We start from the raw sequence: 115,343 nt of genomic DNA on the forward strand, positions 1-115,343 counted from the left end.
TGGACTATGTGAGCGCAGGCGCGCAGAACAAGGCCTTTCTGGCCAGCGAGACCGAGAACGGCGAGACCACCTGGTCGCATGGCAGCGCCGTCTCGGCCACCACGCTGGCAACGGCCTTCGGCCTCAAGCAGCTGCGGGACCGCTCGCAGGTCGGCGTGATGTCGGGCAGCCGCTTCGGCCTGTGGACCATCGTCATCGGCGTGGTCATCCTGTGGCTGGTGTTCGTCATGCTGCGCGGCTGCATGTCGCGCCCGAACTGCAACCCGAACACCGATCCCAACTGCAACAGCTACACCCGCAGCAGCGGCGGCTCCTGGGGTGGCTACACCTCGGGCGGCAGCCACAAGTAAACAACGGAGAAACTGATCATGAACTTCGACTGGTTCAACCCCGCCGCCTTCTTCGGCTCGATCCTCTATGCGCTGGTGGGCGTGGTGGTGTTCTGGCTGTGCTTCATCATCATCGACAAGATCACGCCCGTGGACATGTGGGCCGAGATCGTCGAGAAGCACAACAAGGCGCTGGCCATGGTGGTGGCCGCCATGTGCCTGGGCATCAGCATCATCGTCGCTGCCGCCATCCACTGAACGGGGCCGCCTGGCCCCCCGCACTCCCCATCTCCCGCCGACACGCAGCCCGCCTGAAAAGGTGCGGCTGCGCTGCGCATGGCGGCGTTGCTGCGTGGCAACAAATTCCTTGTTGATAGTGAGTTTGCAAATGATATTCGTTTGCATTCTAAATAGAATCGCCCCCTTCATTCGAAGAGAGGGTTTCCATGACAGACCATCAAGCTGTCCGCAGGGCAAGGCTTTCAGCGGGTGTGACCGCTGGCATCATCACCACCGCGCTGGCGGGCGCGGTCCATGCCCAGGAGGCCGCTCCAGCCGTTCCAGCCGATCCGGCCCAGGCACAGGCACAGACGCAGACGCAGCCTCAACAGGCCCACACCCTGCCCACGCTGCAGGTCAACGCCTCCCAGTACGACCCTGACGACGTGCGCCCCGAAGGCGTGACCACGGCGACCAAGACCTACCTGGCGCCCAAGGACATCCCGCAGACCATCGATACGCTGGAGGTCAACAAGTACAAGAGCTACGGCATCAACGACCTGGCCACCATGCTGGACGGCGTGCCGGGCGTGAACACCACCTACGACATGCGTGGCGAGGGCGTGTACATCCGCGGCTTCAAGGCCGACGAGAGCGACATCTACCGCGACGGCGTGCGCGAAAGCGGCCAGGTGCGCCGCAGCACGGCCAATGTGGAGCGCATCGAGATCCTCAAGGGACCGGCCTCGGTGCTCTACGGCCGCAGCGCGGGCGGCGGCGTGGTCAACATGGTGAGCAAGCAGGCGCGCTTCGACGCCAAGAGCAGCATCACGCTGCGCGGCGGCTCCTGGGACAACGTGGGCGGCACCATCGACATCAACCGCGTGCTCAACGAGAACGTGGCCGTGCGCCTGACGGCCGACCGCGAGCAGGCCCACAGCTTCCGCGAAGGCATACGCAACCGCAACGAGATGGTCTCGCCCAGCATCCTGGTGGACACCCGCACGGGGTGGCGCTGGACCGGCCAGTACACCTACGACAACGTCTGGCGTGTGCCCGATCGCGGCCCGGTCTATGACCAGTTGCCAGCCGGCGTTTCCATCCGCAAGGGCTTCGCGGCACCGGGCGACTACGTGGAAGATCGCCTGCGCGTGCTGCGCTCCGACCTGTCCTATGACTTCAACAACCGCTGGAACCTGCGCTGGGTGGCCAGCAAGCGCGAGGCCAGCCAGGACTTCGACCACTATTTCGCCGGTACCTACCGCGCCGCGACCGGCAAGATCACGCCCAACTACGCTTGGCAGCAGACCCGCAACACCACGCTGTCCAACACGCTGGACCTGACGGGCAAGTTCAGCACGGGCAGCATCAAGCACGACCTGCTGGTGGGCCTGGAGGCCAGCGGGGAAGAGCGCGCGCCGCGCGTCGGCCAGCCCGGCAGCACCTTCTCCTACGATCCGTTCCAGCCCATCGTCTGGCCCAGCCGTCCGGTGCAGGGCAATCCGACCCAGGACAACTATCACAAGGGCAAGGGCCAGGCGCTGTACATGCAGGACCTGGTCAGCCTGACCGAGCAGTGGAAGCTGCTGCTGGGCCTGCGCTACGACAGCTACGACTTCCAGAGCACCAACAGGATCGCCAATCTCACGCGCAAGACCGACGGCAACGGCTTCAGCCCGCGCGTGGGCGTGGTGTGGCAGCCGGTGCGTGAGCACAGCTTCTATGCGTCCTGGAACAAGAGCTACTCGCCCTATGGCGGTCGCGGCATCCTGACCGTGGAAACCGCCGTGGGCGCGGTGCCGGACGACGAGCCCCAGTACTCGCGCCAGTCCGAGGTCGGCGTCAAGAGCGACTGGCTGGGCGGCGCGCTGTCCACCCAGGTCTCCGTCTACCAGCTGGAGAAGTACAACATCCGCTACCGCCCCGATCCCGAGAACGATCCCTACACCTGGGCCATCCGGGGCAAGGACCGTTCGCGCGGCATCGAGTTCAGCGCGGCGGGCCGCGTGGCCAATTCCTGGTATGTGCGCGGCGGCGTGGCCTTCATGGAGGCCAAGGTGGCTGAAGACGCGCAAAACCCCGCCAACGTGGGCCTGTACCTGCGTGACACGGCCAAGCGCAACGGCAACCTGTTCCTGCGCTATGCGCCCAAGGGCCCCTGGTATGGCGAAGTCGGCGTGACCTACACGGGCAGCCGCTTCACCAACGCCGCCAACACGGCCCTCCTGCCCGGCTACACGCGCTGGGATGCGCTGGTGGGCTGGCGCCAGGACGCCTGGACGGTGACCGTGGCGCTGTCCAACCTGTTCGACAAGCAGTACTGGCGCTCCAGCTCCATGCCAGGCGCACCGCGCAGCGTTCTGGTCAGCGCCAACTACCAGTTCTGACGGCGGCGCCCGAGGCGTTGCGCTCCTTCCCGCTTTGCACGGTGTCCGTTGCACGCGGGAAGGGGCGCATCGCGCACAATACCGGCCGTGCAAACCTCAGCCCCTCTTGCCGGCGCGCAGCCGGCGCGTCCCATCGACATCGCCCTGCTGGTCAGCGTCTTCGTGATCGCGGCCTGCGGCCTGCTTTACGAACTGGCTGCGGGTGCGCTGGCTTCCTATCTGCTGGGCGATTCGGTCCTGCAGTTCTCCACCATCATCGGCAGCTACCTGTTCGCCATGGGCATCGGCTCATGGCTTTCGCGCTATTTCGAGGACCATCTGCCCGCGCACTTTCTGCGCATCGAGCTGATGGTGGCCCTGGTCGGCGGCGCGCTGCCGGCCACGCTGTTCATTGCCAACGCCTACGCGCCCGGCGCGTTCCGGTTCCTGCTGTACGGCATGGTGCTGGTGGTGGGCACGCTGGTGGGGCTGGAGATTCCGCTGGTGATGCGCATCCTCAAGCGCAATGTGACGCTCAAGGACCTGGTGTCCCAGGTGCTGACCTTCGACTACCTGGGCGCGCTGGCCGTGTCGCTGGCATTTCCGCTGCTGCTGGTGCCCAAGCTGGGCCTGGTGCGCACGGGGCTGCTGTTCGGCTTCATGAATGCGGCGGTGGCGGTCTGGGCACTGCTGCTGTTTCGCCATGAGCTGCGGCGACCGCGCGCCCATGCCCTGGCCTGCGCGGCCGTGCTGGCCCTGCTGGGCACGGGCATCTGGGGCGCCGACCATCTGACGCGCCTGGCCGACGACCATTTCTACCAGGACCGCATCGTGCTCTCCAGCAGCTCGCCCTACCAGCGCATCGTGGTGACGCAGGGGCGCCAGGGCGCGCGGCTGTACCTCAACGGCAACCTGCAGTTCGCGCAAAGCGACGAGTACCGCTACCACGAGGCCCTGGTCCACCCCGTGATGGCCGCGCATGGCGCGCCCAAGCGCGTGGCCGTGCTGGGCGGCGGCGACGGCATGGCCGTGCGCGAGGTGCTCAAGTACCCCTCGGTGGAGTCGGTCACCCTGGTGGAGCTGGACCCGGCCATGACCGACCTGTTCAAGGACAACGCCATGCTGCGCCGGCTCAACGGCGAAGCGCTCAGCGATGCGCGCGTGCACATCCTCAATACCGATGCCTTCCACTGGCTGCAGCAGGGCGGCGATACCTTCGACGTGGTCATCGTCGATTTCCCTGACCCGACCAATTTCGCCATCGGCAAGCTGTTCACCAACAGCTTCTATGCCTTGCTGGACAAGCGCCTGGCGGCCAGCGGCTACGCCGTGGTGCAGACCACCTCGCCCCTGATCGCACGCAAGAGCTACTGGACCGTGGTGCAGACTATCGAATCCATCGGCCTGCAGGCCACGCCCTACCACGCGCATGTGCCCAGTTTTGGCGAATGGGGCTTCGTCATCGCCAGCCACCGGCCTTGGCGCGAGCCCGATGCCCTGCCTGCGGGCCTGCGCTTTCTGAGCGCGCAGACCATGGCGCTGATGTTCGACTTCCCGCTGGACATGGCGCGTGTGCCGGCCGAAGTCAACCGCCTGTCCAACCAGGTGCTGGTCAACACCTACGAGCGCGAATGGGGCAGGGTGGAGCGTTGAGCACCGGCCTCTTGCCCCTGTGGAGCCGGCGCCAATGGCTGCAGGGCCTGGCCGGCGGCGCGGCCCTGGGACTGGGCCTGTCCGGCTGTACGCCAACGCCACCGCGGCTTGAAGACCTGCCCGGCGGATTCAGCGGCGTGGCGCTGGAGCGCGGCCATGCCTTGCGCGCGTTCTGGCAGCGCCTGGCCCAGGGCCTGGCGCTGCCGCCGCCGGCCGTGGTGCACCGTGCCAAGGTGGTGATTGCCGGCGGCGGCATGGCAGGACTGGCCGCCGCGCGCGCACTGGAGCTGGCGGGAGTGCAGGGCGTGGCCCTGCTGGACACGCAGCAGGCCATGGGCGGCAACAGCCAGGGCGGCAGCATTGCGGGCCTGCCCTGTCCGCTGGGTGCCCACTATCTGCCCCTGCCCGGCGACGATGCGGCCGAGGTGCAGGACTGGCTGGAGGCCCTGGGCCTGCGCCAGCGCCGCGCAGGCCGCTGGCAGTACGACGAGCGCCATCTGTGCCACAGCCCGCAGGAGCGCCTGTTCTGGCAGGGCGCCTGGCATGAGGGCCTGCTGCCTGTCGATGGCGTGGCGTCGCGCACGCTGGAGCAGTACGAACTCTTTGCGCGCAGCGTGGCCCAGGAGATGGAGAGGGCGGCCTTTGCCATGCCGTCCATCCGTGTCTGGCAGCGCGAGGGCCGTCTGCCCGCCGCCCATGCCGCGCTGGACGGCCAGACCATGCAGGCCTGGCTGACCAGCCAGGGCATCGATGATGCGCAGCTGATCTGGTATCTAGAGTACTGCTGCCGCGACGACTTTGGCGCGGGCCTGGCGCGCGTATCGGCCTGGGCAGGCATTCACTATTTCGCCAGCCGCCATGGCTTCTCGGCCCCGCGCCGCCAGGACGAGCGCACGGCAGAAGAGGCCGGCGACGCCGTGCTGACCTGGCCACAGGGCAATGGCTGGCTGTCGCAGCAATTGGTGGCAGGGCTGGGCTCCACCGACCTGCAGACGGATTGCAGCGTGCTATCCATCGCCGAAGGTGCCGACGGTGTGGAGATCGACGTCTACCACCATGGCCGCCAGCAGCACGAGCGCTGGCTGGCCGCGCGCTGCGTCGTGGCCCTGCCCAGCTTCATCGCGGCACGCGTGGTGCGCGATGCGCCGGATTTCCTGCGCGCGGTGGCGGGCCGGCTGGACTGGGCGCCCTGGCTGGTGGCCAACATCCATCTGCAGCGGCCGCTGGCCGACCGGCCCGGCGCCGATCCTGCCTGGGACAACGTGCTCTTTGCCGATCCGAATGCGGGCGGTCTGGGCTACGTGGACGCGGGCCACCAGGGCCTGGACCGGCTCACGCCCCGGCCCACGGTGCTCAGTTACTACCAGGCGCTGGGCGACTGGCCTGACGGGCGCGCGCAACTGCTGGGCCAGCCCTTCGGCTTCTGGCGGGACCGCATCGTCGGCAGCCTGCTCGTCCCCCATCCCGACCTGCTGCACAAGGCCACGCGCATGGAGATCACGCGCTACGGCCACGCCATGGCCATTCCCCGGCCTGGCGACCAGCAACTGCTCAGCCAGGTGGCGCTGCAGTCGCACCACCGGGGCCGCAGCGCGCAGTGCGCCGGCGAGCGCGTGGCCCTGCTGCCCACGCCGGGCACGAGACGCCTGTGGTTCGCGCATTCCGACTGGGCCGGCTACTCGGTGCTGGAAGAGGCCTTCACGCGCGGCCACCATGCAGGCCTGTGGGCTGGCGCCTGATCTCCATACCGACCTCTTTCGTGGATTCCTGATCGCCGGGCAAGCTGCTGCCGGTTCGTCGCTGGCCGCGTCCGCCAGCGGGTTTGCCCTTGTCCGTGTGCCGTAGATGCCTGGCTATAGTTCTATTTGATAGATCTTGATTCTGTAAGATAGAACTTTGAAAAAGGCTACGAAACGCACATGGGCAACTATCTACCGGTGAGGCCGGATTGGCTGGGCCTGCACGAGGAGGAGATCCTTGAGCCATCGCTGGCCATCGTCGATGCCCACCACCATTTCTACGATCGACCGGGCTGGCGCTACCTGGCGGACGAGTACCTGGCCGACGCGGGCTCGGGCCACAGGGTCCGTGCCTCGGTCTACATGCAGGCACTGACGCGCTACCGCACTGCCGGCCCGCAGGCGATGCAGCCGGTGGGCGAGACCGAATTCGTGGTGCAGGCGGCGCAGGACGTGCAGGAGCACAGGCAAGGCCATGCGGCCTGTGCCCTGGCGCAGGGCATCGTCGGATATGCGGACCTGCGCGCCGGTGCGGCGGTGCGCGAGGTGCTGCTGGCCCATCTGGAGGCCGGCAAGGGGCGCTTTCGCGGCATCCGGCACCTGGCGACCTGGGACGCGGACAGTTCCCTGGTCAATCCCCTGACCGCCGCGCCGCAGGGCCTGCTGCTGGACCAGGCCTACCGGCAGGGCGTGGCGCAGTTGGCGCCGCTGGGGCTTTCCTTCGATGCCTGGCTGCTTTTTCCGCAGCTGCCGGAGCTGCTGGACCTGGCACTGGCCTTTCCGCAGACGGCCGTGATCATCAACCACTGCGGGGGCGTGGCGCGCATCGGCGCCTATGAAGGCCGGCATGCCGAGGTGTTCGAGCGCTGGAAGGCCTCCATGCAGGCCCTGGCCCGGCTGCCCAATGTGTACGTGAAGCTCGGCGGGCTGGGCATGCGCATCAACGGATTCGGCTTCGAGAAAGCGGACAGGCCTGCGGCCTCGGAGCAACTGGCTGCGGCCTGGAGACCGTGGATGGAGACCTGCATCGAGGCATTCGGCGCCGACCGCTGCATGTTCGAGAGCAATTTCCCGGTGGACAAGGGCTCCTTCAGCTACGCCACCTGCTGGAACGCCTTCAAGCGGCTGGCGGCGGGCGCAAGTGCCGCCGAGCGCCAGGCCCTTTTCGAAGGAACGGCAAGCCGCGTGTACCGGCTGGGCCAGGCGCAGCCCGAATGACGCTGCATCACCGGAGCCATCTGCCTCGCCTGCCCCATCGATCCCATCTCACCCGACTCACCCGATTCACCCGACTTATTCGTCCAAGCCATCATTCCAAGGAGACCGCCATGCCATCCCTCATCTCTCGTCGCGCCATGCTGGCGCTGGCCGGCACAGCCTGCCTCGGCCCCACCTGGGCGGCGGCCCAGGGCAAGCCCGTGACCATCATCGTGCCGTATGCGCCGGGCGGCAGCGCCGATCTGGTGACGCGCGTGATCGCGCAGTTCGCCGCGCCGGGACTGGGCTCTGCCTTGGTGGTGGACAACCGCACCGGCGGTGGCGGCGTGGTGGGCTGGAGCGCGGCCGCACGTGCCGCGCCCGACGGCCAGACGCTGCTGACCGTGGAGCTGTCCTATGCCATTGCAGCCGGCCTGATGCCGAACCTGCCCTTCGATCCGCGCAAGGCGTTCACCCAGGTCACCACGGCGGTGAAGGTGCCCCATGTGCTGGTGGTCAACCCCCAGGTGCAGGCGCGCAGCGTGGGCGAGTTCATTGCGCTGGCCAGGGCGCAGCCCGGCAAGCTCAACTACGGCTCTGGCGGCAACGGCACCAACACCCACCTGGCCGGCGAGCTGTTCAAAAGCGCAACGGGCGCCGACCTGGTCCATGTGCCGTACAAGGGCGCGGGCGCCGTGCTGGCCGACCTGATGGGCAACCAGGTGCAGGCCCTCATCACTTCGGTCCCCACGGCGCTGCCCTACATCCGAAGCGGCAAGCTCAGGGCACAGATGGTGACGGGCTCGGAGCGCAATGCAACGCTGCCTGATGTGCCTTGTGCCAAAGAGGCCGGCATCCCCGCCATGGACATCGACTACTGGATTGGCATAGGCGCCCCGGCCGGCACGCCTGCGGCCGCCGTCGCCCGGTTGAACAAGGAATTCAACGCGGCACTGGCCCAGCCGCAGGCCAGCCGGAAGATGGCGGAGATGGGGCTGTCCGTGGTGGCGAACACGCCCGAGCAGGCCACGCAATGGGTGCAGAACGAGATACAGCGCTGGAGCGCCGTGATCCGGCAGGCGGGCATCAAGGCCGATTGATGGCCGATGGACGGCAGATGGTCGACCGACTGACGGCCGGCAGTGCGCTACAGCGGACCCGGCACCTGCACCATGCGGTACAGCGACTGGCTGCCGCGTGCGGCCAGCACGCCCAGCTGCGCCAGCGTGCGCGGGTCCAGTTCCAGCGTGATGGCGGCGCGTGCCAGTGCCGAGCGGATGCGGGGGCCGTCCTCGCCTTCATGGATGACGGGCGGGTAGAGGCTGGCGCCGTCGGCGCCGATCACGCTGGCCACCAGCGGCGGCTGCGGCGGCTCGCCACGGCGCAGCACCACGGCGATGTCGCCGTTGTCCAGCCGCACGTAGGTGCCGGGCGGGCACAGGCCCACGGCGCGCACCAGCGCGAAGCCCACCTCGTCGGAGTAGCGCTGCTGCTGGGTGAGCGCGCGCAGCGACTCGGCGGCGCTGCGGCCTTCGCGTGACTTGCGCGGGCTGATCAGGGCCGCGTAGCGGTCCACCGTGCCCAGGATGCGCACCAGGCGCTGCACCGGGGGAAGTGTGGCCAAGGGCTGCTGGGGTACGGCTTCATGGTGGCGGGCCACCAGTTCCAGCCACAGCGCGTCGTTGACGAACAGACGCGCCAGCAGGGCCTGGCTTTGCAGCGGATGGCGCTGCACGGCCTGCTGCTGGGCGGGGGTCAGCGGCTCGCGCTGCAGCGCCAGTTCGTCCTGCAGCGCGTTCATGCCGATGTTCATGGTCAGCGCGCCGCGTACCAGGGTGCGGTGCTCGGTCTCGTTCAGGCGCAGCTCGCGCGCCAGCACATGGCACAGGCAGGCGCAGACCAGGGCATGGGAGGCGCTGTAGCCCACGGTGGAGGAGCAGGCGCGCTGGAACATCAGGTACAGCGCGGCATCGCTGTCGTGGGCGATCAACTCCTGCAGCCACAGGTCGATCTGCTGCAGCTTGACCAGGAAGCCCTGCACCTGCAGCGGCGCGGACAGCAGCACGGACAGCGCGGCCTCCAGGTCGGACCACAGGCCCAGCAGGTCTTCGTAGGAATCGTCGGGGCGTCGGCTCATCGGTGGCGGGGTGCGGAAAGCGGGGCGAGTGCAGGCCGCATCAGCGCCGCTCCAGCACCATCTCGCTGCCCTGGCGGGTCATCTGGACGTGGGCCAGAAAGCTGTTTCCCAGCAGCACATAGGGCATGGCAAGAGGGGCGACCACGGCGTCCACGCCAAAGACCTCGACATCGCCCACGCGCACCGAGTCCAGCCGCAGGCTCCAGCCCTGGGCGTCGCCGTTGGCGGTGCGCATCATCACGGGCTGGCCCTTGAGAAAGGGCAGGCCCATGCGTTCGGCGTCGGACCGGCCGATGGCGACCGAGCTGGCGCCCGTGTCCACCATGTAGACCATGGTCTTGCCATTGATCTGGCCGCGTTCGATGAAATGGCCCCGGTTGTCGGCCTTGAGCACCACGCGCCGGCCAAGCGCGGGATCGCCCGCTGCCGCGCCCCGGCCGCCCAGGCTGATGGGCGCTTCGCCCAGGCGCAATGTCTGGCGGCGGCCCTTGATTTCCACCTCGGCCGTGTCGCCCGATACCTGCAGCACGCGCACGTCCTGCAGGCTGTCGCCGGCCGCCAGAGCGCGTGGCGTGCCGCCGTCGATGACCAGCAGGGCCTTGCTGCCCAGCACGCCGCGGAGTGCCACGGACTGCGCTGTCGCCGGTGGCGGAGCCAGCACGGCCACGCCGGCCAGGCTCAGAAGTACGGCACGCAGGTGGCGCATGGGGCTTGTGATGGAGGGGCGGATGCCGGGCGATCAGTCGCGGAAGTTGTTGAAGGACAGGGGATGGTCAGCCAGGTCCTTGCGGATCAGGGCCATGGCCGCCTGCAGGTCGTCGCGCTTGGCACCGGTGACGCGCACGGCGTCGCCCTGGATGGCGGCCTGCACCTTGAGCTTGCTGTCCTTGATCAGCTTTTGCAGCTTCTTGCCCAGCTCGGCCTCGATGCCGTTCTTGACCTTGATGGTCTGCTTGAGCTTGTCGCCGCCGATCTTCTGGGCCTTCTGGATGTCCAGGAAGCGCACGTCCACGCTGCGCTTGGTCAGCTTGTTGCGCAGGATGTCCTCGACCTGCTGCAGCTGGAAGTCGGCATCGCCGAACAGCGTGATTTCCTTGTCCTTGAGTTCGATGGCGGCCGAGGTGCCCTTGAAGTCGAAGCGCGTGCCGATTTCCTTGGCGGTGTTCTCCACGGCGTTCTTCACTTCGACGAAGTCGGCTTCGCACACGGTGTCAAAAGAAGGCATGGCAAATATTTCCTGTAAATGTTCTGAAAAAGTATCGCAGCGCGGGACCGGGCGATGCGGGCACGGTGCCGAAGGCGTGGGGACGCGGTGCGACAATCCGGCTGATGTTAGTCGAGAAAAATGTTCCGCTGCAGCATTGCAACAGCTTCGGCATCGCTGCCCGTGCCCACACCCTGGTGCGTGTGCGCAGCGATGAGGATGTTCGCCATTTCCTGGCCGATCCGCTGTGGGGCCGCCAGCCCGTGTTCGTGCTGGGCGGCGGCAGCAACGTGGTGATCACGGGCGATGTCGATCCCGTGGTCCTCAAGATGGAGATAGCGGGCATGCGCCTGCTGCGCGAGACCGATCGCCACTGGATCGTCGAGGCCGGTGCCGGCGAGCGCTGGCACGACCTGGTGGCCTGGACCCTGTCGCAGGGCTATGGGGGACTGGAGAACATGGCGCTGATTCCCGGCACCGTGGGCGCATCGCCGGTGCAGAACATCGGCGCCTACGGGCTGGAGCTGCAGGACCGGTTCGAGTCGCTGGATGCCATCGACCTGGCCACGGGCGAGTCCTTCACGCTGGATGCCGCGCAATGCGCCTTCGGCTACCGCGACTCGGTGTTCAAGCACGCCCCGGCCGAACCCACGCCCGTGGCGCGGGCGCGCATGAGCGGCGTGCCGCCGCGCGGCATGGGCCTCAAGGGCCGCGCCGTGATCACGCGCGTGCGCCTGGCCCTGCCCAAGGACTGGAAGCCCGGCCTGGGCTACCTGGACCTGCAGCGCCGCCAGGCCGAGGCCGGCGTGGCCGAGCCCACGGCCCGCCAGATCTTCGACTGGGTCTGCGAGATCCGCCGCGCCAAGCTGCCCGATCCGGATCAGATCGGCAACGCCGGCAGCTTCTTCAAGAACCCGACGGTGACGCCCGAGCAGTGCGCCGACATCATTGCGCGCGAGCCCAAGATCGTGCACTACCCCATGGACGACGGCTCCATCAAGCTGGCCGCCGGCTGGCTGATCGATGCCTGCGGCTGGAAGGGCAAATCCATGGGCCGCGCCGGGGTGTATGACAAGCAGGCCCTGGTGCTGGTCAACCGGGGCGACCGGCACAGCGTGGACCGCAGCGTCACCGGCGGCGAGGTCATGACGCTGGCCGGCGCGATACAGACCAGCGTCTACGAGCGATTCGGCATCCGCCTGGAGCCCGAGCCCGTCGTGGTCTGATCGATCGACGGCTTCAAGAAAACAGCGGCCCGCAGGCCATGAAGGCCTGCGGGCCGCTTTGCTTGCTTTGTATCAGCGCTTCAGCGCTTCAGTGCTTCAGTGCTTCAGTGCTTCAGTGGGCGGAGTGGCTGCTGCGCCAGCCCATGTAGTCCTTGTCGGTCATCAGCACCCACAGCGCCAGCACCATGACCACCACGCCGGACACCACGGCATTGCGCATGGCGTCCATCTGGCCCGCATAGCCCAGCACCCAGGGCGAGATCACCATCCACAGCCCCAGCAGGCCTTCGGTCCATTCCTCCCACGCGCGGGGCATGAAGATGGCCCCCAGCGCAGCGGCAATCAGCGCCAGGCCGATGACCACGCCATTGGCCGTGGGCGCCATCTGGTCCTGGAACCCGAGCACCCAGGGCGAGACCGCCAACCAGGCTCCCAGCAGGACATTGATCGGGTCCTGCCAATGCTTCATGTATTTCATGGCTGCACCTCCTGCCGCCACGACGAATGAGGGCGGCAATTCGTTGGATCAAGGCCGCAGCATGCAGGTTCCATGAGGATTTTTGTGAAAGTGCCTGCTTACCAGGGCATCTCGCCCTTGTTCACCTTGGCGCCAATGTCCAGCGACAGCGCCATGCCGGCCTGCGGGTAGGCCTGCTTCATGGCGCCGATCAGCTCGGCACTGTTTGCGGCCTTGGCGGCGGCGGCCTCGAAACGCTGGAGATAGTCGCGTGTATAGGCGATGGCGCTGGCGTCCATGGCGGTGCCGGCCTGCATGTGGCCGGGCACGACGACGGCGGGCTTGAGGGCCTGCATCTCGTCCAGCTGCGCCAGCCAGGCCTTGCGCTCGGCGCTCTTTTGCGTGTCCGCCGTCCAGACATGCAGGTTGCCGAACACGCCCACGTTGCCGACGATGGCCTGCAGCGCAGGCACCCAGACATAGGGGCGGTGGGCCAGCGGGCCGGTGGTGCCGCGCAGCTCCAGCGTCTGGCCGTCCACGGTCACCGTATTGCCCTGCAGGGCTTCGGGCAGGACCGGCTTACCGGGTGCGTTGGCGCCCATCTTGGGGCCCCAGAAGGCCAGCTTGCCCTGCAGCTTGGACTCGATCTTCTCGCGCACGGCGGGCGTGGCCACGACCTTGGCCTGCGGGAACAGGTTCTTCAGCACCTCGGCGCCGAAGTAGTAGTCGGGATCGGCATTGCTGATGAGGATGGTGGTCAGCTGCTTGCCGCTGTCCAGCACATTGGCGGCAATGCGCAGGCCGTCGGCGCGGGTGAAGCCGCTGTCCACGACCACGGCCTCCTTGGCGCCGGTGATCAGGGTGGAGGTCACGGCAAAGCTGTGTTCGTCGGCCTGGTAGACCTTCATCTGCAGCGGGGCGGGCGCCTGGGCATGGGACAGGCCGGCCGACAGGGCCAGGGTGAGCGAAAGCACGGTGGTGCGAAGCATGTCGATTTCCTTTGAAAAAAAGCACAAGACAGAAAACGGGTGGCAGCGCCGTGCTGCCATGGGTGGTACTTTAGTTTTTGAAATCGAGCAGATAAACCGCAGAATATGCGCTTGTTTGTTGCAGAAATCGAGCAGATCCATGGACCGATTGCTGGCGATGCAGGTGTTTGCCACGGTGGCCGAATGCGGCAGCTTCACGGCGGCGGCCGAGCGGCTGGACCTGTCGCGTGCCATGGCCACGCGGCATGTGGAGTCGCTGGAGCAGTGGCTGGGCGCGCGCCTGCTGCACCGCACCACGCGCCGCGTCTCGCTCACCGATGCCGGTGCGCAGTGCCTGCGCTACAGCCAGCAGATGCTCGCCCTGGCCGATGAGGTGCAAGGCGAGATGCGCGCCGGCGACAGCCAGTTGCGCGGCCTGCTGCGCGTGACCTGCAGCATGTCCTTCGGCCATGCGCAGATGGCGCCGGCCATTGCGCAGTTCATGCGGCTGCACCCGCACCTCAAGATCGACCTGCTGGTGGACGACGGCGCGCTGGACCTGGTGCAGCAGCGCATCGACCTGGCCATACGCATCAGCGCCGACCCGGGCGCCGCACTCATCGGCCGGCCGCTGGCCGTGTGCGAATCGGTGCTGGTGGCCTCGCCCGCCTACCTGGACGCGGCAGGGCGGCCGCAGACACCGGCCCAGTTGCAGGCCCACCGCTGCCTGGGCCATATGCGCGTGGGCCGCAATGTCTGGCAATTGGCGCGGCGTGACGATGAAAGCGATGAGCAGCAGATCGCCGTCACCACCTGGTTCAACGCCAACGAAGCCACCGTGCTGGCCGCCGCTGCCGTCGAGGGTGCGGGCATCGCCTTCCAGCCCACCTACCTGGTCCAGCCCATGCTGCAGGCCGGCCAGCTGGAGCTGGTGCTGCCGGACTGGCGCCCGCAGCCGCTGACCGTGCATGCGCTGTACAGCTCCCGCCGCCACCTGCCGGTGGCCGTGCGCGCGCTGCTGGATTTTCTCGTGCAGCGCTTCGAGGGCGCGCGCTGGTAGCAGGGGCGTAAAAAAAGCCGCCTTGCGGCGGCTCTTGGCAATCTGCGGCAGGGCGCCGCAGAGTGGCTTATTCCTTGCCGCCCAATTGGGGCAGGGCGGTGCTGGTGCCCAGCGACAGCAGGCCGGCCTTGGCGTAGATGGCCAGCTTGTCGCGCGTGTCCATCAGGTCCAGGTTGCGCATGGTCAGCTGGCCAATGCGGTCGGCGGGACTGAAGGGCGCGTCCTCGACCTTTTCCATCGACAGGCGCTCGGGAGCGTAGGTCAGGTTGGGCGATTCGGTGTTCAGGATGGAGTAGTCGTTGCCGCGGCGCAGTTCCAGCGTCACGGTGCCGGTCACGGCGCGGGCCACCCAGCGCTGGGCGGTTTCGCGCAGCATGATGGCCTGCGGGTCGAACCAGCGGCCCTGGTACAGCAGGCGGCCCAGGCGCAGGCCGTTGATGCGGTACTGCTCGATGGTGTCCTCGTTGTGGATGCCGGTCACCAGGCGCTCGTAGGCGATGTGCAGCAGGGCCATGCCGGGGGCTTCGTAGATGCCGCGGCTCTTGGCTTCGATGATGCGGTTCTCGATCTGGTCGCTCATGCCCAGGCCGTGGCGGCCACCGATGCGGTTGGCTTCCAGGAACAGCTCCACGGGGTCGGCGATTTCCTTGCCGTTGATGGCCACGGGGCGGCCTTCGTCAAAGGTCACCGACACTTCCTCGGCCTTGACCTCGACTTCGGGCTTCCAGAACGCCACGCCCATGATGGGGTTGACGATGCGGATGCCGCTGTTCAGGAACTCCAGGTCCTTGGCCTCGTGCGTGGCGCCCAGCATGTTGCTGTCGGTCGAGTAGGCCTTCTCGGCGCTCATCTTGTAGCCGAAGCCTTCCTTGGTCATGAAGGCCGACATCTCGGCGCGACCGCCCAGCTCGTCGATGAAGGTCTGGTCCAGCCAGGGCTTGTAGATCTTCAGCGCGGGATTGGTCAGCAGGCCGTAGCGGTAGAAGCGCTCGATGTCGTTGCCCTTGAAGGTCGAGCCGTCACCCCAGATGTTGACGTCGTCTTCCTTCATGGCGGCCACCAGCATGGTGCCGGTCACGGCACGGCCCAGGGGCGTGGTGTTGAAGTAGGTGATGCCGCCCGTGGAGATGTGGAAGGCGCCGGCCTGGATGGCGGCAATGCCTTCGCCAGCCAGCTGCGAGCGGCAGTCGATCAGGCGGGCCTGCTCGGCGCCGTACTCCATGGCCTTGCGGGGGATTTCGTCGTAGTCGGCCTCGTCGGGCTGGCCCAGGTTGGCCGTGTAGGCGTAGGGCAGGGCGCCCTTGTTCTTCATCCAGCGCAGGGCAGCGCTGGTGTCCAGGCCGCCCGAGAAGGCGATGCCGACCTTCTGGCCGACGGGAACGTTTTGCAGGATGGTTTCCATACGATGCTTCTCTCAATAACGATGGCGGCTGGCGTGCGGGACGCGGCTGCCGGAAAACACGGAAGGCGCCTGGGCGCCGTCAGGTCGAATGCGTCGGTCTGCTCAGGCGCTCAGGCGCTTAGGCGTAGTGGCAGATGTAGTGGTAGGCCTCGGTCACGCGGATGTCGAACTTGGAGTTCGCAGGCACCTGGAAGGACTCGCCGGCCTTGGAGGTCAGCCACTGGTCCGAGCCGTCGAGCTTGTACTCGCAGGAGCCGGCCACGCATTCCATGATCTCGGCAGCGGCCGTGCCGAAAGTCAGCTGGCTGGGCAGCACCACGCCGGCAGACTTCTTCGTGCCATCGGCCAGCGTGAAGCCGTGGCTGATGCATTTGCCGTCGAAATAGACATTGGCCTTGGTGGTCAGGGTGATGCCAGAGATGGTTTCGGTGGTCATGGAAGCTGGGCAGAGGGTGGACTAAACCGCCCATTTTAGGCCAGCACCCGGCCGCTGCCCGTACGTGCTGGCCGCCGCCATGCAAAAAGCCCCTTGTCGGGGCTTGCGGGGCGAGCGCATGGCGGCCTCAGCGGCGCCAGCCATGGCGGTAGCCGCCGCGCCAGCCGTGATAGCTGGGGCGCGAGGCGTAGTACACGCCGGCAGCAAGGGCTGCACCAATCACCACGGGCGCCACATAGTCACCGGCCGAATACACCGGTTGCACCGGCTGGGCCGGGTAGTAACCACCGTCGTAGTAATTGTTTTCATAGACCACGGGCGGCGGCACGGGCGTGGTGGAGTACGCGGCCTGGGGCGGCTGGTTGGTGCTGTAGTAACCATTGCTGCCGTAGGCGCCGCTGTTGGCTGCGGGCTGCACGCTCAGTGCGATCCAGTCGCCAGGCGGCGTGGCGGTTCGCGTCGTGTAGTTGCGGCCCGCGTACTCATAGACCACGTCGTAGGCCACGGCGCGGTTCTGGTAGTAGGTCTGGGTGGTGCAGTTGCGCACCGTCTGGTATTGGGGCTGCTGTCCCGAGGCTTCAGCCTGGTTGCCCAGCATGGCGCCGCCAATCACGCCGGCTGCCGTGGCCGCAGCGCGTCCGCCGCCGTGGCCAATGGCGTTGCCCACCACGCCGCCCGCCAGCGCACCCAGCACGGCGCCCGCGCCCGAAGTGCTGCGCTGGCCCGAGTAGACGTTCTCATCGCGGCAGACCTGCTGGGGCACGGCCACCTGTTGCGTCACCGGGGTCACGGAAAGCACCCGGCCTTGCTCCTGGGCCAGGGCTACGGTGGCGGTCGTGGCCGCCAGCGTCAAAAGAACCAGGGATTTCATGATTGCACTCCTGTTGCGCTGGCGGTACTTCCTGCCAGGCTCCATGCAAGTGTATTCCTCGGGCCCGAAAAGCAGTTTGCGGCCGCGTAAATCCACGTAATAAGCTGTTCCAGGCTTGACGGCAGTGTTAGCGCTTGCCCTCGTGGGCCAGCTCTGCCCAGGCGTCGGGCGCAAAACCCACGGTGATGCGTCCCTGCGGCCATTGGACGACCGGGCGCTTGATGATGCTGGGCTGCTGCTGCATGAGGGCTGCGGCCCCGGCCGCATCCTGGGCGCCGGCCTGGGTGTCGGCGTCGAGCTTGCGCCAGGTCGTGCCCTGGCGGTTGAGCAGCTTTTCCCAGCCCACGGCCTGCATCCAGGCAGGCAGTTGCGCGGCAGGGACGCCCTGTTTCTTGAAGTCGTGGAATTCGTAGGCGATGCCCTGGTCGGCAAGCCAGGCGCGGGCCTTCTTGACGGTGTCGCAGTTGGGAATGCCGTAGAGCGTCACAGTGTTTGAGGTGGTCATGATTGGTTGCAGTTGCCGCAGTCCGCGGATGGCGAGGACCCCATAAGGACACTGTCCCTGGGTAACAATAGCGCGCAGTATGCACACCTCATTTCCCACATTGGATGCATGGCTCGCATATTGCGAGCGCCTGCACCCCAAGAATATCGCGCTGGGCCTGGATCGCGTGCGCGAAGTCGCCCAGCGCCTGGACCTGCGTTTCGACTGCCCCGTGATCACGGTGGCGGGCACCAATGGCAAGGGCTCGACCTGCGCCATGCTGGAGGCCGTGGCGCTGCAGTCGGGCTTTCGTCCCGGCGTCTACACATCGCCGCATCTGGTGCATTTCGAGGAGCGCTGCCGCGTGGGCGGCGAGATCGTGAAGGCCGCCGAGCTGCTGCCGCAGTTCGAGGCCGTGGAGCAGGCGCGCGTGCAGGGCACGGAAGTGGCGCTCACCTATTTCGAATTCACCACGCTGGCCATCCTGCGGCTGATGAGCCAGTCCAGGCTGGATGTGGCGATTCTCGAGGTGGGCCTGGGCGGGAGGCTGGATGCCACGAACGTGATCGACGCCGATTGCGCCGTCATCACCAGCATCGACATCGACCATGTGGAATTCCTGGGCCCGGACCGCGAGAGCATCGGCCGCGAGAAGGCCGGCATCATGCGCGCCGGCCGGCCGGTGGTGGTCAGCGATCCCATGCCGCCGCAAAGCGTGCTGGACCATGCACAGGCCATTGGCGCCGATCTCTGGCGCCTGGGCCAGGACTTCAACTTCTCGGGCGACAAGCAGCAGTGGGGCTGGGCAGGACGCGGGCGGCGCTATGCGGGCCTGGCCTATCCGGCGCTGCGCGGCGCCAACCAGCTGGTCAATGCATCGGGTGCGCTGGCCGCGCTCGAAGCCATCCGCAGCCGCCTTCCGGTCACGGCCCAGGCCGTGCGCACGGGGCTGGCCATGGTCGAGCTGCCGGGGCGTTTCCAGATCATTCCGGGCCAGCCCACGCTGGTTCTGGACGTAGCGCACAACCCGCATTCGGTGGCGGCGCTGACGGCCAACCTCGACGCCATGGGTTACTTCCCCTGCACGCATGCGGTGTTCGGCGCCATGCACGACAAGGACCTGGCGCCCATGCTGGGCAGGATCGCACCGCTGATCGACCGCTGGTACCTGACCGACCTGCCCACGCCGCGTGCCGAAAGCGCCGAAGTGCTGCGCCAGAAGATCGAAGCCCTGCCGCCCGCACCCGGCGTGCCCCGCGAGCTGTCGGTGGCCACCTTCGCAAACCCGCAGCTGGCGCTGGATGCAGCGGTTCTGGCCGCAGGTCCCACTGATAGAATCGTGGTCTTTGGCTCGTTCTTCACGGTGGGCGGCGTGCTGCAGGACGGCCCGCCCCGGCTGAACGCCAAGCATCTGGGCACCTGAATCCAGTGATCCGCACCGCAGGCGGCCATCGTGGCCGCTGTGGTGGCCGATATGAACGAGTCCGCACTCCATGGCATTTTTCAATTTTCGTTGGCCCGGCAAAAAAGACGACGGTGATTCGTCGTCCGCATCGAGGCGGCCCACACGGCTGGGACAGGCGGAAAGCGTCGATGTCATGCGCCGCCGGGCGCGCCACCGCCTCATCGGCGCTGCCGTGCTGGTCCTGGCGGGCGTGGTGGGTTTCCCCCTGCTGTTCGACACCCAGCCGCGTCCGATTCCCGTAGACATCCCCATCGAGATTCCTGACCGCGACAAGGTTGCGCCCCTGGTCGTGCCCGGCGCCAATGCCGTGGACGCCCATTCGCATGGCGCGGCTGCGCCGACGGGCCGCGTGTCGGCCCAGGCCTCGCTGGGTGCCGATGAGGAAGAGGTTCCCATGGGCAGGCCTTCGGCGCCGTCCATGCCGTCCGTGCCAGTGGCCCCTCCCGTTTCCCAGGTGGCTCCGGTCAAGCCTGAAGCGAAGCCCGAGGCAAAGCCGGAGCCCAAGCCCGCCGCCAAGCCTGAGACCAAACCCGAGCCCAAGCCGGAACCCAAGCCCAAGCCTGAGCCGGCCAAACCCGAGCACAAGCCGGAGCCCAAGCCCGAGCCGAAACCCGAGCCCAAGCCAAAGCCCGAACCCAAGCCCGAGCCGTCCAGGAGCGACGATGCCGCGCGTGCCCGTGCCCTGCTGGAAGGACGCAGCGCGCCCGCCGCTTCAACGGCGGCCGCGGCGACGGACGAACGCTTCATCGTGCAGGTCGGTGCCTTCTCCGACGCCGGCAAGGCCCAGGAAATCCGCGCCAAGCTGGAGCTGGCGGGCCTGAAGACATTCACGCAGGTGGTGGACACCAAGGACGGCAAGCGCACGCGGGTGCGTGTGGGCCCGTTCAACGGCCGTGCTGAAGCAGACAAGGCGGCGGCGCGCGTCAAGGGCCAGGGCCTGCCGGCGTCGGTGATCAAGCTCTGACGCGGTGACGTACATCTTGCAAAGCAGCACGGACGCACAGAAATAGCGTATGTCCACGGTGGACTGGGTTTTGCTGGCCTGCGTGCTGGCCTCGATGCTGCTTGGCGCCTGGCGCGGGCTGGTGTACGAGGTGCTGTCTCTGCTGGGCTGGCTGGTGGCCTTTGTCGTGGCCCGCATCTGGGCGGCCGACGTGGCGCTGTGGCTGCCCATGCAGGACTGGGACATGCAGCTGCGCTACGCCGCAGGCTTTGTGCTTTTGTTCGTGCTGGCGCTGTTCGGCTGGGGCCTGGTGTCCTGGCTGTCGCGCCGGCTGATCGAGGCGGTGGGCCTGAGGCCCGTGGACCGCACCCTGGGCGCGCTGTTCGGCGTGCTGCGCGGGGCGCTGCTGGCCCTGGTGGCAACGATGGTGATCAGCTACACGCCGCTGCACCAGGGGCAGTGGTGGCAGGATTCAGCCCTGGCGCCATGGCTGATGCAGGCGCTGGCTGTGGTTTTGCCACAGCTGCCGCAGGAATGGGGACGCTATCTGCCGGCTGCATGACAAGGCGCTGCAGCGCAGGAGTCGGCTGGCAGAAACAGTTTGGATAGAGAAATCGGGCGCAGGCGTGGCCAATGGGTGGCTGCTACGGCCCAGACAGCGAAGGGCGACCTTCGCAAACGGATGGAACGCAACTATGTGTGGAATCGTTGGTGTAGTCAGCACCGCGCCCGTGAATCAACTGATCTATGACGCCCTGCTGCTGCTGCAGCACCGTGGCCAGGATGCCGCAGGCATCGTGACCCAGCAGGAGCGCAAGTTCTTCATGCACAAGGCCAAGGGCATGGTGCGCGACGTGTTCCGCACCCGCAACATGCGTGCCCTGCCGGGCACGGTGGGCCTGGGTCAGGTGCGCTACCCGACGGCCGGCAACGCGACCAGCGAGGAAGAGGCCCAGCCCTTCTACGTGAACGCGCCCTTCGGCATCGTCATGGTGCACAACGGCAACCTCACCAATGCCAAGCAGCTGCGCGAGGAGCTGTCCGACACCGACCACCGCCACACCAACACCGAGAGCGACTCCGAAGTCCTGCTCAACGTGCTGGCCCACGAGCTGGCCCGCGCCAGCAGTGGCGCGCCGCTCAAGAGCGAAGACGTGTTCCAGGCCGTCAGCGCCGTGCACAAGCGCATCAAGGGCTCGTATGCGGTGATCGCGCTGATCGCCGGCTACGGCCTGCTGGCCTTCCGCGACCCGTTCGGCATCCGCCCCCTGTGCATGGGCCGCGGTGCCGACGGCTCGGTGATGCTGGCCAGCGAGTCCGTGGCCCTGGAAGGCACGCTGCACCAGCTCGAGCGCGATGTCGCCCCGGGCGAGGCGGTGTTCGTGCACAGCGACGGCCAGGTCGAAACCCGCCAGTGCTCTGAAAAGAGCGAGCTGCACCCCTGCGTGTTCGAGTACGTGTACCTGGCCCGCCCGGACTCCGTGCTGGATGGCATCTCCGTCTACCAGGCCCGCCTGAACATGGGCGAGACGCTGGCCAAGCGCGTGGTCTCCACCGTGCCGCCCAACGAGATCGACGCCATCATCCCGATTCCCGAATCCAGCCGCCCCAGCGCCATGCAGCTGGCCCAGCTGCTGGGCATTCCATACCGCGAAGGCTTCGTCAAGAACCGCTACGTGGGCCGGACCTTCATCATGCCGGGCCAGTCCTCGCGCAAGAAATCGGTGCGCCAGAAGCTCAACGCCATCGGCAGCGAGTTCAAGGGCCGCAAGGTGCTGCTGGTGGATGACTCCATCGTGCGCGGCACCACCTCCAAGGAAATCGTGCAGATGGCGCGTGATGCCGGTGCCGTCAAGGTCTACCTGGCCTCGGCAGCGCCTCCGGTGCGCCATCCCAACGTCTACGGCATCGACATGCCCACGCGCGCCGAACTGGTGGCGCATGGCCGCACGGTCGAGGAAATCCGCCAGGTCATCGGTGCCGACGCGCTGATCTACCAGGACGTGGCCGCCATGAAGCAGACCGTGGGCAAGATCAACCCGCAGGTGCAGGGCTTCGAGGCCTCGTGCTTCGACGGCGTCTACATCACGGGCGACATCTCCGAGGACGAAGTCACGGCACTCAATGAAGGCCGCAACCGCGGCGGCGAGGAAGAGTCCAGCGACGCCTCGCGCCTGTCCCTGCCCAACGCCCAGGAAGCCTGAGCCCGAGCCCGAGCCCGAGCCTGAGTCAGAGCGATCGGGCTTCAGTGACAATACGGGGGCGGGCCTGAGGCCCGCCCTTTTTTGACAAATGAGCTAAAAGCGCTGGTGCTGGAGGACTGCAGGCTGCAACGCCCAGCAAGTCCCCAGGTGACAAGTGTTTCTAGCTCCTTTTTTCCGGGCACCGCCGCCATCGGCGGGCCGCGCCCGACCCCAAGGACCATCAACGTGACGAACAAGACACTTCCCGAAGGCCTGCATCCCGATACGCTGGCCCTGCGCGTGGCCGTGGAACGAAGCCAGTGGGGCGAGCACAGCGAAGCCCTGTACATGACCAGCAGCTTCGTGCAGCCCGACTGCGCAACGGCAGCGCGCCGCTTCGCCAACGAAGAGCCCGGCTACACCTACAGCCGCACCTCCAACCCCACGGTGACCAGCTTCGAGCAGCGCCTGGCCGCCATGGAAGGCACGGAATGCGCCGTGGCCACGTCCACCGGCATGTCGGCCATCTTGCTGGTGGCGCTGACCACGCTCAAGGCGGGCGACCATGTGATCTGCTCGCAGTCCATGTTCGGCTCCACCATCAAGCTGCTGGGCGGCGAGATGGCGCGCTTCGGCATCGAGACCAGCTTTGTCTCGCAGACCGATGTGCAGGCCTGGAAGGCCGCCATCCGTCCCAATACGCGATTGCTGTTCGCCGAGACGCCGACCAACCCGCTGACCGACCTGTGCGACATCGCCGCGCTGGCCGAACTGGCGCACGCCCATGGCGCGCTGCTGGCGGTGGACAACAGCTTTGCCTCGCCCGCGCTGCAGCGGCCCGCCCAGTTCGGTGCCGACCTGGTCGTGCACTCCGGCACCAAGCTGCTGGACGGCCAGGGCCGCGTCATGTCGGGCGCGGTCTGTGGCACGACGGCGCTGGTGGACAAGGTCATGGGCACCTTCCTGCGCAGCGGCGGCCTGAACCTGGCGCCGTTCAACGCCTGGGTGGTGCTCAAGGGTCTGGAGACGCTGTCCCTGCGCGTCAAGGCGCAAAGCGCCGCCGCACTGGAGCTGGCCACCTGGCTGGAGGCCCATCCCAAGGTCGCCCGTGTCTACTACCCGGGCCTGGCCAGCCACCCGCAGCACGAGCTGGCCATGCGCCAGCAAAACGGCATGGGCGGCGGCGTGCTGTCCTTCGACGTGGTGGGCGAGGGCGCCGAGCAACTGCGCGCCAATGCCTTCCATGTGGCCGACAGCACCCTGGTGTGCTCGATCACGGCCAACCTGGGCGACGTCAAGACCACCATCACCCACCCGGCCAGCACCTCGCATGGCCGCCTGAGCGAAGAGCAGCGCCGCGTCGCCGGCATCGGCCAGGGCCTGCTGCGCATCTCCGTCGGACTGGAATACCTGGGCGACATCAAGAACGATCTGTCCCGCGGACTGGATACCCTGCAATGACACAAAAAGTACGAACCCGTTTTGCCCCGTCTCCCACGGGCTTCATCCACCTGGGCAACATCCGCTCGGCCCTGTATCCCTGGGCCTTCGCGCGCGCCACGGGTGGTGATTTCATCCTGCGCATCGAGGACACCGACGTGGAGCGTTCCACCCAGGCCTCGGTGGACGTGATCATCGAAGGCATGGCCTGGCTGCAGCTGGACCATGACGAAGGTCCGTTCTATCAAATGCAGCGCATGGACCGCTACAAGGAGGTACTGGCCGGCCTGCAGGCCTCGGGCCATGTCTACCCCTGCTACATGAGCGTGGAAGAACTCGACGCCCTGCGCGAGCGCCAGATGGCCAACAAGGAAAAGCCGCGCTATGACGGCACGTGGCGCCCTGAAGAAGGCAAGGTGCTGCCGCCCGTGCCCGAAGGCGTGCGCCCCGTGCTGCGCTTCAAGACGCCTCAGGGCGGCGTCGTGGCCTGGGAAGACAAGTGCAAGGGCCGCATCGAGTTCCAGAACAGCGAGCTGGACGACCTGGTGATCGCGCGCCCCGATGGCACGCCTACCTACAACTTCTGCGTCTGCGTGGACGATATGGACATGGCCATCACCCATGTCATCCGTGGCGACGACCACGTCAACAACACGCCGCGGCAGATCCACATCTTCGAGGCGCTGGGCGCCAGCGTGCCTGTGTTCGCCCACCTGCCCACCGTGCTCAACGAGCAGGGCGAGAAGATGAGCAAGCGCAACGGTGCCAAGGCCGTCACCCAGTACCGCGACGAAGGCTACCTGCCCGACGCCATGGTCAACTACCTGGCCCGCCTGGGCTGGAGCCATGGCGACGACGAAATCTTCAGCCGCGCCCAGTTCCTGGAGTGGTTCAACCTCGACCACCTGGGCCGCAGCGCTGGCCAGTTCGACGAGGCCAAGCTGCGCTGGGTCAATGCCCAGCACCTGAAGGCGCTGGACGATGCGGCCCTGGCAGAGCTGGTGCGCCCCTTCGTGCTCAAGACGGGTCTGGACCAGGCCCTGCTCGATGCCGACGACCGCCTGCCGCGCATCTGCGCCCTGTTCAAGGACCGCTGCGAAACCCTGGTCGATCTGGCCGGCTGGGTGCGTCTGTTCTATGTGGACGCCTTCGACCGCAACGCCGAAGACCTGGCCAAGCATGTGACCGACGCTGTGGCGCCCGCCCTGGACGCCTTCGCCGAAGGCATCGCCTCGGTGGAGTGGAGCAAGGAAGCCATTGCCGCCCTGATCAAGGAAGTGCTCAAGGCCCAGGGCCTGAAGATGCCGCAACTGGCCATGCCGGTGCGCGTGCTGACGCTGGGCACGGCGCACACGCCTTCGGTGGACGCGGTGCTGGAGCTGCTGGGTCGTGAAAAAATTCTGGCCCGTTTGAAAAACCGCTAAAAACCTGTCTATAATTCGAGTCTCTGATGCAAACGCAGCAACTAACAAGAAGCAGCGATTGCAGAATGAAGGGGGTATAGCTCAGCTGGGAGAGCGCTTGCATGGCATGCAAGAGGTCATCGGTTCGATCCCGTTTACCTCCACCAAAATTGAGACTTGGGTTTTTACGCAAGTTCTAGGATTGACCCTATCGTCTAGAGGCCTAGGACATCACCCTTTCACGGTGAGTACCGGGGTTCGAATCCCCGTAGGGTCGCCAAGTTTGCAGCACTTGGCTCGAAAGAGCGCAAAAGCTGTCTGCCAGGAGTGGTAGTTCAGTTGGTTAGAATACCGGCCTGTCACGCCGGGGGTCGCGGGTTCGAGTCCCGTCCACTCCGCCAAAATTTGCCGCTTGGTATGTAAGCGCCTTTGAAAAACGAAGGCGCTTTTTTATCGGCGGATCATAGGCTGTGACCCTATCGTCTAGAGGCCTAGGACATCACCCTTTCACGGTGAGTACCGGGGTTCGAATCCCCGTAGGGTCGCCAAGTTTGCAGCACTTGGCTCGCAAGAGCACAAAAGCAGCCTGCCAGGAGTGGTAGTTCAGTTGGTTAGAATACCGGCCTGTCACGCCGGGGGTCGCGGGTTCGAGTCCCGTCCACTCCGCCAGTATCGGATTTTTGGGGGTATAGCTCAGCTGGGAGAGCGCTTGCATGGCATGCAAGAGGTCATCGGTTCGATCCCGTTTACCTCCACCAAAATTGAGACTTGAGTATTTACGCAAGTTCTAGGATTGACCCTATCGTCTAGAGGCCTAGGACATCACCCTTTCACGGTGAGTACCGGGGTTCGAATCCCCGTAGGGTCGCCAAGTTTGCAGCACTTGGCTCGAAAGAGCGCAAAAGCTGTCTGCCAGGAGTGGTAGTTCAGTTGGTTAGAATACCGGCCTGTCACGCCGGGGGTCGCGGGTTCGAGTCCCGTCCACTCCGCCAGATTCCTTGTGCAAACCCAGCGTCTGCACAGACAAGAAGCCACCGCAAGGTGGCTTTTTTGTTTCTGCCGCGCGCAGCTCGCCTGCATGGCTGCCTCGCTTGGCGGCAGGCGAGCATGTGCGAAAAGCGGGCTTTGCCACAGATTTTTTAAGGGCAAACCCGGAACTTTGCCTCAACATTCGTAACAATAGATGGTGTCCCGATCACGGGGCATTCACTTTCACTGCTCCCGCCTTCGTCTCGCCCCATGCGCCTTGCGCCATCGTTCCTGTTTTCCTTGCTGATGCTGTTGTCCATCTTCTGTGGACAGGTGGCGGCGTCGGCATCGTCCGATGGACTGGAAAGCGATGGCTTGCTGGCGCACCACCCCATCGTGACCATCGATGAGGAATTCCTCGAAGAACTCGCGGAAGTCGAGGAAGACGACGAGACGGAGTTTGCCGAGCTGACGGCACATGGCGGCAATACCCGCCAGCTGCTGGCCCTGCTGGCCTGTGGCGAGGACCGCTCCGCCGAGATGTACTGGCCGCCCGAGCCCATCGCCGTGCAGGTGGTGTCGCTGTGGGCCCCGCCTTCGACCTATTCCCAGGCGCACCTGTCGCCCGCTCCGGGCCAGCTGCTGCGCCCTCCAAGACCTTCCCTGCTCGGCTGACCGCATATTGCGGCGCAGGCATGCCCTGCGCCCCTTGTCGGCTGACGCATCCCACTGCCTGATCACTGCTCGTGCGCGCCTTGCTGGCGTGCATGCCATGCCGTCGTCCGCGCGCTGACTGCGCACGGCCCGGCCATGCCCGTTCCCGCGTTGTCCGCAGGGGAGGGCCCATCTCTTACTCAACCCCTCGACTGTCGTTTCGCGGCAGATGCATGCCATGGTGAATCCAACGGTATTGGCGGGAATGGCCCCCGCTCGTTTTCCATCCTTTTCGCGCAAGGCCTTGCAAGGCGCGATCTGCAGTCTGCTGGTGGGCTGGAGTGCCGGTGCCTCGGCACAGGCATCCCAGCCTCCCATGACCCAGGCGGCACCCGCCGCGGCTGCAGCCGCCGAGGCCGCAGCGGCCCGCGTCCCGGTCACGCCTAAGGCCGCATCGACAGCTTCTGCGGCTTCCGCGGCTTCGGCCGCCGCACAGCGCCTGCCCCAGCTGAGCCTGAACGAGGTCGTTCGCGCCGTGCTGGACCACAACCCCGATCTGCGCGCCGTCGAGCAGTCGCGGACCACGGCGCGCGCAGGCGTGGTCAGCGCCTCGGCGCTGCCCAATCCCAAGCTTGAATGGAACCAGGGCCGCAACAGCGCCCGCGTGCCCGGCGCGGCGGCCGGCACGGTGCAGGGCTGGGCCGTGGCGTTGCCCATCGAGAACCCCGCCGTGCGCGGTGCGCGCGTGGAGGCCGCCAGGGCAGGCGAGCAGGGGTCGGTGCACTTCGTGGCGACCACGCGCAATGCGCTGGTGGCCCAGGTGCGGCTGCGCGCCTACGAAATGGTGCTGCGCGAGGCGGAGGTCGAGGCCGCCAAGGAGGCGGTGCGCCTTCTGGAGCAGGCCCATGAGCGTGTCCGCGTCCGCGTGGACAGCGGCGAGGCGGCCCGCTACGAAATCATCAAGGCCGATGCCGAAATCATCCAGGCGCGCCAGCAGGAGCAGACCGCAAGGCTGCGCGCCGAGCAGGCGCAGCTGTCGCTGGGCCGCCTGGCCGCAGGCCAGCTGCCCGTGCGCTTCCGCCTGGATGTGTCGCTGGAGGACCCGCTGCGCATCGAGGACATGGGCGAGATCGATCCCATGGAGCATCCCGAGCTGCGCCAGCTCAAGGCGGAGGTCGAGCGTGCCCAGGCGCGGCTTGACGGTGCCAAGGCCTCGCGCTGGCCGGGTGTGGAGCTGCGCTACGGCCAGACGCGCGAGCCCGACGTGCGCCTGAACACGGTGGGCGTGAGCATCCAGATCCCCTTGCTCGACCAGCACCGCGGCCCCATCGACGAGGCGGCCTCCGAGCTGGAGCGCGCGCGTCTGCAGCTGGAAGGCCGGCAGATCGAGCTGCGCCAGCAGACGCTGCAGGCCTGGAAGGAGCTGGAGATGGCACGACTGCGCACCCAGGCACTGAGCCAGGGTTCGGTGCGCGAGGCCGAGTCGGCCCTGCGCGTGGCCGAGGCCGCCTACCGCTTCGGCGAGCGCGGCATTCTCGATGTGCTCGATGCGCAGCGCGTGCTGCGCTCCATCCGTGCAGACCTGCTCGATGCGCGCTACCAGCTGCAGGCAGCGCGCATACAGCTCGAATACCTCGCGGGCCGCTACGACGATCCGTCCGCGCTGTGAAGCGCGCCGTCCCTGCCTCACACCCGAAATCAGAAACGAACATGTCCTTGAATATGCATCCGAAACCCATCGCCGCCCGCGCAGGCAGCAGCACCTTGGTGAATTCCCTGGCCCTGGCCGGCCTGCTGGCCGCAACGCTGGCGCTGAGCGCCTGCGGCAAGAACGAAGAGGCCGAAGCCAAGGCGGCGCCCGCGGCGGCCGCTGCCCAGGAGCAGGACCCGATGGAGGTCCGTGTGACCGCCGAGATGGCTCCCAACTTCGCCGTCAAGCCCGTGGCGCAGGCGCAGATCGCGCTGCTGCAGGAGGTGTCCGGCCGCATCGAGGCCAATGAGCGCCAGGTCACCCGCATTGGCGCGGCCGCCACGGGGCGCGTGACCGAGGTGCTGGTCGAAGTGGGCGACCGCGTGCGCGCGGGACAGGTGCTGGCCCGCGTGGCCAGCCCCGAGCTGACCACCGCCCAGCTGGCCTATCTGCGTGCACACTCCGCCGCCACGCTGGCCGAGCGCGGCGTGGAGCGCGCGCGCCAGCTGATCGCCGCCGACGTCATCGGCTCGGCCGAGCTGCAGCGCCGCGAGTCCGAGCTGTCGATTGCCCGCGCCGAGCAGCGCGCTGCCAGCGACCAGTTGCGCCTGATCGGCATTCCCGACAGCGCCATCGCCCAGCTGCGCGACAAGGGCACGCTGCAGTCGCATGCGGCCGTGCTGTCCACAGGGGCCGGCGTGGTGATCGAGCGCAAGGTCAGCTCCGGCCAGGTGACCCAGCCCGGTGATCCGCTGTTCACCGTGGCCGACCTGAGCAGCGTCTGGGTGGTGGGCGCGATTCCCGAGCAGATGGCCAGCGGCGTGCGTGCCGGCCAGGCCGTGGAGATCGCCGTGCCCGCCCTGGGCGAGCGCGTGCTGTCCGGCCAGATCGTGCATGTGGGCGACACCGTGACGCCCGAGACCCGCACCGTCACCATCCGCACCCAGGTGGACAACACCGAGCGCGACCTCAAGCCCCAGATGCTGGCCACCATGCGCATCCAGGGCGAGGTGCGCCAGCTGCTGGCCGTGCCGGCCGAGGCCGTGGTGCGCGAGAACGACCGCGACCATGTCTTCGTCAAGAAGGGCGAGAACCACTACCGCCTCACGCCCGTCGAGCTGGGCACCGCCAGCGGCGGCATGCGTCCCGTGAACAAGGGCGTGGCCGATGGCACGGTCATCGTCACCACGGGCGCCTTCCACCTGAACAACGAGCGCAAGCGCGCAGAGCTGGAGTAAGCCCATGATCGCTTCCATGATCCGGGCCGCACTGAGCCAGCGACTCATCGTGATCGTGCTCTCGCTGGTGCTGTGCGGCTTTGGCCTGCGCGCCGCCATGAATCTGTCGGTGGATGCCTTTCCTGACGTGACCAACGTCCAGGTCCAGGTCGCTACCGAGGCGCCAGGCCGCTCGCCCGAGGAAATCGAGCGCTTCGTGACCGTGCCGCTGGAAATCGCCATGACCGGCATGCCGGGCCTGGTGGAGATGCGCTCGCTCAACAAGAGCGGCCTGTCCATCATCACCCTGGTCTTCACCGATACCACCGACGTGTACTTTGCGCGCCAGCTCGTCACCGAGCGGCTGATGGAGGTCACGCCGCGCATGCCCGAAGGCATCATCCCCGTGCTGGGGCCGGTGTCCACGGGTCTGGGCGAGGTCTACCAGTACACGCTGGACCATCCCGACGACGGCAAGCGGGCCCTCACGCCCGAGGAGCTGACCGAGCGCCGCACCATCCAGGACTGGGTGGCGCGCCCGCTGCTGCGCTCCATTCCCGGCGTGGCCGAAATCAACTCGCAGGGCGGCTACGTCAAGCAGTACCAGGTGGAGGTCGACCCCGGCCGGCTGCGCCACTACGGCCTGTCCGTGCGCCATGTGGTCCAGGCCATCGCCGACAACAACGCCAACGCCAGCGGCGGCATCCTGCCCCAGGTGACCGAGCAGTACCTGATCCGCGCCGTGGGCCTGATCCAGTCGCTGGAGGACATCGGCAACATCGTCCTCAAGCAGGATGGCGGCGTGCCGGTCTTCGTGCGCGATGTGGCCGAGGTCCAGCTGGGCCAGGAAGTGCGCCAGGGCGCCATCATCAAGGGCGGCTATACCGAAGGCGTCTCCGGCATCGTGCTGATGATGCGCGGCGGCAATGCCAAGGAAGTGGTCACCCGCGTGAAGGAGCGCGTGCAGGAGATCAACTCCAAGGGCATGCTGCCCGGCGGCCTGCAGATCGTTCCCTACTACGACCGTACCGACCTGGTCGACTCGGCGCTGTGGACCGTGGGCAAGGTGCTGATCGAGGGCATCCTGCTCGTGGTCGTGGTGCTCTTCGTCTTCCTGGGTGACGTGCGCTCCAGCCTGATCGTGGTGGCCACGCTGATCATCACGCCGCTGACCACCTTCATCATGATGAACCGCTGGGGCATCTCGGCCAACCTCATGTCGCTGGGAGGGCTGGCGATCGCCATCGGCCTCATGGTCGATGCCACCGTGGTGGTGGTGGAGAACGTGTTCCACAAGCTCGGACAGGCCGGCGACAGCATGGGCGCACGCGTGCGCACCGTGCTCTCGGCCACCACCGAGGTGGCCACGCCCACCATCTTCGGCATCGCCATCATCATCCTGGTGTTCCTGCCGCTGATGACGCTGCAGGGCATCGAAGGCAAGATGTTCGGACCGCTGGCGCTGACCATCGCGATCTCGCTGGCGGTCTCGCTGGCCGTGTCGCTGTTCCTGTCGCCCGTGCTGTGCTCGTACTTCCTCAAGGGCGGCGCGGACCATGACACGCGCCTGATCGCCTTCCTCAAGCGCCACTACCTGCGCCTGCTGGACCTGGCCACCGCGCGCAACCGCGCCACGCTGGCCGTGGCCGTGGCGCTGCTGCTGGGCTCGCTGGGACTGTTCCCGCTGCTGGGCAAGTCCTTCATGCCCACCATGAAGGAGGGCGCGCTGACGCCGCAGATCAACCGCGTGCCCAGCATCTCGCTGGACGAGTCCATCCGCATGGAAATGGCGGCAATGAAGGCCGTGGCCGAGGTGCCCGGCGTGCTCAGCGTGGTCTCCAAGCTCGGACGCGGTGAATCGCCGGCCGATCCCGCAGGCCCCAACGAGTCCGACCCCATCGTGCTGCTGGACCCCGAGTCCGACCGCACCCAGGACGAGATCGACGAAGACATCCGCCAGCGCCTGTCCTCGATCCCGGGCGTGCAGATCGTGCTGTCCCAGCCGATCTCCGAGCGCGTGGATGAAATGGTCACGGGCGTGCGCTCGCAACTGGCCATCAAGGTCTTCGGCGACGAGCTGGACGATCTGCGCGATGTCTCCGAACAGGTGGCCCGTATCCTCAAGAGCGTGCCTGGCAGCACGGACATCCGCGTCGAGCGGCTGTCGGGCCAGCAGGCGCTCACGGTGGATATCGACCGCAAGGCCATTGCCCGCCACGGCCTGAACGTCACCGACGTGCAGGGCGTGATCGAGTCGGCCATCGGCGGCAAGGACGTGACCACGGTCTACGAGGGCGAGCGCCGCTACAACGTGGTCGTGCGCTTCCCCGAGCCCTTCCGTGGCTCGCCCCAGGCTGTCGGCGCCACCTTGCTGACCACCAGCACCGGCGCGCAGGTTCCGCTCAACAGCGTGGCCCGCATCGAACTGGTGGACGGACCCGCGCAGATCAGCCGCGAAGGCGGCAAGCGGCGCGTGGTCGTGGGCGCCAACGTGGAGGGGCGCGACCTGGGCGGCTTCGTGACCGAAGTGCAGCAGCGCATCGACAAGGAAGTGCAGTTGCCCGACGGCTACTACTTCAAGTACGGCGGTCAGTTCGAGAACATGGAGCGCGCCATGGGCACGCTGCAGGTGATCGTGCCGCTGACCATCGTGGCCATCTTCTTCCTGCTGTTCGTTCTGTTCAATTCGGTCAAGCTGGCCGGGCTGATCATCCTGGTGCTGCCTTTCGCCTCCATCGGGGGACTGATAGGCCTGTTCGTCACGGGCGAATACGTGAGCGTGCCGGCATCGGTGGGCTTCATTGCGCTGTGGGGCATTGCGGTGCTCAACGGCGTGGTGTTGGTCAGTTGCATCCGCAAGCTGCGCGAGGATGGAATGGACGTGGCCGAGGCCGTGCGCGAAGGCTGCGTGCAGCGCTTCCGCCCCGTGATGATGACGGCCACCGTCGCGCTGCTGGGCCTGGTGCCCTTCCTGTTCGCCACCGGCCCCGGCTCGGAGGTGCAACGCCCGCTGGCCATCGTCGTGATCGGTGGCCTGATCTCGTCCACCCTGCTCACGCTGGTGGTGTTGCCGACCCTGTACCGCTGGTTTGACGAAAAACCGCTGGAAGCCTGATGAAGGAGACACTGCAATGACCATGAAGGAAATCCGGGCCATCGTGCGCCCCAGCCGCCTGGAGCGCCTGCGCGACGCGCTGCGCGCCATTCCCAACTTCCCCGGCGTGACGCTGTTCCGTGCCGAGGGCTTCACGGCCCCGGCCGCCATCGACAAGCGCAGCGTGAAGGAGGAGTTGACCGACTTCTCCGACAAGATCATGGTCTGCGTGCTGGCCGAGGCCTCCATGGTCGAGCCCATCCGTGCGGCCATCACCACGGCCTGCCATTCGGGCCAGGTCGGCGACGGCCTGGTCTGGGTGGTGGACATCGCCGAGATCCACCGCATACGCGATGGGCAAAGCCTGGCCTGACCCGGGCTTGAGCAGGGCGCCGGAATGCAGGGCGACATAAAAAAGTCATGCATTCCGGAATTGCCCCAAAAACGCTGTGCTACAATTTTTGAATCGCAGCAACGAAGCAGTGCAACGTTGCAGCAAGGGGGTATAGCTCAGCTGGGAGAGCGCTTGCATGGCATGCAAGAGGTCATCGGTTCGATCCCGTTTACCTCCACCAAAAATTGAGACTTGAGTATTTACGCAAGTTCTAGGATTGACCCTATCGTCTAGAGGCCTAGGACATCACCCTTTCACGGTGAGTACCGGGGTTCGAATCCCCGTAGGGTCGCCAAGTTTGCAGCACTTGGCTCGAAAGAGCGCAAAAGCTGTCTGCCAGGAGTGGTAGTTCAGTTGGTTAGAATACCGGCCTGTCACGCCGGGGGTCGCGGGTTCGAGTCCCGTCCACTCCGCCAGATTCCTTGTGCAAACCCAGCGTTTGCACAGGCAAAAAGCCACCGCAAGGTGGCTTTTTTTCGTCTGCAGGTTGCAGCAGCAGGCTGCGCTCCGTTCGCTTTTCCTGCCTGCGCACCCAGCCCTTCGGTGCCCCCGCGCTGCACTTGGGGCATCACCAGTCCGTCATGATCCAGGCCCATCATCCATGGCGAGGGAAAGCCATGGGGACGGGAATCCATAGGCATCGGCTGCCGATTTTCCAGTGCCGATAGCCGTGTCTTCGTTTGCCTTGGCGGGACGTCTTCCAGACAGGTACGAGATGCCGATCCAGACCCGGTTTTGTCGCCGGAGCTGTTAATGCTTCTCATTTCATGTTCTGGAAAACGTTAAAGGAGCACCACTGCATGCCTTGGTCCCGGTTCAAGTTTCAGCACGTCTGCAAGGCCGCACAGCCCTTGCCGATCCTGTTCCAGGACGCATGGGCCCGGCGAGGTCGGCCGCCGCCATGAAGCCGGTATGAGGCCGATCTAAGGCCCGTCTCCCCAAGTCACGCCGATGCGCATCGGCGTGCACTGATGCCCTGCGGTCAGCGGTCGTGCCGCCGCTTTCCGCCTGTGCCGAGTCCCGTTCCCGTCTTTTTGCACGGGCGGCGCGCCGGCAGTCCATCGACCTGCGGTCGACATTTCCCCTTGACGTTCTTGCCTAGCTTGCGAGAGGAACTGCATCGTGTCCTTGAATCACACACATTCTTCGCTGGAAGAGGTTTTCATTGCTTCGCGTGGACAGTTGGTGAGGGTCGCGCGAAGAATTCTCAGGAATCCTGAACTGGCCGACGACGCCGTGCAGGACACCTATCTGCGCGTTGCCGAGATGCGCAGCGATGCCGAGATCGCCAAGCCCGCCGCCTACTGGACGCGAGCCGTCTGCAACATGGCGCTGGACTACCTGCGCCGCCAGGAGCGCGAGAACAGCTACCGCACCCACGGCGTGGATGTGGAGACGCTGGAGATACCGGACAGCCGCTCGCCCGAGCGCCTTTTGTTCGAGTCCCAGGCCATACGCCTGATCGACCAGGCCCTGGACGAGGTGCCGCCCAAGACCCGCGAGACCTTCGAGCTGTACCGCATCAAGGGCCTCACCCAGCGCCAGATCGCCGAGCACATGGAGTGTGCGCTGGGCCTGGTGAACGCCAGGATTGCCGATGCCTGCAAGGCCATCCATGTCCACCGCTCGCTGCTGGACCACCATTGAACGGTGCAGCCCCGCGCATGACCCGGAACCGGCGCGCACGCGGCGTGAACAGTTTCGGATTCGGAACGTCATGTTCAACAGAGGCGCAGTACCGGATCGCCGCGATCCGGTACTGGCCTCACCGATGTTCAACCGCATAAAGGACGCCTGCATGTCTACAAGCTGCTTCGACCGCGAAGACGAAACCTTCATCGTTCTGGTCAACCACGAGGAACAGTATTCCATCTGGCCGCACTGGAAGGCCGTGCCCGGCGGCTGGACTGCCGTCGAGGGCGTGAAGGGCGACAAGAAAACCGTGCTCGACTACGTGGACGCCACCTGGACCGACATGCGGCCCAAGTCGCTGCGCGTGTGGATGCAGCAGCAGGAGCAGGCGGGTGCCGGCGCCGCGCTGCAAAGCGATACCGATACCGTGATCGAAACCGCAGCGGGCTGACGCGCATGCACGCGCCGCTGACCCTGCTGTGCCTGCCATGCGCAGGCGCCAGCGCCACCATGTACCTGCGCTGGCGCAGGCTGCTGCCCCACTGGATCCGCATTGCGCCGGTGGAGCTGCCGGGGCGGGGCAGCCGGCTGGGCGAGCCTGCGGTCGAGGACTTCGGGCAGCTGGTATCGCTGCTGTGCGCCGAGCAGCGCCAGGCCATGCGCGGCCGCTTTGCGCTGCTGGGCCACAGCATGGGCGCGCTGCTGGCCTTCGGCATGGTGCGGCAATTGCGCGAGGAGGGCAGGGAGCTGCCGCTGGCCCTGGTTGCCTCGGGCAGCCCGGCACCGGCCTGCCGCGATCCCGAGCGCTTTGCGGGCAAGGGTGACGATGCGGCGCTGATTGCCGATCTGCGCAGGCAGGGCGGCACGCCCGAAGAGGTGTTTGGCAGCCCCGAGCTCATGCGCATCACGCTGGATGTGCTGGGGTCCGACTACCGCGTCTGCGAGAGCTTCGGCCATGTGCCCGCTGCGGGCCTGCCGCTGCCCGTGCACGTCTTTGCGGGGCGGCAGGACGACATCGAGGCGCCCCGCGTCCAGGCCTGGTCGCAGGAGGCCGCCGGGGCCTTCACGCTGGACTGGTTCGAGGGCGGGCATTTCTTCATCAAGCAGCGCGAAGGCGATGTGCTGGCCGTGCTGGCGCAGCGCCTGGCCGGGGCCCAGTCACTCCAGGGGGAAATCCATGCAGCTCGTGTCCGTGCGTGAGGCCATGAGCCAGGGCATCGAGGTCTTCAGGCTGGACCTGGACCTGAGGGCCGAACTGAGCGACAGCCTGCCGCACCTGACCCCCGAGGAGCGCGGTCGCGCCGCGCGCTTCGTGCGGGCCGCCGACCGGCTGCGCTTCGCACAGACGCGCGCTGCCACGCGGCGGCTGCTGGGGCGCAGGCTGGGCTGCTGCCCGGCCGATGTGCCGCTGGCGGTCGGCGTCCACGGCAAGCCCTTTGTCGACGAGGACCCGCTGCGGGCACCGCTCTTCAATGTCTCGCATTCGGGCGGCCATGCGCTGATCGCGCTGGCCGATCCCGGTGGCGTGCTGCACCTGGGCGTGGACATCGAGCAGCACAAGCCCGACCTCGATGCCGAGGTCATGCTCGACGCCGTCTGCACCGACCAGGAACGCGCCAGCGTGCGCCGTGCGCCTGATCGGCTGGCGGCCTTCTACCAGCGCTGGGTGGGCAAGGAAGCCGTGCTCAAGGCCATCGGCATCGGCGTGGCCGACCACCTGCGCTCCATAGGCATCAGCCCGGGAGGGGACGGACGGCTGGCCATCGCCTGCGCGGTCCCCGACTGGAATGGTTTTCAAGCGATGGCGCTGCCAGCGCCGCCGGGCTACGCGGCAGCTCTTGCGTGGCGCACCAAGGAATCGACATGAACGAAACCCTCCAGCGCTTCGAGCGCAAGGCCCCCGCGGGCTCGCTGCTTCCCCAGCTCATCACGCCCGCCCAGCCGGGCCAGGACCTGCTGGCCGCGCTGCCGCCGCTGCGCCGCGACATCGACGAGGCGCTGCTGACCACGGGCGGCGTGCTGCTGCGCGGCTTTGGCGTGCCCGATGTGGAGACTTTCCAGCGCTTCGCCTCGGCCTTCGGCCACCCGCTGCTCAAGTACGAGTTCGCCTCCACGCCGCGCAGCGCGGTCGAGGCCTCCAGCGGCGCGGGCGTTTACACCTCCACCGAATACCCGGCCCACCAGAGCATTCCGCTGCACAACGAGCAGGCCTACACGCGCGAATGGCCCATGAAGATCTGGTTCCACTGCGTCACCGCCTCGCCCGAGGGCGGCGAGACGCCGATTGCCGACAGCCGTGCGGTATACCGCCGCATTCCGGCGCGCATCCGCGAGCTGTTCGAGCCCGGCATCCTCTACGTGCGCAACTTCGGCGAAATGGACGTGCCCTGGCAGAAGGTCTTCAACACCGAAAGCCGCGCCGAGGTCGAGGCCTTCTGCCGCCATGCGCGCATGGACTGGGAGTGGAAGGAGGACGACGGCCTGCGCACACGCCAGCTCTGCCAGGCCATGGAAAGCCACCCCGTCACGGGCGAGATGGTCTGGTTCAACCAGGCCCACCTGTTCCACATCTCGGCGCGCGAGCCCGAGGAGCGCGAGGTGCTGGAGGAGGTCTACGGCATCGAGAACCTGCCGCGCAACACCTTCTTCGCCGACGGCTCCACCATCGGCGACGACATCTTTGCCGAGGTGCGCGCCGCGCTGGATGCCGAGACCGTCAGCTTCCCCTGGGAGCAGGGCGACGTGCTGATGCTGGACAACATGCTCGTGGCCCATGCCCGCTCGCCCTTCAAGGGGCCGCGCAAGGTCATCGTCGCCATGGCCGAGCCGCGCAGCAATCTGGACCGTTTCTGAGAACCCGGGAGGCAGCTGACATGCTGAGTGGACAAAGTGCAATCGCGGCAGCAGGCCAGGCGCCGGCCAGCCTGGTCGAGCATCTGAGGGGCCTGGCGCAGCAGCGGCCCGACGACATCTGGCTCACCGTGGCCGCCGTGCAGGACGGCCGCGTGGTCGAGCGCAGCCACAGCTACGGCGAGTTCGACCGCCGCGTGCGCGCGCTGGCCGCCCGGCTGCAGCAGCTGTGCCCCGTGGGCGCGCGCGCCCTGGTGATGATGGACAACGACGAGCACTACGCCGCCAGCATGCTGGCCTGCTTCTACGCGGGCGTGATCGCCGTGCCGGTGCCGCCGCTGGAATCGCTGCGCGTGCAGCATCTGGAGCGGCTGCTGGGCATCGTGGGCGACGCGGACGCGGCCTGCGTGATCAGCACGGCCGAAGTGATGCAGGCCCTGCCCGGCGCCGATGTGCGCTTTGCCAGCATTGCCGCCGTGGCCGCCGACCAGGTGGACCTGGCCGATGCCGACGCCTGGCGGCCCCATGCGCCGGCTGCCGACGACATCGCCTTCCTGCAATACACCTCAGGCTCCACCTCGGCGCCCAAGGGCGTGATGGTCAGCCACGGCAACCTCATCGCCAACGAGGCCGCCATCCAGCAGCGCATGGACATCGGCGCGGGCGACCGCTTCATGTCCTGGGCACCGCTGTACCACGACATGGGCCTGATCGGCGGACTGCTGCAGCCGCTGTACAGCGGCCTGCCGCTGGTGCTGACCTCGCCGCGCCTCTTTCTGGAAAGCCCCGTGCGCTGGCTGGAGCTGATCTCGCGCCACCGCGCCACCATCAGCGGCGGCCCCGACTTCGCCTACCGCATGTGCCTGGAGCGCATCAAGCCGTCGCAGCTGGCGCAGCTGGACCTGTCGAGCTGGCGGCTGGCCTACACGGGCGCCGAACCCGTGCGTGCCGACACCGTCACGGCCTTCGCGCAGCGCTTTGTCGCCTGCGGCCTGCGGCCCGACGCGGCCTATGCCTGCTACGGCCTGGCCGAAGCCACCCTGTTCATCACCGGCGGCAGTTGCGGCGCGGGCGCCACGATCACGTCCTTCGATACCGAGGCCCTGGCGCAGGGCCGGGCAGAGGAAAGCTCCTGCGCCTCGCAGACCACCCCGCTCGTGGGCTGCGGCCCTGCCGTTCCCGGCCATGCGGTGAACATCGTCGATCCGCACAGCCTGCAGGTGCTGGAGCCCGGCCGCGTGGGTGAGATCTGGGCGCACGGCCCCAGCATCAGCCAGGGCTACTGGGGCAAGCCGCAGCAAACGCAGCAGGCCTTTGTCGAGCATGCAGGCCGGCGCTGGCTGCGCACGGGCGACCTGGGTTTCGTGCACGGCGGGCAGGTCCATGTGGCGGGCCGCATCAAGGACCTGATCATCGTGCGCGGGCACAACCTCTACCCGCAGGACATCGAGCGCGTGGTCGAGGCCGAAGTCGAAGCCGTGCGCAAGGGACGCGTGGCCGCGTTTGCGGTGGAAGGGCCGTCGGGCGAGGGCATAGGCGTGGCCGCCGAGATTTCGCGCGGTTTGCAAAAGCTGGTGCGGAGGGAGACGCTGGTCGACGCACTGGCTGCCGCCGTGGCCACGGCCTTTGGCGAGGCGCCTGCCGTCGTGGTCCTGCTGGAGCCCGGCGCGCTGCCGCGCACATCGAGCGGCAAGCTCCAGCGCCAGGCCTGCAAGAAGGGCTGGGCGCAGCGCAGCCTGGATGCCTATGCGGTTTGGGAGCATGGTACCTTCGTGGACGCAACGGAATCTGCAGCGAATGACGGTGCAGATCAGTCCGCCCCCCCGCCGCTCGATGCCACCGAGACTGCGCTGGCCATGCTCTGGTGCGAAGTGCTGCGCCGTGCCGAGCTGCCTGCGGGCGATCCGCAGTTCTTCCTGCTGGGCGGCAACTCCCTCTCGGCCGTGCAACTGGCTGCACGCGTGTCGCAGCAGTGGGGCGTGGACTTTGCGCCAGGCCTGCTCTTTGACCGGCCCCGGCTTTCGGCGTGCGCGGCTGCATTGCGCGAACTGCAGGCGGCAGGACCCGGAACTGGCATCCCTCGTCCTGGCCCTGTGGCGCGCGGCCCCGGTGCAAGCCAGCCCCTGTCCCACGCCCAGCAGCGGCAGTGGTTTCTCTGGCACCTGGATCCTGCGGGCACGGCCTACCACGTGGCGGTGGAGCTGCAGCTGGGCGGCACGCTGGATGCGCAACGGCTGCACACGGCCCTGGAGCGCCTGGTGGCACGCCACGATGCGCTGCGCACCGTGTTTCTGCCTGCCGCCGACGGGTCGGCCCGGCAGCATGTGCTGGATAGCGGCGGCCTGGAGTTCCAATGGCTGGACCTGGACCACGAGCCGCAGCGTGCCCCTGAAGAGGCACGCCGCCTGCACGCCAGGCCCTTCGACCTGGGCAAGGGCCCGCTGCTGCGTGCGCTGCTGATGCGGCTTGGGCCGGATGACCACCGTCTGGTGCTGGTCATGCACCACATCGTGTGCGACGGCGTATCCCTGCAGAACCTGCTGGACGAGCTTGCGCAGCAATACCTCCATCTGGGTGATGCGGCTGCGGCCACCGAGCCCGCTGCCCCCGCATTGCAATACGCCGACTACGCAGCCTGGCATGCGGCCTGGCTGGATGGCGGCGTGCGCGAGCGGCAACTGGCCTACTGGCGCGGGCAACTGGGCAGCGAGCATCCCGTGCTGGCCTTGCCCAGCGACCGGCCGCGCGCAGCCGTGGCCCGCTACTCGGCTGCCCGGCATGGCTTCGCGCTGCCTGCGCCGCTGGTGGACGCGTTGCGCGCGCGTGCCGCCGAAGCCGGCGCCAGTCTGTTCATGGTGCTGCTGGCAGGCTGGCAGGCCGTGCTGCACCGCCATACGGGCCAGCAGGTGCTGCGCCTGGGCGTGCCCGTGGCGGGCCGCCAGCATGCGGGCACGCAGGGCCTGATCGGGTTCTTCGTCAACACCCTGGTGCTGCAGGCCGAGGTCGATGGCCGAACCCCGCTGGCCCAGGTGCTCAATGCGGCCAGGCGCGCCACGCTGCAGGCCCAGGAGCACCAGGACCTGCCTTTCGAGCAACTGGTGGAAGACCTGCAGCCCCAGCGCAGCCTGGCGCATCCACCGCTGTTCCAGCTGATGTTCAACCATGTGCATGAGGACTTGCGCGGCTTCGAGCGCATGACGGGCTGCATGGCCGAAGCGGCTTCCGTGCCCGGAGGCACGGCGCAGTTCGAGCTGTCCCTGGAAGTGCGTGAACGCGCAGGCGGCGCCGTGCGCGTGGGCATGGACTATGCGGCCGAGCTTTTCCTGCCCGCCACCATGGAGCGCCTGGGCCAGCACTATCTGCGCATGCTCGAGGCCCTGGCCCATCACCCCGAGGCCACCGTGGGCGAGGTGGATCTGCTGTCCGATGAAGAGCGCGCACAGCTGGCGCCCTGGCAGACCGGCCAGGGCGGGCAGGGCGGCTATGCCGTGCCCGAGCTGGTCCATGCCGCCTTCGAGCAGCAGGCGCGTCGCAACCCGCAGGCCACGGCCCTGGTCTTCGGGGAAGGCGCCTGGAGCTATGGGGAACTCAATGCGCGTGCCAACCGCCTGGCCCACCATCTGATCGCGCACGGTGTGCGCCCCGAGGTCCAGGTCGGCATTGCCATGGAGCGTTCGCTGGAAATGGTGGTCGGCCTGCTGGCCATCCTGAAGGCCGGCGGCGCCTATGTGCCCATGGACCCCGAGCACCCGGCCGAGCGCCTGCGCTACATGGCCGACGACAGCGGCATCGGCGTGCTGCTGACGCAGTCGGGCCTGGTCGCACGGCTGCCGCCCGCGCTGCAGCCGCTGTGCCTGGCGGTGGACGCCATCGATCTGTCCTCCCGTCCGGCCCATGACCCGGGCGTCGCGCTGCACGGCGAGAACCTGGTCTACGTCATCTACACCTCGGGCTCCACCGGCCGGCCCAAGGGCGCGGGCAATCGCCACCGCGCGCTGTGCAACCGCCTGGCCTGGGGCCAGCAGCACCAGCCGCTGGCCGCGCAGGACACCGTGCTGCAGAAGACGCCGTTCAGCTTCGACATCTCGTTCTGGGAGTTTTTCTGGCCGCTGTCCACTGGCGCCCGGCTGGCGCTGGCAGGACCCGGGGAGCACCGCGATCCTGCGCGTATCGCGGCCCTGGTCGAACGCCATGCCGTCAGCTGCATCCACTTCGTTCCGTCCATGCTGCAGGCCTTTCTGTCCAGCGGCCATGCCCCGTCCTGCACAGGACTGAAGCACATCGTCTGCAGCGGCGAGGCCCTGCCGGCCGAGCTGCGCGACCGCGCACTGGCCCTGTTGCCGGGCGCGCGCCTGCTCAACCTCTACGGGCCGACCGAAGCCGCCATCGAGGTCACCTACCACGACTGCCGCGAGCCTGGCCCGCAGGCCGTGCCCATCGGGCGGCCGCTGGGCAACGTGCAGGTGCATATCGTCGACGCCGGCCTGCAGCCCGTGCCGCGCGGCGTGGCCGGCGAGCTGCTGCTGGGCGGCCTGGCGCTGGCGCGCGGCTACTGGGGCCGGCCCGCGCTCACGGCCGAGCGCTTTGTGGCCAGCCCTTCGGCGCTGGCCGGCGAGCGTGCCTACCGCACGGGCGACCTGGTGCGCTGGAACGAGCACGGCGAGATCGAGTACCTGGGCCGGCTGGACCACCAGGTCAAGATCCGTGGCTTCCGCGTGGAACTGGGCGAGATCGAAGCCGCCCTGCTGGCCGTGCCAGGCCTGCGCGAGGCGGTGGTGGTCGCAGACTCTGCCGAAGGCGGCAGCCGGCTGGTGGCCTACCTGGCCGGTGAAGGTGCCGCGCTGCAGGACCTGGCTGCACTCAAGGCGCAGCTGGGCCGCAGCCTGCCCGACTACATGGTGCCCTCCCTCTTTGTGCGTCTGGACGCGCTGCCGCTCAACAGCAACGGCAAGGTGGATCGCAAGGCGCTGCCGGCGCCCGCGCCCCTGCCTGCATCGGGCGATGGTGCGCAGCCGTTCGAGGCGCCCGAAGGCGGTGTGGCCGAGACCATTGCCACCATCTGGCGCGAGCTGCTGCAGCTCGAACGCATAGGCGCCAACGAAAGCTTCTTCGACCTGGGCGGGCATTCGCTGCTGCTGATACGCGCGCACCGGTTGATCGAGGATGCGCTGGGCAGCGGGCTTTCGGTGATCGACATGTTCCAGCACCCGACCGTGGCCACGCTGGCCCGCCGCATCGAGGCGCAGCGCGGCGCGGGGGCGGCCCAGGAAGGACTGCAGGACCAGCAGGCCGACGCACGCGCCCAGCGCCGCCGCGCCGCGCTGCTGGGCCGCCGTGGTCTGACCGAGGAGGTGAACTGATGCGTGCTCAGGATGCAGGCTACAGCGGCGTGGAGATCGCCATCATCGGCATGGGCGGGCGCTTTCCGGGCGCGGACAGCGTGGACGCGCTGTGGCGCAACATCCGCGAAGGCCGCGAATCCGTGACCGCCTTCAGCGACGAGGCCCTGCGCCACCAGGGCACGGAACAGGCCCTGCTGGACGATGCCGCCTGCGTGAAGTCCGGCGTGATGCTGGAAGGCCTGGACTGGTTCGATGCCGGCTTTTTCGGCTACACGCCGCGCGAGGCCGGCCAGATCGATCCCCAGCAGCGCGTCTTCCTCGAATGCGCCTGGCAGGCGCTGGAGCATGCGGGCTATGACGCCGAGCGGCTGGACGCGGCGGCCGGCGTGTTCGCGGGTGCGGGCGCCAATCTCTACCTCATGCGCCATCTGCTGGGACGGGCCCAGTGGAGCGGCGGCATCGCCGAGCTGATCGCCCTGCTCAACGGCAACGCGGCCGACGCCCTGTGCACGCGCGTGGCCTACAAGCTCAACCTGCGCGGCCCGGCCGTGACCGTGCAGACGGCCTGCTCCACCTCGCTGGTGGCCGTGCACATGGCCTGCCAGTCCTTGCTGGGCATGGAGTGCGACATGGCCCTGGCCGGCGGGGTGTGGCTCAACCTGCTGCAGGGCGCGGGCTATCTGCACCAGCCGGGCGCCATTCTGTCCTCGGACGGCCATTGCCGCGCCTTCGATGCGCGCGCCGACGGCACCATGCTGGGCAGCGGCGCGGGCGTGGTCGTGCTCAAGCGCCTGGACGAGGCGCTGCGCGATGGCGACACCGTCCATGCCGTGATCCGGGGCAGCGCCGTGAACAACGATGGCGCGCGCAAGATCGGCTACAACGCGCCCAGCGTGGACGGCCAGGCCGAGGCCATACGCGCCGCCCAGGCCATGGCCGGCGTCGATCCCGCCTCAGTGGGGTATGTCGAGGCCCATGGCACGGGCACCACGCTGGGCGATCCCATCGAGATCGCGGCGCTGACCCAGGCCTTTGGCGGGGCTGGGGGACTGACGGGGCGTGCGCCCGGCCACTGCGCACTGGGATCGGTCAAGACCAATGTGGGCCACCTGGACGCCGCTGCCGGAGTGACCGGCCTGATCAAGGCCGTGATGGCGCTGCGCCACCGCACCCTGCCGCCCAGCCTGAACTTCTCCACGCCCAACCCGCGCGTGGACTTCGCTGGCAGCCCCTTCCGCGTCCAGACCACGGCGCAGGACTGGCCTGCCGGCCCGCTGCCCCGGCGTGCCGGCGTGAGTTCCTTCGGCATGGGCGGCACCAATGCGCACATGGTGCTGGAGGAGGCTCCGGCCTCGTTGCCGGCCGATGTATCGGAAAAGTCAGGGCAGGCCCCCCAATTGCTGCTGCTGTCGGCGCGCACGCCGCAGGCGCTGCAGGCCTCGGCCAGCCAGCTGGCCAGACATCTGGAGCAGCACCCGGACCTGGCCCTGGCCGATGTGGCCCACACCCTGCGTGTGGGCCGCAAGCGCCATGCGCACCGGCTGGCCGTGCTGGCCCATGGAGTGACCCAGGCCATCGAGGCGCTGGACCATCCGGCGCCCCTGGTGCATTTCACGGGCAGCGTGCTCTCGCCCCAGCCCGGCCTGGCCTTTCTGTTCCCCGGCCAGGGCGCCCAGCACGCAGGCATGGCGCGCAGCCTGCATGCGCAGGAGCCGGTGTTCCGCGACATCGTGGACCGCTGCTGCGAGAGGGTGAGGACGCAGACCGGCATGGACCTGCGGCCCTGGCTGCTGGCGCAGGCCGACGATGCCCGGGCCGCGCAGGCGCTGGCGCGCACCGAGGCCACGCAGCCTGCGCTGTTCATCGTCGAGTACGCCATGGCGCGGCTGTGGATGTCCTGGGGCCTGCAGCCCGAGGCCATGCTGGGCCACAGCATCGGCGAGTATGTGGCGGCCTGCATCGCCGGGGTCTTCTCGCTCGACGATGCGCTGGACCTGGTGGTCGCGCGCGGCCGCATCATGCAGGCCACCGAGCCCGGCGCCATGCTGGCCGTGGGCCTGCCTGAGGCCGCGCTGCAGGACTGGCTGTGCCGGGGCTGCGATCTGGCCGCCGTCAATGCGGCCGATCTGTGCGTGCTCTCGGGCCGGCCCGACGCCATTGCGGCCGCCGAGCAGGCCCTGGCCGGCACGGGCGTGCTGCTGCGCAGATTGCAGGTGTCGCACGCCTTTCATTCCGCGCTGCTCGATCCCGTGCTCGACGCCTTTGCGCACCAGCTGGCCAGCGTGCGGTTCAACCGGCCTGCCATGGCCTTCATCTCCAACCTCAGCGGCCGCTGGATCCGCGACGAAGAGGCCCAGGACCCCCGCTACTGGCTGCAGCATCTGCGCGGCACGGTGCGCTTTGCGCAGGGCCTGGACACGCTGCTGGACCAAAGCGACCGCATCCTGCTGGAAGTGGGCCCGGGCCAAGGCCTCAGCGGCCTTGCCCGGCGCCATCCCAAGGCTGGCGCACGCACCGTGCTGGCATCGCAGGCAGCCGCCAACCGCGAAGAACTTCAGGCCGACCAGCCCGCGCGCTGCCTGGCCCAGCTTTGGGCGGCGGGCGTTGGCGCGGCCAACGCACCGCTGCTGAACAGCGCACAGGGCGCGCGCCGCGTGCCCTTGCCCGGCTATCCGTTCGAGCGCGAATCGCACTGGGTTGCCGCCACGGTGCCGGCCTCTGAGGCCGCTCCTGCTGCTCCCGGTGGTCTGCACGGCACCGATCCCCGGGGTTGGCTGTATGCCCCTGTCTGGCAACGCTCAGCGCCCGTTGTACGGGCCGCCGCGGTACCCGCCGGCGGCTGCATGCTGCTGCTGGCCGAGGCCGGATCGACACTGGCCGAATCCCTGGCGCAGGCCTGGTCCGACACCCAGCCCGCGCCCGTGGTCCGCATCGAACCCGGTCCGCTCCATGAACGCCTGGGGCCTGCCCGCCATGCGCTGCGCATGACCGAGCGCAGCGACTGGACGCGCGCCCTGGGGCAGATAGCGGCCGAGATCGGCCCGGTGGCCTGCATCTGCGATCTGTGGAGCCTGGGCACGCTGGATGACGCACAGGCGGCTGAGCGCTGCCTGCTCGGCCCGCTGGCCCTGGCCCAGGCGCTGGAGGCCGTGTCTGCCGCATCCGCTGTGGGCGCTGCTGGCCGGCAGCAGATGCTGCTGGTCACGGATGGGCTGGAGGACGTGACAGGGACCGAATCCCTGCAGCCCGCCAAGGCCATGCTCCATGGCCCCTGCCTCGTGATTCCCCAGGAGCTGCCGGGCATGGCCTGCGGCATCGTCGATGTGCTGCCTGTGCAGAGCGGGCATGCCGAAGGGATGGCAGCGCTGGCGCAGCGCATCCTGGCCGAGTTCAGCGAGCCCGCACCGGCCTGCGTGGCCCTGCGCGGCCCGCACCGCTGGACCCGGCGCTACGAGCGCATTGCGGGGCAGACGGCACCCGCCGTCACGCCAGCTGCGCCAGCCACCGCGCCGCGCCTGCGCCGTGGCGGCTGCTATCTGATCACGGGCGGCCTGGGCGGCATGGGGCTGGCGCTGGCCCGGCACCTGGCCGAGCACTGGCAGGCCCGGCTGGTGCTGCTGGGCCGCTCGGCGCTGCCTGAACGGGGTCAGTGGCAGGCACTGGCGCAGGATGCGCAGACGGAACCTGCGCTGCGTGCCCGGCTGCAGCAGTTGCTGGAGCTGGAACGGCTGGGCGCCCAGCTGTGCCTGGTGCAGGCCGATGTGGGCAGCGAAGCCCAGCTGCGCACCGCGTTGGAACAGGCGCAGCGCGCGTTCGGCGGAATGCATGGCGGCATCCACGGCGTCATCCACGCCGCCGGCCTGGCCGGCGACGGCTTGCTCGCGGACAAGCGGGCACACGAGGTGATGCAGGTGCTCGCGCCCAAGCTCCAGGGCACGCGGGCCTTGCTGGCCGCACTGGCCGGGCAGCCGCTGGACTTCATGCTGCTGTGCTCTTCCCTGGCCGCCGTGGCGGGCGGCCTGGGCCGCATCGACTATGCGGCCGCCAATGCCTGCCTGGATGCGCTGGCCGTGGCCCATGGCCGCACGGCCGGCTGGCCGCTGATTTCCGTGGGCTGGGACGGGTGGCGCGGCGTGGGCATGGCGGCAGGCACGTCCATGCCCGAAGGTGTGGGCATCGCACCGGAGCAGGGCGTGCATCTGTTCGAGCGCATTCTGGCCGGCCCTTTGCAGCCCCTTGTCTGCGTGTCCACCACCGATCTGGAAACGCGTCGCCATGCGGACCTCGCCGAGTTGCTGGACCAGGCCCTGCCTGCAGCAGCGACAACGGCAGCGACGGCCGGGCCTGCGCCCACCCAGGTGCGGCCCGGTGGCATGGCCGGCTTCGTGGCGCCCGAGGGCGACCTGGAGACCGGTCTGGCCGCGCTCTGGAGCGGCTTCCTGGGCGTGGCTCCCGTGGGCGCCGAGGACAACCTTTTCGAACTCGGCGGCGACTCGCTCATGGCCATACAGCTGCTGGCGCGCGTGCGCCAGGCCTATGGCGTCGAAATCCATCCTGCGGCCTTGCTGCGCACGCCCACGGTGCGGCGCCTGGCCGAACTCGTTGAAACCCGGTTGATCGAGGAAATCCAGGCGCTGGACGCCGAAGCCGAGCCCGCCCCGACCACCGCATCGCCGATTTATTCGTGAAGATCGCCATGACAGCACCGCAAGATATTCAGTCCCTGCGCGCCCGGCTCAGCCCCGAGCAGCGTGCCCAGCTCGATGCCCGCCTGCGCGGCGGCGGCAGCCCGGCCGTGCGCGCTGGCCAGGACATTCCACGCCGCGATCCGGCCAGCCCGGCCCTGCTGTCCCATGCCCAGCGCAGCCTCTGGCTGACCTGGCAGCTGGCGCCCGACAGCCCGGCCTACAACCTGGCCGGCAGCCTGGACATGGAAGGCCCGCTGGACGCGGGGGAGATGGCTGCGGCGCTGGACGATCTGGTGGCGCGGCACGACATCCTGCGCACGCGGATCACGGCCGGCGACGATGGCCAGGCGCTGCAGGCGGTGCAGCCGATGCAACCGGACGGGGCCACGTCGCTGCAAATGCCTGTGGTCGATATGCCAACGCAGGCTGCGCTGGAAGACGCATTGGCCGGCTTCGCGCAGACGCCTTTCGCCCTTGACCGCCAGGCGCCGCTGCGCGCCTGCCTGTACCGCCTGGACGCGCAGCGCCATGTGCTGGCGCTGTCGCTGCACCATATCGCGGCGGACGGCTGGTCGCTGCGCATCCTGGTCGACGAGCTGCTGCACTGCTACGAGGCCCGCTTGCGCGCGCAGCCCCCCGCACTGGCACCCATGCCCATCCAGTTCGCCGACTACGCGGCCTGGGAACGCCAGCGCCTGGACGGTGGCGAGCGCGAACGCCAGCTGCGCTACTGGCGCGATCGCCTGGGCCATGAACACGCGCCGCTGGAGCTGCCTCTGAGCCATGCGCGTGGCGCCGTGCAAGGCGCGGCCGAGGGCCGGCACCGTTTTGTCTGGCCCGCCGGGCTGTCCGACGCGGTGCGCGCGCTGGCGCGGGCGCGCGGCGCATCGCTGTTCATGGCCATGACGGCCTTGCTGGACCTGTTGCTGTACCGCCTGAGCGGCCAGTGCCGCATCCGCGTGGGCACGCCCATTGCCAATCGGGGCAAGGCCGAGACGCATGGGCTGATCGGCTATCTGCTCAACCTGCAGGTGCTGCAGGTCGATGCCGCGCCGCAGATGGGCTTTGGCGAACTGCTCGAACAGGTGCGCCAGGCCGTGCTGGATGCGCAGCAGCATGCGGACCTGCCATTCGACATGCTGGTCGAGGCGCTGGCGCCCGAACGCCTGCCGGGCGTGCATCCGCTGTTACAGGTCAAGTGCACGCAGCAGGACGCCATGGAGCGCGAGCGCAGCGCTGCCGGCCTGCGCGTGCGCATGCAGACACTGACGGCAGGCCAGGCGCATTTCGACCTGAGCCTAGACTTCACCGACCGGGCCGAGGGCATCGAATGCGTGTTCATCCACGACACGGGCCTGTTCGATGCGCAGCGCATCGCCGTCTTCGCGGACAGCCTGACCCGCTGCGCCCGGCAGGTGGTGGCCGCGCCCGATGCCCCGCTGGCGGCCATTGCGCTGGCCGACCCGGTTGACGTGGCTGACGGCGGCGAGGCTCCCCAGGCCGCAACCGTGCTTGCGCTGTGGAATGCCGCTGTTGAACGCCAGGGCCTGGGCATGGCGCTGCGCGCCGAAGCGCGCACCGCATCCTTCGTGCAGCTGGACCGCGCGGCCAACCGCCTGGCCGCGCAGCTGCGCGCGCAGGGCCTGGGACAGGAAACCCGCATCGGCGTGCTTGCGCCGCGTTCGCCCGAGCTGGTGCTGGGCATGCTGGCCGTGCTCAAGGCCGGCTGCGTCCATGTGCCGCTGGACCCCGAGCTGCCGGCCGATCGTCTGGCCTACCAGCTGCACGACTGCGGTGCACGCCTGCTGCTGGCGGCGCAGCCCGTGGCGTGGCAGCCGGCGATTCCTGTCTGGCCGCTGGCACTTTCCGACGACATGGAGCCTGAAGCCACCACGCAGGAGCCCGTCACGCTCCACCGCGATCAGGCCGCCTACCTTATCTACACCTCGGGCTCCACGGGCCAGCCCAAGGGCGTGGTGATCAGCCACGGCGCGCTGGCCAACTATGTGCAGGGCGTGCTGGCCCGGCTGGACCTGCCGGCCGGCGCCTCCAGCATGGCCATGGTGTCCACCGTGGCCGCCGACCTGGGGCATACGGTGCTGTTCGGCGCGCTGTGCTCTGGGCGCCTGCTGCACCTGATGGCCCCTGAGCGCGCCTTCGATCCCGATGCCTTTGCGGACTACATGCACACGCACCAGGTCGATGTGCTCAAGATCGTGCCCAGCCATCTGCAGGCCCTGCTGAACGCTGCCCGGCCCGCGCAGGTTCTGCCACGCCATTGCCTGGTGCTGGGGGGCGAGGCGACGGGCTGGGCGCTGCTGGAGCGCATCACCGCGCTGCAGCCCGCTTGCCGCGTGCTCAACCACTACGGCCCCACCGAGACCACGGTGGGCACGCTGACCCAGTCCGCAGACCAGGCCGACCGTGCAGCCGCCAGCCTGCCGATGGGCGTGCCGCTGGGCGGCACCGTGGCCCATGTGCTGGATGCGGCGCTGCAGGCCGTGCCTGCGGGCCTGCCGGGCGAGTTGTTCATTGGCGGAGCGGGTCTGGCGCGCGGCTACCAGGGCCGGCCTGCGCTCAGCGCGGAACGCTTTGTGGCCAGCCCCTTCGAGCCCGGCCTGCGCCTGTACCGCACGGGCGACCAGGTGCGTCAGCGTGCCGACGGCAGCCTCGAATTCCTGGGCCGTCTCGACGGCCAGGTCAAGATCCGTGGCTTCCGTGTGGAGCCCGGCGAAGTTGCCCAGGCGCTGCGCGAGCAGCCTTCCGTGCGCGAGGCCGAGGTGCTGGCTCTGGCCAGCGAAGACGGCCAGCTGCGGCTGTGCGCCTATCTGGTGCGCGAACCGGACCAGCCGGGCGACCATGACGGCCTGCGTGCAGCGCTGGGCGCCCGGCTGGCCGACTACATGCTGCCAGCGCACTTTGTCGATCTGCCTGCCATGCCGTTGACGGCCAACGGCAAGCTTGACCGCCGCGCGCTGCCAGCTCCTGTGCCGCAGGCGGCAACGGCTGCCACCGACGGGGGCCAGGCGCCCCAGGGAGCCACCGAGCAGCTGCTGGCCGAGATCTGGGCGCAGGTGCTGCGCACCGAGGCGCCCGGACGCCATGACAACTTCTTCAGCCTGGGCGGCGACTCCATCCTGGCGCTGCAGATCGTGGCGCGCGCACGCAAGCGTGGCCTCAAGCTCACGCCCAGGCAGCTCATGGAGCAGCAGACCATTGCCGCGCTGGCCGCAGCCACGGGCGGTGCCGTGGCGGCCGCACCAGCTGCGCCCACCGCCCCGGCAGCCCCGGCCGCTGAAGCCGGTGCAGCATTTGGCCTGACGCCTGTGCAGCACTGGTTCTTCGAACAGGCCTTTGCGCAGCCCCACCACTGGAACCAGTCTGTGCTGCTGACTTTGGGCGAGGTGCCGGACCTGGCGCGCCTGCGCACGGCGGTCAATGCCGTGGTCACCCAGCATGAGGCGCTGCGCCTGCGCTTCGCCTGCAAGAACGGGCGCTGGACGCAGTGCGTGGGCGCCGCCCCCGCGCAGGCGCCGTTCGAAACCCAGGACCTGTCGGCCGAGCGTGACGCGGGTGCGGCCATTGCGCGCACCGCCGCAGCGCTGCAGACGACGCTGAGCCTGGAGCGGCCATTCAAGGCCGTGTGGCTGGATCTGGGCGGCACGCGCTCGGGCCGGCTGCTGCTGATCGCCCACCATCTGGTGGTGGATGCCGTCTCCTGGCGCATCCTGGTCGAGGACCTGCAGACCGCCTATGCGCAGCTGGGCAAGGCCCAGGCTGTCGATCTCGGCCCGCGCACCAGCGCCTTGCGGGAATGGGCGCAAGCGCTGCAGTCGCGCGCCGCACAGTCCGCAATGCAGGCCGAACTCGCCCATTGGACCGAGACGCTGGCGCAGGCCGGCGCGCCGCTGCCCGGCCACGCCGCAGGCAGCAACACCGTCGCGGACACGGTCACGGTGGAGTGCAGGCTGGGCGAGGACCTGACCGAACAATTGCTCAGCGAAGTGCCGCCGGCCTACCGCACCCAGATCAACGACGTGCTGCTGACGGCTCTGGCACGCACGCTGTGCGCCTGGGACGGGCGCGACAGCGTGCTGGTCGAACTCGAAGGCCATGGGCGCGAGCCCTGGAGCGAGGACATGGACCTGGCCCGCAGCGTGGGCTGGTTCACCACGCTGTACCCGGTCTGCCTGCGACCGGGTGCCGACGCCGAGCCGGGCGCGAGCCTCAAGGCCATCAAGGAGCAGCTGCGCGCCGTTCCCGGCAAGGGCCTGGGCTACGGGCTGCTGCGCCATCTGGCCCCCCAAGGAACGCAGCTGCCGAAGCTGCAGCCGCAGCTCACCTTCAACTACCTGGGCCAGCTGGACCAGGCGCTGGACGGTGGCCTGGGCTGGCGGCTGGCGCGTGAGCCGGTGACCGGCCAGCGCGCACCGCAATCGTCGCGGCGCGCCTGGCTGGAAGTGGTGGCCTGCATACAGCGCGGCGAGCTGGTGCTGCAGTGGCACTACAGCGCAGCCGTGCACGATGGGGCGACGGTGCAGGGTCTGGCCGATAGCTTCCTGGGCGAGCTGCAGGCGCTGATCGCGCACTGCGTGGACGGCGGGCGCGGCGTGACGCCCAGCGATTTCCCGCTGGCCGGGGTCTCGCAGCAGCGGCTGGACAGTCTGCCTTTGCCTGCTGCGCAACTTGCCGATCTGTATCCGATGGCGCCGCTGCAGGCGGGCATCTTCTTCCACAGCGTCACGCAGGAGCAGGGATCGGCCTATGTCAACCAGTTGAGGCTGGACATGCGCGGCCTTGATGCGCAGCGGTTCCGGGCAGCATGGGAGGGCGCCTGTGACAGGCACGATGTGCTGCGCACCGGATTCTTCCAGGACACGCAAGGCCTGCTGCAGTGGGTGGCGCGCAAGGCGCAACTGCCCCTGGTGCAGCTGGACTGGCGCGAAGGTCCCGGGGGCGCTGCCACGGATCTCGATGATCTGGCCAGGCAGGAGCGCGAACGCGGCTTCGACTTTGCCGCACCGCCTCTGATGCGGCTGTGCCTGGTGCAACTGGGGCCGGACAGCTTTCATTTCATCTGGACCCGCCACCACCTGCTGCTCGATGGCTGGAGCACGGCCCGCCTGCTGAGTGAAGTCATGGGCCACTATGGCGGCGCCGCCGTGCCTGCACCGGCGGCGCAGTACGGCAGCTATATCCGCTGGCTGGGCCGCAGGGACTGTACCGCCGCGCGAAGCTATTGGCAGCAGCGAATGGCCGCGATTGCCGTTCCGACACGACTGTCCGATGCGCTGGCAGGTGATGCCGTTTCCGGCTATGGCGAACGGACGACGTTGCTGGATGCCGCAGCGACGGCTAGGCTGGCCGCCTTTGCGCGCGCCGAGCGCGTGACCCTGAACACCCTGGTTCAGGCAGCCTGGGGCCTGACCCTGGCGCATTGCCTGAGGCAGACGACCGTAGTGTTCGGCGTGACGGTGTCGGGCCGGCCTGCGGATCTGGCCGGCGCCGAGGAAATCCTGGGACTGTTCATCAACACTCTGCCCATCGTCCTGGAGGTGAACGAGAGCTGCTGCATCGGCGATTGGCTGCGCGCCGTGCAGTCGTGCAATGTGCAGGCGCGGGAACACGAGGCCATTCCCCTGCACGAAATACAGCAACTGGCCGCCTGTCCGGGACAGGACCTGTTCGACAGCATCGTGGTGTTCGAGAACTATCCCGTGGATGAGGCCTTGAGGCAGAAGGGGCAGGACGGCCTGGTCCTGGGCGATCTGTCGAGCCGGGACGAGACGCACTATCCGCTGACCCTGGTTGTGAACCAGGGGAGTCGGCTGTCCATCGGCTACGGCTATGCGAAAGACAGGATTGGCGATGCTGCGGTGGCCCAGATCGCAGCCCGCCTCGAACAGATTCTGCATGCCCTCACGTCGCCGGGTGCCGAAAGCCTGGGAGCGCTGGATCCCGTGCCGCAGGAGCAGCTGCGTGCACTGAGGGATTTGGGTGCGCCGGGGCAGGCCCCGCCGGGGTCCGGAGACATCTGCCGGCTGCTGGACGAGCAGGCACGAAGGCAGCCGGATGCCGAGGCCCTGGTATTCGGAGACCTCCGCCTCAGCTATGCGCAGTTGCACCAGCGCGCCAACCGCTTGGCGCATGGCCTGATCGGGCTGGGCGTGGGGCCAGATACAAGAGTCGGCGTGGCCACGGAGCGGTCGGCCGACACGGTCATCGGCATGTTGGCCGTGCTCAAGGCCGGCGGCGTCTATGTGCCGCTGGACCCGGACTATCCCCAGGAGCGCCTGGCCTACATGATCGAAGACAGCGGCATTGCGCTGCTGCTCACCCAGAGTGCGCTGCAAGACCGCATCCCTGCCGCGCCATCGCTGCGCCGCCTGTCCATCGATGTCCTGGCGTTCAGCTCCGAGCCCGATCAAGCGCCGCAGCGGACCATCCATGGGGACAGCCTGGCGTATCTGATCTATACCTCTGGCTCCACGGGCCGCCCAAAGGGCACGGCCGTGCCGCACAGGGTAGTTTCGCAACTGGCGGCCTGGCAGATGCAGCGCCTGCCGGGCGCATTTCGCACCCTGCTGTTCGCGTCGCCATGCTTCGATGTGAGCGTGCAGGAAATCATCTGCGGCCTGAGTTCGGGCGCTACCCTGGTCCAGACCTGCGGTGACGACCGCCATGACTTCTCGCTGCTGCTTGATCTCGTGGCGCGCCAGGCGGTCGAGAGGCTCTATTTGCCGTTCGCCGTTCTGCAACTGTTTGCCGAAGCCGCGCTGGCGCGCGGCGAGTCCCTGGGCCATATCCAGGAAATCATCACGGCCGGCGAACAGCTCAAGCTCACGCGGCCCTTGCTCGACTGGTTGGACAGGCATCCGCAATGCCGCCTGGTCAATCACTACGGCCCCACGGAATCCCATGTGGTGAGCGATTTCATCGTCGATCCCTGCAACGCCGCGGAGCTTCCGCCGATTGGCCGCGCGGCTTCCCAGGCCCAGCTGTATGTGCTGGACGGCCAGCTGCGTCCGGTACCCAAGGGCATGCCTGGAGAGCTGCACATCGCGTCCACCGTTCTTGCACGGGGCTACTTCCGCAGGCCCGCCATGACGGCCGACAAATTTGTGGCCGACCCCTTCGACGGTGCAGGCGGTCGCCTGTATCGCACTGGTGACCTGGTGCGATGGAATGCCGCAGGCCAGCTCGAATATCTGGGGCGCCTCGACCATCAGGTGAAGATCCGCGGCCACCGCGTGGAACTGGGGGAGGTGGAGGCCAGGCTCTCTGCCTGTGTCGATGTCAGGGAGGCGGTGGTTGTGGCGCGGCGGGCCGGGGCGGCCGTGCAGCTTGTGGCCTATGTCTCGCTGTCTGAAGACGCAGGGTGCGGCGTGGACGCGCTGAGGCAGAAGCTGGCGCAGTCATTGCCCGACTACATGGTGCCGGGCCGCATCGTGGTGCTCGATGCCCTGCCGCTGAATGCGAATGGAAAGGTCGACAGACACCGGCTGCCCGAGCCTGCAGACCTGCCGAGGGAGGGCTATGAGCCGCCCCAGGGGGCTCTCGAAAGCGCCATCGCACGCATCTGGGAGGACATTCTGGGTGTGGAGCGGGTGGGGCGCAGCGACAACTTCTTCGAGCTGGGAGGACATTCGCTGTTGGCGCTGCGCTTGTTGGAAAACCTGCGAGCGCAGGGCATGGACGCGCAGGCGCGCATGCTGTTCCAGAACCCTGTGCTGGCCGGCTTTGCCCATGCCGTGCAGCAGCAGGGGGCGAGGCGCCGGTTCGTCATTCCCGAGAACCTGATTCCACAGGACTGCAGCGCGCTGCAGCCCGACATGCTCGGCCTGGTGGCGCTAAACGCGCAGGAGATCCGCACCATCGAATCCCAGGTCCCCGGGGGCGCGCCCAACATCCAGGACATTTACCCGCTGGCCCCGCTGCAGGAAGGCATCTTCTTTCACCATTTGCTGCAGCCGCGCGGCGATGTCTACATCGTTTCGCATGCGCTGGGCTTTCGCAGCCGGGAACTTCTCGAGGGATTCATCCACGATCTGGACCAGGTCATCGCCCGCCATGACGTGCTGAGAACGGCCATTGTGTGGGAGGGCTTGAGGGAGCCGGTCCAGCTCGTTTGCAGGCGGGCGCAACTGAAGCTGCACTGGATGCAGGACGATGAGTGCGCGCAGCTGGCTGAACCGTCCGGCGACCTGCTGCAAGGCCTGAAGAACCATATCCATGGCGGTGACTTCCGCATCGATGTGAGGCAGGCGCCCTTGATCGAGGCATTCGCGGCCCATGACGTGCCTGCCGGACGATGGCTGCTGGTCTTCGCCAGCCACCACATCGTGCTCGACCATGCGACGCTGGATCTGGCGATGGACGAGATCGCGCTGATCCAGCAGGGCCGCCATGGCGAATTGCCTGAGCCGGTGCCTTTCAGGAACTTTGTCGCCCATGCACGGCATGGCATCGCCGAGTCCGAGCATGAAGCCTTCTTCAGCGACATGCTGGGCGACGTTGACGAGCCGACCACGCTGTTGGGCATGTCCGATGTCCTGGGCGACGGCCGCGATGTCGAGGAAGTGCGCGCTTCGCTGGAGGACGGGCTCGCTGCGGCCGTGCGCCTGCAGTCGCAGCGGCACGGCGTGAGTTCGGCCACGCTGTTCCACTTGGCCTGGGCCCAGACGCTTGCGCAGTTGACGGGCAAGGACGACGTGGTCTTCGGAACCGTGCTGTTTGGCCGCATGGACAGCGGGCAGGGCGCGCACCGCTCCCTGGGCCTGTTCATCAATACCTTGCCCATGCGCGTGCGCCTGGGGTCGCGCAGCCTGCGATGCTGCCTGATGGATACCCACGGTACGCTGGCTTCCCTGCTGCACCATGAACATGCCAGCCTTGCCCTGGCCCAGCGCTGCAGCAGCCTGCCTGGCGACGTGGCCCTGTTCTCCTCGCTGCTGAACTACCGCTACAGCCGCACCGAGGGCGTGCGTGCCGAGCACCATTGGGAGGGCATGGAGTCGCTGGGGTCCAGGGACCGCACCAACTACCCGGCCACGGTAGGCGTCGACGATCTCGGCCAAGGCTTCTCCCTGGCCGTGCAGGTCATCAAGGCGATAGGCGCAGCGCGCGTGCATGCCGTGCTGCTCCAGGTCCTGCATGAAATCACCTCGGCGCTGGCCGAGCGTCCCGATATGGCCGCCTGCGAAATCAAGACCATGCCGGCCGACGAATGGGCCGGGCTGCTCGATGCCGGCTCCAACACCGAGCGCCATGCGCATCCGCTGCCCGTGCACGAACTCATGGAGCGCCAGGCCCGGCTGCGTCCCCGTGCCCCGGCCTTGGTCTGCGGTGATGTACGCCTTGACTACGGCACGCTCAACGCCCGCGCCAACCGCTTGGCCCGCCATCTGGTGCGGCAGGGTCTGCGGCCGGGTGTCCGGGTCGGCCTGTGCGTGGAGCGCAACGCCGACATGGTCCTGGGCGTGCTGGCCGTGCTCAAGGCGGGCGCCGCCTATGTGCCGATGGACCCCGAGCATCCCGCGCAACGTCTGCTGGCCATGGCGCAGGACAGCGGTCTGGGCCTGCTGCTGGTGCACGGGCATCTGCGGCCGCATTTTGCGGGGCTGGGTCCCGATGTTGCCGTGATGGCGCTCGACGGCCTGGATCTGAACACCGAATCCGATGCCGATCTCGGTCTGGCCCTGCATGCCGAACAACTGGCCTATGTGATCTACACCTCGGGATCAACAGGCAAGCCCAAGGGCGTGATGGTGCGGCACGCGGCACTGTCCCAGTTCATCCTGAGCATGCAGTCCCGCCCTGGCATGCAGGCCGACGATGTGCTTTTGGCCGTGACCTCGCTGTCCTTCGATATCGCAGCGCTCGAACTCTATCTGCCCCTGTCCTGCGGCGCACAGATAGTGCTGGCTCCACGTTCGGCGGTGCGCGACGGCCAGGCCCTGGCACGGCTTGTGGAGGCCAGCAGCACCACGGTGCTGCAGTCGACGCCGGCCGGCTGGCGCTTGCTGCTTGCGGCGGGCTGGCCTGCCAGACCTCCAATGCGCCTCAAAGGCCTGTGTGGCGGCGAAGCGCTGCATGAGGACCTGGCGCAGGAACTGCAGACGCTTGGTGTGGAGCTGTGGAACATGTATGGGCCCACGGAAACCACCATCTGGTCCAGCGCCCAGCCTGTCGTGCAACAGGCCGTCCCCGAGGTGGGCCATGCCATCGCCGACACGCGTCTGCTGGTGCTGGATGCAGGCTTGCGTCCTGTGCCAGAAGGCGTGACCGGCGAACTCTACATCGGGGGCGCCGGCCTGGCGCGCGGCTATTCCGACCGTCCGGGTCTGAGTGCGGAGCGCTTTGTTGCGGACCCATTCAGAGATGCCGGCGAGCGGCTGTACCGCACCGGGGATCTGGTGCGCTGGACGGCTCCGGGCAGGCTGCAGTATCTGAGCCGCATGGACCATCAGGTCAAGGTGCGGGGCTTTCGCATCGAACTCGGCGAGATCGAGGCCCAACTGCTGGCCCAGCCCGAAGTGCGCGAGGCCGTCGTCGTGGCCCGGCCAGACCCTGAGGGGGCAAGACTGCTTGCCTATGTGGTGGCCGCTGCGGACACGTGCATCGACGCGGCGCAGCTGCGCCAGAGGCTGGGCGAGCTGCTGCCCGACTACATGCTGCCTTCGGGCATAGGCGTGCTAGAGGCCTTGCCTCTGAACGTGAATGGAAAGGTGGACCGCCGCCGGCTGCCCGCCGTGGAGTTCGAGGCGCAGCAGGTCTACGAGGCGCCGAGCACGGAGGCCGAGCAGATGCTGGCCGGCATCTGGACCCAGCTGCTGGGCGTCGAGAAGGTGGGCCGCAACGACAGCTTCTTTGCCATGGGCGGTCATTCGTTGCTGGCCGTGCAGCTGGTGGCCCGCGTCCAGGGCGCCATGCAAGGCGACATGGAGATACGCGACGTTTTCCAGAACCCGGTGCTCAGCGACATGGCCGCATGTCTGCGGCCTGTTGCTGCAGCCACGGATGCCAAGCAGGCCTTGGCAGACATTGATTCCTTTATAGACAGTATCGAGGGGAGCCTTTGATGAACGAAATCTCGACACGCCGCATTGCCGAGCGTTTCGCCCAATTGCCGCCAGAGCAGCGCCGCATGGTCTATCAGAAGATCAGTGCCGAAGGCATGCGGATTGGGCAGTTCCCCATTCTGGCGTGCGAGGCTGCGGTCCAGGAATGCAGTGCCCTGTCCTACGCGCAGCGCCGGCAGTGGTTTCTGTGGCAGCTCGATGCCACGAGTTCGGCCTATCACATCGCGCAGGCCACGCGGCTGCTGGGTGAGCTGGATCTGCAGACGTTGCGCGCATGCTTTCAGCTGCTGGTGGATCGCCATGCCGCGCTGCGCACCGTCTTCACCGCCGGCGGTCCGGCAGGCGTGGAGCAGCGGGTTGCGCCCGGCCTGGCCCTGGACATTCCGCTGATCGATCTGAGCGGATGTGATGACGACCGGCGCGATGCCTTGGTGGACGAGGCGGTGGCCGCAGTCAACCGGCAGCCGTTCGACCTGGCCCGGCAACCGCTGTTGCGAGCTGCCGTGGTGCGCCGGCATGCGCGCGAGCATGTGCTGGTGGTGGTGATGCACCACATCGTGTCTGACGGCTGGTCCATGCGGGTGCTGCTCAAGGAGTTCCTGCAGGCCTATGGCGCGATGTCGCGCGGCGAAGCGCCTGTGCTGGAGGCGGCTCCCATCACCTATGTCGACTACGCCAACTGGCAGCGGCAGTGGCTGGAGGCCGGGGAGAACGAGCGCCAGCTGGCCTATTGGCGGGGCCAGCTCGGCGACACGCATCCGGTGCTGCAACTGCAGACCGACCATGCGCGGCGCGCCGATGGCCGCTACACCGCAGCACGTTGCACGGTGCTTGCCGACGAGCCACTGACCCGGCGCCTGCAGGCGGCTGCGCAGTCCCGTGGCGCATCGCTGTTCATGGCCTTGCTGGCAGGCTTCCAGGCGCTGCTGCATCGCCATACCGGCGAGTCCGACATTCGTGTCGGTGTGCCCAATGCCAACCGCAACCGCGTGGAGACCGAGCAGGTGGTCGGCTACTTCGCGAACACCCAGGTCTTGCGCGGCCGCCTCGACGGCCGCACCACTCTGGGCGAATTGCTGGACCAGGCAGTGCGCACCACGCTGCAGGCCCAGGACCATCAGGACCTGCCGTTCGATGTGCTCGTGGAGTCTCTACAGCCGGAGCGCGGCAGCGGACACAGCCCGCTGTTCCAGGTGATGCTGAACTTCCAGCAGGCGCAGGCGGCCTCTCTTGCAAACCTGCCGGGGCTTGGGCTTGAGGCCTGCGAGATCGGCGACCAGGCTGCGCAGTTCGAACTGACGTTGGACATCGGGCTGGACGGCTCCGGGCAGATGCGGCTGACCCTGATCTATGCACGAGAGCTGTTCGAGCCAGAAACCATGCGCAGAATGGCCGGCCACTATGTGGCGCTGCTCGAAGCCCTGTCCGGCGATTTGGCCCTGGCCCTTGGCGAGGTCCCGCTGCTGGACCCTGCCGAGCGGCAATTGCTGCAGGCCCGGGGCATGGGACACGACCTGGACCGTGCGCCGGCTGCCGGCGGGCAGTCGCTGATTCACCATCTGATAGAGGACCAGGCGCGGCGGCACGGCGCGGCCGTTGCCGTGACCTGCGAAGGGCAGGCGTTGAGCTACGCCGAACTCAATGCGCGCGCCAACCGCCTGGCACACCACCTCATTGCGTGTGGCCTGGTGGTTGAGGCCAAGGTCGGATTGATGGTCGAGCGTTCGCTCGACATGGTGGTTGGCCTGCTGGCCATCCTCAAGGCCGGCGGTGCCTATGTTCCGCTGGATCCCCGGTATCCGGCCGACCGGCTGGCCCATATGTTGCAGGACAGCGATATCTCGCTGCTGCTGACACAGCAGGCGCTGGCCCCGGCTTGCCCGCAGCGCAGCGGCATGGTGATGCTGGCCATCGATGGGCTGGATCTGGAGGGGGAGTCCGATCTCGATCCGGCCCTAGCCCTGCATGCAGACGGCCTGGCCTATGTGATCTACACCTCCGGCTCCACGGGCCGCCCCAAGGGCGCGCAGCTGAGCCACCGCAACGTGGCGCGGCTGCTGGACGCCACCGAGGCCTGGTTCGGCTTCGGGCCTGACGATGTCTGGACGCTGTTCCACTCCTACGCCTTCGACTTCTCGGTCTGGGAGATCTTTGGCGCGCTGTGCACGGGCGGGCGCCTGGTGGTGGTGCCGTACTGGGTCAGCCGCTCGCCCCAGGAATTCCTGGCTTTGCTGCGTGCGGAGAACGTAACGGTTCTCAATCAAACACCTTCGGCCTTCGGGCAAATCATGCACAGCCCGGCGCTGCATCGTGGCGAAGGCCTGTCGCTGCGCTGTGTGATTTTTGGCGGCGAGGCGCTGGAGCCGGCAACGCTGAAGCCCTGGTTCGACCTTTTCGGCGACCAGAGCCCCAGGCTGATCAACATGTACGGCATCACCGAGACCACGGTGCATGTGACCTACCGGCCGATCACGCGGGCGGACCTGGACCGTGGGCGCAGCGCCGTGGGCCTGCCCATTCCCGATCTCGGCCTGCGCGTGCTCGATGCCGACCTGAATCCGGCGCCCATGGGCGTGGCCGGCGAACTCTACGTGGCCGGTGCGGGCCTGGCCCGGGGCTATGGCGGCCGTGCGGACCTGACGGCGCAGCGCTTCATCGCCGATCCGTTCGGTGCGCAGGGCCGTCGTCTTTACCGGACCGGCGATCTGGTGCGCTGGAGCGCCGAAGGAGAACTGGAATATCTGGGCCGCATGGACCAGCAGGTGAAGATCCGCGGATTCCGCATCGAGCTGGGCGAGATCGAAGGCCAGTTGCTCGCGCAGCCCGAGGTGAACGAAGCCGTGGTTCTGGTTCGGCCATCACCTGCGGGTGAGCGGTTGGTCGCCTACGTGTCCGCAGCCCGGGACTGCGAACCCGATCCGGCTGCGCTGCGTGCGAGGCTGGAGGCGGGCTTGCCCGACTACATGGTTCCTTCCGCCATCATCGTCATGCCCGAGGGCCTGCCCCTGAATGCGAACGGCAAGATCGACCGCAAGGCCCTGCCTGAGCCCGATGCCCCCCAGGACCTTGGATACCAGGCGCCTGCGGAGGGCGCCGAGGCCGCCATCGCAAAGATATGGGCCGAGGTGCTGGGCGTGGAGCGCGTCGGGCGGCACAGCAGCTTTTTCGAACTGGGCGGGCACTCGCTGCTGGCGATACAGCTGCTGGAACAGGTCCGCAACCAAGGTTGGGCCGTGGAAGTGCGCACGCTGTTCCACAAGCCCCGGCTGGCCGATTTCGTCCAGGCCCTGCAGCCAGTGGCCGAGGCAGCGGTCTGCGCCGTGCGGGAGGATGCCGGCGGCATGGGCATTCCTGCAGGCTGCCAGCGAATCGAACCCGACATGCTTGCCCTGGTCCGGACAACGCCCTCACAATTGCGCGCCATCGAGGCCGCCGTACCCGGCGGGGCGGCCAACATCCAGGACATCTACCCGCTGACGCCCTTGCAGCAGGGCATTCTGTTCCACCACCTGCTGCAGTCTCAGGGTGACACCTACATCACCTCCCACACCCTGGCCTTCGACAGCCGCCAGCGCCTGGAGCGCTTCGTCGAGAGTTTCGACACCGTGGTTGCGCGCCACGACATCCTGCGCACGGCAGTCTTCTGGGAAGGCCTGGAGACCCCGGTGCAGGTCGTTTGCCGCGAGGCCAGGCTGCAGATCTCCTGGCTCGCGGAGCCAGCCAGCGGCGCGCCCGCGCAGGATCCGGAAGCGAGGCTGGAAGATGCCGCCGAGGGATACCGCATCGATTTGCGCCAGGCGCCCCTGATCCACCTGGTGGCGGCTCATGATGCCGCCCGGCAGCGCTGGCTGCTGCAGATCCTCGCGCACCACATGGTGGACGACAACACCACGCTCAAGCTGGTTGTGGGCGAAATCGCCCTGATCCAGCAGGGGAGGGTGCAGGAACTGCCTGCGCCGCTGCCGTTTAGGCGCTTTGTCGCCCATGCGCAAGCCGGCGTCGGCACGGCTGAACACGAGGCCTTCTTCCGCGCCATGCTGGGCGATGTGCAGGAGCCGACGGCACCTTTCAACCTGCTTGATATCCAGGGCGACGGCTCCCTCGTGGACGAGGCCCGGCAAACGCTGGATGCGGAACTGGCAGTGCGGCTGCGCCGTCTGGCGCAGCGGCATGGCGTGAGTGCGGCCGCCGTGTTCCACCTCGCCTGGGCCCTGGTCGTTGCCAGGACAAGCGCTCGTGACGATGTCGTGTTCGGCACCGTGCTGTTTGGCCGCATGCAGGCAGGGCAGGGCGTTGCGCGTGCGCTGGGCATGTTCATCAATACCTTGCCATTGCGTGTGCGCCTGGGCCGGCGCAGCGTGGCTGAATGCCTGCGCGACACACAGGACGCACTGACCGGCCTGTTGCACCACGAACATGCCAGTCTGCCGCTGGCCCAGGGCTGCAGCGGGCTGCGCGGCGGCGCGCCGCTGTTCACGGCCTTGCTGAACTACCGGCATGCGCAGGCCCATGACGAAGCGGCTGCGCAGACCTGGAACGGCATGGAGATACTGCACAGCCGGGAGCGTACGAACTTCCCCGTGGGCCTTTCGGTGAACGATACGGGTGACGACTTCACCCTGATCGCCCATGTGCTGCGCTCGGTGGGCGCCCAGCGAATTTGCGGCTACATGCACCAGGCCCTTGCCGGCCTGGCGCAGGCGCTTGCCGAGCATCCTGCCCAGCCGATCGCGCAGATACCGCTGCTGCCGCCTGGCGAGACGCAGCAGTTGCTGCAATGGAGCATCAACGGGCAGCGCCATGCCCAGGCCTTGCCCGTGCACCGCGAGTTCGAGCGGCGCGTCAGCGAGCAGCCGCAAGCCGTGGCCCTGGTCCATGACGGAGAAGTGCTCAGCCGCGCCGAGCTGGACCGGCGCGCCAATCGCCTGGCACACCGGCTGATCGGTCTGGGCGTCGGTCCCGAGGTGCGCGTGGGCATTGCCGTGGAGCGCTGCATCGACATGGTGGTGGGCATACTGGCCATCCTCAAGGCCGGCGGCGCCTATGTGCCGCTGGATACCGAGTACCCGCCCGAACGCCTGGCCTACATGGCGCAGGACAGCGGCATAGCGCTTGTGCTGACACAGAGCCATACACGAGGGACCTTGCCGTTTGCGGAGGCATTGCGTGTAGTCGAACTCGACGGCCTGGACCTCTCGGCCGAATCGGCACAGGCGCCGGACGTGAAGTTGCATGGGCACAACCTGGCCTATGTGATCTACACCTCGGGCTCCACGGGAAGACCCAAGGGCGCAGCCAACCGGCATGCGGCCCTGGCCAACTGCATGGCATGGATGCAGGACCACTACGGCCTGGGGCCGGACGACGCGGTACTGCACAAGGCGGCTTTTGGCTTCGACGTTTCCGCTTGGGAAATCTTCTGGCCACTGACAGCCGGCGTGCGCCTGGTCCTGGCAAGGCCCGGCGACCACCGCGATCCCGAGCGCATCGTCGACCTGATACGCAAGCACCAGATCACCACGCTCAATTTCGTGCCCCCCATGCTGCAGGCCTTTCTGGCCCACGAAGGCATTGAGGAGGAAACCCGGCTGCGCTACGTGATCTGTGGCGGCGAGGCCATGCCGGCGGAGACACAGCGCGAGGCCTTGACCCGCTTGCGCGGCGTCAGCCTGCAAAACCTCTACGGTCCCACCGAGGCGGCCATCCACGTGACGCATTGGACCTGCCGCGACGATGGCCGCAGCCAGGTTCCCATAGGCCATCCCATCAGCGATACCCGGGCCCTGGTGCTGACCCAGGACCTTGCGCTGGCGCCGACGGGCGTGGCCGGCGAGCTGTATCTGGGCGGAGAGGCGCTGGCGGCCGGCTATCTGGACCGGCCAGGACTGAGCTCGGAGCGCTTTGTGGCCGATCCTTTCGACGGCGCGGGAGGCCGCCTGTACCGCACTGGTGATCTGGTGCGCTGGAACGATGAGGGGCAGCTCGAATATCTGGGCCGCATCGACCATCAGGTCAAGATCCGGGGCTTTCGCATCGAACTGGGCGAGATCGAGGCGCAGTTGCTGGCCCAGCCCGAAGTCAGGGAGTCGGTGGTGGTGGCACGGCGCGGGCCCGCCGGCATGCAACTGGCCGGCTATGTCTCCCTGCACGATGCAGTGGCCTGCAATGCGGCAGAACTGCGCATGCGCCTGGGCCGAATCCTGCCCGACTACATGGTGCCCGGCACTCTCACGGTGCTCGAAAGCCTGCCCTTGACGGCCAACGGTAAGGTGGACCGCAAGGCCTTGCCCGAGTCCGAACTGACCGGTGCGCAGGTCTACGAAGCGCCGCAAGGTGAGGTGGAGCAGATGCTGGCACGCATCTGGGCCGAGGTGCTGGGCGTGGAGCGCGTGGGCCGGCAAGATCATTTCTTTGAGCTGGGCGGGCACTCCTTGCTGGCGCTGAAACTGCTGGAGCGGCTGCGCGCCCAGGGCTGGGCGACACAGGTGCGCACGTTGTTCCAGCACCCAGGGCTTCCGGATCTTGCGCAGGCACTGCGCGAGGACCAGGAACAGCCGGAACCGGCGCTGAACATCCCACCCAACGGCATTCCCGAAGACTGCACGGCAATCACCCCCGCCATGCTGACCCTGGTGGCGCTGGACGCGCAGGAGATTGCACGGATCGTCGCAGCCGTGCCCGGTGGTGCAGCCAACATCCAGGATATCTACCCGCTGGCACCGCTGCAGGAAGGCATTCTTTTCCACCACATGCTGCACCAGCAGGGCGATGCCTATGCCACGCCCAACCTGCTGAGCTTCGATACGCACGAGCGGCTGCAAGGCTTTGTGGACAGCCTCAACCAGGTGATCGCAAGGCACGACATCCTGCGCACGGCCGTGCTGTGGGAGGGATTGGCCGAGCCCGTGCAGGTGGTCTGGCGCAAGGCGCAGGTGGTTGCTGAATGGGTGGAGGTGCAGGCTGGCGCCGATGCGGCGGCGCAGTTGCACGAGCGGCTGGACCCGCGCGTGCAGCGCATCGAAGTGCGCAAGGCACCGATGATCCGCGCCGTGGCGGCGCAGGATGCGCCGCAGGGCCGCTGGCTGCTGCAGCTGCTGACCCACCATCTGGTGCTGGACCACACGACGCTGGAGCGCATCGTCGAGGAGATTGGTCTGATCCGCCAGGGGCGCGCGCACGCGCTGCCCCGGCCGCTGCCGTTCAGGCGCTTCGTGGCCCAGGCACGGCTGGGGGTGAGCGCCAGGGAGCACGAAGAGTTCTTTCGCGCCATGCTGGGCGATGTGGATGAGCCCACGGCGCCGTTCGGCCTGTTGGACGTGCAGGGTGACGGCAGCGGGGTGCAGGAGGCGCGCCATGTGCTGGATGCGGGGCTGGCACGCGCCGTGCGCCTTGCAGCGCAGCGCCAGGGCGTGAGCGCGGCCAGCCTGTTCCATCTGGCCTGGTCGCTGGTGCTGGGCCGGACCACGGGCAGGGACGACGTGGTGTTCGGCACGGTGCTGTTCGGGCGCATGCAGGGTGGCGAGGGGGTGGAGCGTGCGCTGGGCATGTTCATCAACACCTTGCCGCTGCGCATACGGCTGGGAGAGCGCAGTGTGCAGGAGTGCCTGCGCCAGACACATGAGGGTTTGTCGGGGCTCATGCACCATGAGCACGCGACGCTGTCGCTGGCGCAGCGCTGCAGTGCGCTGGAGGGTGGTACGCCGCTGTTCTCCACCCTGCTCAACTATCGCTACAGCGCGGCGCAGGACGTGGACACTGCCGCCAGAACCTGGGAAGGCCTCACGGTCCTGGGTGGCGAGGAACGCACCAACTACCCGGCAACGGTATCGATCGATGATCTGGGCGAGGGCTTCGGCATCGTGATGCAGGCCAGCGAGTCCATTGGTGCCCAGCGGCTGTGCGGCTATATGGACGCGGCCATCGAAAGCATCGTTGGGGCGCTGGAGCAGAATGCGCAGGCCGTTCTGGGCCGGCTGGACGTACTGGGCGTCGCGCAAACGCAGCAGTTGCTGGGCAGCGGCCAGGCATCAGGGCATTTCCCCGCCAGCCATCCCCTGCACTGCCGCATCGAGCAGCATGCCCGCCGGCAGGCCCATGCGCCCGCTCTGGGTTGCGGAGCACAAAGCCTCAGCTATGGCGAACTCAACGCCCAGGCCAACCGCCTGGCCCATCGCCTGATCGCCCTGGGCGTACGGCCCGAGTCGCGCGTGGGCATCGCCATGCAGCGCTCGGCGGAGATGGTCGTGGGCCTGCTGGCCATCCTCAAGGCCGGTGGCGCCTATGTGCCGCTGGATCCGGACTATCCGGCCGACCGGCTGGCGCACATGGTGGAGGACAGCGGCATTGCCCTGGTGCTGACGCAGGCTGCAGTGCGTACGCGCATTCCGGGTGCAGACCGCTTGCAGATTCTGGAGGTCGATACGCTGGACCTGTCGGCCGAATCGGATGCCGATCCGCAGGTGCAGGTCTCGGCCGACAGCCTGGCCTATGTGATCTACACCTCGGGCTCCACGGGCCGCCCCAAGGGCGCGCAGCTGAGCCACCGCAACGTGGCGCGGCTGCTGGAGGCCACCGAGGCCTGGTTCAGCTTCGGCCCGGACGATGTCTGGACGCTGTTCCATTCCTACGCCTTCGACTTCTCGGTCTGGGAGATCTTTGGTGCGCTGTGCACGGGTGGCCGGCTCGTGGTGGTGCCGTACTGGGTCAGCCGCTCGCCCCAGGACTTCCTGGCCTTGCTGCGTGCGGAGCGCGTAACGGTTCTCAATCAAACGCCTTCGGCCTTTGGGCAGTTGGTGCATGCCGTGAAGCAGGATGAGGAGGGCGGCTCCGGCCTGTCGCTGCGCCATGTGGTCTTTGGCGGCGAGGCGCTGGAGCCCGAAAGCCTGAGGCCGTGGTTCGATCGCTTCGGGGACGAAAGCCCCCGACTCATCAACATGTACGGCATCACCGAGACCACGGTGCATGTGACGTACCGGGAGATCACCAAGACTGACCTTCAAGGAGGACGCAGCCCCGTCGGAGTGGCGATTCCCGACCTGGGCCTGTATGTGCTCGATGGCAGTCTGAACCTGCTGCCGCAAGGCGTGGCGGGCGAGCTGTTCGTTGCGGGCGCGGGCCTGGCGCGTGGCTACCTGAATCGGCAAGGCCTGAGCGCGGAGCGCTTCATCGCCAACCCCTTCACGGACGATGGCAGCAGGCTGTACCGCACGGGCGACCTGGTGCGCTGGAACGCGCAGGGCGAGCTCGAATACCTGGGCCGGGTCGATCAGCAGGTCAAGATCCGGGGCTTCCGCATCGAGCTGGGCGAAGTGCAGGCCCAGCTGCTGGCGCAGCCGGAGGTGCGTGAGGCCGTCGTGCTGGCCAGCCAGGGGCCGGGCGGGGCGCGGCTGGTGGCCTATGTCTCGCTGAACGAGGAAGTCGAAGACGGGCTGCTCAAGGAGCGCCTGGGCCAGGCACTGCCCGACTACATGGTGCCTTCGGCCATCGTGGTACTCGATGCCCTGCCGCTGACGGCCAATGGCAAGGTGGACCGCAAGGCGCTGCCTGAACCGGAAATGGCAAGTACCCAGCAATACGAGGCGCCGCAGGGCGAACTGGAAGAGGCGCTGGCGCGCATCTGGGCCGAGGTGCTGGGCGTGGAGCGCGTGGGACGCCATGACAGCTTCTTCGAGCTGGGTGGTCATTCGTTGCTGGCCCTGAAGCTGCTCGAACGCATGCGCGCCAGGGGGCTGGCGGCCCAGGTGCGCAGCCTGTTCCTTCAGCCCAGGCTGACCGACTTTGCGCAGGCCCTCGGTGGCGAACAGGCCGATGCTCGACCCGAGGTGCAGGTGCCGCCCAACGGCATTCCCGAAGACTGCACGGCCATCACCCCGGCCATGCTGACCCTGGTGGCGCTGGACGCGCAGGAGATTGCACGGATCGTCGCAGCCGTGCCCGGTGGTGCAGCCAACATCCAGGACATCTACCCGCTGGCACCGCTGCAGGAAGGCATTCTTTTCCACCACATGCTGCACCAGCAAGGCGATGCCTATGCCACGCCCAACCTGCTGAGCTTCGATACGCGCGAGCGGCTGGAAGGCTTCGTGGACAGCCTCAACCAGGTGATCGCAAGGCACGACATCCTGCGCACGGCCGTGCTCTGGGAGGGATTGGCCGAGCCCGTGCAGGTGGTCTGGCGCAAGGCGCAGGTCCAGGCCGAGTGGCTGGAGGTGCAGGCTGGCGCCGATGCGGCGGCGCAAGTGTACGAGCGGCTGGATCCGCGCGTGCAGCGCATCGAAGTGCGCAAGGCACCGATGATCCGCGCCGTGGCGGCGCAGGATGCGCCCCAGGGCCGCTGGCTGCTGCAGCTGCTGACTCACCATCTGGTGCTGGACCACACGACGCTGGAGCGCATCGTCGAGGAGATTGGTCTGATCCGCCAGGGGCGCGAGCATGCGCTGCCCCAGCCGCTGCCGTTCAGGCGCTTCGTGGCGCAGGCACGGCTGGGGGTGAGCGCCAGGGAGCACGAAGAGTTCTTTCGCGCCATGCTGGGCGATGTGGATGAGCCCACGGCGCCTTTCGGCCTGCTGGACGTGCAGGGTGACGGCAGCGGGGTGCAGGAGGCGCGCCATGTGCTGGATGCGGGGCTGGCACGCGCCGTGCGCCTTGCAGCGCAGCGCCAGGGCGTGAGCGCGGCCAGCCTGTTCCATCTGGCCTGGTCGCTGGTGCTGGGCCGGACCACGGGCAGGGACGACGTGGTGTTCGGCACGGTGCTGTTCGGGCGCATGCAGGGTGGCGAGGGGGTGGAGCGTGCGCTGGGCATGTTCATCAACACCTTGCCGCTACGCATACGGCTGGGAGAGCGCAGCGTGCAGGAGTGCCTGCGCCAGACGCATGAGGGGTTGTCGGGGCTGATGCACCATGAGCACGCGACGCTGTCGCTGGCGCAGCGCTGCAGTGCGCTGGAGGGAGGCACGCCGCTGTTCTCCACTCTGCTCAACTACCGTTATCTGGTTCAGGATGACGGGACTTCCAGCGCATGGGAAGGCCTCACGGCACTGGGTGGACAGGAGCGCACCAACTACCCGGTAACGGTATCGATCGATGATCTGGGCGAGGGCTTCGGCATCGTGATGCAGGCCAGCGAGTCCATTGGTGCCCAGCGGCTGTGCAGCTACATGGGGGCCGCCATCCAGGCGGTCGTCGGGGCGCTGGAGCGGGCTCCACACAGCAATGCGGGGGCGCTGCAGATTCTGGGTGAGACGGAGCGGACGGCGCTTGAGCGCTGCGGCAGCAGGCAGCCATGCCTTGCGCATGCCGTGCCGCTGCAGCACGCGATCGAAGAACAGGCGCGTGTGCGGCCCGGGGCGAAGGCCCTGGTATTCGAAGCACAAAGCCTCAGCTACGGCGAACTCAACGCCCAGGCCAACCGCCTGGCCCACCGCCTGATCGCCCTGGGCGTGCGCCCCGAGTCGCGCGTGGGCATTGCCATGTCGCGCTCGGTGGATATGGTGGTCGGCCTGCTGGCCATCCTCAAGGCCGGTGGCGCCTATGTGCCGCTGGACCCGGACTACCCGGCCGACCGTCTGGCGCACATGGTGGAGGACAGCGGCATTGCCCTGGTGCTGACGCAGGCTGCTGTGCGTACGCGCATTCCGAGCGCAGACCGCTTGCAGATTCTGGAGGTCGACACGCTGGACCTGTCGGCCGAATCGGATGCCGATCCGCAGGTGCAGGTGTCGGTCGACAGCCTGGCCTACGTGATCTACACCTCGGGCTCCACGGGCCGCCCCAAGGGCGCGCAGCTGAGCCACCGCAACGTGGCGCGGCTGCTCGATGCCACCGATGCCTGGTTCGGCTTCGGCCCGGACGATGTCTGGACGCTGTTCCACTCCTACGCCTTCGACTTCTCGGTCTGGGAGATCTTTGGTGCGCTGTGCACGGGTGGGCGCCTGGTGGTGGTGCCGTACTGGGTCAGCCGCTCGCCCCAGGACTTCCTGGCGCTGTTGCGTGCCGAGCGCGTCACGGTGCTCAACCAGACGCCTTCGGCGTTTGGCCAACTGGTCCATGCGGTGGAGCAGGATGAGGAGGGTGGAGCAGGCCTGTCGCTGCGCCATGTGGTCTTCGGCGGCGAAGCGCTGGAGCCCGAGAGCCTGAGGCCGTGGTTCGATCGCTTCGGTGACGAAAGCCCCCGACTCATCAACATGTACGGAATCACCGAGACCACGGTGCATGTGACGTACCGGGAGATCACCAGGGCTGACCTTCAAGGCGGACGCAGCCCCGTGGGAGTGGCCATTCCCGACCTGGGCCTGTATGTGCTCGATGGCGGCCTGGACCTGCTGCCGCAGGGCGTGGCCGGAGAGTTGTTCGTGGCGGGCGAAGGGCTGGCACGCGGCTACCTGAACCGTGCCGGGCTGAGCGCAGAGCGCTTCATTGCCAACCCGTTCAGCGAGGCAGGCGAGCGTCTGTACCGCACAGGCGACCTGGTGCGCTGGAACGCGCAGGGCGAGCTGGAATACCTGGGCCGGGTCGATCAGCAGGTCAAGATCCGGGGCTTCCGCATCGAGCTGGGCGAAGTGCAGGCCCAGCTGCTGGCCCAGCCGGAGGTGCGTGAGGCCGTCGTGCTGGCCAGCCAGGGGCCGGGCGGGGCGCGGCTGGTGGCCTGTGTCTCGCTGAACGAGGAAGTCGAAGACGGGCTGCTCAAGGAGCGCCTGGGCCAGGCACTGCCCGACTACATGGTGCCTTCGGCCATCGTGGTACTCGATGCCCTGCCGCTGACGGCCAATGGCAAGGTGGACCGCAAGGCCTTGCCCGAGCCCGAGCTGGCGGGTGCGCAGGTCTACGAAGCGCCGCAGGGCGAGGTGGAGCAGATGCTGGCAGGCATCTGGGAAGAGGTGCTGGAGCTGGATCGTGTGGGGCGCAGCGACAACTTCTTCATGCTGGGCGGCGATTCCATCCTGAGCCTGCAGATCGTGAGCCGGACGTACCGTGCCGGCTGGCGCATCACGCCCCGGCAATTGTTCGAGCGGCAGACGGTGGCCGAACTCGCGGCCGTGGCAGAACCTGCGGACCAGCGCGCGGCGGTGGCGGGGACCCCGTCGGACGGGCAGCGTGGCCGCCTGGTGGACTTTTTCGATGCCCAGGCCCTGGCGGGCCTGCCGTTTGCCCAGGAAGACGTGGAGGATGTGTATCCGCTCACCCCGACGCAGGAAGGCATGTTCTTCCATGCCATGGAGGCGCCGGGAACCGGGCTGTATGTCAACCAGCTCGGGGTGGACCTGTCCGGGGTCGATGCCGAGCGCCTGGCCCGCGCCTGGTCGGCCATGGTGCAGCGCCACGCCATGCTGCGCACGGCCTTTGTCTGGCAGGCTGGCATGCAGCGACCGCTGCAGGTGGTGCTGCGCCAGGCAACGGCAAAGTTCGTGCAGCATGACTGGCGTGGGCTTGATGATGCGGTCGAGCGCGCGGACCGCCTGGGCAGGGAGGAGTTGCGCAGGGAGACCGACTGGCTGGCTCCGCCGCTGGTCCGCATCCACCTGATCCGCATCTCGGACACGGGTTACCGGCTGCTGTGGACCCAGCACCACATCCTCTCGGACGGCTGGAGCGATTCGCGGCTCTGGGGTGAATGGCTGCAGAGCTATGCGGGCGAGCAACTGCCCGCACAGCCTCCCGCCTACGGGGACTTCCTGCGCTGGCTGCAGCGGCAGGATGCCGAGGCTGCCAAGGCCTTCTGGCAAGGGGAACTGGCCGGGCTCGAGGGGCCGGTTCTGCTGGCCGACCCCCAGCAGCGCACCGGCACCGACGGCTATGCCAAGCTTTTCACGCGCCTGGATGCGCAGCGGACAGCCGCCCTCGTGGGCCTGGCCCAGCGCGAGCGCGTGACCATGAACACCCTGGTGCAGGCCGTCTGGTCGCTGGTGTTGCAGCGGCAGGCCGGCAGCCGGCAGGTCGTCTTCGGCGCCACAGTGGCCGGCAGGCCTGCAAGCCTGGAGGGCGCCGAGCAGATGCTGGGCCTGTTCATCAACACCATTCCGATCGCCGTATCGGTGCGCGCTGGGCTGTCCATCGGCGAATACCTGCGCGCGGTTCAGTCCGGCAATTTGCGAGCCCGGGAGTTCGAGCATTCGGCACTGGCCGACATACAGCGCTGGGCAGGATCCGCAGGTCGGCCCTTGTTCGACAGCATCATCGTTTTCGAGAACCATCCGATGGACCAGACCATGAAGCGCCTGGATCAGTTCGGTTTGGAATTCGGTGCCGTGGCCGGCAGCGGCCTGACCGGGTACGCCATGGATTTGCAGGTCACCGTGGGTGAGGTGCTGGAAATCGAGTACTGCTATGCGCGCCAGTCCTTCGACGAAGCCCGTGTGGCGGACATGCGGCAGCTGGTCGAGCATTTGCTGCACCAACTGCTGGCTCTGGATGTGGACCAGCCCCTGGGGCAGATGGGGTGGCTGGGCGCTTCGCAGCAGGCCGGCATGCTGGCACTGGGCCGCTCCGAACCGCTGGCTCCCCAGGGACCGCGCAGCACGGTGCATGCGCTGATCGCGCAGCAGGCGAGCGCGCGGCCCGAGGCCATCGCCTTGCGGATGGGCGATGCGCACATGAGCTATGCACAGCTCGACGCCCAGGCCAATCGCCTGGCACGCCATCTGGTGGAGCTGGGGGTGGGGCCCGACAAGGTGGTCGGGGTGGCGCTGGAGCGCTCCATGGACATGGTGGTTGCCTTGCTGGCCGTGCTCAAGGCGGGTGGTGCCTATGTGCCGCTCGATATCGCCTATCCCTCCGACCGGCTGGCCTTCATGCTCCAGGACAGTGAGGCCATGCTTCTGATCAGCCAGAGCAGCGTGCTGCCCCGGCTGGCCGCGCTACAAGTTCCGACGCTGCGCATGGAAGACGTGCCCTACGGCCGGCTGGAGGCGGGCGGCCTCGCGCCGCGCTGTGGCGCCGACCATCTTGCCTACGTGATCTATACGTCAGGCTCCACCGGGCTTCCCAAGGGCGTGGCAGTGTCCCACGGCCCGTTGGCCATGCACTGCCTGGCCACGGCGCAAATCTATGGGATGACGCCCGCATCCTGCGAGCTGCACTTCATGTCCTTCTCGTTCGACGGTGCCCATGAGCGCTGGCTGACGCCCCTGTGCGTGGGAGCCAGCCTGGTGCTGAGGGACGGCGAACTCTGGACGGCCGAGCAGTCCTATCAGGCGCTGCAACGCCATGGCGTGACCACGGCGGCCTTCCCGCCTGCCTACCTTGTCGAGATCGCCGATTGGGCCGCGCCGCGCGACGATGTTCCCGAGGTAGAACTCTATGTCTTTGGCGGAGAGGCCATGCCCAAGGCAGCCTACGACAAGGTGTCCACCCATCTGCGGCCGCGCTGGCTGATCAACGGCTATGGACCCACGGAAACGGTGGTGACGCCGTTGATCTGGCGCACTGGCGGCGATCAACGCTTCGAGTGCGCCTATGCACCCATAGGCAGGCCCGTGGGCGAACGTTCCGTCTACGTGCTGGACGAGGACATGCAGTTGTTGCCGGCCGGCAGGGTGGGCGAGCTGTATATCGGAGGCTACGGTCTGGCGCGCGGCTATCTCGGGCGCAGTGCACTGACCGCCGAGCGGTTCATCGCCAATCCGTTCGATGCGCAGGGCGGGCGCCTGTACCGGACCGGCGACCTGGTGCGCTGGATGGATGACGGCAATATCGAGTACATAGGCCGTGCCGACCATCAGGTCAAGATCCGGGGCTTCCGCATCGAACTCGGCGAGGTGGAGAAGGCCGTGCGCGCGCTGGCCGGCGTTGCCGATGCCGCCGTGGTTGTGCAGGAGGCTGCCTCGGGCCGTCAACTGGTGGCCTATCTGGTGCTGGACGGCCTGGCAGCGGACAACCGTGCAGGTCAGCGCATGCGCCAGCAGCTTTCCGAGCGCCTGCCGGACTACATGGTGCCGGCGCATTGCGTGCCGCTGCCCGCCCTGCCTCGTCTTGTCAGCGGCAAGCTGGACCGCCATGCACTGCCCCTGCCCGAAGCCGACGGTGCGAGAGCTTTCGTGCCGCCCTCGACGGACGAGGCCCGTGCGCTGGCCAAGGTATGGCAGGAGGTGCTGGGCGTGGACCGGGTGGGCGAGACCGACAACTTCTTCGAACTGGGCGGAGATTCGCTGCTCAGCCTGAAGATGCACGCCAAGGTGCGCAAGCTCGGCAACCGGCGGCTGGATTTCAAGCTGCGCGATCTGTTGCAACGGCCCACGATCGCCGGCCTGCTGGGTCTGGGCGCCGAACAGGAGACACGCGCTGCAGGCCTGATCGCTCTCAATGCCGTATGCGAGGGGGTGCCACCGCTTTTCTGCATCCATGCGGGCTTTGGAACCATCTTCGACTACCAGCCGCTGGCCAGGGCGCTCAACGGCGTGCGGACCGTGTATGCGATCGCCTGCCGCAGTCTGTCTGCGCCAGACCACCTGGACCATTCGCTGGAACAGATGGCCGATGACTACTGCCGCATGGTCCGCGCCGTTCAGCCCAGCGGGCCCTACCACCTGCTGGGATGGTCATTGGGCGGCAGCCTTGTGGCCTTGATGGCATCCCGGCTGGAGGCCCAGGGCCAGACGCTGGGACTGCTGGGACTGGTCGATCCCTTCATTCCCGAGGCCGGGCAGACCTTGTCCGATGACTGGTGGCCGGATTTCCTGGCCTTTGTGAGCCACCTGCTTCCCCACGCAGATATCGATGATGTGGCCGAGGTCCGCACCGTCCCCCAGCCCAGCGCCGACCTTCTGGCGGGTCCTCTGGGACGCGCTGCGGCCCGAGCAGGCGCACAGCTGGCCGAAGGCAGCGTACCCATGGAGGGGGCTGATCTGGCCCAGACCTTCATGACGGCGCTTCATCTGAAGCGCCTGTCATTGCAGACCGAGAGGCTCAGGCCGGTGGCTGGCGCGGCGCAGCTGTGGTGGAGCGAGGGCCGCAATGCCAGCGACCGCACCAGGTTGCAGCAGCAACTGCGGCAGGACGATGTCCCGGGCTCGGAGATCGAGGCAGACCATTTCTCCATGCTGCGGGATGCCGGCCTGCTTGCGCAGTTGTTCGAGCTGCTGGCCTGCGAGTTCGAGCCAGGATGATCCGCGCCGCCCCTTGGCCTTGCTGTTGCCGCGCCAAGGGGGCTGCGGGGCCGCAGTGCCTGCTTGATCCGGTCGTTGCCCCGTTACAGATTGTCTCCGTTTTTGGCGCGCGTACGTCTTATAGGCCAGGATGTGTTGGTTCAGGCACCAGGCTGAATGCGCATCTGGTTGGTAATCAATCTTGTTCAATGAATCTGAAGCCCGTCAATCATGTGTCCTATGCCTCGTCAACATCTGCTGAGCATTGCTCTGGCCGCCGCCTTCGGCTCGGCCTCGCTTTGGTCTCCTCTTGCTGCTGCCCAATCGCCCGGGCAGAGTGCTGCCCAGGTCTTTGAAATCAACATCCCGGCGCAGTCGCTCGCCTCCGCGCTCAATGAGCTGTCGCGTCAGACCGGAGCCCAGATGTTCGCTGCCGGCGATCTCGTGGCAGGGGTCCAGTCGCGGGCGGTGTCCGGCAAACTGAGTTCGGAGCAGGCCTTGCGTGAGATGCTTGCAGGGACTTCGCTGGAGGCCACGAAGACCGCAAACGGCGGTTTTGCGGTGCGTCGTTCCGCGGGCACGCCAAGTTCTGCATTCACCTTGCCCACGGTGACGGTCACGGACAGCGAAGCCGTAAGCGGCCCGCTCAAGGGCTATGCCGCCAAGCGCAGTGCAACCGGTACCAAGACCGATACGCCGACTCTGGAAACGCCGCAATCCATCACCATCATCGGCGCCTCGGAAATAGAAACACTCAAATACCAGAGCCTGCAGGATGCGCTGGGATATGCCGCAGGCGTCAACCGTGCCGAGGGTCTGGACAGAACCACGGACAGCCTGTTTCTTCGAGGATTCCGCACGGACGGAATTTATCGGGATGGCACGCTGTACACGGTAAATATCTATAACGGAAGACAGGAGCCGTACGGACTGGAGCGCATTGAACTGCTCAAGGGCGCGTCCTCGGTACTTTATGGATCGGTCGCTCCTGGCGGGGTGATCAATACGGTCAGCAAGCGGCCCACGGCTGAAACTATTCGTGAACTGAATGTGGAAATTGGCAGTTTCAACCACAAACAGGTTTCAGGTGACTTTTCAGGATCGCTGGACAAGACTGGAGAGCTGACCTATAGAATAACGGCCCTGCAGCGTGATAGCAATACGTTCATAGACCATACCCCGGATGATAGAACGTACATTGCCCCCTCCCTGAAGTGGCAGCCCAATGCGGCAACCTCGCTGACCTTGCTCATGGAGTATCAGAAAGACCGCACTGCCTACGTCAACGGCCTGCCGGGACCGGGAACGGTGCTGCCCAATCCCAATGGCAGGATTCCTCCGGAAAGATTCACGGGCGAGCCAGGCTTCGACAAGTACGGGCTGGAGCGATACTCCATTGGCTACCTGCTGGAGCATGCATTCTCGGAACGCCTGAAACTCAGGAGCAGCATGCGTTACTTCGATGCGAATGTGACCTACCGGAGTGCAGCGGGATGGGGACTGAGCAGCGACCAGAGATCGCTTGTGGGACGCGCAGCACAGACGCGCTGGGACAGGTCTTCTGCCTTCGTGATGGACAACTCCCTGGAGTACAAGTTGGACCAGGGCAACGTCCGGCACACGATATTGGCTGGCTTCGACTACACGTTGCCAAAGCATGAGTCTGAGCGCTACAGGCAGTCATTGCCGAATCTCGATGTTTTCAATCCGATATATGGAGGGCCTTTCGGGCCCATCAGCCGGGTTGATGGCTCATGGAAATCGGATATGAAACGTCTGGGTGTTTATGCTCAGGATCAGATAAAGATATCCAATAAATGGGTGTTTCTGGTCGGCGGGCGATATGACTCCGTTCGCTACAACGAAAGCAGTTTCTTCACGGGTGAGTCCATTGCAGACAATGAGAAAACCACAGCATTTACCGGGCGCCTTGGCCTGGTTTATCTGGCAGAAAACAATGTCGCTCCCTTTGTGAGCTTCAGCCAATCGTTCGAGCCCACAGCGGGTCGGGACCGCCTTGGCAGCCGCTACAAGCCCACCAAGGGCGAGCAGGTTGAAGCGGGTGTCAGATACCAGCCTCGTGAAATGAATGCCACGTTCTCTGCCGCGGTATATCAACTGACCAGAAACAATTTGCTGGTAGCCGATCCCCAGGATCCCACCGGAAGTTTCGGCATCCAGGCCGGAGAAGTTCGCTCGCGCGGCTTTGAGCTGGAGGCGCGGGGATCTGTGGGACGCAATGCCAACATCATTGCCGCCTATGCCTATACGGATGCGCGCACGACTGAGGCCAGCCCGCTGCAGCCAGGCGAGGTCGGCAAGAGGCTGGTCAATGTGCCCTACAACCAGTTGTCGCTTTGGGGTGACTACAGCTTTGGTGACTTCGGCCTGCCGCAGCTCAAGGTCGGACTTGGTGCACGCTACATAGGCCGCACCCGTGGCATGGCGCACAGCGTTCCCGTGTCGGTTCCCGCGTTCACCGTCTTTGATGCCATGGTCAGCTACACCACAGGCCCGTGGCGCCTGGCCTTGAATCTGACCAACTTGACGGACAAGACCTATGTCTCCGGTTGCACCTACGGCTGCTTCTACGGCGAGCCGCGCAAGGTGATCGGCACGGCCACCTATCGCTGGTAAGCGGGCATGGGCCATGGGCCACGGCTGGAGCGATCCGGCCGTGGCCTTTTCTTTGTCGGGGAACCGAAGGCGCCGTTCAGAGCGCCTGCAACTGCACGCCGCCACCGGCCTGCGGGCGCACCCTCAGCGGCAGGATGGACGGCAGCACGGCCAGCAGGCCGGCCGAGTCATTGGCGCGAAAGCGCCCGGTCAGGCGCAGCGCGGCCACGCGCGCATCGGCGGCTTCGATGGGCTGGGTGCGGTAGGCGTTGACCGTGGCCAGGGCCTCGGCCAGCGGGGTGTTCTCGAAGACCAGCCAGCCCTCGCGCCAGGCGGACAGCGTGGCAGCATCGGCCTGGCGCACGGCCTCGGCCTGGCCGTTGCGGATGTCCACGATCTGGCCGGGCAGCAGGTCCAGCGTTGCCGCCGCCGGGCCCGTCGCATCCTGCGCATCCCTGCCCAGCACGCGGACCCTGACATGGCCATGCTCCACGCCTACGGTGACGGGGCCGCCGCGGTCGCGCACGGTGAAGACCGTGCCCACGACCTCGATGCGCGCCTCGCGCGTGATGACCTCGAAGGGCCGGTCGGGATCGGGGGCCACGTCGAATCGCACTTCGCCCCGGGCCATGGACACGCTGCGGCGCTGGCGGTAGAGCGTCACGGCAATGGCGCTCTGGGGCGCCAGTTCCACCAGGCTGGCCTGCAGCGGCAGCTTGCCGTCGGCCAGAGTGATCTTGAGGATCTGCGAGTTGCGCGTGGCGTAGGCCGAGGTGTGTATGGGCTGCTGCCAGTACCAGTAGGCGCCCCGGCCCGCCAGCGCGCCTGTGCCCAGCAGCCCGGCGAAGGACAGCAGCAGCTTGCGGCGCCGGACGGTCTGGGTGGAGCGCGAGGCCCTGTCGGCCAGCAGGGCGGTTTCCTGGAACTGCTCGCGCAGGCCGCCGGACATGCCGCCCAGCAGGTTCCAGCGCAGGTGCGCCTCGCGCGCGGCGGCATCGTGCCGGGCTGATTTCCCGCGCCATTCGCCCAGGGTCAGGCGGGCCTGGTCGGCCACCGGGTCGGGAGCGATTTCGCTTTGAACGATCAGCGTCAGCGCATGCTCGACCATGCGCTCGCTAGGTGCACTTGCCATGGAAAGGGGGAGTCAGGATGCGTCGTCGGTCAGTGTACTGTTGTCGAAATCCATGGCGCTGCCCAGCGCATGGTCCTCGATCAGTTCGGAGCGCAGCTGGGCCAGCACGCGCGAGCAGTCCAGCGTGGCGCGCACCATGTGCTTGGCGACGGCCATTTCGGTGATGTTGAGCTGATCGGCGATTTCCGCGCGCGTGTAGCCATGGGCGCGAAAGAGGATGAAGACTTCGCGCCGGCGCGGCGGCAGGCTTTCCAGCGCCTGGACGACGCGGTTCAGGATCTGGCGCTGGGCGGCCAGGGTTTCGCTGGAGGGCGCACTGTGCTGCACCACCATTTGCTGGCGCGTCCATTCCTGGGCGGTCTTGCGCTTGCGCGCATCGTCGATGCACAGATTGCGTGCCACGCGAAACAGCAGTGCGCGTGGGGATTCGATGCCGGCGTCGGGCAGGGTTTCGGCCTTCTTGCCGCTGCGCAGGCCCAGGGCGTGCACATAGACCCGCTCGAAGCTCGATTGCGCGATGTCGGCCGCATAGTGCGGATCCCTGAGATCGCGCGTGAGCTGGCGGCGCAGATCGCCATAGTGAGCCACGAGTTCCTGGATCAGGTCACGCATCCGGATACCTGCCTTTCCGCAAGGGCGATGGGTTGGAACCCCTGGGTCCGTACAGAGAAGGGCCTACCGGATGCTGCAACCCCGGCCAGGGCCGGGGTTGCAGCAGCGGGTATGGGATTCAGCGGCGCAGGTGATTCCAATTCAAATGCAAATGGTTTGCATTCAAATTATGGCATGGGAGATCCCTGCGCCATCATGCCCTGTGCGATCTTTCAATCCTGCAGCGCCAGCTGTTCTGTGCGCGCAACATCGGGTCTTTGGGCTTGCGCTGCCAGCAGGGCTTCACCGATTTCGCCGGTGCGCACCGAAGTGACGGACAGCAGGGTGTCGCTGAGGCCGTGGGAGCCCTCGCAGGCGCCCTGCAGGAAGATGGCGGGGAGAAAGTCCGACGTGGTGTGCACCTGGTAGTCGCGGCTCACGGAGAAGTCGCCCAGGTAGGGGGCCAGCGGGTCCAGCAGGGTCTTGTGGTGCTCGCGCGCATAGCCGGTGGCCAGCACCACCACGTCGTAGCGCGATGCATGGTCGATGCCGCTGTTGAGATCGCGCAGGCCCAGGTGGATGCCGTCGCTGGCGGCGCGCACTTCCTGCACCTCGTGGCGGCGCAGGAAGCGGTGGCGCGTATCGCCGACGACCTTCTGTTCATAGAACACCTTGAAGATGCTCTCGATCAGTTCCAGGTCGGGACAGGCGTAGTTGGTGTGCCAGAACTCGCGCAGCAGGGCGCCGCGCTCGTCGTGCGGGCGGCTGTAGACATGGTCCACGAAGTCGGCGTTGAAGATTTCGTTGACGAAGGGGCTGTCGTCCGAGGGGCGGATGGAGCGGGCGCGCATGACCAGGTCGATCTCGGCCGTGGCGTAGCGGCCGTGCAGGTCCATGAAGATTTCGGCGGCGCTTTGGCCTGCACCGACCACGGCGATGCGCAGCGGCCTTGCATGCTCGGCAATGCTGCGCAGGTAGGCGCTGGAGTGGAAGACGCGCGCATCGCCGCGCAGGGGCTTGAACTGCTCGGGAATGCTGGGCGTGCCGCCGATGCTCATGACCAGGTTCTGGCCCAGGCGCTCATGCACGTTGCCGGCCGCATCGCGCGAGCGCACGCGCAGCAGCTCCACCTTGCCGTCGCGTTTTTCAGGCAGCACCTCGATGACTTCCTGGCCGTAGATGCAGCGGTCCTCGAACTTGGAGGCGGCCCAGGCCAGGTAGTCGTTGAACTCGTGGCGGCTGGGAAAGAAGGTCTTGAGGTTGATGAAGTCCTGCAGCCGGCCCTTCTCGTGCAGGTAGTTAATGAAGGTGAAGCGGCTGGTGGGATTGCGCAGCGTGGCCAGGTCCTTGAGGAAGGACACCTGCATGTGGGCCTGCTGCAGCAGCATGTCCCGGTGCCAGGCGAAGCGCGGCTGCTTTTCGATGAAGACGGGGTGCATGGCCCGCGCGGTGGTTTCGCGCTCCTTGAGGGCGATGGCCAGGGCAATGTTGGAGGGGCCGAAGCCGATGCCGATCAGCGGGTGGGTTTGCATGGAAGGTCCTTTCATTGGGTCGATGCGTCCAGTGCGTCCGGCGCGGCTGCGTCGGTCTGCGGTATCCACAAGGCGTCTGCGAAAAAGCGTTCCCTGAGCAGCACTCCCAGCACGGCGCGCTTGTGCGGGAAGTCGAATTCCTTGACCAGCGCATAGCCGCAGCGCGGCAGGCTTTTGCGCATCTTGCGGTTGTCGGCGCGGGGCTCCACGACGATGCGCTGCGTGCGGCAGTCGTCCAGAAAGAGGTAGTGCGACAGCGAGGGCAGCCAGGCCGTCAGGTAGGGTCTGCCGCGAAACCGCGCCTCCCCCACCAGCGCATGCCAGCCCCGGTCATGGTCGCCCGCGTCATAGAAGGGGGCGATGCGGTCTTCCTTGGCCCAGTAGGCCTCGAAGTAGCCGAAGGGCTCGCCGTCGAAGCAGCCGATGAGGCCGAGCGCATGCGGGTCGCCGGCCATGCGCTGCAGGTAGGCGCGGTGGTGGGCAAGGTCGCCGCTTTCCTCCCAGAAATGCGCGACGACCGGGTCGTTCATCCAGCGGTGGATGAGGGGCAGGTCGGCCTCGGGCTCCACGGTGCGAAAGCTCAGCGTGCGGCCCAGCCAGGGGATGAAGCGGCGGTAGACCTCGCCGCGCGGCTTGTGCAGGCGCACGGGGTGGCGCCGGCCTTCGCTGATCGTGTAGTGCAGCGCATAGGGTGGGCGCGGGCGGGGCAGCCACAGGGGCTGCTGCCACAGCACGCTTCTTGCCACGCACGGGGCCTGGCCCGGCTGCACTGTGGCAATGCTGTCGCGCAGGCCGGGCGGCAGCCGGGGCAGGGACAGCTCGATGGCTTGCGTATCGGGATGCAGGCCAAAGCCGGCCTGCAGTGCGGCCAGCAGTTCATCCGCTTCGGGCATGCCCGAGCAGGGGCCCAGCCATTGCAGCTGCATCAGGCCTGGCGCGGCCGTGGGCGACAGGTTCCAGAGACTGTGCTTGCCGGGCCTGCCGGCATCCACGGACCCCGAACGCTCCAGGCGCAGCCGCTGTCCATCGCCGAAGACGCTGATCGTCTCGGCGCCGGCATGCGCAAGGTAGCTGGCGCCGGAGGCGTCTGGTGACGGTGTAGCGGTGGCTTCGACTGGACGCACGTGGACTCTTTCAGATGGAGTGCCCCGCGTGCGGGACACGGGTCGGGGCTCGGGCAAGGGCACAAGGGGCGCAAGGGACACAAGGGACACAAGGGACACAAGGCAGCCTCATGACCGGGATGACGCGCAGGCGCGGCAAATGTTCATGCCAGGGCCGGGCTGCGGGCCGCCTGGAAGGCGTGGGCCAGTGCATTGCAGAGCCGGCCGCGCAGCACCTCGGTCTCTTCGGTGAGGGCGCCCAGCCGCGCAAAGTCATGGACCATGCCGGCGTAGATCTGCAGGTCCACGGCCACGCCGGCGGCCTGCAGCCGCTCGGCATAGCGCTTTCCTTCGTCGATCAGCGGGTCGTACTCGGCCAGCACCATCAGCGTGGGGGCCAGCCGGCCCAGGTCGGATGCCTGCAGGGGGGCAAAGCGCCAGTCCTGCCGGTCCGCATCGCTGCGCAGGTATTGGCCGAACATCCAGGCCAGGGTGTCACCTTCCAGCAGATGGCCGGTGGCCAGGCGCGCATGCGAGTCGCTGTCCTGCTGCGCTGCCGTGCAGGGGTAGAGCAGCAACTGCAGCAAGGGCTGGGGCATGCCCGCGTCGCGCGCGGCGATGCACAGGGCCGTGGCCAGCGTGCCCCCGACGCTGTCGCCGCCAATGGCCAGGCGCTGCGCGTCCAGGCCATGGCGGCCGCCGTGCGCCAGCAGCCAGGCCAGGGCGTCCTGTGCGTCGAGGAAGGCGGTGGGAAAGCGGTGCTCTGGCGCCAGCCGGTAGTCGATGGCCAGCACATTGCAGGGCGTGCCCAGCGCCAGGCTGCGGCACAGGCTGTCATGCGACTCGAGCCCGCCCAGCACATAGCCGCCGCCGTGAAAGAACAGCAGGCAGGGCACGGCTGTGTGTTCAGGGGCTGCGCGGTAGAGCCGGGCACGGATGCGCGCGCCGTCGCGCGTGGGCAGATCCAGGTCCTCGGTGGGCAGATCGTCGCCCGGCAGGTCCAGCGCCAGCGTGGCGTTGTCGTAGGCGGCGCGCGCCTGCGCTGCCGTCATCTGGCTCATGCGCGGGCGGCTGGATGCCTGGGCGTTGGCGAGTTCAAGAAATGCTTGCAGGTCGGGGTGGAGAGCCATGGCGTCCTTCGGGTGTGCGGGAGACAAGGCAAAGCGGGCCGGTGCAGGGCAGGGCGCCCGCGCTGCCCCTTCTTCGTGATGACGCAGGGCGGCGGAATTTGTTCATCGCCTGGGCGGTGAACATTTTTGGCGCACGCACGTCTTGCAGGGAGTAGGAAGCGCTCGCCGTGCGCCGCGCTCCAGGAAACGCCGGGCCGCGCCGGCATTGCAAGGTCATGCGCCCACGGGCGCCAGAGGAATCCCTTATGGAAAACGCCAGCCGACCGCCCTCCGAGGTACTGCGCCTGCTCAGGCCCTTCCTGCCGTGGATGGCGCTGTCCGTGGTCACGGGCATTTGCGCGGGTGGGGCCACGGTGGCGCTGCTGGCGACCATCAACCAGGTGCTCAACCGCCCCGGTGGGCTGGCGGGCGGGCTGCTGCTGACCTTCATCGCCCTGTGTGCCACCGTGCTGGTGTGCCGGGCCACGTCGGACATGTCGGGCAATTTCGTGGGGCAGCGCCTGGTGGCGCAGCTGCGCAAGGAACTGGCCAGCAAGATCCTGGCCGCGCCCATCGATGCGCTGGAGCGCTACCGCACGCACCGCCTCATGCCCGTGCTCACGCAGGACGTGGACATGATCAGCGACGTGGCCTTTGTGCTGGCCTCCAACGTGATTGCCCTGGCCATTGCGCTGGGCTGCCTGGCCTACCTGGCCCTGCTGTCGCCGCCGCTGTTTGCCATGCTGGTGGTGGCGCTGGTGCTGGGCGTGAGCCTGCAGGCGCTGGCGCAGTCACGCGGCGTGGCGGGGTTCTGGAAGGCGCGCGATCACGAGGAAGTGCTGCACAAGGCCTACCGCGCCATCAGCGAAGGCGCCAAGGAGCTGCGCATGCACCGCGCGCGCCGGGGCCGCATCTTCGACGGGCAGATTGGCTCCACCGTGGATGCCATCCGCCGCATCAACAGCCGCGCCATCAACACCTATGTGCTGGCCTCGGCCTTCGGTTCGGCGCTGTTCTTTCTGTTGATCGCCCTCATCCTGGGCTGGGCCGCGCTGCGCACCACCGAGCCCGTGGTGCTCAGCGGCTTCGTGCTGGTGCTGCTGTTCCTCAAGGGCCCCATGGACCAGATCGCGGGCGCGCTGCCCAACCTGGGCCGTGCCAAGGTGGCGCTGCAGCGCATTGCCGACCTGTCGGCGCGCTTTGCCAGCCCCGAGCCGCACCTGCACCTGGACAGCCCGCCCGGCGAGGTCCGCCTGGACCACGGCCTGGAGCTGCGGGGCGTGCGCTATGCCTTCGATGCGCCCGAAGGCGGCAAGGCCTTCGAGATCGGCCCCATCGACCTGAAGCTGGGCAAGGGCGAACTGGTCTTTGTGGTGGGCGACAACGGCTCGGGCAAGACCACGCTGATCAAGCTGCTGCTGGGCCTGTACGCGCCCCAGCAGGGCGAGATCCTGCATGACGGCCAGCCGGTCACGGCCCTGGCGCGCGACGACTACCGCCAGCTGTTCACCACGGTGTTCTCGGACTTCTACCTGTTCGAGGACCTGGTGGCCGGCGGCGAAGAGGGCCAAGCCGCCGCGCTGCCCGAGGCCGCGCTGCCCTACCTGCAGCGGCTGGAGATCGCCCACAAGGTCAGCGTGCGCAACGGCAGCTTCAGCACCATCGACCTGTCCACCGGCCAGCGCAAGCGCCTGGCCCTGGTCCACGCCTATCTGGAGGGCCGGCCCGTGCTGGTCTTCGACGAATGGGCGGCCGACCAGGACCCGAGCTTCCGCCACCTGTTCTACACCGAGCTGCTGCCCGAGCTGCGCGCCAGGGGCCACCTGCTGGTGGTCATCTCCCATGACGATCGCTACTTCCACCTGGCCGACCGCATCGTGCGCATGGAGGCCGGCCGCATGGTCCTGCCGCAAGACGGGGCGCAGCCGGTGGCGGCCAGCCCGGCCGGACTGGCCAGTCAAGGCGCGCTGGCCGACATCTGAATTCCTGCTGAATCCACGAACATGGCAAAGACAAAACTCGTCTACATCTGGTCCCTGAGAAACGCCGCCGCCGACCAGGCCGGCCAGCACATCGCCTACAAGGGCGCAACGCGCTACATGAAGTCGCCGCTCGAATACCTGGGCGAGTTGCTGGACACCAGCCCGCTGGGCGATATCTACAGCCTGGAGGCCGTGATCCACGACGACGACGAGGCCTCGCCGCGCGACCGCGAAAAAATCGGCGACTATGGCTTCAGCTACCAGCCGGGCGGTCGCTGGTTCTATCCGCCGGACCTGCGCATCCAGGGGCGCAGGGTCAATGACCTGCTCATGGCCGTGCCATCCTCCTACCGGCGCCTGCCGCTGAACGATCCGCAGCGCGCCGCGGGCAAGCAGATGTTCGAGGCGCAACTGCAGGACAGGCTGGTGCAGCTGGGTGCCGAGCGGGTGGTGCTGGACGGCCTGCTCGTCATCCTGGACCGGCTCGTGCGGCCCGGGGCCCTGTTCCACCGCAGGATCGCCAACATCCACCCCGGCATCACGCGGCTGGAATCACCCTATGAACGCCGGGGGGCCTGTGCCACGCTGGACGCGCTGCATGGCGCGCAGGGCTACAAGATCGTGGACTGGAAGACCATGGAACAGCGCCCGGTCCCGCCCCTGTTCAAGACCGGCGCATCCTTTCACTACGTGGACAACGGCATCGACTCCGGCGAAGTCATCGCCGACGTGCTGGGCACCGACATCGATCCCGAAGACACCATCCTCGAACTGCGCTGGAACAACTTCCAGCACAGCCTGTTCCCTGCATTGCGCAAGGGGCTGGAGATGATGGCCAGAGCGCCTGCAGACACGCCTGCAGACACCACGGTGTGACAACGCGCGTATCTCAAAAACCGGCACGGCCCAAAGCGAGGGACACCGAGCAAGGGCCGCCCCGCCGCGAGGGTGTCGTCCCCCTCCCTCGCGAAGCGAGAAAGAGAGGGGGAAGCGGCGCAGCCGCTCAGGGAGTGCTTACTTCGGCGCCAGACGAATGGCCCCATCCAGCCGGATCACCTCGCCATTGAGCATGTCGTTGTCCAGGATGTGGCGCACCAGCTTGGCATAGTCCTGGGGCGTGCCCAGGCGGCTGGGGAAGGGCACGCCGGCGGCCAGCGCGTCCTGCACTTCCTGCGGCATGCCGAACAGCATGGGCGTGCCGAAGATGCCGGGGGCAATCGTCATGTTGCGGATGCCGTTGCGCGCCAGATCACGCGCAATGGGCAAGGTCATGCCGACCACGCCGCCCTTGGACGCCGCATAGGCCGCCTGGCCGATCTGGCCGTCGTAGGCCGCCACGCTGGCCGTGGAGATCAGCACGCCGCGCTCGCCCGTGCTCTCGGGCTCGTTGGCCGACATGGCGGTGGCGGCCAGGCGGATCATGTTGAAGCTGCCGATCAGGTTGACCGTGATGGTCTTGGAGAACAGCGCCAGGTTGTGCGCGCCGTTCTTGCCCACGGTCTTCTCGGCCGGCGCAATGCCTGCGCAGTTGACCAAGCCTGCCAGCTTGCCCAGGCTCACGGCCTTGTCCACCACGGCCTGGCCATCGGCCTCCTGGCTCACATCGCATTTGACGAAGACGCCACCGATCTCGCGCGCCACCGCCTCGCCCTTGTCCGCCTGCATGTCGGCAATCACCACCTTGCCGCCCTCGGCAGCCAGCATGCGCGCCGTGCCTTCGCCCAGCCCGGAGGCGCCGCCCGTGACGATGAATACCCGGTCCTTGATCTGCATGGAATGTCTCCTTGGTTATCTGACGTTGACGTAAACGTAACTCTCAAATTATGCATGCAGCCCCGGCCGCAGCCATGCCGCGCCCAAGAAAAAGCCCGGCAGTGCCGGGCTGGTGATGGGCGCGATGGGGGTTACTGGAACCCGGCGCGGTCCAGCATTTGCTGGACCTTGGTCATGTTCTTGCCCACGGCCGTGATCGGGATGGTCTCGCTCTTGAAGGGCTTGCCGCCGGTCATTTCCTTGAGTGCGGGGTTGTCCAGTTCCACGCCCTTGGCTGCGGGCCACTCGTTGTTGCCGTTGGCAAAGTAGTTCTGGGCGGCGGGGCTGGCCAGGTACTCCAGGAACTTGACGGCGTTGTCCTTGTTCTTGGCATGGCGTGCCACGGCGCCGCCTGCGATGTTCAGGTGCGTGCCCCAGCTGGACTGGTTCGGAAAGACCACGCCGATCTTGCCGACCACGGCCTGGTCCTCAGGCTTGCCCGAGCGCATCATGCGCGCCAGGTAGTAGCTGTTGGTCACGCCGATGGTGCATTCGCCCGAGGCCACGGCCTTGATCTGGTCGGTGTCGCCACCCTTGGGCGGGCGGGCCAGGTTGGCCTTCATGCCCTGGATCCAGCCTTCGGCCTTCTGGTCGCCCATGTGCTCGACCACGGTGCCGAACAGGCTCAGGTTGTAGGGATGCGAGCCCGAGCGGATGCACAGCTGGCCCTTGAACTTGGGGTCGGCCAGCGATTCGTAGTTCTGCACGTCGGCGGGCTGGACCTTGGCCTTGTTGTAGACGATGACGCGGGCGCGTGTGGACAGGCCGAACCAGCTGATGCCATCGGCCGTGGGCTGGGCGCGCAGGTTGGAGGGGATGGCGTCTTCCAGCAGCTTGGAGTGGATGGGCTGGAACAGGCCATCGACCTCGCCGCGGTACAGGCGTGCGGCATCGACCAGCAGGATCACGTCGGCCGGCGAGGCCTGGCCCTCGGCCTTCAGGCGCGCAATGATGCCGGCGTCGTCGCCGTCCACGCGGTTGATCTTGATGCCGGTGGCCTTGGTGAAGCCGTTGTACAGCTCCTCGTCCGTGGAGTAGTGGCGCGCGGAGTAGAGGTTGACGACCTGGGAGTCGGCAATGGCTGTGCCGGCAGCCACCAGGGCGCAAGCGGCAAACAGGGCTTTCAGGGATTTCGACATGAAGACAGGCCTCTCTTTGTTGGCAAAGCGCGATGATAGGTCAAACGCGAATTGTTCTTAATAAAGGGTGGGGCCCGTCTAAGGGCTTGTGCGCGGTGGTCCCTGGTGGGCCGTGAGCCAAGGCGCGCGAAAAGCGCACGAAAAAAAACCCAGTCCAAAGACTGGGTTTGAAAGGATCCAGAAACGGGGGTTTCAAGAGGATCCAAGGAGACAACTGGTCAGGTCTTTCGACCCGGGATGCGTGCAATTATGCGGGTAATCACTGATTCTTGCACGCAGCCCCGTTGTAAGACAGCGTGATCAACGCTTGCGGGTCTGGGCCGACTGGACGGCTTCGTTGGCGGTGTTGGTCACGGCCGTGAAGTTGGCTTCCGCCAGGTCCGAAGCCTGCTTGACGGCCTTTTGCACCGACTCGAAGGCATTGTTGGCAGCCGACACGGCGCTCTTCATCACGGCAACGGCGGTCTCGGAACCGGCGGGTGCGTTCTTGGCCGTGGTGTCCACCAGGGCGCTGAAGTTCTTTTGCAGGTCGGAAGCCTGGCTTTCGAAGGTCTTGGCCAGTTCGGCGCCGGTGCCGCTGGCGATGTCGTACAGGTGACGGCTGTAGGCAGCGGTCTTTTCAGCCAGGGGCTGGAACAGGTTGGCCTGCAGCGACAGCAGTTCCTGTGCGTCCTTGACGCTCAGGACAGCCTGGGTGTGCTGGGCAGCTTCGGTCAGTGCGGCGCGCGAGGCGGTCACATTCAGTTCCACCAGCTTTTCAACGCCTTCGAAGGCCTTGCTCGTCAGGCCGAACAGGGTTTCCAGGTTGGCCTTTTGTGCGCTCAGGATTTGGTCAGGGGTCAAGCTCATGTCAGTCTCCAGAAAAACGGACCACAGGGGTCTCAGGTTACGGGGAATTGCCTGCGCTGACCTGACTGAGTGTCATGTTGCAGTGCAGCATGGGTCTTATTGTAGGGATTGCAAAAAAGGAATCAAGTACCTGATGCTGCGGTGCAGCAAAAAAATTCGGAAAGCTGTGGGTTTTTTGTAAGTCTTTGATTTTGAATTGGTTTTATGTCGGTTTGACGACATTTTTCAGTTGGCATGCTTACTCGCTTGGCGAGTGATTGACCGCAGTGCGCGTCGTGATGGCGACAGTGGCCGGGGACAGGGCGCATTCGGCCGGCGGCACAATGGCCGCCATGAATGAATCGCCCCCGAGCCGCCCCGCGCCGCAGCCCCGTTCGGCCTATGCGGCATTCCGACGCATCAGCACGCGCTGGTCGGACAACGATGTCTACGGGCACGTCAACAACGTCGTCTATTACAGCTGGTTCGATACGGCGGTGAATGCCCATCTGATAGAGCAGGGCGCGCTGGACATTCATGCGGGCGAGACGATAGGACTGGTCATAGAGACCCAATGCAATTACTTCGCCCCGCTGGCTTTTCCGCAGGAGGTGGAGGCCGGCATCCGCGTGGCCCGCATCGGCGGCTCCAGCGTGCGCTACGAGGTGGGGCTGTTTGCGCAGGGTGAGCCGCTGTCGGCCGCAGCCGGGCATTTCGTCCATGTCTATGTGGACCGGCAGACGCGCCGGCCTGCCCAGATTCCGCAGGTGCTGCGCCGGGTGCTGGAGCCGCTGCTGCGCGGTTGATGGCGTTCGGGGCGCATGCAAGGCGCCCGCTCGCAGCGCGGCGGCGTGTGGATGGCCTACACTCGAAAGCTGTCTGCCATCTGACCGCTTGGGCGCTTACCGCCCGGCTCTGTCCATGATCATCACCAGCCTGCTCGATACCGACCTGTACAAATTCACGATGATGCAGGTCGTGCTGCACCAGTTTCCCGGGGCACAGGTCGAGTACCGTTTCAAGTGCCGCAATCCCGGCGTGCAGCTTGCGCCCTATGTGAACGAGATCCGGGCCGAGATCCGCTCGCTGTGCAGCCTGCGGTTCCAGGATGCAGAGCTGGCCTACCTGAGCTCGCTGCGCTTCATCAAGAGCGATTTCGTCGATTTCCTGAGCCTGTTCCACCTCAACGAGAAGTGCGTCACGGTGCAGGCGCTGCCCAATGGCGAGATCGACATCACCATCCGCGGGCCCTGGCTGCACACCATCTTGTTCGAGATTCCCGTGCTGGCCATCGTCAACGAGGTGTACTTCCGCAACACCCAGCCGGTGCCCGATTTTCCCGAGGGCCGGCGCCGGCTGGATGCCAAGATCGCGCTGCTGCAGCAGCCGGGCCTGGAGCAGCTCAAGATTGCCGACTACGGCACGCGCCGCCGCTTTTCGCGGGCCTGGCATGAAGAGGTGCTGCGCGTGCTGTGCGCACGCCTGGGCCGGCCCGGCGCATCCGCGGAGTCCGAGGGGCAGTTCGCGGGTACCAGCAACGTGCTGTATGCCATGAAGCTGGGCGTGCGGCCCCTGGGCACGCTGGCCCATGAATACCTGCAGGCCTGCCAGTCGCTGGGTCCGCGCCTGCGCGACAGCCAGATCTTCGGCTTCGAGTCCTGGGCGCGCGAGTACCGGGGCGACCTTGGCATTGCGCTGTCGGACGTCTACGGCATGTCGGCCTTCCTGCGCGATTTCGACCTGTACTTCTGCAAGCTCTTCGATGGCGCGCGCCATGACAGCGGGGACCCGTTCGAGTGGGGCGAGCGGCTGCTGGCCCACTACCGCGCCAACCGCATCGACCCGCTGACCAAGACGCTGATCTTCAGCGACGGCCTGACGGTGCCGCGCACCATCGAGCTGTTCCAGCGCTTCCATGGGCGCTGCCAGCTGGCCTTTGGCATCGGCACCAACCTGACCAATGACCTGGGCGACGCGCCCGACCATGTGCCGCTGCAGATCGTCATCAAGATGACGCGCTGCAACGGCCAGCCCGTGGCCAAGCTCTCGGACACGCCGGGCAAGAGCATGTGCGACGACGAGAAATACCTGGCCTATCTGCGCCAGGTGTTCGAGATCGCGGCGCCCGCGGCACAGACTTGATCGCTGCGCGGCCCGCTGCCAGGAGGGGACAGTGAATACAGAACAAAGAGGAGACGGGACCATGAAGGCCTTGCGTGGATTGTTGGTGCTGCTTGTCGCCTGCGTGCCCTCCTGGGCCCTGGCGGCCGAGATCGATGGCGGCCAGCTGTCGGTGCTCTGGGGCGTGCCCTTTGCGGGCATGCTGCTGTCGATTGCCCTGGTGCCGCTGGCGGCGCCCCATTTCTGGCACCGGCATTTCGGCAAGTTGACGGCGGCCTGGGCGCTGGCCTTCCTGCTGCCCTTTGCAGCGGTGTTCGGTGCGGGTGCGGCCCTGGCCAACCTGGTGCATGCGCTGCTGGCCGAGTACCTGCCCTTCGTGATCCTGCTGACGGCGCTGTACACGGTGTCGGGCGGCATCTATGTGCGCGGCAATCTCAAGGGCTCGCCGGGGCTGAACACGGCCATCCTGGCCATCGGCGCCGTGCTGGCCAGCTTCATGGGAACCACGGGCGCCTCGATGCTGCTGATCCGGCCGCTGCTGCGCGCCAACGACAACCGCAGGCACCAGGTGCATGTGGTGGTGTTCTTCATCTTCATCGTCTCCAATGCCGGGGGCTCGCTGACGCCGCTGGGCGACCCGCCGCTGTTCCTGGGCTTTCTCAAGGGCGTGGACTTCTTCTGGACGGTGCGCCACATCTTCACCGAGACCCTGTTCCTGGTCGGCGTGCTGCTGGCGCTTTTCTACGCGATCGACACCTGGCTGCTGCGCAAGGCCGGCGAGGCGGACCTGCCCGATCCCACGCCCAGCATCGACGCCTCGGGCCGCGCCAGCCGCCTGGGCTTCGATGGCAGCGTGAACTTCGCGCTGCTGCTGGCCGTGGTGGCCCTGGTGCTGATGAGCGGCCTGTGGCGCACCGATGCAGGGCTGGTGCTGGCCGGCACGCATGTGGGCCTGCCGGGGCTGGTGCGCGATGCGGGCCTGATCGTGGTGGCGCTGCTGTCCCTGCGGCTCACGCCGCGCAGCGTGCACCAGGCCAACGAATTCGGCTGGGGGCCGATGCAGGAAGTGGCCAAGCTGTTCGCGGGCATCTTCCTGACCATCATCCCCGTGATCGCCATGCTCAAGGCGGGCACGGGCGGGCCGTTCGGCGCCATCGTGGGCGCCGTCACGCGCGCCGACGGCACGCCCGATCCGCTGATGTACTTCTGGGCCACGGGCCTGCTGTCCTCCTTCCTCGACAACGCGCCGACCTACCTGGTGTTCTTCAACACCGCAGGGGGCGACGCCGCGCAGCTGATGACCACGATGGCCTCCACGCTGGCGGCCATCTCCGCGGGCGCGGTGTTCATGGGTGCCAACACCTATATCGGCAACGCGCCCAACCTGATGGTCAAGGCCATTGCCGAGGAGCGCGGCGTGAAGATGCCCAGCTTCTTCGGCTACATGGCCTGGTCCCTGGGCATTCTGGTGCCGCTGTTCGTATTGATGAGCTTCATCTGGTTCCTCTGAAGAACCGCCTCCCGCCAAGACAAGGAAAGAGACAGACATGGCAAGCAAACTCCGCATCCTGATCGCCCGCGCCATCCCGCCCGAGGTGGTGCGCAAGCTGGAGCAGCACTTCGAGGTCGAGTCCAATCAGGACGACGTGGTCTGGAGCCCGCAGGAGCTGGCCGCGCATCTGCAGGACAAGGACGGCGTGCTGACCACAGGCTCGCAGACCATCGATGCGGCACTGCTGGCGGCCTGCCCGCGGCTGAAGGTCGTGGCCAACATGGCCGTGGGCTACAACAACTTCGACGTGCCTGCGATGACGGCAGCGGGCGTGCAGGGCACGAACGCGCCCGACGTGCTGACCGAGACCACGGCCGACTTCGGCTTCGCCCTGCTCATGGCCACGGCCCGCCGCGTGACCGAGAGCGAGCACTACCTGCGCGCCGGAAAGTGGAACTCCTGGCGCTACGACCTGTTCGCCGGCTCGGAAGTGCACGGCAGCACGCTGGGCATCATCGGCATGGGCCGCATCGGCCAGGGCATTGCCCGGCGCGGTGCGCATGGCTTCGGCATGAAGGTGGTCTATCACAACCGCTCGCGCCTGTCGCCCGAGCTGGAAGCCGAATGCAAGGCCGGCTACGTGGGCAAGGACGAACTGCTGGCCATGGCCGACCATGTGGTGCTGGTGCTGCCCTACACCAAGGAAAACCACCACACCATAGGCGCGGCCGAGATCGCCAGGATGAAGCCCACGGCCACGCTGATCAACATCGCGCGCGGTGGCATCGTCGATGACGCGGCGCTGGCCAGGGCGCTGCGCGACAGGACCATTGCCGCCGCCGGCCTGGACGTGTTCGAGGGCGAGCCCTCGGTCCATCCCGAGCTGCTGACCGTGCCCAATGTCGTGCTGACCCCGCACATCGCCAGCGCCACCATGGGCACGCGCAGCGCCATGGCCGAGCTGGCAGCCGACAACCTGATCGACTTTCTGAGCGGCAAGGGCCCGCGCACGCCCGTCAACCAGCCCGAGGCGGCGGCCGCAGGCGCGCGCGCCAAGGCCTGAGTGCCGTATCCCGACAATCGCGGGAAAGCAGGCCCTGGCCGCTTCCCGCTGCATGGAGCTGAAGCAAGATCTTGACCCAGATATCCGGAGTGTGGTGGGCGGCATGGGCCGTGCTGCTGTTGGGGCAGGCAGCCGTGATCTGGCTGCTGTGCAGGCGCTCGGCGCAGCGCGATGACGGGGTGGCGCCGCAGCAGTTGCTGCAGGCGCTGCAGATGCTGGATGTGCGGCTGCAGCAGCTCGAGCGCGGCGCCCAGGCCACGCAGATGGCCGTGGCCAAGAGCGACGGCGGTCTGGACCGCGTGTCGCAGCAGCTGCAGGCCCATCTGGCCCAGGCCCAGCTCGATGCCCAGGCGGCGCGGCGCGAGCAGGGCGAGGCGCTGGCGGCCTTTCGCATGGAACTGGGCCGGCTCACGGTGCGCCTGGCCGCCGACAGCGCACAGGCCCGCGAGGCCCAGGGCGAAAGCACGCAGCGCTTCAACGCCCATGTGCAGGAGCGCTTCGAGGCGCTGGCGCAGACCACGCGCAGCACGCTGGACTCCCTCAAGACCGACATCCAGCAGCAGCTGGGCGGGCTGGCGCAGTCCAGCCAGGTCCATGCCGAACAGCTGCGCGGCACGCTCAATGAGCGCCTGGCCACCATCCAGTCGGACAACGCGGCGCGGCTGGAAGAGATGCGGCGCACGGTGGACGAGAAGCTGCATGCCACGCTGGAGCAGCGCCTGGGCGAATCGTTCAAGCTGGTCAGCGACCGGCTGGAGCAGGTGCACAAGGGCCTGGGCGAGATGCAGACGCTGGCCGGCAGCGTGGGCGACCTCAAGCGCGTGATGACCAATGTGAAGACGCGCGGCACCTGGGGCGAGCTGCAGCTGGGCGCCATCATCGAAAACGTGCTCACGCCCGAGCAGTACGCGCGCAACGTCAAGACCGTGCCCGGCAGCGACGACATGGTGGAGTTCGCCATCCGCCTGCCCGGACGCAGCGACGAGACGCCGGTCTGGCTGCCCATCGATGCCAAATACCCGGTCGAGCAGTACCAGCGCCTGCTGGACGCCCAGGATGCGGCCGACAAGGCCGCCATTGCCTCGGCCGGCAATGCCTTCGAGGCATCGATCAAGTTCGAGGCCCGCAAGATCCATGGCAAGTATGTGAGCCCGCCCCACACCACGGACTTTGCCGTGCTCTACCTGCCCACGGAAGGCCTGTTTGCCGAGGTCATGCGCCGCCCCGGCCTGGTCGAGGCCGTGCAAAACGGCTGCCGCGTGATGGTCACCGGCCCGGCCAACCTGGCTGCCATGCTCAGCAGCCTGCAGATGGGCTTCAAGACGCTGGCCATCGAAAAGCGATCGTCTGAGGTCTGGGCCGTGCTGGGCCAGGTCAAGACCGAGTTCGCCAAGTTCGGCGAAGTGGTGGATGCCACGCGCAAATCCATCGATGCCGCCGCCAAGCGCTTCGAGCAGGTGGGTGTGCGCACGCGCGCCATCCAGCGGCAATTGCGCGATGTGCAGGAGCTGCCCGCGCCGGCCTCGAGCGCAGGGCTGCCCGGTCTGCCGGACGACAAGGACACGGCGGCAGGCATGGAGCCAGGGTCGGAGCAGGACTGAGATGAATCTGGCGCTGTTCAAAGTCATCATGGCCCAGGTCAGCGTGCACGCCACCATGGCCGGCATGCGGCTGGCCGCGCCTTTGCTGGCGCTGCAGCAGGGCTACAGCGCGGCGGCCGTGGGGATCTTGCTGGCGCTGTTTGCGCTGACCCAGGTGTTCCTGGCGCTGCCGGCCGGGCGCTTTGCGGACAAGCATGGTTTTCGCAAGCCGTTTTTCCTGTCCATGCTGGCGGCCAGCGGCGGCTGTGCGCTGGCGCTGGCGTTTCCGGTCTATCCCGTGCTGTGCCTGGTGGCGCTGCTGACGGGCGGTGCCAGCGGCGCGGTGGTGATTGCCGTGCAGCGCCATGCGGGGCGGGTCACCCACGATGCGTTGGCGCTCAAGAAGGTGTTCAGCTGGCTGGCCATAGGCCCGGCCATCTCCAACTTCATCGGGCCTTTCAGCACCGGACTGCTGATCGATCACGCGAATTTTGGCGGCGAGGGCAGCACCATGGGCTACCGCGTCGCCTTCGGCCTGCTGGCCCTGGTGCCCGTGCTGGCCTGGAGCTGGGTGCGCCACACGCAGGAGCTGCCGCCCGTGCGTGCGCCCATCGGCGGTCCGAAGCAGCATGCCTGGGATCTGCTGCGCGACCGCAACTTCCGCAACCTGCTGCTGGTCAACTGGCTGCAGTCGGCGTGCTGGGATGTGCACACCTTCGTGCTGCCGCTGCTGGGCCATGAGAAGGGGTTGAGCGCCTCGGTCATCGGCACGCTGCTGGGCATTTTTGCCGTGGCGGCCGCCGCCATCCGCCTGGCCATGCCGCTGGTGGCCGAGCGCCTGCGCGAAGGCGCCGTGATCTCCGGCGCCATGGCCATCACCGCCTTCGTCTTTGCGCTGTACCCCTTCATGGACTCGGCACTGACCATGGGCGTGTGCTCGGTGCTGCTGGGCTTTTCGCTGGGCTCGGTGCAGCCCATGGTCATGAGCATGCTGCACCAGATCACGCCCGAGCACCGCCATGGCGAGGCGCTGGGCCTGCGGCTCATGGCCATCAATGCCTCCAGCGTGGCCATGCCCGTGCTGTTCGGCTCGGCGGGGGCGCTGATCGGCGTGTCTGCGCTGTTCTGGGTGGTGGGCGCGGCCGTGGCCTCGGGCATCCGCACGGCCTGGTTCATGGGGCTGCCGCCGCGCAAGCCGGAATGAAAAAGGCGACCTGCGCCTTGGTGCGCAGATCGCCTTGCGATGCGGTGGCGGCCTGCCGGCCGCTGCGGCTTACCAGCCGCCAGCGTGGAACTGCTTGATCAGCGCCCAGGCCTCCACCGGATCATCGGTATAGCGGAACAGCTGCAGGTCCTTGGGCGAGATCGTGCCTTCCTCGATCATCAGGTCGATGTTGAGCAGCCGCTTCCAGAACTCGGTGCCAAAAAGGATCACGGGCACGGAATGCGTCTTGCCGGTCTGCATCAGGGTCAGCACCTCGAACAGCTCGTCCAGTGTGCCGAAGCCGCCGGGGAAGGCCACCAGGGCCTTGGCGCGCATCATGAAATGCATCTTGCGCAAGGCGAAGTAGTGGAACTTGAAGCTCAGGTCCGGCGAGATGAAGCGGTTGCCGTTTTGCTCGTGCGGCAGCTCGATGTTCAGGCCGATGCTGGGTGCGCCCACATCATGGGCGCCACGGTTGGCCGCCTCCATGATGCCGGGGCCGCCGCCGGTGCAGATATAGAGGCGCTCCTCGGGCGGCTGGTTCAGGCTGTCGGCGGCCACGATGCGCGTGAAGGCGCGGGCCTGCTCGTAGCGGTGGGCGTTGCGCACGGCGCGCTCGGCCACTGCAATGCGCTGTGCATCGCCGCTGGCCTGCGCGTCGGCCAGTTGCTGCTCGGCCTGCTCCAGGTCCACGAAGCGCGCGCTGCCATAGACCACGACGGTGTTTTCTATGCCGCGTTCGATCTGCGCCAGGTCGGGCTTGAGCAGCTCCAGCTGCATGCGGATGCCGCGGGTCTCGCGGCGGAACATGAATTCCGGGTCCGCGAAGGCGAGGCGATTGGAATTCTGCTGCAATGCCATGCCGTTGTGCGCCTGGTTGTGAAGGGCCGACCAGCCGTTGGCCAGATCGGTATCGGTCAGGGGGGAAGAGATTTGCATGAACCCTCGTACACAGAAAAACCCAGGGCGGCCACGCCTGTGGCCGTTCCATTAAATGCGTTGCCAGCGCAGATGATGACTGCACTATACGCTCACAAACTCATAGCCGCGGGGCTCGCGTATCCGTTGCTTTGCGCATTGACGGGGCCGGTGGCAGATTCGTATGCTGAGCAGTTGGGCAGGGCTTTGGCCTGGGCCCGCCACAAGCAATGGGCGGGCATTTTCAGGCGCCGCAAGCGATTTCAGACGTCCGGGTGCTCGGCCGGTTCGTTGCGCACGACGGTGCTCAGCGGCGGCGGCACGTCCTGGCCCGCACGGCGTGCGCGGAACAGGGCTGCGCGCATCAGGAAGATGGTGGTGATGGGCACGGTCACGGAAATGAAGACCGCAATCAGCAGCGCATGCACGGCCAGGCTCTGGCCGCTGACGGAAAAGTAGATCCAGGTGGCATGCATGATCAGCCAGCAGCCCATGGTGGCGATGATGGAGGGCGCATGCACGCGCTCGAAATAGCTGCCCAGCCGCCACAGTCCCATGGAGCCCAGGAAGGCGATGATGGCGCCGCCCAGCGCCAGCGCGGCAACCAGGATCTGGCACCACAGCGGCAGTGTGGTCTCCGGCGTCATTCGATCACCTCGCCGCGCAGCAGGAACTTGGCCATGGCGGTGGAGCCCACGCAGCCGAACAGCGCGACCAGCAAGGCCGCCTCGAAGTAGCTTGTGCTGTCGTAGATGATGCCCATGAGCAGCATGGCCAGCATGCCGTTGAGGTACATGCAGTCCAGCGCCAGCACGCGGTCCTGGGCGTGCGGGCCCTTGAGCAGGCGCAGCACGGCGCAGCCCATGGCCGCGACCAGCAGGCCCAGCGCGAACATCAAAGTCCAGTGGAACCAGGGCATCATTCGAAAATCTCCATCAGGGGGCGCTCATAGCAACGCTTGACGTGCTGGACGATCTCCTCGGGATCATCGACCTCCAGCACATGCAGCATGAGCTGCGAGCGGTCGCGCGAGATCTCGGCCCAGGCCGTGCCGGGCGTGATGCACACGATCATGGCGAGCACGGCCAGGCCGTTGGGGTCGCGCAGTTCCAGCGGGATGCGCACGAAGTTGGCCGGGTGCTTGCGCATGCCCGGAAACAGCATGAACCGCACGACGTTGAAGTTGGACAACGAGGTGTCCCAGACCACGCGCAGCGCCAGGCGCAGGATGGTCAGCGGATGGCGCACCCGCACGGGCAAGGGGCGCAGGCCGCGCAGCAGCAGCGGCAGCAGCAGGCCCAGCAATGCGCCGAGCAGGATCTGTCCACTGCTGAACGAACGGTTGAGCAGCAGCCACAGCAGGAACAGCGCCACCGACAGCAGCGGCGCGGGCAGCAAGGTTTTCATCATCGGGAATCCTCCTTACCCGCCGTCGTGCCTGCATCGCCTATGCCTGCGGGTATGGGCGCGCCACTGGCCTGGGCCGCGGCGCGTGCCGCGCCTTCAGGGCCGGCTTCCAGGCGGGCCTTCTTTTCTGCCGGGCTGGGCTCGGGCTGCGTGCCCATGACGGAGCGCACATAGACATCGGGCGCCAGCAGCGCATCCGCTGCGCGCTGTGTGTAGCCCATCAGTTCGCCGCCGCGCATCGTCAGTGCCACGCAGCAGGCCAGCAGCAAGGCGATGGGCAGGCCTTCGACCACGCGCAGCGAGGGGGAGTTCTGCTCCTCGGTCGCCCAGAAGTGGCGTATGCCGGCGCGCACCAGCGACAGCAGGGCCAGCAGCCCGGTGATGATCATCAGCGCCACCAGCACCCAGCCGGCCCAGCCGGCCTGGAAGCCGCTGGAGTTGCCCAGGCCCAGCGGGTTGAGCAGGGCAGACAGCATGGCGAACTTGCCCACGAAGCCCGACAGCGGGGGCAGGCCGGTGACCACCAGGGTGGCCAGCATGAAGCTCAGGCCGATGAAGGCGGCCGCTGCGGGAATGGCGCGGCCGATCAGCACCTCTTCGGATTCGTCAAGGTTGAATCCCTCGGTGGGAAGCAGTTCGGCGTTGAGGAAGGGCGCCTCATCGTCTTCATAGGGCTCGCCCGCGTCGTCGTCCACGCGCCAGCGGTCCACCACGTCGGCAATCAGGAAGAGCGCGCTCACGGCCAGGGTGGAGCTGGGCAGGTAGTACAGCAGCCCCGCCGTCAGTGCATTCTGGCCAAAGCCCGTGGCAGCCAGCAGGGTGCCTGAGGACAGGATGGCCGCAAAGCCCGCGATATGCGTCAGGCGCTGCGAGCCCAGCATGCCCAGGCCGCCGAAGGCCATGGTCAGCATGCCGCCGACGATCAGCCAGGTGCTGCCGAACAGGGCGGAGGACCCGGCCTCGGAGCTGAACAGCAGCGTCCACAGCCGCAGCACCACGTAGACGCCCACCTTGGTCATGAGTGCGAACACGGCACCGACGGGCGCGGTGGCCGCGCTGTAGGCCGGCACCAGCCAGAAGTTCAGCGGCCACATGGCCGCCTTGGTCAGGAAGGCGATGCCCAGGATGGCCGCTGCCGAATGCAGCAGCCCGCGGTCGGCACTGCTGATCTGGGGAATGGCGCGCGCCAGGTCGGCCATGTTCAGCGTGCCGGTCAGGCCGTAGAGCATGGATACGCCGATGAGGAACAGCGACGAGGCGGCCAGGTTGATGGCGATGTAGTGCAGGCCCGCCTGGATGCGCGCCCGGCCCGAGCCATGCAGCAACAGGCCGTAGGAGGCCGCGAGCATGATCTCGAAGAACACGAACAGGTTGAACAGGTCCGCCGTGAGGAAGGCGCCGCTCAGGCCCATCAGCTGGAACTGGAACAGCGAGTGAAAGTGCATCCCCGCGCGGTGCCAGCGGGCGCTGGAGAAGATCAGCGAGGCCAGGGCCACCGTGTAGGTCAGCACCAGCATCATGCCGGTCAGGCGGTCCAGCGCCAGCGAGATGCCGAAGGGCATGGGCCAGTTGCCCGGCATGTAGACGCCCAGGTTGACGGGTGCGCCGGCCTGGTCGGTCCACAGCATCAGCAGCACGGCCACGCCCAGGCCCAGCACGGTGGACACCAGGCCGAGGGCGAACTTCACGCGCTGGCGCTCCTCGCGCAGCAGCAGCATCAGCGCTGCCGAGAGCATGGGCAGCACGATGGGCGCCAGCATCAGGTGCGGCATGAGACGGGCGGTCAGCTCGTTCATGGCATCTCCTGCTCGGTGCGGGAATGGGCTCCGTCCACATGGTCGGTGGCGGTGGTGCCGCGCGAGGCCAGCAGCACCACCAGGAACAGCGCCGTCATGGCAAAGCCGATCACGATGGCCGTGAGCACCAGCGCCTGGGGCATGGGATCGGCATAGTGCGCGAGATCCTGCGGTACGCCGGCCCGCAGCACGGGCTCCTTGTCAATGGCCAGGCCCTGGCGGCCCATGCTGAAGATGAACAGGTTGACTGCGTAAGACAGCAGGGCCAGGCCCATGATGACCTGGTAGGTGCGTGGGCGCAGCAGCAGCCACACGCCCGAGCCGGTCAGTACGCCGATGGCAATGGCAAGCACGACTTCCATCAGAAACCTCCTCGTGCAAGCGCTGCAGCGGTGGCCTGCTGCACGGCGGCTTCGGCCTCCTCGGCCTGTTGTTGCTGCTCCTCCAGCAGGCGGGCGTGGTAGCGGTGGCTGCGCACCGATTGGTGGGCGATGGCCGTCAGAATGAGCATGGTCGCGCCCACCACCAGTGAGAACACACCGATGTCGAAGAACAGGGCGCTGGCGAGATGCACGTCGCCGACGACTGGCAGGGTCATATGGAAGGTGTGGCTGGTGAGGAAGGGATAGCCGGCCACGATGGAGCCCATGCCGGTACCCAGTGCGAACAGCAGGCCGACACCGATCCATCGGCGCGGGAAGATCGGCAAGTGGGCCTCGACCCACTGCGTGCCGGAGATGATGTACTGCATCAGCAAGGCGACCGAGAACACCAGGCCGGCGACGAAGCCGCCTCCGGGTTCGTTGTGGCCGCGCATGAAGATGTAGACCGAGACCAGGGCCGCGAAAGGCAGCAGCAGGCGGACCAGCACGGCGGGCACCATCAGGTAGCCCACGGCCGTATCGCCGGCATTGCGCGGATTGAACAGATCGGTCTGCAGGTCGCCTGGCACGTAGCGCTGCTGTTCGGGCAGGTCCAGCGTCTCGCGCGCCGGGCGAAAGCGCCGCAGCAGGGCATAGACCACCAGGGCCACGATGCCCAGCACCACGATTTCGCCGAAGGTGTCGAAGCCACGGAAGTCCACCAGCATGACGTTGACCACATTGGTGCCGCCGCCGTCGCTGAGCGCATGTTCCAGGAAGAAGGTGGAGGCGCCGTCATAGAAGGGGCGGCTCATCATGGCGAAGGCCAGCCAGGCCATGCCGCCCCCTGCCACCAGCGACAGCAGAAGGTCGCGCATGCGGCGCGAGCGCGCACGCAGCTCGGCGGACAGCACGGGAATGTGCAGGCTCTTGTCGCGCTTGGGCATCCAGCGCAGGCCCAGCAGCATCAGCACCGTGGTGGCGACCTCGACCACCAGCTGGGTCAGCGCCAGATCGGGCGCCGAGAACCACAGGAAGGTCAGGCAGGTGCACAGGCCGGCACCGCCCAGCATGATCAGCGCGGTCAGCCGGTGGTACTTGGCCTTCCAGGCCGTGCCCAGGGCGCAGAGAATGCCCACCGACCACAGCAGCACGAAGGCGGGCGACAGCGGCAGCATGCCCCGATCGCCCAGCTTGATGCCCTGCAGCCACAGCGGCAGAACGCCCGCCAGCACGGCGGTGCAGACCAGCCACAGCATCTGCCACTGCAGGCGCATGGTGGACAGGCGCCGGCGCGACCAGCGGCCCAGCAGGGACAGGCGGGCCAGCAGGTTCTCGAAGATGCGCTGGCCGCTGAGCGTGCCCACCAGCGGTGCGGTATCGATGTGGCCGGCCTGGCGCTGCCAGCGCAGCAGCATGTACAGCAGGATGCCGCCAATCAGGGCGACCAGGCTCATGATCAAGGGCATGTTCCAGCCGTGCCAGATGGCCAGGCTGTACTCGGGCAGATCGCCGCCGACCACGGGCGTGGCGGCCGCTGCGAGGAAGCTGCCCACCGCCCACGCCGGCAGCATGCCCACCACCAGGCAGGCCAGCACCAGCAATTCGACGGGCACGCGCATCCAGTGCGGCGGCTCGTGCGGCTCGTGCGGCAGGTCGGTGGCCTTGGGGCCGAAGAAGACGTCAATGGTGAAGCGCAGCGAATAGGCCACGCTGAACATGCCCGCCACCGTGGCGGCCACCGGCAGGGCCGTGCGCACCCAGGGGGCAGCGTCCAGATAGACGGTCTCGGCGAAGAACATTTCCTTGGACAGGAAGCCGTTGAGCAGCGGCACGCCCGCCATGGCCGCACTGGCCACGCAGGCCAGCGTGGCCGTGATGGGCATCATGTGCCGCAGGCCCGAGAGGCGGCGGATGTCGCGCGTGCCGCTTTCATGGTCAACGATGCCTGCGGCCATGAACAGCGAGGCCTTGAAGGTCGCGTGGTTCATGATGTGGAACACCGCAGCCACGGCGGCCAGCTTGCTGTTGAGGCCCAGCAGCAGCGTGATCAGGCCCAGGTGGGAAATCGTCGAATAGGCCAGCAATCCCTTGAGATCGTGCTGGAACATGGCCAGATAGCCACCGATGAGCAGCGTTGCCGCGCCGGCTCCGCCCACCAGCCAGAACCAGGCATCGGTGTCACCCAGCACGGGCCACATGCGCGCCAGCAGGAACACACCCGCCTTGACCATGGTGGCGGAGTGCAGGTAGGCCGACACCGGCGTGGGCGCGGCCATGGCGTGCGGCAGCCAGAAGTGGAAGGGGAACTGCGCGCTCTTGGTCAGTGCGCCCAGCAGGATCAGCACCAGGGCGACCAGGTACAGCTGGTGGTCGCGCACCTGCTGGCCGGCGATGAGCACGTTGTCCAGGTCATAGCTGCCCACGATGTGGCCCAGCACCAGCATGCCGGCCAGCATGGCCAGGCCGCCCGTTCCCGTCACCGTCAGCGCCATGCGCGCGCCCCGGCGTGCATCCTTGCGGTGGTGCCAGTATCCGATCAGAAGAAAGGAGAAGAGGCTGGTCAGCTCCCAGAAGAAGGCAATCTGGATGATGTTGCCCGACAGCACCACGCCCGCCATCGCGCCCATGAAGGCCAGAAAGAACGAGAAAAAGCGCGGCACGGGATCGGCCGGCGACATGTAGTAGCGCGCATAAAGCACCACCAGCGAACCGATGCCCAGCACCAGCATGCAGAACATCCAGGCAAAGCCGTCCATGCGGATCACCAGATTCAGCCCCAGTGCCGGCAGCCACTCGATCTCCTGGCGCAGCACCTCTCCATCGGCGATCTGGGGGAACAGCAATGCCGTCTGGATGGCGCAGCCGAGGGCAATGACGCCGGCCAGCGTTGACTCCGTATTGCGCGCATTGGCGGGCAGCATTGCGGCAATCAGGCTGCCGATGAAGGGTAGGATGATGAGGGTGATCAGGGGCATGGGCGGTTCATTTTACGGGCAAGGTTTTTTGCTTCGCTATGAAAACCTGAGCATGTTTCAGGCTATGGCCGCGCATACCCCGAGGGTAGTACGCATGAAAAACCCGCCGAAGCGGGTTGGATAGAGACAGTTGGCGTACTCAGGAGGCCGCGCCGGCCTTGGCCGGCGTGGCCGGTTTGGCGGCCTGGTCCTTGGTCGGCTTGGCGCCTTTGGCTGCCGTGTCCTTGGTGTCCTTGGACGCCGTGTCCTTTGCCTCGGGCTTGGTTCCGTGGCCCTTGTAGCTGGTGCCATTGACCGTCAGGCCGTCACCCGAGAACTTGGCGGCGGTCGGTTCGCCCACGCCTTTGACGCGGGCAATGAAATCGGGCCAGTCCTTGAAGGCGGAGGATTTGCGCTCCTCGAGAATGCGTGCCGACATGGCCGGGCCAATGCCCTTGATGGATGTCAGTTCGGCTTCATTCGCCTTGTTGACCTCCACGGCAGCCAGGGCCATCACGGACCACAGCAGTGCAATGAAGCCAGCCATCAGTTTTCTGAACATACAAACCTCCTGATCCCAAAATGTTGAGGGCCGCAACATTGCGACCCAGAGGCATCTTATGCAGGGCCTTGGCGTGCGGCTAGGCGGTGAAGGGGGCCAGCAGGCCCGTGCAGGCATGGCCGAACGTGTGCAAAGTCAATGGCCATGCGCCTGCCAAGGCGGTTTCTAGGAATACTCTGAAAATACACCGTCCATGCCGTGTTTGCCAATGGGGGTGACGCGATGCAGGGGGTGGAGCTGCCTCTCGCGCCTGCCCCGCATCACAGCTCCTCGACGCGCCGGGCCGGATAGCTGTCCCAGCTCTGGCAGCCGGGGCAATGCCAGAAATGCTGGCGTGCCTCGAAGCCGCAGGCCGCGCAGCGGTAGCGGGTCAGCGGCTTGGCCGCGTGGTCCAGCGCGCGTTGCACGGCCGGGTGGTATTGCTCCTCGGCCAGCTTCTCGCCTGCCAGCCACTGCGCGGCAGCCACCAGGGAGGGCTCCCTGTCCAGATGCTGGACCAGGCGTGCGCGTCCCGGTGCCTTGGTTTCACCATCGTTGCTCTGTTCTTCGATTTGAGCGTCCAGCGCGACCAGCGCCTGCAGCAGATCCAGCGAAGGTGCCTGCTCGTACTGCTGGCTGAGCAGTTGGTGGATGTGCTGGCGCTGGCCCGTGGCGGCGGCAATGTCCACCAGCAGCTGAGCCGCCAGCGGCAGCGAGGCTGGGGACTGCTCGGCCAGGCTTTCCAACGTGTGCAGGGCCTGGGCCGATTGCCCCATGCGGTGCTGCAGCTGCGCGTGCTCCAGGCGCGGGCGTGCGGCCTGTGGGGCGGTGGTGATGGCCTGCTGCAGCCGCTGCAGTGCCTCGGCCTGCTGGCCCTGGGTCAACAGGGCCTGGGCGTCTTCGCAGAGGTAGTGGGCCAGGCGGCCGCTGAAGTCGCCCTGGTTGGCTTCCTGCATGCGGCGCGCAATGGCGGCGGCCTGTGTCCAGTCGCGCGAGCGTTCGTAGATGGCCAGCAGGGCCAGGCGGGCCTCGGCCTCGAAGGCCGTGCCTTCCAGGCGGCGCAGCGCGTCCTCGGCGCGATCGAGCAGGCCTGCCTTCAGAAAGTCCTGGGCCAGCGCGTGCTGGGCGCGGTCGCGGTCCACGCGGCTGAGGTCGCCGCGCGACAGCAGGTGCTCATGCACGCGCACGGCGCGGTTGTATTCGCCACGGCGGCGAAAGAGGTTGCCCAGCGCGAAGTGCAGCTCCGAAGTGTCGGGGTCGTTCTGCACGGCTTCGATGAAGGCGTCGATGGCCTTGTCCTGCTGCTCGTTGAGCAGGAAGTTCAGGCCCTTGAAATAGGCCTTGGGCGCCTGGCGGTTTTCGGCGCGAATCTGCCTCAGGTCCCAGCGCGAGGCCAGCCAGCCCAGCACGAAGGCGACGGGCAGGCCCAGCAATATCCAGCTCAGATCAAATTCCATGCACGTCGCCCGGCAGGATGGGGGATGGGGCGGGCTTGGGCGCCGTGGCCGCTGCCGGTGCCTCGGCCGCGGCAGGCACCGTGGCCTGGGTCGAGCGCGCGGCGTTGCGGTGCTTGAGCCAGCGCGGCACCATGCCCAGAACGCCCACGATCAGGCCCAGGGCGAAGGCGGCCAGCACCACCAGTACCAGCGGCGCAGTCCAGGAGGTGCCGAAGAAGAAGTGCACCGTCGCGTCCTGTTGGTTGTTCAGGGCGAAAGCGAACAGCGTAAAAAAAATGGCCGCCTTGAGCAGCCACAGGAAGTACTTCATGTGTTCCCTTGTGTGACGGGAACGATTCTAGAGCCTGGCGGAGAGGGCGGCTGCGGCGCGCGCAGCCGGTCAGCCCGCTTTCAGGCGGCAGGGCCGGTGCCTGTGCCGGAGCCTGTGTTGTCTGTATCGATGGTCGCACCGGGGCGCAGGTCCACGGCTTCGCGCAGGGCCTTGCCGGGTTTGAAGTGCGGCACGCGCTTGGATGGAATGTGGACGGCCTCGCCACTGCGGGGATTGCGGCCCATGCGGGGCGGGCGATGGTTGACCGAGAAACTGCCAAAGCCGCGGATTTCGATGCGATGGCCTCGCACCAGGGCATCGCTGACGGCGTCAAGAATCGTCTTGACGGCCTGCTCGGCATCGCGCTGGCTCAGTTGGCCAAAGCGGGCGGCGAGTTCTTCGACGAGATCGGATCGGGTCATCAAGGATAGGAATCAGGGGTTGAAATGGCGACGGGCGCCCGGAGGCGCCCGTCGCATCCGACCTTCAGCGGTCAGCAGACTGGCTGCTGATTACTTGTCGGAGTTGTCCAGCTTGGCGCGCAGCAGGGCGCCCAGGCTGGTCGTGCCGGCGTTTTCCTTGGCCGACTGAGCGGACAGGGAAGCCATGGCTTCTTGCTGGTCGACCTGGTCCTTGGCCTTGATCGACAGCTGGATGTTGCGGGTCTTGCGATCCACATTGACCACCACGGCGGTGATCTCGTCGCCTTCCTTCAGCACCGAGCGGGCATCTTCCACGCGGTCCACGGCGATTTCCGAAGCACGCAGGTAACCGATGATGTCTTCGCCCAGGTCGATTTCAGCACCACGTGCGTCCACCGTCTTGACCTTGCCCGACACGATCTGGCCCTTGTCGTTCACGGTCACGAAGGTCGTGAAGGGATCGCTGTCCAGCTGCTTGATGCCCAGGGAGATGCGCTCGCGCTCGACGTCCACGGCCAGCACGATGGCTTCGACTTCCTGGCCCTTCTTGTAGTTGCGCACGGCGGCTTCGCCAGGCTCGTTCCAGGACAGGTCGGACAGGTGCACCAGGCCGTCGATACCGGCAGCCAGACCCACGAACACGCCGAAGTCGGTGATCGACTTGATCGGGCCCTTGACGCGGTCGCCGCGCTTGGTGTTCTGCGCGAACTCTTGCCAGGGGTTGGCCTTGCACTGCTTCATGCCCAGCGAGATGCGACGCTTGTCTTCGTCGATCTCCAGCACCATGACTTCGACTTCGTCACCCAGGGTAACGAGCTTGGTCGGAGCAATGTTCTTGTTGGTCCAGTCCATTTCGGAGACGTGCACCAGGCCTTCGATGCCGGGTTCCAGCTCGACGAACGCGCCGTAGTCGGCAATGTTCGTGACCTTGCCGAACAGGCGGGTGCTCGAGGGGTAGCGGCGCGAAACGCCCATCCACGGGTCGTCGCCCATTTGCTTCAGACCCAGCGAGACACGGTTCTTCTCGGTGTCGAACTTGAGGATCTTGGCGGTGATTTCCTGGCCAGCCTGCACGACTTCCGAGGGATGACGCACGCGGCGCCATGCCATGTCGGTGATGTGCAGCAGGCCGTCGATGCCGCCCAGGTCCACGAACGCACCGTATTCGGTGATGTTCTTGACCACGCCTTGAACGATGGCGCCTTCCTTCAGCGTTTCCATCAGCTTGGCGCGCTCTTCGCCCATCGAGGCTTCGACCACGGCGCGGCGGCTCAGCACCACGTTGTTGCGCTTGCGGTCCAGCTTGATGACCTTGAACTCCATCGTCTTGTTTTCGTACGGAGTCAGGTCCTTGATCGGACGGGTGTCGATCAGCGAACCGGGCAGGAAGGCGCGGATGCCGTTGACCAGCACCGTCAGGCCGCCCTTGACCTTGCCGGAGGTCGTGCCGGTCACGAATTCGCCCGATTCCAGGGCCTTTTCCAGAGCCAGCCACGAGGCCAGGCGCTTGGCGGTGTCGCGCGACAGGATGGTGTCGCCGTAGCCGTTTTCGATCGAGCCGATGGCGACCGACACAAAGTCGCCCACCTGGACTTCGATTTCTCCCTGGTCGTTCTTGAATTCGTCGATTGGCACGTAGGCTTCCGACTTCAGGCCAGCGTTCACGACGACGAAGTTGTGCTCGACGCGCACGACTTCAGCGGTGATGACCTCGCCAGGACGCATTTCCGTGCGTTGCAGCGATTCTTCAAACAGGGAGGCAAAAGATTCAGACATGTATTTCCTTGCCCGCAAACAGGTTTCCGCCGGCACTATTGCCAGGCGTTTCTAGGACTGTTTGCGGAGGTGTTGTGGGTTCAACCACGGTGTTGGAGTCTATGGACCTCGGGCCGTACATGGGGCGGTGCCGCCATGTCTGGGCCCGGAGGGCGGGTTTGCCGACGTGCGGCGCAACTGGCAATCAGTCGCGGCCGAACGGCTGGCGTTCCTGCCACCACGAAAGCACCTGTTCTGCCACCTCTTCGATGGAGAGCTCGGAGCTGTCAAGCAGCATGGAATCCTGGGCGGGCTTGAGCGGTGCGACGCTGCGGTTCATGTCCCGCGCATCGCGTGCTTCAAGGTCAGCCCGAAGGGCGCTTATGTTAGCGGCAATTCCTTTGGAAATCAACTGCTTATGCCGGCGCTCGGCGCGACAGGCGGCGGAGGCCGACAAATAGACCTTGAGGGGAGCATGGGGAAAGATCACCGTGCCCATGTCGCGGCCGTCGGCAACCAGCCCCGGAAGCTGCTGGAAGGACAGCTGCAGGTCCACCAGCGCGTCGCGCACGGCAGGCAGGGCCGAGACGCGCGAGGCGTTCATGCCCGACTCCTCGCTGCGCAGGATGAGGGTGACATCCTCGTCACCCAGCCAGATGCGCTGCTCGGCGTCAAAGCGCACGGGCAGCTCGCGCGCCAGCACGGCGATCTGCTGGGCATGCGGTTCGTCCAGCACCAGGCCGGCGCGCGATGCGGCCAGCCCCGTGAGCCGGTACAGCGCGCCCGAGTCCAGCAGGTGGTAGCCAAGAGCCTGGGCGACCTCGGCGGCAATCGTGCCCTTGCCCGAGGCCGTGGGGCCATCGATGCAGATCACGGGAATGCGCGCGCGGGCCGTCTCGCAGACCGAGAACAGGGCCTCGAAGTAGTCGGGGAAGGTCTTGGCGACGCACTTGGGGTCTTCGATGCGCACGGGCAGGGCGGCCGGGTTGAAGGCCGCCAGCGAGAAGCACATGGCCACGCGGTGGTCGTCATAGGTGTGGATGCTGGCCGCACGCCATGCGGCGGTGGACGCGGGCGGCGTGATGCGGATGTAGTCCGCGCCCTCCTCGACGTCGGCGCCCAGCTTGCGCAGCTCCTTGGTCATGGCCGCGATGCGGTCGGTTTCCTTGACACGCCAGCTTGCGATATTGCGCAGCGTGGTCGTGCCATCGGCATACAGGGCCATGACGGCCAGCGTCATGGCGGCATCGGGGATGTGGTTGCAGTCCAGGTCGATGGCCTTGAGCGGCCATGCGCCACGGCGGATGCGCAGCCAGTTGGGGCCGCCTTCCACCTCGGCGCCCATGGCGCGCGCGGCCTCTACAAAGCGGATATCGCCCTGGATGGAGTCCCGTCCCACGCCGAGGATGCGGATGCCTTCGGCGCTGTCCGAGGCGATGGCGCCCAGTGCGATGAAGTAGCTGGCCGACGAGGCGTCTGCCTCGACATGGATCTCGCCGGGCGAGCTGTAGCGGCTGCCGGCCGGGATGGTGAAGCGCTGCCAGTTCTCGTTGTGCACGGCAATGCCGAAGCGGGCCAGCAATTCCAGCGTGATGTGGATGTAGGGCTTGGAGATCAGCTCGCCCACGACTTCGATGGTGATGTCGCGTGTGTTGGCCAGCAGCGGCAGCGCCATCAGCAGCGAGGTCAGGAACTGGCTGGAGACATCGCCACGCACCTGGATGGGGCTGTGCGGCAGCTGCGAGAAATCGGGCTGGCGAATGTGCAGCGGAGGAAAGCCGTCGTTGCCCAGATAGTCGATGCGGCAGCCAAGCTGGCGCAGCGCATCGACCAGATCGCCGATGGGGCGCTCATGCATGCGCGGCACGCCGCTGAGCTTGAAGTCGCCGCCCAGCACGGACAGGGCTGCCGTCAGCGGCCGCATGGCCGTGCCGGCGTTGCCCATGAACAGCTCGGCACTGGCGCCAGAGGGCAGGACGCCGCCCAGGCCGGTGATGCGCACGGGCTGGCCGAGGGTGATGGTCGTGGGCTCCACCGTGCAGCCCAGTTGCTGCAGGGCCCGGAGCATGACGCGCGTGTCGTCCGAGTCGAGCAGGTCGTGGACCACGGTCGTGCCCTGGCTCAGTGCCGCGAGCAGCAGCACGCGGTTCGAGATGCTCTTGGAGCCCGGCAGGCTCACCGTGCCCTGCGCGCGGGAAAGAGGGGGGATATCGAGGAAGGCGGTACTGAACATGGCAATTCGGATGCAAACAGGCTGTCGGGAGGCATTGCGGCCGCGCCGGCCGCAATGCACAGGAGCGCTTTGGGTGCGCCGGGCTTGCGTCTGGCGCTTGCCCTGCGTTGTGCGTCAGCGGCGCGGAGCGCCCATGCGCCAATGGGCGCGCGCGGCGCTGGCCAGGGTCAGGTGGTCTTCAAGACCTTGTCCGTCACCGGCCTGGATCAGGGATTCGAGTTGCTGCAGCGCCTGCTGGAACTGGCGCGACTGTGCCAGAACCTGCTCGCTGTTGGCCAGCAGCACATCACGCCACATTTTGGGATCGCCTGCGGCAATGCGCGTGAAGTCGCGGAAGCCGGGGCCGGCCAGGGACAGCACGTCGTCGGAGTCGGGCTGGGTGATCACGCTTTGCATCATGGCGAAGGCCAGCAGATGCGGCAGGTGGCTGACCGTGGCAAAGGCGCTGTCGTGGGCTTCGGGCGACATGGCGCGCACGCGGCAGCCCAGCAGTTCCCACAGGGAGCGGGCCTTTTGCAGGTGGTCGGTCAGCGTGCGTTCGGTGGGCGTCAGGATGACCTGTGCGCCCTTGTACAGCTGGGGGTCGGAGTGCTCGACGCCCGAGACTTCCTTGCCTGCAATGGGGTGGGCCGGGACGAAAGAGCCGAGCTGGTCGCGCAGGGCCGAGCGGGCGGCATGCACCACATCGACCTTGGTGGAGCCCACGTCCATGATCATCATCTCGGGCGTGACCAGGTGCTTGATGGACTTGAGCGTGGCCTCGGTCGCCGCCACGGGCACGGCCAGCAGCACCAGGTCGGCACCGGCGGCGGCCAGCAGGGCGGAGGGGGCCTCCACATCGATGACGCCCATCTGGCGAGCGCGTTCGGTCGTCGAAGGCGACTTGCTGTAGCCCACGACGCGCTTGACCAGCCCTGCCTGCTTGAGCGCCAGGGCGAACGAGCCGCCCATGAGGCCGCAGCCGATCAGGCCCAGTTGTTCAAAGGGCTGCATCACTTGGATACCGGGTAGGTGCCCAGCACCTTGTAGAAGGCGCACAGGCCGCGCAACTCTTCCAGCGCGCTGGCCACATTGGGCTGTGCCGGGTGGCCTTCGAGGTCGATGTAGAAGTAGTACTCCCACTGGCCGGTGCGCGCGGGGCGCGACTCGAAGCGCGTCATCGACACGCCGTGCCTCTTGAGCGGCACCAGCAGGTCATGCACGGCGCCGGGGCGGTTGGGCACGGAGATGATGATGCTGGTGCAATCCTGGCCGCTGGGCGAGGGCGTGGCCAGCGTGTGCGGCAGGCAGATGACGGCGAAGCGCGTGCGGTTGTAGGCATCGTCCTGGATGGCATGCGCCACCACATGCAGGCCGAATTGCTGGGCTGCGCGTTCGCTGGCCAGGCCGGCGATGTTGGGATGCAGTGCTGCCAGGCGAGCGCCTTCGGCATTGCTGGACACCGGGCGGCGCTCGGCATGCGGCAGGTGCTTGGCCAGCCAGCCCTGGCACTGTGCCAGGGCCTGGGGATGGGCCGCCACGACTTCGATGCCCTCGGTCGTGTTGCTGCTGCGAAGCAGGTTGTGGCGCACCAGCAGGCTGACCTCGCCCACCACGTGGCAGGGCGTGTGCAGGAACATGTCCAGCGAGCGCGTGACCACGCCTTCGTTGGAGTTCTCCACGCCCACCACGCCGTACTGCGCGCTGCCTGCGGCCGTGGCGTGGAACACCTCGTCGAAGCTGTTGCAGTACATCAAATCGGCCGCGCCGCCGAAGTACTGGATGGCGGCTTCCTCGCAGAACGTGCCCGCCGGGCCCAGCACGGCCACGCGCTGGGGCGACTCCAGCGCCAGGCAGGCCGACATGATCTCGCGCCAGATGGCCGAGACATGGCCGTTCTTGAGCGGGCCGGGATTGGCGGACTCGATCTTCTGGATGACCTGGGCCACGCGGTCCGGGCGGAAGAAGGGCGTGCCTTCACGCTTCTTGACCTCGCCGACCTGCTCTGCCACGCGGGCACGTCGGTTCAGCAGGTCCAGCAGTTGCTGGTCGATATCGTCGATCTGCACGCGCAGATGCGCCAGATCGGGAGAGGCTTGGGGTGTGGTGCTCATGGGCGGGAGTGTGGGTCGGTCAGGCGTTACGCTGTTCGAATTCGCGCATGTACTCCACCAGCGCCTGCACGCCAGCGATGGGCATGGCGTTGTAGATGCTGGCACGCATGCCGCCGACGGACTTGTGGCCCTTGAGCTGCAGCAGGCCGCGTTCCCGGGCTCCGGCCAGGAAGGCGTCATTGCGCGATTCGTCGCGCAGGAAGAAGGGGATGTTCATGCGCGAGCGGCAATTGGCAGCGACCTTGTTCACGTAGAACGAGGACTGGTCCACGTACTGGTAGAACAGGTCGGCCTTGGCGATGTTGCGCGCCTCCAGGGCGGCCACGCCGGTCAGGCCGCCTTCGGTCTGGCGCTTGATCCATTGGAACGTGAGGCCCGCGATGTAGATGCCCCAGGTCGGCGGCGTGTTGTACATCGACTGGTTGTCGGCCACGGTCTTGTAGTCGAAGGCCGAAGGGCAGGCCGGCAGGGCGTGGCCCAGCAGATCCTCGCGCACGATGACCAGGGTCAGGCCGGCAGGGCCCAGGTTCTTCTGCGCGCCGCCGAACGCCAGGCCCACGCGGCTCCAATCGACGGGGCGCGAGGCCACGTGCGAGGAGAAATCAACCACCAGCGGAGCATCGCAGCCCAGCGCCTTCAGGTCGGGCAGCTCCTGGAATTCCACGCCATGGATGGTTTCGTTGCTGCAGATGTGCACGTAGCTGGCGCCGCGGCTCAGTTGCCAGCTCTCGGGGGCGGGCAGGGCGGTGAACTTGCCCTCCTCGCCGCTGGCCGCGATGTGCGCGTCGGCCACGTACTTGCGTGCTTCCTTGGCCGACTTCTGGCTCCAGCTGCCGCTGAGCACGAAGTCCACCGTGCCGGCGCGCGACAGGTTCAGGGGCACGATGGCGTTCTCGGCCAGGCCGCCACCCTGCATGAACAGGATCTTGAACTCGGGCGGTACGGCCAGCAGCTCGCGCAGGTCGGCCTCGGCCTGTTCATAGATGGAGATGAACTCCTTGCCGCGGTGGCTCATCTCCATCACGCTCATGCCGGACCCGTGCCAGTCGAGCATTTCGGCGGCTGCCTGCTGCAGCACTTCGGCGGGAATGGCGGCGGGGCCGGCGGAGAAGTTGTAAGGGCGGTTCATGGAGTTCACTGTCAAGTCACGCGCAGGCGCCAGCTCGGGCGGTGCCTGCAACTGTCAAAAATCTGGGCCGCCGCTGGAGCTGCGCTCCCGGTGCGGGAGGCAGCCCCAGCGGCGGCTGGGTCATCAGGCGGGCTCGCCCGTGCCTTCGGCAGCGGCTTCGTCGCCGCCCGTGGCCTCCTCGCCCGTGGCCTCGTCCTCGACTTCGTTGGCATCGTTTTCAACGATGCGCTGCAGGCCGCCGAGCTTGGCGCCTTCGTCCAGGGAGATCAGCGTCACGCCCTGGGTGGCGCGGCCCAGTTCGCGGATTTCCGAGACCCGGGTGCGCACCAGCACGCCAGTGTCGGTGATCAGCATGATTTCGTCATCGGCATGCACCAGGGTGGCGGCGACGACCTTGCCGTTGCGCTCGGACTGCTGGATGGCGATCATGCCCTTGGTGCCGCGGCCATGGCGCGTGTACTCGACGATGGAGGTGCGCTTGCCGTAGCCGTTCTCGGTCGCCGTGAGCACGCTTTGCGACTCGTCCTCGGCCACCAGCATGGCGATCACGCTCTGGCCTTCTTCCAGGTTCATGCCCTTGACGCCGCGCGCGTTGCGGCCCATGGGGCGCACGTCGTTCTCGTCGAAGCGCACGGCCTTGCCGCCGTCGCTGAACAGCATCACGTCATGCTTGCCGTCGGTCAGGGCTGCGCCGATCAGGAAGTCGCCCTCGTCCAGGCCCACGGCGATGATGCCGGCCTTGCGCGGGTTGGAGAACTCGTCCAGCGCCGTCTTCTTCACGGTGCCCA

General features: G+C 67.2%; 72 protein-coding genes and 11 tRNA genes (2 of these 83 running past the window's edge). 49 read left to right on the forward strand and 34 right to left on the reverse strand.

Going from position 1 to position 115,343, the window contains the following annotated elements; genetic code table 11:
• The 7 genes from IB269_RS03775 to IB269_RS03805 form a co-directional block, all read left to right on the forward strand.
• Positions 1-350: the 3' portion of a DUF4178 domain-containing protein gene (locus IB269_RS03775; RefSeq protein ID WP_192366444.1), read on the forward strand. Its footprint begins 1,183 nt before the window's first position; only the last 350 of its 1,533 coding nucleotides appear in the window; its start codon lies off the left edge, out of view; its stop codon occupies positions 348-350.
• 18 nt (positions 351-368) lie between these two features.
• Positions 369-587, forward strand: coding sequence for a DUF350 domain-containing protein (locus IB269_RS03780; RefSeq protein ID WP_013801574.1), 219 nt, complete (start codon positions 369-371; stop codon positions 585-587).
• A 188-nt stretch (positions 588-775) separates the two neighbouring features.
• Complete coding sequence (locus IB269_RS03785; RefSeq protein ID WP_192366445.1) at positions 776-2,935, forward strand: TonB-dependent receptor; 2,160 nt, start codon at positions 776-778, stop codon at positions 2,933-2,935.
• 87 nt (positions 2,936-3,022) lie between these two features.
• Positions 3,023-4,567: a polyamine aminopropyltransferase gene (locus tag IB269_RS03790; protein ID WP_034395892.1), complete on the forward strand. Its 1,545-nt coding sequence runs from the start codon at positions 3,023-3,025 to the stop codon at positions 4,565-4,567.
• Entirely contained in the window at positions 4,546-6,306 is a 1,761-nt protein-coding gene (locus tag IB269_RS03795) for an FAD-dependent oxidoreductase (RefSeq protein ID WP_097201757.1), read from the forward strand. Before IB269_RS03790 ends, IB269_RS03795 begins: the two co-directional genes overlap by 22 nt.
• A 180-nt stretch (positions 6,307-6,486) precedes the next feature.
• A complete protein-coding gene (locus IB269_RS03800; RefSeq protein WP_192366446.1) occupies positions 6,487-7,524 on the forward strand; it encodes an amidohydrolase family protein in 1,038 nt (345 codons plus the stop codon).
• Positions 7,525-7,634: 110 nt separating this feature from the next.
• On the forward strand, positions 7,635-8,603 hold the full coding sequence (locus tag IB269_RS03805; RefSeq protein WP_192366447.1) for a Bug family tripartite tricarboxylate transporter substrate binding protein: 969 nt from the start codon (positions 7,635-7,637) through the stop codon (positions 8,601-8,603).
• 47 nt (positions 8,604-8,650) lie between these two features.
• Here the strand turns inward: IB269_RS03805 and IB269_RS03810 are convergent, their stop codons facing one another.
• From IB269_RS03810 to IB269_RS03820, 3 genes are read right to left on the reverse strand one after another with little or no spacing between them, the layout of a single operon-like run.
• Positions 8,651-9,640 (reverse strand): HD-GYP domain-containing protein, encoded by a 990-nt coding sequence (locus IB269_RS03810; RefSeq protein WP_034395880.1) that lies wholly within the window; start codon positions 9,638-9,640, stop codon positions 8,651-8,653.
• A 40-nt stretch (positions 9,641-9,680) separates the two neighbouring features.
• Positions 9,681-10,346: a TIGR02281 family clan AA aspartic protease gene (locus IB269_RS03815; protein ID WP_013801579.1), complete on the reverse strand. Its 666-nt coding sequence runs from the start codon at positions 10,344-10,346 to the stop codon at positions 9,681-9,683.
• Between the two features lie 33 nt (positions 10,347-10,379).
• A complete protein-coding gene (locus IB269_RS03820) occupies positions 10,380-10,865 on the reverse strand; it encodes a YajQ family cyclic di-GMP-binding protein (protein WP_012206580.1) in 486 nt (161 codons plus the stop codon).
• Between the two features lie 104 nt (positions 10,866-10,969).
• Between IB269_RS03820 and murB the strand changes: the two genes are divergently transcribed.
• On the forward strand, positions 10,970-12,070 hold the full coding sequence (gene murB / locus IB269_RS03825) for a UDP-N-acetylmuramate dehydrogenase (protein WP_192366448.1): 1,101 nt from the start codon (positions 10,970-10,972) through the stop codon (positions 12,068-12,070).
• A gap of 112 nt (positions 12,071-12,182) precedes the next feature.
• Here the strand turns inward: murB and IB269_RS03830 are convergent, their stop codons facing one another.
• Together IB269_RS03830 and IB269_RS03835 are read right to left on the reverse strand one after the other, a co-directional pair.
• A complete protein-coding gene (locus tag IB269_RS03830; RefSeq protein WP_192366449.1) occupies positions 12,183-12,548 on the reverse strand; it encodes an SPW repeat protein in 366 nt (121 codons plus the stop codon).
• A 98-nt stretch (positions 12,549-12,646) separates the two neighbouring features.
• Complete coding sequence (locus IB269_RS03835) at positions 12,647-13,516, reverse strand: MBL fold metallo-hydrolase (protein ID WP_034395870.1); 870 nt, start codon at positions 13,514-13,516, stop codon at positions 12,647-12,649.
• A 139-nt stretch (positions 13,517-13,655) separates the two neighbouring features.
• Between IB269_RS03835 and IB269_RS03840 the strand changes: the two genes are divergently transcribed.
• Positions 13,656-14,555 (forward strand): LysR family transcriptional regulator, encoded by a 900-nt coding sequence (locus tag IB269_RS03840; protein WP_012206576.1) that lies wholly within the window; start codon positions 13,656-13,658, stop codon positions 14,553-14,555.
• A gap of 67 nt (positions 14,556-14,622) precedes the next feature.
• Here the strand turns inward: IB269_RS03840 and argG are convergent, their stop codons facing one another.
• From argG to IB269_RS03860, 4 genes are all read right to left on the reverse strand, one after another.
• Positions 14,623-15,957, reverse strand: coding sequence for an argininosuccinate synthase (argG, locus tag IB269_RS03845; protein ID WP_012206575.1), 1,335 nt, complete (start codon positions 15,955-15,957; stop codon positions 14,623-14,625).
• Positions 15,958-16,075: 118 nt separating this feature from the next.
• Complete coding sequence (locus IB269_RS03850) at positions 16,076-16,393, reverse strand: pyrimidine/purine nucleoside phosphorylase (RefSeq protein ID WP_012206574.1); 318 nt, start codon at positions 16,391-16,393, stop codon at positions 16,076-16,078.
• A gap of 127 nt (positions 16,394-16,520) precedes the next feature.
• Complete coding sequence (locus IB269_RS03855; protein ID WP_013801584.1) at positions 16,521-17,264, reverse strand: glycine zipper 2TM domain-containing protein; 744 nt, start codon at positions 17,262-17,264, stop codon at positions 16,521-16,523.
• Between the two features lie 127 nt (positions 17,265-17,391).
• Complete coding sequence (locus IB269_RS03860; protein ID WP_192366450.1) at positions 17,392-17,769, reverse strand: ArsC family reductase; 378 nt, start codon at positions 17,767-17,769, stop codon at positions 17,392-17,394.
• 79 nt (positions 17,770-17,848) lie between these two features.
• On the opposite strand from IB269_RS03860, the gene folC reads away from it, so the two are divergent.
• The 32 genes from folC to IB269_RS04020 all read left to right on the forward strand — a co-directional run bounded on the left by folC (position 17,849) and on the right by IB269_RS04020 (position 78,508).
• Positions 17,849-19,171: a bifunctional tetrahydrofolate synthase/dihydrofolate synthase gene (gene folC, locus IB269_RS03865; RefSeq protein WP_013801586.1), complete on the forward strand. Its 1,323-nt coding sequence runs from the start codon at positions 17,849-17,851 to the stop codon at positions 19,169-19,171.
• A 70-nt stretch (positions 19,172-19,241) separates the two neighbouring features.
• Positions 19,242-20,177, forward strand: coding sequence for an SPOR domain-containing protein (locus tag IB269_RS03870; protein ID WP_099751902.1), 936 nt, complete (start codon positions 19,242-19,244; stop codon positions 20,175-20,177).
• Positions 20,178-20,226: 49 nt separating this feature from the next.
• Entirely contained in the window at positions 20,227-20,718 is a 492-nt protein-coding gene (locus IB269_RS03875; RefSeq protein WP_012206569.1) for a CvpA family protein, read from the forward strand.
• A 133-nt stretch (positions 20,719-20,851) separates the two neighbouring features.
• Positions 20,852-22,360, forward strand: coding sequence for an amidophosphoribosyltransferase (gene purF / locus IB269_RS03880; protein ID WP_012206568.1), 1,509 nt, complete (start codon positions 20,852-20,854; stop codon positions 22,358-22,360).
• Between the two features lie 225 nt (positions 22,361-22,585).
• Positions 22,586-23,800: an O-succinylhomoserine sulfhydrylase gene (locus tag IB269_RS03885; RefSeq protein WP_063325851.1), complete on the forward strand. Its 1,215-nt coding sequence runs from the start codon at positions 22,586-22,588 to the stop codon at positions 23,798-23,800.
• A complete protein-coding gene (gene gltX, locus IB269_RS03890) occupies positions 23,797-25,203 on the forward strand; it encodes a glutamate--tRNA ligase (RefSeq protein ID WP_065347882.1) in 1,407 nt (468 codons plus the stop codon). The genes IB269_RS03885 and gltX overlap by 4 nt, the downstream gene beginning before the upstream one ends.
• A 70-nt stretch (positions 25,204-25,273) precedes the next feature.
• Positions 25,274-25,349, forward strand: a tRNA-Ala gene (locus IB269_RS03895).
• Between the two features lie 37 nt (positions 25,350-25,386).
• Positions 25,387-25,462: transfer RNA gene (locus IB269_RS03900), tRNA-Glu, on the forward strand.
• A 44-nt stretch (positions 25,463-25,506) separates the two neighbouring features.
• Positions 25,507-25,583: transfer RNA gene (locus tag IB269_RS03905), tRNA-Asp, on the forward strand.
• A gap of 71 nt (positions 25,584-25,654) precedes the next feature.
• Positions 25,655-25,730, forward strand: a tRNA-Glu gene (locus tag IB269_RS03910).
• Positions 25,731-25,774: 44 nt separating this feature from the next.
• Positions 25,775-25,851: transfer RNA gene (locus IB269_RS03915), tRNA-Asp, on the forward strand.
• Between the two features lie 13 nt (positions 25,852-25,864).
• A tRNA-Ala gene (locus tag IB269_RS03920) sits at positions 25,865-25,940 on the forward strand.
• Between the two features lie 37 nt (positions 25,941-25,977).
• Positions 25,978-26,053: transfer RNA gene (locus IB269_RS03925), tRNA-Glu, on the forward strand.
• 44 nt (positions 26,054-26,097) lie between these two features.
• A tRNA-Asp gene (locus IB269_RS03930) sits at positions 26,098-26,174 on the forward strand.
• Positions 26,175-26,457: 283 nt separating this feature from the next.
• Positions 26,458-26,826: a hypothetical protein gene (locus tag IB269_RS03935; protein ID WP_224986538.1), complete on the forward strand. Its 369-nt coding sequence runs from the start codon at positions 26,458-26,460 to the stop codon at positions 26,824-26,826.
• A gap of 217 nt (positions 26,827-27,043) precedes the next feature.
• A complete protein-coding gene (locus IB269_RS03940) occupies positions 27,044-28,474 on the forward strand; it encodes a TolC family protein (RefSeq protein WP_192366451.1) in 1,431 nt (476 codons plus the stop codon).
• Between the two features lie 41 nt (positions 28,475-28,515).
• On the forward strand, positions 28,516-29,733 hold the full coding sequence (locus tag IB269_RS03945; RefSeq protein WP_192366452.1) for an efflux RND transporter periplasmic adaptor subunit: 1,218 nt from the start codon (positions 28,516-28,518) through the stop codon (positions 29,731-29,733).
• A gap of 4 nt (positions 29,734-29,737) precedes the next feature.
• Positions 29,738-32,827, forward strand: coding sequence for an efflux RND transporter permease subunit (locus tag IB269_RS03950; protein ID WP_013801592.1), 3,090 nt, complete (start codon positions 29,738-29,740; stop codon positions 32,825-32,827).
• Between the two features lie 16 nt (positions 32,828-32,843).
• The gene (locus IB269_RS03955) at positions 32,844-33,179 is read left to right on the forward strand and encodes a P-II family nitrogen regulator (RefSeq protein ID WP_013801593.1); all 336 of its coding nucleotides are present in this window, start codon (positions 32,844-32,846) and stop codon (positions 33,177-33,179) included.
• A 126-nt stretch (positions 33,180-33,305) separates the two neighbouring features.
• Positions 33,306-33,381, forward strand: a tRNA-Ala gene (locus IB269_RS03960).
• 38 nt (positions 33,382-33,419) lie between these two features.
• Positions 33,420-33,495 (forward strand) — tRNA-Glu (locus IB269_RS03965).
• Positions 33,496-33,539: 44 nt separating this feature from the next.
• Positions 33,540-33,616: transfer RNA gene (locus tag IB269_RS03970), tRNA-Asp, on the forward strand.
• A gap of 706 nt (positions 33,617-34,322) precedes the next feature.
• Entirely contained in the window at positions 34,323-34,847 is a 525-nt protein-coding gene (locus IB269_RS03975; protein ID WP_043824402.1) for a sigma-70 family RNA polymerase sigma factor, read from the forward strand.
• 151 nt (positions 34,848-34,998) lie between these two features.
• Positions 34,999-35,283: an MbtH family protein gene (locus IB269_RS03980; protein WP_034395838.1), complete on the forward strand. Its 285-nt coding sequence runs from the start codon at positions 34,999-35,001 to the stop codon at positions 35,281-35,283.
• A 5-nt stretch (positions 35,284-35,288) separates the two neighbouring features.
• Entirely contained in the window at positions 35,289-36,032 is a 744-nt protein-coding gene (locus tag IB269_RS03985) for a thioesterase II family protein (RefSeq protein WP_192366453.1), read from the forward strand.
• A complete protein-coding gene (locus IB269_RS03990; RefSeq protein ID WP_043824405.1) occupies positions 36,010-36,699 on the forward strand; it encodes a 4'-phosphopantetheinyl transferase family protein in 690 nt (229 codons plus the stop codon). Before IB269_RS03985 ends, IB269_RS03990 begins: the two co-directional genes overlap by 23 nt.
• Entirely contained in the window at positions 36,696-37,685 is a 990-nt protein-coding gene (locus IB269_RS03995) for a TauD/TfdA family dioxygenase (RefSeq protein WP_016450666.1), read from the forward strand. The genes IB269_RS03990 and IB269_RS03995 overlap by 4 nt, the downstream gene beginning before the upstream one ends.
• A 20-nt stretch (positions 37,686-37,705) precedes the next feature.
• Complete coding sequence (locus tag IB269_RS04000; protein ID WP_192366454.1) at positions 37,706-43,042, forward strand: non-ribosomal peptide synthetase; 5,337 nt, start codon at positions 37,706-37,708, stop codon at positions 43,040-43,042.
• Positions 43,042-47,712, forward strand: coding sequence for an SDR family NAD(P)-dependent oxidoreductase (locus tag IB269_RS04005; protein WP_192366455.1), 4,671 nt, complete (start codon positions 43,042-43,044; stop codon positions 47,710-47,712). The genes IB269_RS04000 and IB269_RS04005 overlap by 1 nt, the downstream gene beginning before the upstream one ends.
• A gap of 8 nt (positions 47,713-47,720) precedes the next feature.
• A complete protein-coding gene (locus IB269_RS04010) occupies positions 47,721-58,793 on the forward strand; it encodes a non-ribosomal peptide synthetase (protein WP_192366456.1) in 11,073 nt (3,690 codons plus the stop codon).
• The gene (locus IB269_RS04015) at positions 58,793-75,892 is read left to right on the forward strand and encodes a non-ribosomal peptide synthase/polyketide synthase (RefSeq protein WP_192366457.1); all 17,100 of its coding nucleotides are present in this window, start codon (positions 58,793-58,795) and stop codon (positions 75,890-75,892) included. The genes IB269_RS04010 and IB269_RS04015 overlap by 1 nt, the downstream gene beginning before the upstream one ends.
• 210 nt (positions 75,893-76,102) lie before the next feature.
• Complete coding sequence (locus IB269_RS04020; RefSeq protein WP_192366458.1) at positions 76,103-78,508, forward strand: TonB-dependent siderophore receptor; 2,406 nt, start codon at positions 76,103-76,105, stop codon at positions 78,506-78,508.
• Between the two features lie 76 nt (positions 78,509-78,584).
• On the opposite strand, the gene IB269_RS04025 is transcribed toward IB269_RS04020, so the two are convergent.
• The 5 genes from IB269_RS04025 to IB269_RS04045 all read right to left on the reverse strand — a co-directional run bounded on the left by IB269_RS04025 (position 78,585) and on the right by IB269_RS04045 (position 83,975).
• Positions 78,585-79,619 carry a FecR family protein gene (locus IB269_RS04025; RefSeq protein ID WP_099733191.1) on the reverse strand — a complete coding sequence of 345 codons (1,035 nt, stop codon included), beginning with the start codon at positions 79,617-79,619 and terminating at the stop codon, positions 78,585-78,587.
• A 12-nt stretch (positions 79,620-79,631) separates the two neighbouring features.
• Positions 79,632-80,231: an RNA polymerase sigma factor gene (locus IB269_RS04030; RefSeq protein WP_047217998.1), complete on the reverse strand. Its 600-nt coding sequence runs from the start codon at positions 80,229-80,231 to the stop codon at positions 79,632-79,634.
• Between the two features lie 212 nt (positions 80,232-80,443).
• Positions 80,444-81,742 (reverse strand): lysine N(6)-hydroxylase/L-ornithine N(5)-oxygenase family protein, encoded by a 1,299-nt coding sequence (locus IB269_RS04035; protein ID WP_192366459.1) that lies wholly within the window; start codon positions 81,740-81,742, stop codon positions 80,444-80,446.
• Positions 81,743-81,753: 11 nt separating this feature from the next.
• Positions 81,754-82,866 (reverse strand): GNAT family N-acetyltransferase, encoded by a 1,113-nt coding sequence (locus IB269_RS04040; protein ID WP_192366460.1) that lies wholly within the window; start codon positions 82,864-82,866, stop codon positions 81,754-81,756.
• A 143-nt stretch (positions 82,867-83,009) separates the two neighbouring features.
• Positions 83,010-83,975, reverse strand: coding sequence for an alpha/beta hydrolase (locus IB269_RS04045; RefSeq protein ID WP_192366461.1), 966 nt, complete (start codon positions 83,973-83,975; stop codon positions 83,010-83,012).
• A gap of 245 nt (positions 83,976-84,220) precedes the next feature.
• Between IB269_RS04045 and IB269_RS04050 the strand changes: the two genes are divergently transcribed.
• Both IB269_RS04050 and IB269_RS04055 read left to right on the forward strand, forming a co-directional pair.
• Positions 84,221-85,936, forward strand: coding sequence for a cyclic peptide export ABC transporter (locus tag IB269_RS04050; protein WP_192366462.1), 1,716 nt, complete (start codon positions 84,221-84,223; stop codon positions 85,934-85,936).
• 21 nt (positions 85,937-85,957) lie between these two features.
• Complete coding sequence (locus tag IB269_RS04055; protein ID WP_065345038.1) at positions 85,958-86,812, forward strand: N(5)-hydroxyornithine transformylase PvdF; 855 nt, start codon at positions 85,958-85,960, stop codon at positions 86,810-86,812.
• 138 nt (positions 86,813-86,950) lie between these two features.
• Here the strand turns inward: IB269_RS04055 and IB269_RS04060 are convergent, their stop codons facing one another.
• From IB269_RS04060 to IB269_RS04070, 3 genes are all read right to left on the reverse strand, one after another.
• A complete protein-coding gene (locus tag IB269_RS04060) occupies positions 86,951-87,709 on the reverse strand; it encodes a 3-hydroxyacyl-CoA dehydrogenase (RefSeq protein WP_013801611.1) in 759 nt (252 codons plus the stop codon).
• Between the two features lie 131 nt (positions 87,710-87,840).
• Positions 87,841-88,887, reverse strand: a complete 1,047-nt coding sequence (locus IB269_RS04065; protein WP_012206542.1) for a Fe(3+) ABC transporter substrate-binding protein — start codon at positions 88,885-88,887, stop codon at positions 87,841-87,843.
• 300 nt (positions 88,888-89,187) lie between these two features.
• Positions 89,188-89,736 carry a phasin family protein gene (locus IB269_RS04070; RefSeq protein ID WP_013801612.1) on the reverse strand — a complete coding sequence of 183 codons (549 nt, stop codon included), beginning with the start codon at positions 89,734-89,736 and terminating at the stop codon, positions 89,188-89,190.
• A gap of 323 nt (positions 89,737-90,059) precedes the next feature.
• Here IB269_RS04070 and IB269_RS04075 point away from each other — a divergent pair, with 323 nt between their 5' ends.
• From IB269_RS04075 to IB269_RS04100, 6 genes are all read left to right on the forward strand, one after another.
• The gene (locus IB269_RS04075) at positions 90,060-90,521 is read left to right on the forward strand and encodes an acyl-CoA thioesterase (protein ID WP_192366463.1); all 462 of its coding nucleotides are present in this window, start codon (positions 90,060-90,062) and stop codon (positions 90,519-90,521) included.
• Positions 90,522-90,636: 115 nt separating this feature from the next.
• A complete protein-coding gene (gene pncB / locus IB269_RS04080; protein WP_012206539.1) occupies positions 90,637-91,857 on the forward strand; it encodes a nicotinate phosphoribosyltransferase in 1,221 nt (406 codons plus the stop codon).
• A 61-nt stretch (positions 91,858-91,918) separates the two neighbouring features.
• Complete coding sequence (locus IB269_RS04085; protein ID WP_192366464.1) at positions 91,919-93,346, forward strand: sodium:proton antiporter; 1,428 nt, start codon at positions 91,919-91,921, stop codon at positions 93,344-93,346.
• Positions 93,347-93,383: 37 nt separating this feature from the next.
• Positions 93,384-94,391, forward strand: coding sequence for a 2-hydroxyacid dehydrogenase (locus tag IB269_RS04090; RefSeq protein ID WP_192366465.1), 1,008 nt, complete (start codon positions 93,384-93,386; stop codon positions 94,389-94,391).
• Between the two features lie 110 nt (positions 94,392-94,501).
• Positions 94,502-95,992, forward strand: coding sequence for a DNA recombination protein RmuC (locus IB269_RS04095; RefSeq protein ID WP_192366908.1), 1,491 nt, complete (start codon positions 94,502-94,504; stop codon positions 95,990-95,992).
• Position 95,993: 1 nt separating this feature from the next.
• Positions 95,994-97,175, forward strand: coding sequence for an MFS transporter (locus IB269_RS04100; protein ID WP_013801618.1), 1,182 nt, complete (start codon positions 95,994-95,996; stop codon positions 97,173-97,175).
• 69 nt (positions 97,176-97,244) lie between these two features.
• On the opposite strand, the gene IB269_RS04105 is transcribed toward IB269_RS04100, so the two are convergent.
• From IB269_RS04105 to gyrA, 17 genes are all read right to left on the reverse strand, one after another.
• The gene (locus tag IB269_RS04105; protein WP_013801619.1) at positions 97,245-98,114 is read right to left on the reverse strand and encodes an LOG family protein; all 870 of its coding nucleotides are present in this window, start codon (positions 98,112-98,114) and stop codon (positions 97,245-97,247) included.
• A gap of 242 nt (positions 98,115-98,356) precedes the next feature.
• Complete coding sequence (locus tag IB269_RS04110) at positions 98,357-98,740, reverse strand: monovalent cation/H(+) antiporter subunit G (protein WP_012206533.1); 384 nt, start codon at positions 98,738-98,740, stop codon at positions 98,357-98,359.
• On the reverse strand, positions 98,737-99,015 hold the full coding sequence (locus IB269_RS04115; RefSeq protein WP_012206532.1) for a K+/H+ antiporter subunit F: 279 nt from the start codon (positions 99,013-99,015) through the stop codon (positions 98,737-98,739). Before IB269_RS04115 ends, IB269_RS04110 begins: the two co-directional genes overlap by 4 nt.
• Positions 99,012-99,503 (reverse strand): Na+/H+ antiporter subunit E, encoded by a 492-nt coding sequence (locus IB269_RS04120; protein WP_013801620.1) that lies wholly within the window; start codon positions 99,501-99,503, stop codon positions 99,012-99,014. Before IB269_RS04120 ends, IB269_RS04115 begins: the two co-directional genes overlap by 4 nt.
• The gene (locus tag IB269_RS04125) at positions 99,500-101,296 is read right to left on the reverse strand and encodes a monovalent cation/H+ antiporter subunit D (protein ID WP_012206530.1); all 1,797 of its coding nucleotides are present in this window, start codon (positions 101,294-101,296) and stop codon (positions 99,500-99,502) included. Before IB269_RS04125 ends, IB269_RS04120 begins: the two co-directional genes overlap by 4 nt.
• A complete protein-coding gene (locus IB269_RS04130) occupies positions 101,293-101,658 on the reverse strand; it encodes a Na+/H+ antiporter subunit C (protein ID WP_012206529.1) in 366 nt (121 codons plus the stop codon). Before IB269_RS04130 ends, IB269_RS04125 begins: the two co-directional genes overlap by 4 nt.
• Positions 101,658-104,636, reverse strand: a complete 2,979-nt coding sequence (locus IB269_RS04135; RefSeq protein ID WP_192366466.1) for a monovalent cation/H+ antiporter subunit A — start codon at positions 104,634-104,636, stop codon at positions 101,658-101,660. The genes IB269_RS04130 and IB269_RS04135 overlap by 1 nt, the downstream gene beginning before the upstream one ends.
• Before the next feature lie 139 nt (positions 104,637-104,775).
• The gene (locus IB269_RS04140) at positions 104,776-105,177 is read right to left on the reverse strand and encodes a ComEA family DNA-binding protein (RefSeq protein ID WP_192366467.1); all 402 of its coding nucleotides are present in this window, start codon (positions 105,175-105,177) and stop codon (positions 104,776-104,778) included.
• Between the two features lie 260 nt (positions 105,178-105,437).
• Positions 105,438-106,613 (reverse strand): lipopolysaccharide assembly protein LapB, encoded by a 1,176-nt coding sequence (gene lapB / locus IB269_RS04145; protein WP_034395011.1) that lies wholly within the window; start codon positions 106,611-106,613, stop codon positions 105,438-105,440.
• Complete coding sequence (locus IB269_RS04150) at positions 106,603-106,923, reverse strand: lipopolysaccharide assembly LapA domain-containing protein (protein ID WP_013801625.1); 321 nt, start codon at positions 106,921-106,923, stop codon at positions 106,603-106,605. Before IB269_RS04150 ends, lapB begins: the two co-directional genes overlap by 11 nt.
• An 80-nt stretch (positions 106,924-107,003) precedes the next feature.
• Positions 107,004-107,345: an integration host factor subunit beta gene (locus tag IB269_RS04155; RefSeq protein ID WP_192366468.1), complete on the reverse strand. Its 342-nt coding sequence runs from the start codon at positions 107,343-107,345 to the stop codon at positions 107,004-107,006.
• A 90-nt stretch (positions 107,346-107,435) separates the two neighbouring features.
• Positions 107,436-109,139, reverse strand: a complete 1,704-nt coding sequence (gene rpsA, locus IB269_RS04160; RefSeq protein WP_288124655.1) for a 30S ribosomal protein S1 — start codon at positions 109,137-109,139, stop codon at positions 107,436-107,438.
• Between the two features lie 166 nt (positions 109,140-109,305).
• Positions 109,306-111,333 carry a bifunctional 3-phosphoshikimate 1-carboxyvinyltransferase/cytidylate kinase gene (locus IB269_RS04165; RefSeq protein WP_192366469.1) on the reverse strand — a complete coding sequence of 676 codons (2,028 nt, stop codon included), beginning with the start codon at positions 111,331-111,333 and terminating at the stop codon, positions 109,306-109,308.
• A 114-nt stretch (positions 111,334-111,447) separates the two neighbouring features.
• Positions 111,448-112,326: a prephenate dehydrogenase gene (locus IB269_RS04170; protein WP_088164206.1), complete on the reverse strand. Its 879-nt coding sequence runs from the start codon at positions 112,324-112,326 to the stop codon at positions 111,448-111,450.
• Positions 112,326-113,426 (reverse strand): prephenate dehydratase, encoded by a 1,101-nt coding sequence (gene pheA, locus IB269_RS04175; protein WP_013801628.1) that lies wholly within the window; start codon positions 113,424-113,426, stop codon positions 112,326-112,328. Before pheA ends, IB269_RS04170 begins: the two co-directional genes overlap by 1 nt.
• A gap of 19 nt (positions 113,427-113,445) precedes the next feature.
• The gene (serC, locus tag IB269_RS04180; protein ID WP_063325831.1) at positions 113,446-114,555 is read right to left on the reverse strand and encodes a 3-phosphoserine/phosphohydroxythreonine transaminase; all 1,110 of its coding nucleotides are present in this window, start codon (positions 114,553-114,555) and stop codon (positions 113,446-113,448) included.
• Positions 114,556-114,678: 123 nt separating this feature from the next.
• Positions 114,679-115,343: the final stretch of a DNA gyrase subunit A gene (gene gyrA / locus IB269_RS04185; RefSeq protein ID WP_034395021.1), read on the reverse strand. The gene runs 2,002 nt beyond the window's last position; the window shows 665 of its 2,667 coding nt (coding positions 2,003-2,667); the start codon falls outside the window, past its right edge; the stop codon is at positions 114,679-114,681.

It is taken from the genome of Delftia sp. DLF01, assembly GCF_014852125.1.
GTDB lineage: Bacteria > Pseudomonadota > Gammaproteobacteria > Burkholderiales > Burkholderiaceae_C > Comamonas > Comamonas acidovorans.

Bases quoted from the DNA above. Each gene is read 5' to 3' on its own strand.
- IB269_RS03780 (WP_013801574.1), top strand. From the start codon at position 369: ATGAACTTCGACTGGTTCAACCCCGCCGCCTTCTTCGGCTCGATCCTC.
- IB269_RS03785 (WP_192366445.1), top strand. From the start codon at position 776: ATGACAGACCATCAAGCTGTCCGCAGGGCAAGGCTTTCAGCGGGTGTG.
- IB269_RS03795 (WP_097201757.1), top strand. From the start codon at position 4,546: ATGGGGCAGGGTGGAGCGTTGAGCACCGGCCTCTTGCCCCTGTGGAGC.
- IB269_RS03800 (WP_192366446.1), top strand. From the start codon at position 6,487: ATGGGCAACTATCTACCGGTGAGGCCGGATTGGCTGGGCCTGCACGAG.
- IB269_RS03805 (WP_192366447.1), top strand. From the start codon at position 7,635: ATGCCATCCCTCATCTCTCGTCGCGCCATGCTGGCGCTGGCCGGCACA.
- IB269_RS03810 (WP_034395880.1), bottom strand. From the start codon at position 9,640: ATGAGCCGACGCCCCGACGATTCCTACGAAGACCTGCTGGGCCTGTGG.
- IB269_RS03815 (WP_013801579.1), bottom strand. From the start codon at position 10,346: ATGCGCCACCTGCGTGCCGTACTTCTGAGCCTGGCCGGCGTGGCCGTG.
- IB269_RS03820 (WP_012206580.1), bottom strand. From the start codon at position 10,865: ATGCCTTCTTTTGACACCGTGTGCGAAGCCGACTTCGTCGAAGTGAAG.
- murB (WP_192366448.1), top strand. From the start codon at position 10,970: ATGTTAGTCGAGAAAAATGTTCCGCTGCAGCATTGCAACAGCTTCGGC.
- IB269_RS03830 (WP_192366449.1), bottom strand. From the start codon at position 12,548: ATGAAATACATGAAGCATTGGCAGGACCCGATCAATGTCCTGCTGGGA.
- IB269_RS03835 (WP_034395870.1), bottom strand. From the start codon at position 13,516: ATGCTTCGCACCACCGTGCTTTCGCTCACCCTGGCCCTGTCGGCCGGC.
- IB269_RS03840 (WP_012206576.1), top strand. From the start codon at position 13,656: ATGGACCGATTGCTGGCGATGCAGGTGTTTGCCACGGTGGCCGAATGC.
- argG (WP_012206575.1), bottom strand. From the start codon at position 15,957: ATGGAAACCATCCTGCAAAACGTTCCCGTCGGCCAGAAGGTCGGCATC.
- IB269_RS03850 (WP_012206574.1), bottom strand. From the start codon at position 16,393: ATGACCACCGAAACCATCTCTGGCATCACCCTGACCACCAAGGCCAAT.
- IB269_RS03855 (WP_013801584.1), bottom strand. From the start codon at position 17,264: ATGAAATCCCTGGTTCTTTTGACGCTGGCGGCCACGACCGCCACCGTA.
- IB269_RS03860 (WP_192366450.1), bottom strand. From the start codon at position 17,769: ATGACCACCTCAAACACTGTGACGCTCTACGGCATTCCCAACTGCGAC.
- folC (WP_013801586.1), top strand. From the start codon at position 17,849: ATGCACACCTCATTTCCCACATTGGATGCATGGCTCGCATATTGCGAG.
- IB269_RS03870 (WP_099751902.1), top strand. From the start codon at position 19,242: ATGGCATTTTTCAATTTTCGTTGGCCCGGCAAAAAAGACGACGGTGAT.
- IB269_RS03875 (WP_012206569.1), top strand. From the start codon at position 20,227: ATGTCCACGGTGGACTGGGTTTTGCTGGCCTGCGTGCTGGCCTCGATG.
- purF (WP_012206568.1), top strand. From the start codon at position 20,852: ATGTGTGGAATCGTTGGTGTAGTCAGCACCGCGCCCGTGAATCAACTG.
- gltX (WP_065347882.1), top strand. From the start codon at position 23,797: ATGACACAAAAAGTACGAACCCGTTTTGCCCCGTCTCCCACGGGCTTC.
- IB269_RS03935 (WP_224986538.1), top strand. From the start codon at position 26,458: ATGCTGTTGTCCATCTTCTGTGGACAGGTGGCGGCGTCGGCATCGTCC.
- IB269_RS03940 (WP_192366451.1), top strand. From the start codon at position 27,044: ATGGTGAATCCAACGGTATTGGCGGGAATGGCCCCCGCTCGTTTTCCA.
- IB269_RS03945 (WP_192366452.1), top strand. From the start codon at position 28,516: ATGTCCTTGAATATGCATCCGAAACCCATCGCCGCCCGCGCAGGCAGC.
- IB269_RS03950 (WP_013801592.1), top strand. From the start codon at position 29,738: ATGATCGCTTCCATGATCCGGGCCGCACTGAGCCAGCGACTCATCGTG.
- IB269_RS03955 (WP_013801593.1), top strand. From the start codon at position 32,844: ATGACCATGAAGGAAATCCGGGCCATCGTGCGCCCCAGCCGCCTGGAG.
- IB269_RS03980 (WP_034395838.1), top strand. From the start codon at position 34,999: ATGTCTACAAGCTGCTTCGACCGCGAAGACGAAACCTTCATCGTTCTG.
- IB269_RS03985 (WP_192366453.1), top strand. From the start codon at position 35,289: ATGCACGCGCCGCTGACCCTGCTGTGCCTGCCATGCGCAGGCGCCAGC.
- IB269_RS03990 (WP_043824405.1), top strand. From the start codon at position 36,010: ATGCAGCTCGTGTCCGTGCGTGAGGCCATGAGCCAGGGCATCGAGGTC.
- IB269_RS03995 (WP_016450666.1), top strand. From the start codon at position 36,696: ATGAACGAAACCCTCCAGCGCTTCGAGCGCAAGGCCCCCGCGGGCTCG.
- IB269_RS04000 (WP_192366454.1), top strand. From the start codon at position 37,706: ATGCTGAGTGGACAAAGTGCAATCGCGGCAGCAGGCCAGGCGCCGGCC.
- IB269_RS04005 (WP_192366455.1), top strand. From the start codon at position 43,042: ATGCGTGCTCAGGATGCAGGCTACAGCGGCGTGGAGATCGCCATCATC.
- IB269_RS04010 (WP_192366456.1), top strand. From the start codon at position 47,721: ATGACAGCACCGCAAGATATTCAGTCCCTGCGCGCCCGGCTCAGCCCC.
- IB269_RS04015 (WP_192366457.1), top strand. From the start codon at position 58,793: ATGAACGAAATCTCGACACGCCGCATTGCCGAGCGTTTCGCCCAATTG.
- IB269_RS04020 (WP_192366458.1), top strand. From the start codon at position 76,103: ATGTGTCCTATGCCTCGTCAACATCTGCTGAGCATTGCTCTGGCCGCC.
- IB269_RS04025 (WP_099733191.1), bottom strand. From the start codon at position 79,619: ATGGCAAGTGCACCTAGCGAGCGCATGGTCGAGCATGCGCTGACGCTG.
- IB269_RS04030 (WP_047217998.1), bottom strand. From the start codon at position 80,231: ATGCGTGACCTGATCCAGGAACTCGTGGCTCACTATGGCGATCTGCGC.
- IB269_RS04035 (WP_192366459.1), bottom strand. From the start codon at position 81,742: ATGCAAACCCACCCGCTGATCGGCATCGGCTTCGGCCCCTCCAACATT.
- IB269_RS04045 (WP_192366461.1), bottom strand. From the start codon at position 83,975: ATGGCTCTCCACCCCGACCTGCAAGCATTTCTTGAACTCGCCAACGCC.
- IB269_RS04050 (WP_192366462.1), top strand. From the start codon at position 84,221: ATGGAAAACGCCAGCCGACCGCCCTCCGAGGTACTGCGCCTGCTCAGG.
- IB269_RS04055 (WP_065345038.1), top strand. From the start codon at position 85,958: ATGGCAAAGACAAAACTCGTCTACATCTGGTCCCTGAGAAACGCCGCC.
- IB269_RS04060 (WP_013801611.1), bottom strand. From the start codon at position 87,709: ATGCAGATCAAGGACCGGGTATTCATCGTCACGGGCGGCGCCTCCGGG.
- IB269_RS04065 (WP_012206542.1), bottom strand. From the start codon at position 88,887: ATGTCGAAATCCCTGAAAGCCCTGTTTGCCGCTTGCGCCCTGGTGGCT.
- IB269_RS04070 (WP_013801612.1), bottom strand. From the start codon at position 89,736: ATGAGCTTGACCCCTGACCAAATCCTGAGCGCACAAAAGGCCAACCTG.
- IB269_RS04075 (WP_192366463.1), top strand. From the start codon at position 90,060: ATGGCCGCCATGAATGAATCGCCCCCGAGCCGCCCCGCGCCGCAGCCC.
- pncB (WP_012206539.1), top strand. From the start codon at position 90,637: ATGATCATCACCAGCCTGCTCGATACCGACCTGTACAAATTCACGATG.
- IB269_RS04085 (WP_192366464.1), top strand. From the start codon at position 91,919: ATGAAGGCCTTGCGTGGATTGTTGGTGCTGCTTGTCGCCTGCGTGCCC.
- IB269_RS04090 (WP_192366465.1), top strand. From the start codon at position 93,384: ATGGCAAGCAAACTCCGCATCCTGATCGCCCGCGCCATCCCGCCCGAG.
- IB269_RS04100 (WP_013801618.1), top strand. From the start codon at position 95,994: ATGAATCTGGCGCTGTTCAAAGTCATCATGGCCCAGGTCAGCGTGCAC.
- IB269_RS04105 (WP_013801619.1), bottom strand. From the start codon at position 98,114: ATGCAAATCTCTTCCCCCCTGACCGATACCGATCTGGCCAACGGCTGG.
- IB269_RS04110 (WP_012206533.1), bottom strand. From the start codon at position 98,740: ATGACGCCGGAGACCACACTGCCGCTGTGGTGCCAGATCCTGGTTGCC.
- IB269_RS04115 (WP_012206532.1), bottom strand. From the start codon at position 99,015: ATGATGCCCTGGTTCCACTGGACTTTGATGTTCGCGCTGGGCCTGCTG.
- IB269_RS04120 (WP_013801620.1), bottom strand. From the start codon at position 99,503: ATGATGAAAACCTTGCTGCCCGCGCCGCTGCTGTCGGTGGCGCTGTTC.
- IB269_RS04125 (WP_012206530.1), bottom strand. From the start codon at position 101,296: ATGAACGAGCTGACCGCCCGTCTCATGCCGCACCTGATGCTGGCGCCC.
- IB269_RS04130 (WP_012206529.1), bottom strand. From the start codon at position 101,658: ATGGAAGTCGTGCTTGCCATTGCCATCGGCGTACTGACCGGCTCGGGC.
- IB269_RS04135 (WP_192366466.1), bottom strand. From the start codon at position 104,636: ATGCCCCTGATCACCCTCATCATCCTACCCTTCATCGGCAGCCTGATT.
- IB269_RS04140 (WP_192366467.1), bottom strand. From the start codon at position 105,177: ATGTTCAGAAAACTGATGGCTGGCTTCATTGCACTGCTGTGGTCCGTG.
- lapB (WP_034395011.1), bottom strand. From the start codon at position 106,613: ATGGAATTTGATCTGAGCTGGATATTGCTGGGCCTGCCCGTCGCCTTC.
- IB269_RS04150 (WP_013801625.1), bottom strand. From the start codon at position 106,923: ATGAAGTACTTCCTGTGGCTGCTCAAGGCGGCCATTTTTTTTACGCTG.
- IB269_RS04155 (WP_192366468.1), bottom strand. From the start codon at position 107,345: ATGACCCGATCCGATCTCGTCGAAGAACTCGCCGCCCGCTTTGGCCAA.
- IB269_RS04165 (WP_192366469.1), bottom strand. From the start codon at position 111,333: ATGTTCAGTACCGCCTTCCTCGATATCCCCCCTCTTTCCCGCGCGCAG.
- IB269_RS04170 (WP_088164206.1), bottom strand. From the start codon at position 112,326: ATGCAGCCCTTTGAACAACTGGGCCTGATCGGCTGCGGCCTCATGGGC.
- pheA (WP_013801628.1), bottom strand. From the start codon at position 113,426: ATGAGCACCACACCCCAAGCCTCTCCCGATCTGGCGCATCTGCGCGTG.
- serC (WP_063325831.1), bottom strand. From the start codon at position 114,555: ATGAACCGCCCTTACAACTTCTCCGCCGGCCCCGCCGCCATTCCCGCC.